Genomic DNA, 115,343 nt, shown 5'->3' with positions numbered 1-115,343 from the left:
CGTGGGGTTGGTCCTCCCCGCAGACTGTGACGCCGCTCATACCGGGTCGTTGGCCAACACCGTGGTCAAACGCCCGGTGAATCGTCCGTAGGCTGTCCTGCGCGCCAGGTGGGAACACATCCGGCCTAGGCTGACGTTGCAACCCGTGCCGAGTACGGCAGAAAGGCCTACATGTCCTCCTCAGCGACGGTCCACGACGTCATCATCATCGGTTCCGGCCCCGCCGGTTACACCGCAGCCATCTACGCTGCCCGCGCCCAGCTGAAGCCGCTGGTGTTCGAGGGCACCCAGTTCGGCGGCGCGCTGATGACCACCACCGAGGTGGAGAACTACCCGGGGTTCCGTGAGGGCATCACCGGTCCCGAGTTGATGGACGAGATGCGTGAGCAGGCCCTGCGCTTCGGTGCGGATCTGCGTATGGAGGACGTCGACGCCGTCGACCTCACCGGCCCGGTGAAATCGGTCACAGTCGGGGACGAGACCCACCGGGCCCGGTCGGTGATCCTGGCCATGGGTGCCGCCGCGCGGCACCTCGGTGTGCCCGGCGAAGAGGCCCTGACCGGCATGGGTGTGAGCACCTGCGCCACCTGCGACGGATTCTTCTTCCGCGACGAGGACATCATCGTGGTCGGCGGTGGCGACTCTGCGATGGAAGAGGCGACGTTCCTCACCCGGTTCGCCCGTTCGGTGACTCTCATCCACCGTCGCAACGAGTTCCGCGCCTCCAAGATCATGCTGGAGCGGGCCAAGGCCAACGAGAAGATCACCTTCCTGACCAACACCGAGATCACCCAGATCGAGGGCGATCCCAAGGTGACGGGTGTGCGGTTGCGTGACACCGTCACCGGCGAGGAGTCCAAGCTCGAGGTGACCGGCGTGTTCGTCGCGATCGGTCACGATCCACGCTCAGAGCTCGTGCGCGGCCAGATCGACCTCGACGACGAGGGCTACGTGCAGGTGGTCGGTCGTACCACTGCGACCACGCTCGACGGGGTGTTCGCCGCGGGCGACCTCGTCGACCACACCTACCGCCAGGCCATCACCGCCGCGGGCAGCGGCTGTTCGGCCGCGATCGACACCGAGCGTTGGCTCGCCGACAACGACTGACCCCCAATAGATTCCATCCGACAGGAGAGCTCCATGAGTGCGGACAGCGCAACAGTAACGGTCACCGACGATTCATTCTCCGAAGACGTTCTGACCAGCAGCACACCGGTCCTGGTCGATTTCTGGGCCACCTGGTGCGGGCCGTGCAAGATGGTGGCCCCGGTGCTCGAGGAGATCGCGGGTGAGAAGGCCGGTGAGCTGCGGGTCGCGAAGCTCGACGTGGACGCCAACCCGGCCACCGCGCGTGACTTCCAGGTGGTGTCCATCCCGACGTTGATCCTGTTCAAGGACGGCGCGCCGGTGAAGCGCATCGTCGGCGCGAAGGGCAAGGCCGCCCTGCTGCGGGAACTGGCCGACGCACTCTGAGTTCACTCACGGCACACACCCGGGGATACGCCTGGCGTTTTCCGGATTGTGGTCGATATCTGAGATAATGCTGGCTAGCTTGCCCGGCAGATGGCCGGAAACCAGCATGGAGGGGCCCCAATGTCGAGTCTGCGTCGCGGTGATCGTGGCGGAGCAGTCACCGAGATCCGGGCGGCCTTTGCCGCGCTGGGTCTGATCGACAACCCCGACGCCGACCTGAGTACGGGTAGGCATGTTGCGCTCGACGCATTCGATGACGAGCTCGACAGCGCTGTCCGGGCGTTTCAGCAGCACCGAGGCCTGTTGGTCGACGGAATCGTCGGAGAGGCCACCTATCGCGCCCTGCGCGAGGCCTCCTACCGGCTGGGGGCCCGCACTCTGACTCATCAATTCGGTGCGCCCATGTACGGCGACGATGTGGCGACTTTGCAGGCCCGCCTGCAGGACCTCGGTTTCTACACCGGCATGGTCGACGGGCATTTCGGCCTGCAGACTCACAATGCATTGTCGTCCTACCAGCGTGAGTACGGGCTGTACCCCGACGGAATCTGTGGACCGGAAACGTTGCGCTCGTTGTATTTCCTGGGTTCGCGGGTGACCGGTGGGTCACCGCACGCGATCCGGGAAGAAGAGCGGGTGCGAAGCTCGGGTCCGCAGCTGTCAGGTAAGCACGTCATCATCGATCCGGGCCGCGGCGGAACCGATCACGGGATGATCATGAACGGGCCCGACGGTCCGATCAGCGAAGCAGACATCTTGTGGGACTTGGCAAGTCGGCTGGAAGGCCGGATGACTGCGATCGGCATGGAGACGTTCATCTCCCGGCCGGCAAACCGCAGCCCACTGGACGCCGAACGGGCCGCCACCGCCAACCGGGTGGGTGCGGATCTGATGATCAGCCTGCGCTGTGAGAGTCAGCGTTCCGCATCCGCGAATGGCGTGGCCTCGTTCCACTTCGGGAATTCTCATGGCTCGGTGTCCAGCATCGGCCGCAACCTCGCCGACTTCATTCAGCGGGAAGTGGTGGCGCGCACCGGTTTACGTGACTGCCGGTCCCACGGCCGGACCTGGGATCTGCTCCGGCTGACCCGGATGCCCACGGTCGAGGTGGACATCGGCTACATCACCAATCCGCATGATCGTGGGCTGCTGCTGTCGACCCAGACACGTGATGCGATCGCCGAGGGCATCCTGGCGGCGGTCAAGCGTCTGTATCTGTTGGGCAAGAATGACCGTCCGACGGGCACTTTCACTTTCGCCGAGTTGTTGGCGCATGAGCTTTCGGTGGAACAGCAGGCGAGCCGCGGCGCGTGAGCGCCGGTTCGGCGTGAGTGCGTGAGCGCCGGCTCGGCGTGAGTGCGTGAGCGCCGGTTCGGCGTGAGTGCGTGAGCGCTGAGGTTTTGGCCTCGAGGTGCGTATGCCGCGGATCGCTGTCACCATTGAGCCGCAATCCTCTACCTAGAGCGTGTCTAATCAATGCGAACAGTGTTGCGCCCGAGGCTGTTTGCCAAAACGAACCGGTGTGACTTCTGGTGCGGCGTTCTCGCAGCGATCGAGAGACACGACCTAGGCTCGAGACGTGGCGACCTTTGCACTGGTCCACGGCGCGTGGCATGGGGCATGGTGCTGGGAACTTCTGGCTCCCGAGCTGATTCGGCGAGGCCACCGGGTCGTGGCACCGGATCTGCCGATCGATGAACCGTCGGCCGCCTTGCAAACCTATGCCGACGTGGTCTGCGCGGCGCTCGACGGTCTGGACCGTGCTGACGACATCATCGTTGTAGGCCATTCCCTGGGTGGTAGCGCCATTCCACTGGTGGTCGGCGAGCTGCCCGTTCGTCGGCTCGTCTATCTCTGCGCGTTGATCCCCTTACCCGGACACAGCCTCGCTGAACAGATCACAGCCGGCGGGATGGTGGACCGCACCTACCTGTCCGGGCTCGGCGCCCTCGATTCCCGGGATTGCCGATCATGGACCGATCCTGATCGCGCGCGGCGCGCCTTCTACGAGGACTGCGCCGACTCCGTTGCCGAGGCCTCAGTTTCGCGGCTCCGACGTCAAGCGTGGACGCCTTACCGTGAGCGGTTCCCGCTGAAGCAGTTCCCCGCTGTAGCCGCGACATCGATCATTTGCCTCGACGATCGGATGGTGCGTCCCGACTGGTCCCGTCGCGTCGCACGCGACAGGCTCGGCGTGGACACCATCGAGTTGCCGGGCGGGCACTCGCCATTCCTCTCCAGGCCGCGCATGCTTTCCGCGGTGCTCTCGCGGATCGCTACCGAGACCGGTGAGTAATCAGTCGACTGCCTGCCCTGCTGTGGGTGAGCACCAGGATTGTTGTGAGGCAACGTTTTTGGCCCCGACCCCGGCCCCCGACATCCCGGCACCGATCGGGAGCTCGATCCGGGCATTCTCCAAGAGCCGCTCGAGTGCGGCTTCGACTTCCGCCTTCCAGCCGAGGCCCTTGTCGAGTTCCAGACGCAGTCGCGGAAAGTAAGGGTGCGGTGCCACGACCGTGAAGCCGACGTCTTCGAGAAAATCGGAAGTCAGCATGCACTCTTCGACCGAGCAGTCCCCCAGCACCGCCACCGCCGGGGACAACTCGCCGGGCAACCTGTCGTCGTCGGCCATTTCGGTCACGGCCGAGGTATAGCCGAACGCCTCCAAAGCCCGAACGCCTCGTCGCACCAGATCGTTGACCACCGCGGCCAACAGGCTCTGCGACAACAATTGGCGATCCTCGGCACCCTCGACGCCGATCGCCGTCAATAGAATCGCGTCGGCACTCACCGGAGCGGTCGGAAACAGTCGGGCCCGCGGTACCGCACCCGGAGGTGCGTAGAACGCGAAGCCCAAGCACGGATCGTCGATGACGGCGGGCGGCATCCCCAACTCAGCCAGATCGGAAGGAGCGACCAGATCGATGCCGGCTTCGGCGCCGCCGTCGGGTCGAGTACCCGGCTCCCGTTCCAGTGTGTCCGGACGAGCTGTGACCGCGAGTTGACCACACGACCCCCACTCGAGCATCACCATCGAGAGCCAGGCTTCTTTTTCGAATTCGGGATCGGTCAGATGGTCGTCACCGACCGTGGACGGATCAACTTCCCAGAACACACAGCGCCGCGCATGCTTGGGCAGCTGCTCGAAGCCCTCGAGCCGAAGCGGTGTTATTCGTGCTGTCACTGAGGTCCCTGGCTTTCACACGGTGTGCGTGGCTGCCCTTCAAGGATAGGAGAGTCCGCCGGAGTCGGCCCACTGCGCCCCGAAAATCTCATCGAGTTCGGCCTCCGAAGTGAATTGCTATGCCGCACAGGGGCTTTACGCGATACAGCGTTCGCGACTGCCGGCTCTGATCACTGATCTGTCACAGTGACGGAACAACCTGGTGTAGTCGGTCGTGGGCTTTCAGTGCTCTTCGGCACTCATAATTTCGACAATGCGTTGTAGGTCGTCGACCGACCCGAACTCGACCACGATCTTGCCTTTTCGTTTGCCGAGACTCACCGTTACCCGGGTGTCGAAGGCTGACGAGAGCCGTTCAGCAACGTCCTGAAGACCCGGCATCTGGATCGGCTTACGGCGCGGAGCCGGCGGCGCGGTGTTGCCGTCGCGGTTGGCCAGTGTCACGGCCTCCTCGGTGGCGCGCACCGACATGCCCTCCGCGATGATGCGGGCGGCCAGCTCTTCCTGCTTCTCCGCTCCCCCCTCCAAGGCGAGCAGCGCACGAGCGTGGCCCGCGGACAGCACGCCGGCCGCGACCCGCCGCTGCACGGCGATCGGGAGGCGCAGCAGACGGATCATGTTGGAGATCAAAGGCCGCGAGCGACCGATCCGGGCGGCAAGTTCATCGTGGGTGACGTCGAATTCGTCGAGCAGTTGTTGGTAGGCCGCCGCCTCTTCGAGCGGGTTCAGCTGTACCCGGTGAATGTTCTCCAGCAGCGCGTCACGCAACATGTTGTCGTCACCGGTCTCGCGGACGATCGCCGGGATCGCCTCCAGACCGGCCTGCTGGGCGGCTCGCCAGCGTCGCTCGCCCATCACCAACTGGTAGTGGGACTCACCGTTTTCCTCAACGGCGCGGACGACGATCGGCTGCATCAATCCGAACTCGCGGATGGAATGCACCAGCTCGCTCAGCGCCTCCTCGTCGAACACCTGGCGCGGCTGACGCGGATTCGGCTGGATCAGGCTGGGATCGATCTCCCGGTACGTCGCGCCGACATCCCCGGCGAGGACCGGGTGGGACCCGTCGGTGGCCGAGGACATCGTGGCCGTTGTCCCAGCGTCATTCGATCCAGGCGAGGGCCCGAGCAGAACGTCGGCTGCGCTCGCGCCGATCTTGGGGCTCAGGACATCGGTACCGTCCTCAGCGGGACCGGTCGGAATGAGGGCTGCCAGTCCCCTGCCCAAGCCACTCCGCTTCCGTGCCGGCTGATTCATGGTCGTCTCCTGCTCATCGCTGCCGTCCGCTGTCTGTCTACTGGCCGTTGGTTACTGACGCCTACTGCGCGCGGGGCGGTGCCCCGCGCTCTGCGATCTCGCGGCTGGCGTCGAGGTAACTCAACGCACCGCGGGATCCCGGATCGTAATCGAGGATCGTCATCCCGTACCCGGGGGCTTCCGACACCTTCACGCTCCGCGGGATGACCGTGCGCAACACCTTCTCGCCGAAGTGCTCCCGTACATCCTCGGCGACCTGATCGGCCAGCTTCGTCCGCCCGTCGTACATCGTCAGTATCACGGTGGACACCGACAGCTCCGGGTTGAGATGCGCCTTCACCATCTCGATGTTGCGCAGCAGCTGCCCCACCCCTTCCAGCGCGTAGTACTCGCACTGGATCGGGATCAGCACCTCGGGCGCGGCCACGAGAGCGTTGATGGTGAGCAACCCCAGAGACGGCGGGCAGTCGATGAAGACGTAGTCGAAGTTGTGATTCGCCAGCGCCGCGAGCGCCGACCGCAACCGCCCTTCGCGGGCCACCATGCTGACCAACTCGATCTCGGCGCCGGCCAGGTCGATCGTCGCGGGAATGCAGAACAGCCGGCTGCTGTGCGGGCTCTGCTGAAGGGCTTCCTCCACCGGGATCTCTCCAATGAGCACCTCGTAGGAGGACGGGGTGCCGGGGCGATGTTCGATCCCCAACGCCGTGCTGGCGTTGCCCTGCGGGTCGAGGTCGATCACCAACGTCCGCAGTCCCTGCAGCGCGAGTGCCGCCGCGACGTTCACCGCCGTGGTCGTCTTGCCCACCCCGCCCTTCTGGTTGGCGATCGTGAACACACGTTGCCGCGCCGGCCGGGGAAGCTGCCCGTGCGAGGTGTGCAGCACTCGAGTCGCCTGCTCCGCCTCGGCCGCAATCGGGGTGTCCATGCTGGCGTCCGTCGACCACGGGGTGCTGCTGCTGTTTTTCCATGTTTCACGTGAAACCGTTTCACGTGAAACGGCGGGTGTACCACCCGCGCCAGCGGTTGCCCGCCGATCAGAACCCATCCTCATCTCCTGCCCGATCTCCCCCGCGACCCGGAGGCTCTGCCCGTTGACCGGTTGCCCGGTTTCACCGCCACGCGCCGCACGGCGACGACGGTTACGGGCGGGTTCAAATAGTTCACGCCACATTTCACCACCCTGGCATCGACTGCACCCAGGGAAGCCATCACACGCCGGTGCTCTTCGATCTCAGCCTCAGCGCGCTCGCCCTTGAGGGCGAGCATCCTTCCGTCGACGCGAAGCAGCGGCATGCTCCATCGCGTCAACTTGTCCAGCGAGGCGACCGCACGCGAGGTCACCACGTCCAACTCTCCGACGGATTCGCGGACCTCGGCGTCCTCAGCCCTACCGCGAACCACTGCCACATTGAGCCCCAACTCGTCGACCGCCTCACGGAGAAACTCGCTGCGTCGCAGCAGCGGTTCAATCAACGTGACATGAATATCGGGTCGCGCCAGGGCCAACGGTATACCCGGGAGGCCGGCGCCGCTGCCGATGTCGGCGACGCGCTCATCGGGGCCGAGAAGCTCTCCGAGAGCCGAGCTGTTGAGAATGTGTCGATCCCAGAGCCGGTCCACTTCCCGCGGACCAATCAGACCCCACTCGACACCGGCACCGGCCAGGATTGCCGCGTACCGTTCGGCAGCCTCCAGGCGATCGCCGAAGACTCCCGCCGCGGCGTCCGGTGCCGCGGGGACCGGTCCATGTTTCACGTGAAACATCCTCCGAACTCCCAACGGCACCGTCGCCGCAAACGAACTACACCTGTGTAACTAAAACTCAGCCAAGCAGTACGACGACGCGGCGCGACGGCTCGACGCCCTCGCTCTCGCTGCGGACTCCATCGACCGCCGCCACCGCGTCGTGAACGATCTTCCGCTCGAACGGGGTCATCGGAGCCAGTTCCTCGCGCTCCCCCGACTCCAACACGCGGCGGGCCACCTTGTCACCCAGTGCCGCGAGTTCGTCGCGGCGGCGGCGACGCCACCGCGCGATGTCCAGCATCAGCCGACTGCGCTCACCGGTCTTCTGATGCACCGCCAACCGGGTCAGCTCCTGGAGGGCGTCCAGTACCTCACCTTTGCGACCCACCAGCTTGCTCAGATCGCCGCCGCCGTCGATGCTCACCACGGCACGGTCACCCTCGACATCCAGATCGATATCGCCATCGAAGTCCAGCAGGTCGAGCAGCTCCTCGAGGTAGTCGCCGGCGATCTCGCCTTCCGCGACCAGTCGCTCCTCGAGGTCGTCCTCGCTCTTGGGTGCGGACTGGGTGTCCTCCTCCAGCTCCGCGCCGGGTTCGGTCGTCTGTGCGTCCGTCATATCGTCTTCTCCCTACTTGTAGCCAGCGTGAGAACTGGTCACCGTTTCCGCTTCTTGGGGCGCGCACCGGGCTTGGGCGTGCGGTTCACACTCGACCCTCCCGATCCACTCGCCGTGTCTTTCTGCTCGTCGTCCTGCTCCGTCGTCGTCGCGTCCTGCGCCGCCGACTCAGTGATCTCGACCGGGCTGGCGGGTTCGGACTTCCGTACGCGATTCGGTTTCGCACCGGGCGCCGGCGCGTTCGCCGATCGTCGCTCGATCGCCTCGACCTTCTTGGCTTCTTCTTCCTGCTCGATCTTTCCGAAGACGTAGTGCTGCTGGCCGTAGGTCCAGATGTTGTTGGCGAGCCAGTAGATGATCACGGCCAGGGGCAGGAACGGTCCGCCGACCACCACACCTAGCGGGAAGATATAGAGCGCGAGCTTGTTCATCATCGCGGTCTGCGGATTGGCCGCCGCCTCCACACTCTGGCGAGCCACCGAGGCCCGGCTGTTGAAGTGCGTGGCGATGCCGGCCAGGATCATGATCGGGACGCCGACTATGACCACCGACAGTCGGTTGAAGTTCGTGAACGCCTCGAGTCCGTGCTGCTGGATCATCGTCGCGCCCAGCGGCGCACCGAACAGATTCGCGTCCAGGAAGTGGCCGACGTCGGTCGCGCTGAAGACGTAGTTCGCCAGGCTGCGGTTCTCCTCCACCGACAACCCCAACCGGCCGATGCCGGTCTGAGTCCGGTTGAAGGACATCAAGACGTGGTACAGGCCAAGGAACACCGGCACCTGCGCCAGCATCGGCAGACAGCCCAGGATCGGGTTGAACCCGTGTTCGCGCTGCAGCTTCTGCATCTCCAGCGCCATGCGCTGGCGATCCTTGCCGTACTTCTTCTGCAGTGCCTTGATCTGCGGCTGCAGTTCCTGCATCTGCCGCGTGGTGCGGATCTGCTTGACGAACGGCTTGTAGAGGATCGCGCGCAGGGTGAAGACCAGGAACATCACCGACAGCGCCCAGGCGAAGAAGTTTTCCGGGCCGAGGAGGAAGGCGAATGCCTTGTACCAAACCCACATGATCGCCGACACCGGGTAATAGATGATGTCCAGGCTGAACCAATTAAACACGCGACTTGCTCTCCCCTCGCTTCGCTGGGGTATCCCCAACAAGGTTTTCGGCGACGGTAATCTCGCCAGAGACGGTCTCATCAGAACTGACGGACTCGTGATCGTGAGGGCACCGGTCCGGGATGGGATCCCATCCCCCGGGGTGCCACGGTCCGCATTTCAGCAGGCGGATCAACGTCAGCCAGGCACCGCGGAACAAGCCGTACTCGGTGAGGGCGTCGACCGCGTACTGACTGCACGTCGGCATGAACCGGCACGAGGGCAGTCGGAGCGGAGAAACGGTGTGGCGGTAGAGCTGAATCAGGAAGATCACGCCGCGGGCCACACCGGCACCCGCCCTACGGATCATGGTGACGTCCTGCGCCGCGCCTCGAGACGCTCGAAAGCGCGCTGCAACTGCTTCTCCAACCGCGCCGACGGTGCGCCACTGCTGCCGGCGCGCGCCCGGATCACCACGAGGTCGGTGGCGTCCAGATGCGGTATGACGGTGCGAGCAGCATGACGCAGCCGCCGGGACACCCGATGACGCTCCACGGCGTTCCCGACGGCTTTGGACACGATCAGACCGACCCGTGGGCCGGATGCGTCCATCCCGTCGCGGAGCGCGTGGACAACCACATCGGGTTGAACCGCACGCACACCACGACTGACGGTGGCACTGAACTCCGCGGACCGCCTCATCCGGTATCGAGCCGGAAGCACCAGCGTCAAATCCTGCCGGAAAGCCGAAGTATCACGCAGTAAGTGCGCGACGGCCCTTGCCACGACGGTTGGCGACGATGGCGCGGCCGGCGCGCGTGCGCATCCGCAGCCGGAACCCATGCACGCGCGCACGGCGGCGGTTGTTGGGCTGGTAGGTCCGCTTGCCCTTGGCCACGGCAATCTCTCCTTGTTCCGTTTGGCACCCGCTCCCACCGGCACCGAAGTGCCGTCGCAAGCGGTTACCGTGCAAGCTCTGTTTAAGCTCGTCCGTCGTGCTTCACTAACCGGCGCGTTCTCCGGAACCTCCCGGGCGCAGCCGTATCGCCACGTGCGGGCGACTGCTCGAGGGTACTGATGAGATTTCCCTCGGTCAAACCTGCGTCGACCCGCCTACCTGCCCAGTATCCGATGTTGCAGAACTGTTGGCACATCGAGAGAAAACTGTTAGCTTCTGGCAATGCCGTTCCGAGCCTGGACCGGCCCGGAAAAATAACGTGAGAGATCGCGGCGGGGCGCACCGGCGCGGCATGTGACGAAGCCGACCACGACGCTCTCACAACAGACAACAGAGCGACGACGACTGTTCTTTCTCCACAAGCTGTGGATAAATATGTGGACAGTTCGTCATCGTTCTTTTTGTCAGTCACCGGGTCCACCTGGAAGTCACCTCAAAGGGGGAACAGTCGTTGTCAGCTGACCCCGATCCACCGTTCGTCGCCGTCTGGAACAGCGTCGTCGCCGAACTCAACGGCGACCGGGCCGCAGACGGTGATCCCGCGCTTCCGCCACTGACACCTCAGCAAAGAGCCTGGCTCAAGCTGGTGAAACCCCTCGTCATCGCCGAGGGGTTTGCTCTGCTCTCCGTGCCCACGCCCTTCGTCCAGAACGAGATCGAACGGCACCTTCGCGAGCCGATCATCAATGCACTCAGCCGCAAGCTGGGTCAGCGGGTCGAGTTGGGCGTCCGTATCGCCACTCCACCCGAGGACTCCGAGGACTCCCCCGCGGCTGCGGCTGATTCCGGGTCCACCGCTGACGGACAGCCACGCACCATCACCGCGACCCCGGCCGACGACAACGACGAGATCGACGACGACAGCGCCGCCAAGGCCAGCGCCGAGGAGGCCTGGCCGACCTACTTCAGCAGCCCGCAGCGTGATTCCACGGTCAGTGACGACAACGCCGTCAATCTCAACCGGCGCTACACCTTCGACACCTTCGTCATCGGTGCGTCCAACCGTTTCGCCCATGCCGCCACCCTGGCCATCGCCGAAGCGCCGGCACGGGCCTACAACCCGTTGTTCATCTGGGGCGAATCCGGCCTGGGCAAGACGCATCTGCTGCACGCGGCCGGAAACTACGCACAACGTCTCTTCCCCGGGATGCGGGTCAAGTACGTCTCCACCGAGGAATTCACGAACGACTTCATCAACTCGCTGCGCGACGACCGCAAGGCCTCGTTCAAGCGCAGTTATCGCGACATCGACATCCTGCTGGTCGATGACATCCAGTTCATCGAGGGGAAGGAAGGTATCCAGGAGGAGTTCTTCCACACCTTCAACACCCTGCACAACGCGAACAAGCAGATCGTCATCTCCTCGGACCGCCCGCCCAAGCAGCTGGCCACCCTCGAGGACCGGCTGCGCACCCGCTTCGAGTGGGGGCTGATCACCGATGTGCAGCCACCCGAGCTCGAGACCCGCATCGCGATCCTTCGTAAGAAGGCGCAGATGGACCGTCTCGATGTGCCCGATGACGTGCTCGAGCTCATCGCCAGCAGCATCGAACGCAATATCCGCGAGCTCGAAGGTGCGCTCATCCGCGTCACCGCCTTCGCTTCGCTCAACAAGACCCGGATCGACAAGTCTCTGGCCGAAGTGGTGTTGCGCGATCTGATCGCCGACGCCACCACCATGCAGATCAGTACCGCCGCGATCATGGCGGCCACTGCCGAATACTTCGAGACCACAGTCGAGGAACTGCGTGGGCCCGGCAAGACCCGCGCACTCGCGCAGTCACGACAGATCGCCATGTATCTGTGCCGTGAGCTCACCGATCTGTCCCTGCCCAAGATCGGCCAGGCCTTCGGGCGTGATCACACCACGGTCATGTACGCGGAGAAGAAGATCCGCGGCGAGATGGCCGAGCGACGTGAGGTTTTCGACCACGTCAAGGAACTCACCACCCGGATTCGTCAGCGCGCCAAGCGCTGAACCGTCCCTCAAATCCTGTCCGGATCGGTGCTCGAGCACCGGGTGCCGGCGGTCGATCCTGCGCTCCGGGCGTCTTCTCTGTCTCACATCGTGGACTCTTCAGGACCGTTCCGAGGGAAAATCTGCGACCACTTTCGCCCCGGAACACATCCCTTGTCACAGCCGATCGCTGTGGACAGTGCTGTGTACAACCTGCGCGCAAACCAGGAATGAATGACAAAATCATCCACACGATGTCATCTGTCCACACCCCAGAGCCGATCCGCACACCGGTCTCCACAGCCCACTCACATTCCGACACACATGGGGTACTGGGAAAACACCCCTTCATCCCCAGTTTTCACAGTGCCTAATACTGTTACTCAAATATCTTCTAAGAATTCTTTCTAGAAGACAGTCCTGGGGACACCGGACGAAACCGTCCACCCGTGCGGGCTCGAGCAGCCCAGGCACGTCTCGTGTCACCCCGGTCGATTAGCTTTCAAGTTGATGCGGAAAGCTCTACGGTGTTCATCGACAGCGGTTTCCAGCTTTGTCATTCGGCGTGATGCTGACGGCGGTGTTCTGGGAAGATGCTGGTAGAGCTTGTTATGGGGATCATCGAAGGGGCGCAACGCACGTGGCGACGACGACGGCTGGGCTGACCGACTTGAAGTTCCGCGTGGTGCGTGAGGACTTCGCGGACGCGGTGGCCTGGGTGGCCCGCAATCTGCCGACCCGGCCCGCCATCCCGGTCCTGGCCGGGGTGCTGCTGACCGGCACCGACGATGGTCTGACGATCTCCGGCTTCGACTACGAAGTTTCCGCCGAGGTCCGTGTCAGCGCTGAAATCGCTTCTTCTGGAAGCGTTTTGGTATCTGGGCGGTTGCTGTCCGACATCACCAAGGCATTGCCGGCCAAGCCGGTGGAGCTCAGCGTCGAAGGCACCCGCGTGGCCTTGACCTGTGGCAGCGCCCGGTTCTCGCTGCCGACTTTGGCGGTCGAGGACTATCCGGCGCTCCCGACCCTGCCCGAAGAGACCGGCGTGGTGTCCTCGGATCTGTTCGCCGAGGCGATCGGGCAGGTCGCCGTGGCTGCCGGCCGGGACGACACCCTGCCGATGCTGACCGGCATCCGCGTCGAGATTTCCGGTGAATCAGTGGTTTTGGCGGCCACCGACCGGTTCCGGCTGGCCGTGCGTGAACTGACCTGGGAAACCGGTGCCACCGATATCGAGGCCGCCGTGCTGGTCCCGGCGAAGACACTGGCCGAGGCGGCCAAGGCCGGCACCGACGGCAACCAGGTGCACCTGTCGCTGGGCTCCGGGGAGTCGGTCGGCAAGGACGGCCTGCTCGGTATCCGCAGTAACGGCAAGCGCAGCACCACCCGCCTGCTGGATGCGGAGTTCCCGAAGTTCCGTCAGCTGCTGCCGAGCGAGCACACCGCGGTGGCGACGATCGGCGTGGCCGAGCTCACCGAGGCGATCAAGCGCGTGGCGCTCGTGGCTGACCGCGGAGCACAGATCCGGATGGAGTTCGGCGAGGATGTGCTGCGTCTTTCGGCCGGCGCCGACGATGTGGGGCGTGCCGAAGAGGATCTGCCGGTGGAGTTCGCCGGCGAACCCCTGACCATCGCGTTCAACCCGACTTACCTCACCGACGGGTTGAGCTCCCTGCATTCCGACCGCGTGACGTTCGGCTTCACCACGCCGAGTCGCCCTGCCGTGTTGCGCCCCACGGGCGAGGATGGTGGCACCGGTGGTTCGGGTCCGTTCCCGGCCGCCAAGACCGATTATGTCTATCTGTTGATGCCGGTTCGCCTTCCCGGCTGACCGGCCCGGTCGAGAAAGGGCGCACATGCAACTCGGGTTGGTCGGCCTGGGCAAGATGGGCTTCAACATGCGCGAGCGCCTGCGCGGGGGTGGCCACGAAGTCGTGGGCTATGACCCTCGTCCCGAAGTCAGCGATGTGGCCAGCCTCGCTGATCTGGCGGGTGCCCTCGAGGCGCCGCGGGTGGTGTGGGTCATGGTGCCGTCGGGAACGGTGACGCACACCACGATCGTCGCCCTCGCCGATGTGCTCGGTTCAGGCGATCTGGTGATCGACGGAGGCAACTCGCGGTACACCGAGGACGGACCACATGCGAAGTTATTGGGAGACAAGGGAATCACCTTCATCGACGCCGGGGTGTCGGGCGGCGTCTGGGGGCTGAACGAAGGGTACGGGCTGATGGTCGGTGGCAGTGACGCCGACGTGGCTCGAGCCATGCCGATCTTCGACACCCTGCGACCCGAGGGTGATGCGGCCGATGGATTCGTCCACGCCGGTCCGGTCGGTGCCGGTCATTACGCCAAGATGGTGCACAACGGGATCGAATACGGCCTGATGCACGCCTACGCCGAGGGATACGAGCTGCTGTCCGCCGAGGAACTGATCTCCGATCCCCAGGCGGTGATCCAGGCCTGGACCAACGGCACCGTGGTCCGGTCGTGGCTGCAGCAGCTGCTGGCCAAGGCGCTCAAGGAAGACCCCGGATTCGCCGCGATCAGCGGGTATACCGAGGACTCCGGGGAAGGCCGCTGGACCGTGGAAGAGGCGATCAGTCACCGGGTTCCGATGCCGGTGATCGCCGCGTCGTTGTTCGCCCGGTTCGCCTCCAGGCAAGAGGACTCCCCCACCATGAAAGCAGTGTCGGCGCTGCGCAATCAGTTCGGTGGGCACGCGGTGCACCGGATCAGTGAGTCCGGATAGGTGGGGTTTCGATGTATGTCCGCCACCTGGGGCTGACCGACTACCGGTCCTGGGCACAGGTCGAGCTCGAGCTGGAGCCCGGGCGGACCGTATTTGTCGGCCCGAATGGTTTCGGTAAAACGAATCTCGTTGAGGCACTGTGGTATTGCGCCACACTCGGGTCCCATCGGGTGGCTTCTGACGCGCCCCTGATCCGGGCCGGCGAGCAACGGGCGATCGTCTCGAGCATCGTGGTCAACGAGGGTCGCGAGCTGGCGGTGGACCTCGAGATCACGAATGGCCGGGCGAACAAGGCCCGGCTGAACCGGTCACCGGTGAGGTCCCCCCGCGAAATTCTCGGGGTCCTGCGCGCGGTGTTGTTCAGTCCGGAGGACCTCGCACTGGTGCGTGGCGATCCAGGCGAGCGGCGCCGCTATCTCGACGAGTTGGCCACCACCCGTCGACCAGCCATCGCCGGTATCCGGGCCGACTACGACAAGGTGGTCCGTCAACGCACCGCCCTGTTGAAAACCGCTGCGGGAGCACGCTATCGGGGCGATCGCAGCGCGCTGGACACCCTCGATGTGTGGGATGGTCACCTCGCCGCGCACGGTGCGGCACTGATCGCCGCGCGCATCGCCCTGGTCGAGCAACTGCATCCCGAGGTGCAGAAGGCCTATCAATTGTTGGCGCCTTCCAGCCGGCCCGCGGCGATCCGGTACCGCTCGGGTGTGGAGGCCATCGCGAACGCTTCCGGACTCGAGTCCGTCGAGTTCTATGAGGCGGCGCTACTGGACGCGCTGAGCCGTCGTCGTGACGCGGAGTTGGATCGCGGGGTCTGTCTGGTCGGCCCGCATCGCGACGATCTCGAGCTGTGGCTGGGTGATCAACCGGCGAAAGGTTTTGCCAGCCATGGTGAATCGTGGTCGATGGCGCTGGCGCTGCGGCTCGGCGCCTACGAATTGCTGCGGTCGGACGGGGTAGATCCGGTCTTGCTGCTCGACGACGTCTTCGCCGAGTTGGACACCGCACGCCGCCAAGCCTTGGCGGCGGTGGCCGGCGAGGCCGAACAGGTTCTGGTCACCGCGGCGGTCGGAGAGGACATCCCGCAGGACTGGGCGGTCAACCGCGTCGAGATCAGGATGACCGAAGGGGATCAGGGCCGGATATCGATGGTGCAGTCATGACGGACAAGCCCGCCGAGTCCCCAGACCCGGTACCGGGTGACCCAACGCCCGCGGTCCCGCCCGAGGACCTCACGCGCATGCGCGGTATGGATCTGGTGCGGCGGACCCTCGAAGAGGCTCGAGGCGCCGCACGCAGCCAAGGCAAGGACGTCGGTCGGGGACGCCGGGCGCCGGTGCGGCGCGCCGGGGGAAATACCGGTCGTCGTCGCAGCTGGTCAGGTCCGGGTCCCGATGCCCGTGATCCACAACTGTTCGGCTCGGTCACGCAGGACCTGGCCAAGGTGCGGGGTTGGTCCTCGAAAGTCGCAGAAGGTTCGGTGTTCGGTCGGTGGCGGGCCGTGGTCGGGGACCAGATCGCCGACCATGCCAATCCCACCGCCCTGAACGAGGGCGTGCTGACCGTCTCCGCGGAGTCCACGGCGTGGGCCACCCAGCTTCGAATGGTGCAGTCCCAGCTGCTGGCCAAGATCGCAGCGGCCGTCGGCGACGGGGTGGTGACCTCGTTGAAGATCGTGGGCCCGGTGGGCCCGTCGTGGCGAAAAGGCAAGTACAACGTGCCGGGGGGACGCGGTCCCCGCGACACCTACGGCTAGACGCGGCGACACTGCGCTGAGAGCTCCGAGACGGCCGAAAGCCATCTCCTGAAGCGTCCGGAGGCTCCGGTGCCCGAGAAATTCCGCGCACGGCGCGGTTAGGTAGGTGAAAACGCCGCTACAGAGTCGGCCCTGTCCGCCTCGACCGGTAGACTGTGACGAGATCTGCAGGGCGGCGATGCAACCGCTTCCCGCGAACCCCAAGGAGACGCGTCCGAAGTGGCTGCCCAGAATCAGTACGGTGCCGATTCGATCAAAGTGCTGGAAGGCCTCGAAGCCGTTCGCAAACGCCCTGGCATGTACATCGGCTCCACCGGTGAACGCGGCCTGCACCACCTGGTGTGGGAGGTCGTCGACAACGCGGTAGACGAGGCGATGGCCGGGTTCGCCAGCAGGGTTGACGTGCGAATCCTCGAGGACGGCGGTGTTCAGGTCACCGATGACGGGCGTGGCATCCCGGTCGCCATGCATGCCACCGGCATCCCGACCATCGATGTCGTGATGACGGTTCTGCACGCCGGCGGCAAGTTCGAAGAAGGCGCCTACCAGGTGTCGGGCGGCCTGCACGGCGTCGGCGTCTCGGTGGTCAATGCCCTGTCGTCGCGTTTGGAAGCCGACGTCCGCACCGACGGGTACGAGTGGTTCCAGACCTACGACAACTCGGTCCCGGGGACCCTGAAAAAGGGTGAGAAGACCAAGGAGACCGGCACGACGATCCGCTTCTGGGCGGATCCGGATGTCTTCGAAACCACGGTCTACGACTTCGAGACCATCGCCCGCCGTTTGCAGGAGATGGCCTTCCTCAACAAGGGCCTGACGATCGAGCTGACCGATGAACGGGTCACCCACGACGAGGTCGTCGACGAGGTCGTGAGTGATCACGCCGAAGCGCCGAAGTCCGCCGAGGAGAAGGCGGCCGAGGGTTCCGCACCGCAGAAGGTCAAACACCGGGTGTTCCACTACCCGGGTGGTCTGGTCGACTTCGTCAAGCACATCAACCGCACCAAGACCGCGATCCAGCCCAGCGTGATCGACTTCGACGGCAAGGGCACCGGGCATGAGGTTGAGATCGCGATGCAGTGGAACGCCGGCTACTCAGAGTCGGTGCACACGTTCGCCAACACCATCAACACCCACGAAGGCGGCACCCACGAAGAGGGTTTCCGCGCCGCGCTGACCACCGTGGTGAACAAGTACGCCAAGGACAAGAAGCTCCTCAAGGACAAGGATCCGAACCTCACCGGCGATGACATCCGTGAGGGTCTGGCCGCGGTGATCTCGGTGAAGGTCGCTCAACCGCAGTTCGAGGGTCAGACCAAGACCAAACTCGGTAATACCGAGGTGAAGTCGTTCGTGCAGAAGATCTGCAATGAGCAGCTGAACCACTGGTTCGAGTCGAATCCCGCCGAAGCGAAAACTGTGGTGAACAAAGCAGTTTCGTCAGCACAGGCGCGTATCGCCGCCCGCAAGGCCCGCGAACTGGTCCGGCGCAAGAGCGCCACCGACATCGGCGGCCTGCCCGGCAAGCTGGCCGACTGCCGTTCCACCGACCCCACGAAGTCCGAACTGTATGTGGTGGAGGGTGATTCGGCCGGCGGCTCGGCCAAGAGTGGCCGGGACTCGATGTTCCAGGCGATCCTTCCGTTGCGCGGCAAGATCATCAACGTCGAAAAGGCCCGCATCGACCGGGTTTTGAAGAACACCGAAGTCCAGGCCATCATCACCGCCCTGGGTACCGGCATCCACGACGAGTTCGATATCGAGAAGCTGCGTTACCACAAGATCGTGCTGATGGCCGACGCCGACGTCGACGGCCAGCACATCTCCACGCTGCTGTTGACCCTGTTGTTCCGGTTCATGAAACCGCTGGTCGAGCACGGCCACATCTTCTTGGCCCAACCGCCGCTGTACAAACTCAAGTGGCAGCGTCAGGAACCGGAATTCGCCTACTCCGACCGGGAGCGCGACGGCCTGCTCGAGTCGGGCAAGGCCGCGGGCAAGCGGATCAACGTCGATGACGGTATCCAGCGTTACAAGGGTCTGGGCGAGATGGACGCCAAGGAACTCTGGGAGACCACCATGGATCCCTCGGTGCGGGTGTTGCGTCAGGTGACCCTCGATGATGCCGCCGCGGCCGACGAGCTGTTCTCCATCTTGATGGGCGAAGACGTCGAAGCCCGGCGCAGCTTCATCACCCGCAACGCCAGAGACGTTCGCTTCCTGGACGTTTAACGATATCCACCGGCTAGATCAACCACCGAGGATCACATGACTGACACCACGTTGCCACCCGGCGACGGAACCTCTGACCGCATCGAACCGGTCGATATCCAGCACGAGATGCAGCGCAGCTACATCGACTACGCCATGAGCGTGATCGTGGGCCGCGCCCTGCCGGAGGTGCGCGACGGCCTCAAGCCCGTGCACCGCCGCGTGCTCTATGCCATGTACGACTCCGGCTTCCGTCCGGACCGCAGCCACGCCAAGTCGGCGCGTTCGGTGGCCGAGACGATGGGTAACTACCACCCGCACGGCGACTCCTCGATCTACGACACCCTGGTCCGGATGGCCCAGCCCTGGTCGCTGCGTTACCCCTTGGTCGACGGCCAGGGCAACTTCGGTTCGCCGGGCAACGATCCCGCGGCGGCGATGAGGTACACCGAGGCCCGGCTGACGCCGCTGGCCATGGAAATGTTGCGTGAAATCGACGAGGAGACAGTCGAATTCATCCCAAACTATGACGGCCGGGTGCAGGAACCCACGGTGCTGCCGAGCCGGTTCCCCAACCTGCTGGCCAACGGTTCGGGCGGTATCGCCGTCGGTATGGCCACCAACATCCCGCCGCACAACCTGCGGGAGTTGGCCGACGCGGTGTACTGGTGCCTGGAGAACCACGAGGCCGACGAAGAGGCCACCCTGGCCGCGATGTGTGAGCGGGTCAAGGGTCCCGACTTCCCCACCTCCGGTTTGATCGTCGGATCCCAGGGCATCCACGATGCCTACACCACCGGCCGCGGTTCCATCCGGATGCGCGGTGTGGTCGAGATCGAAGAGGACAGCCGGGGCCGTACCGGCATCGTCATCACCGAGCTGCCCTACCAGGTCAACCACGACAACTTCATCACCTCGATCGCCGAGCAGGTGCGCGACGGCAAGCTGGCCGGCATCTCCAACATCGAGGACCAGTCCAGCGACCGCGTCGGGTTGCGAATTGTGGTGGAGCTCAAGCGCGATGCCGTCGCCAAGGTGGTGCTGAACAACCTCTACAAGCACACCCAGCTGCAGACCAGCTTCGGCGCCAACATGCTGTCGATCGTCGACGGGGTGCCGCGCACGCTGCGGCTGGACCAGATGATCCGGCATTACGTCGCACACCAACTCGACGTCATCGTGCGTCGGACCCGGTACCGGTTGCGGAAGGCCAACGAACGGGCCCACATCCTGCGCGGTCTGGTCAAGGCACTCGACGCGCTCGACGAGGTGATCGCCCTGATCCGGGCGTCGCAGACCGTCGAGATCGCTCGCGCCGGCCTGATCGAGTTGCTCGACATCGACGAAATCCAGGCCCAGGCCATCCTGGACATGCAGCTGCGCCGGTTGGCTGCTCTGGAGCGGCAGAAGATCGTCGACGATCTGGCCAAGATCGAAGCCGAGATCGCCGATCTCGAGGACATCCTGGCCAAACCGGAACGACAGCGGGCGATCGTCCGCGACGAACTCGCCGAGATCGTCGAAAAGCACGGCGATGACCGTCGGACCCGCATCATGCCTGCCGACGGCGAGGTCAGCGACGAGGACCTGATCGCCCGTGAAGACGTGGTCGTCACGATCACCGAGACCGGGTATGCCAAGCGCACCAAGACCGACCTCTACCGTAGCCAGAAGCGGGGCGGCAAGGGTGTGCAGGGCGCGGGGCTCAAGGCCGACGACATCGTCAACCACTTCTTCGTCTGCTCCACCCACGACTGGATCCTGTTCTTCACCACGCAGGGCCGGGTGTATCGGGCCAAGGCCTACGAGCTGCCGGAAACCTCGCGCACCGCACGTGGTCAGCACGTGGCGAACCTGCTGGCCTTCCAGCCCGAGGAGCGCATCGCCCAGGTCATCCAGATCAAGAGCTACGAGGACGCGCCGTATCTGGTGCTGGCCACCCGCAACGGTCTGGTGAAGAAGTCGAGGCTGGTCGACTTCGACTCCAACCGCTCCGGTGGCATCGTGGCGGTCAACCTGCGCGACGGTGACGAACTGGTCGGTGCGGTGCTGTGCTCGGCCGAAGACGACCTGCTGTTGGTGAGTGCCAACGGCCAGTCGATCCGCTTCTCCGCAACCGACGAGGCCCTGCGGCCGATGGGTCGTGCGACCTCGGGCGTGCAGGGTATGCGGTTCAATGAGGATGACCGGCTGCTGTCGCTGAACGTGGTGCAGCCGGATACGTATCTGCTGGTTGCGACTGCGGGTGGCTACGCCAAACGCACGGCGATCGACGAGTACACGGTCCAGGGCCGCGGCGGCAAGGGCATCCTGACGATCCAGTACGACCGCAAACGTGGCAGTCTGGTCGGAGCGCTGATCGTCGATGACGAGACGGAGCTGTACGCCATCACTTCCGGTGGCGGAGTCATCCGGACCGCCGCACGTCAGGTTCGCAAGGCCGGGCGCCAGACCAAGGGTGTTCGCTTGATGAACCTGGGCGAGGGCGACACACTGATTGCGATCGCGCGCAACGCCGAGGAGGACTCGGAACAGGATGACGCTGAGTCCGTCGAAGAGTGACGCTGGTGCCGAGGCCCAACCCGGACCCCGGCCTGAGCTAAGGAGCTGTTAGGTGAGTTCACCGAACGAGCCGGGGCACCCGCGATCGGGCGATCGGCCCGGCAGTTCCAACGGCTCAGGTACCGGGGCCGCAGGGCCCGAGACGAAACCCGCCGCCGGCAAAGCGGCGGGGGCGCAGGCCCGCGCTTCCGGCGGTCAGATCACCGAGACCGGTGAGGCGCCACCGTGGCAGCGGGGCACCGCCCGCACCTCGCCGCCGCCGGGAACCGAGACGCGCGAAGAAGGTGCCCGCCCGGCCGCCCACTCCCCCGGCGTGGAAGCCCGGTTGCAGCGCTTCGTCGCCGGCACAGAGACGAAGGACACCGAGCAGTCGGCCCGGCCGGCGCGCCCGGCCACGCCCGCCCCGTCGGCCACCCGCAACGAACCGGTGCGGCCCGAGGCCTATGCGAGCGAGATCCCGGACCTGTCCGGGCCGTCCCCGCGTACCCCGCAACGTAAGACCGCTTCTGAGGCGTCGGCGGCCCGAAGCTCGAGCAACAGCCCGACCACCCGGATCCAGGTAGCCAACCGGGGTACGCATCAGGGCCCGGTCCGGGCCAGCATGCAGATCCGCCGGGTCGACCCGTGGACTGTGCTCAAGGTCTCACTGGTGCTGTCGGTGGTGCTGTTCTTCGTGTGGATGATCGCGGTGGCATTCCTCTATCTCGTCCTCGGCGCCATGGGTGTGTGGAGCAAGCTCAACAGCAACGTCGGTGACCTCCTGACCAGCGCCAGCGGCGCATCGGGAGGCGAATTGGTCTCCAGCGGAACAATCTTCGGCGGGTCGGCGCTGGTCGGCCTGGTGAACATCGTTGTGCTGTGCGCGTTGGCGACCATCGGGGCCTTCATCTACAACCTGACCACCGATCTGGTCGGCGGCGTGGAGGTCACGCTGGCCGACAGGGATTGATTTGGGACTCTGCGTTCCGGTGCGGTAATCTCTGCGCTCGGTCGATCCCAATATTTCGGGCCTATAGCTCAGGTGGTTAGAGCGCTTCGCTGATAACGAAGAGGTCGGAGGTTCGAGTCCTCCTAGGCCCACGACACCCGGTGTAGCCGGTGATCACCGAGAGGTTGTGCCATGCGGTTCTTGCTTGTGGCCGGTATCGCAGCCGCCGCGGTGATCGTCTGGCGATCACGACACGGTGAAGAAGTTTGGCACCAGGCGGACGAGGTCCCGCCGCTGCCGAAGACGGGGCCTTAGCTCAGTTGGTAGAGCGCTGCCTTTGCAAGGCAGATGTCAGGAGTTCGAATCTCCTAGGCTCCACAAGACAAATCAGCAGTTCAGAGCGGTTCCGGTACCAGCTACCGGAGCCGCTTTTTTCGTTCGTGACCACAACTCCCGCAGTCGGTAAGCTGCCCGCTGTCCACAGCCGGCGCACAGCCGGCCACCGTGAGGAAGAGGGAACTACGTGATACGAGCGTTCATCGTCGGACTGGCCGTGTTGGCCGTCGCTGGTTGCGGATCGGAGAGCACCTCGGCGGAGTCGTCGAGTCCGGCGGCCACCTCGGCCGAAGCCGCGGCAAGCGACGAGCAGCAGATCCGGGATCTGATCGGTGAGCAGAAAGCCGCTCTGGTGGGCTTTGACTTCGGCCGGATGGCCGAGCTCACCTGTGCGCAGTACCGCGACGCCGTTCTGGCTCAGCCGGACACCATGTTCCCACCGCTCAGCGAGGCCGGAACCCCGGAGGAATTGGCCGCGAAGCCTGTGGATGTGCTGACCGACGCGCTCAAACGGCAGTACCCCACCGCATCGGATGCCACGATCGGCCAACTGGTCGACGCGTTGATCCGGTACGACGAACCGGCCTATAAGGCGGCCAACCTTGAGATTCTTCGGCAGACCACAACGCTGACGATCGACAAGACGGAGAACATCAAGGTCACCGGAGACCACGCGACCGCTGACCTGACCATGAGCTGGAACTCCGAGGGCAAGCCACCGTCGACAAGCACCCAGTCCAACAGCTTCCTCAAAGAGGACGGTCGGTGGATGGACTGCCAGGACCCGTCAGCGGAATAGCTGCGGGGTCAGGGTTTCGGGTTGACCTCGACGCTCGGCGGCAGCGGCGTCGGGGCCTCGTGGCGGCTGGACCGCCGTACGATCGAGAACGCCACGGCGCCGCCGGCCAGAACCGCAGCCGCGACCCCGGCGATCAGAAGTCGGCGGTGACATCTCTTGGGTTCTGGGGCGGTTGCTTCCTGCAGCACCTCGGGCAGCGCGGCCACCGCTTCTGCAGCTGCGGCCAGTTGACGGCGCAGTTGGCCCGACTGGTAGCGCTTGCGTAGACCGGTCGCAATGGCGGCGGCGGTGTCGGCGCTCAGGCCCACCACGCCGCGCGTCACGTCGACCGGACCGACAGTGCTGTATTTCAAGCCGCGGGCGAGGCGCTGACGGGGGGCCAACCGGGTATCGAGGTTCGCGGTCATCTGGCACCTTTCTTGTTATCGACGGGCATCGGCGACAGATCTGTGTAAGCCGCGTGCCAGCTGAGATCCAGACTGCCATCTCTGGGCGAGTCTGGGGGCTTGGTGGGGTATCTGACCGTCGCCGCGGGCTGGGATGGCAGACTGAGTAACCGTGACGAGCCCCATTCAGACCGCGACGGCAACACTGCACACCAACCGCGGCGACATCAAGATCGCACTGTTCGGAAACCACGCTCCCAAGACCGTGGCCAACTTCGTCGGCTTGGCGCAAGGCACCAAGGACTACACCACCGAGAACGCCTCGGGTGGCACGTCGGGTCCGTTCTACGACGGCGTCATCTTCCACCGGGTGATCGACGGTTTCATGATCCAGGGTGGCGACCCGACCGGCACCGGCCGTGGGGACGCCGGGTACAAGTTCGCCGACGAGTTTCACCCTGAGCTCCAGTTCGACAAGCCCTACCTGCTGGCCATGGCCAACGCCGGGCCGGGCACCAACGGCTCACAGTTCTTCATCACGGTCGGCAAGACGCCGCACCTGAACCGGCGCCACACCATCTTCGGTGAGGTTGTCGATCCCGAGTCGCAGAAGGTCGTCGACGCGATCGCGTCCACCCCCACCGATCGCTCTGACCGTCCGACCGATCCGGTCGTCGTCGAATCGATCACCGTGTCGTAACGGGTATCCCCCACATACCAATGCGCGACGCCTCCGGGAGACCGGGGGCGTCGCGTGTTGTGTGGGGTGCTTCCGGTCCGGTTTACCGGGCCGAGAAACCGGCCTTGGTGAGCGCGTCGAGGACATCGAGTGGGTCCGTTCCCAGATCCCACCGCGTGAAGACCACGAGCCGGTCATCGACCGTGTCGATCTCGAGCAGTCGGACCGTGCGGGCGATGCGACGGAACTCGGTGATCCGAATCTGCCGGATCTCATCGCGGCGAATAGTCCGGGTCTGCCACCAACCGGCAACCGTGAGACTGTCTTGGTTCATTGCCAGTTTGGGGCGGGCCCGCCACGACAATGTTGCGAACGTGAGCAATCCCACGCCAGCTACGCCGACAAGAACACGTCCGGGCGGGTCTGTGATCACGGTCACAGCTGCGATAGCCAACGCGACTCCGACTATGGCGCAACCTGCGACTCCAGCGGCCGGTGGGTTCCAGTGAGTTTGCTGCACGGGTTCTTCACACCCTCTTACCGCGACTAATGGAGTTATCCACAGGTGCTATCCCCAATGGGGATGAATCACAACGATGTGATTGAGCGTCGTCGGGGTTGCTGAGCCGGTAACGCTATGAACGTAAGATGAATTCATTACGGTTTGGTCTCCGGTCAGCGCCAGCGCATCGTGAGCAACAGCCCGGTGATCATGAAGGCAAAGGCCACCGCGTAGTTCCACGGACCCAGGTCGGCCATCCACTGGAGGAGGGACGGGGTGTCGATGGGGTTCGTTGCGGCCAGCTGGAATACCAGCAGCCACAACAGACCGAACAGCATGAGACCGATGAACAGCGCGACGAACCACACACTCGACGGTCCGGCTTTCACCTTGACCGGAGTCCGGCTCACCTGCTTGATGGTGAAATCGTTCTTCTTACGGACTTTGGACTTGGGCATGGGTACCTTCACGGACAGTCGGCGTCACACGGTGCGACGATGAGGCAGGATGCCCCACGAGCCTAACGTAGCTGCACGTCCAGGAGAGACTGCGATGGACCAACCGGATCGATCCCCCTGGCGCTTCGGCGTCCCGGTTGTCTGCCTGGCTGCCGGCCTGCTTCTGGCCGCCACCCACGGGGTCTCCGGCGGTGACGAGATTCGCCGCAGCGATGCGCCCCGCCTCGTCGACCTGGTGCGCGAAGCCCAGCAGTCCGTCGACCGGCTCACGGCGCAGCGCGACGCGTTGGCCACCGAGATCGACAGCCACCACGGCGGTTCACCCAGCTCACATGCGGCGCTTGAAGCCATCACCCGCCGTTCGGCACAGTTGGCCGTCGAGGCAGGCATGGTGCCGATGCGCGGGCCGGGTCTGGTGGTCACGCTCAACGATGCCCAGCGTGATGCCGAGGGCCGCTTCCCGCGGGACGCCTCCCCCGACGACCTCGTGGTACACCAACAGGACATCCAGGCAGTCCTGAATGCGCTCTGGAGTGCCGGTGCCGAGGGCATCCAGATGCAGGACCAACGCATCATCGCGACCTCGGCGCCCCGCTGCGTCGGCAATACCCTGTTGCTCAACGGCCGCACCTACAGCCCGCCCTACGTCATCACCGCGATCGGCGACGCCCCCGCCATGCAGGCCGCGTTGGCGGCCGCCCCGTACGTGACCCTGTACAAGCAGTACGTGGTGCGCTTCGGGTTGGGCTATGCGGAAGAACCCCGCCCCGAGGTCGAGCTCACCGGGCACACCGAGCCGCTGCGGATGCGCTACGCGAAACCCGCGGGCCCGGTCGGCTATTAAGGCCGTCTCCTGGCGCCGGTAGCCTAAGTCAATGCAGGTTCTGGTCGTCGACAACTATGACAGCTTCGTGTTCAACCTGGTCCAGTACCTGGGCCAGCTCGGGGTGGACGCGCAGGTCTGGCGCAACGACGATCAGCGCCTGGCCACCGACGCCGACCTCGCCACGGTGGCGGCCGATTTCGACGGCGTGCTGCTGAGCCCCGGTCCCGGCACCCCCGAGCGAGCCGGTGCGACCATCGGGCTGGTCCACGCCTGCGCTGCGGCAGGCACTCCCCTACTGGGTGTCTGTCTGGGCCACCAGGCCATCGGGGTGGCGTTCGGCGGCACCGTCGACCGCGCACCCGAATTGCTGCACGGCAAGACCAGTGTCGTGCATCACTCCGGCGCCGGGGTGCTCAAAGGTCTGCCGGACCCGTTCACCGCAACCCGCTACCACTCGCTGACGATCCTGCCCGAGACGGTGCCGGATGCACTCGAGGTGACCGGGCAGACCGACAGCGGCGTGATCATGGCCGTACGCCACCGCGAGTTGCCGATTCACGGTGTGCAGTTCCATCCGGAGTCGATCCTGACCCAGGGTGGGCACCGCATGCTGGCCAACTGGCTGGGCGTCTGCGGTGCCCCCCCGGAGGAGCACCTGGTGGCCGCGCTCGAGGTCGAGGTGGCCCGCGCCGTAGCGGCGGCTACGACGCGAAGCTCAGTGTGATATTCGACCCGCGATTTACCCCGGTCCCCGCGGGCGGACTCTGGGTGACCACAGCGTTGGTGCGCTGACCGCTGTCGCGCACGTCGGGTCCCTTGTCCAGAACGCCGGTCCAACCCAGCGCGCTCAAGCGCTGGTAGGCGTCATCCCAGAACTGCCCGACCAGATTCGGCATCACGAACTGGTTGCCCTTCGATACGTGGATCTGGATCGGGGTGTCTTTGGGCACCGACGCATTGGCGGCCGGTTCGGTACCTACCACCTGCCCGGCGGCCGCGGTGTTGTCGACGTCGATGACCACCGTGTTGGTGAAGCCCGACGCGGTCAGAATCTGCTTGCACACATCGGCGCTCTGACTCTTGCAGTCGGGAACCGCAGTGTCCTCCGGGCCCGAACCCACCACCAGCGTGATCTCGTAGATGATCCCCGCTGTCTGGTTGGCGGGCGGGTTGGTGGCGAGCACGCGGCCCTTCTGATCCGGCGTCGACGGGCTCGCCGACTCCTTGACCTTCTGGAACCCGGCGTCGGTGAGCTTCTGCCGTGCCTGGCTCGGGGTCAGACCGGCGACGTCGGGAACCACCCGCTGTTCGGGTCCGCGAGAGACGTTGACGGTGATCTCGTCACCCGCGGCCGCCATGCTGTTGGCCGACGGTTCGGTGCCGATCACGTACTCCGGCGGAACCTTGTTGTCTTCCTTGCCTTCGGTGCGGGTCTTGAAACCGCGATTCTGCAGCGTCGCGACGGCGTCGGCTGAACGCTGCCCGCTCACGTCGGGCACCTGCACATCGCGGGGCCTGCCGTCGAACATGTTGATCGCGACCGTCACGACCACGGTCAGCACGGCCAGGACCGCGACCGCGATCAACCAACGGGCCACCGAGGCATTGCGACCGGCGGGGCGCGGCACCACCAGGTTCTGGGTGGGCGCACCGCCGCCGTGGGTCAACATCGGCCCGGAGTTCATCATCGACGTCCGCTCGGACTCGGTGAACACCTTCGGAGCTTCGGGAGCCTCACCGCTGTGCACCCGGATCAGATCCGTGCGCATGTCGGCCGCGGTCTGGTAGCGGTTGTCGGGGTTCTTGGCCAGCGCCTTGAGGACCACCGCGTCGAGTTCCGGTGAGATGCCGGTGTGCCGTCTCGACGGCGCGACCGGGTCCTCGCGGACATGCTGATAAGCCACCGCCACCGGCGAATCACCGATGAAAGGTGGTTCGCCCGTGAGGATTTCGTACAGTACGCAGCCCAGTGAGTACACGTCGGAACGGGCGTCGACGGTCTCCCCGCGAGCCTGCTCGGGGGAGAGGTACTGCGCCGTGCCGATCACCGCGGCAGTCTGTGTGACGCTGTTGCCGGTGTCGGCCAGGGCGCGCGCGATGCCGAAGTCCATCACCTTCACGGCATTGGCCTTGCTGATCATGATGTTGGCCGGCTTGACGTCGCGGTGCACGATGCCGTGCTGATGGCTGAAGTTCAGCGCCTGGCAGGCGTCGGCGATGATCTCGATGGCGCGCGTCGGCGGGATCGGACCCTCGGTGTGCACGATGTCGCGCAGGGTCACGCCGTCGACGTACTCCATCACGATGTAGGGCAGCGGCCCGTTGGGTGTCTCGGCCTCGCCGGTGTCATACACCGCGACGATGGCGGGATGGTTCAGCGCCGCCGCGTTCTGCGCTTCGCGACGGAACCGTAGATAGAAGCTGGGGTCGCGGGCCAGATCGGCACGCAGAACCTTGACCGCGACATCGCGGTGCAACCGGGTATCTCGGGCGATGTGAACTTCGGACATGCCGCCGAAGCCGAGGATTTCACCGAGTTCATATCGGTCGGAGAGGTGCTGTGGCGTCGTCATCGCAGTATCTGTTCCGGTGCCTTCGGGACGATCTGAGTGTCGGCTGCCTCAGGCTCGATCAGGTGGAATGCCAGGTCCGGCAACGCTGCCGGCGTCTGATAGGGCGTCGTCTGGGTCACCGTGTCGGTGACCGTGGGCGGTGGTGACTGCTGCTGATCCTTGCGGTCCTGAGCATTGAGGACGATGAGGATGGCAATGACGATGGCCAGCGCTCCGAGTACCCCGGCGGCCCACAGCAGGGCCCGTTGACCCGACGAGAACGTGCGCCGCGCAGGTGGCGCCGGCCGATGGGCGGCGGTCGGCCTGGCGCGGGTGGCGGTGACCGGGGTGCGGCCGGTGAGCTCGGCTGCGGCGCGAGCCTGTGCGGCCGACGGAACCGCGGCCGGCGCGGCCCGGCCGAGTGTCGGGGCCTGGTTGGGACGCGGGGGACGGCGGCCGGAGCGTACCGCGGCAACCGCGTCGGCGAACGGCCCGCCCGACTTGTAGCGCATCCCCGGGTTCTTCACCAGGGTGATCTCGATCAGCTCGCGGACATTCGGCGGCAGATCGGCAGGCAGCGGCGGCGGCGTCTCCTTGATGTGCTTCATGGCGACCGTCAGCGCCCCGTCGCCGGTGAACGGACGCTTGCCCGAAACCGATTCGTAGCCAACGACTCCCAGTGCGTAGACGTCGCTGGCCGCGGTGGCGTCGTGGCCCAGGGCCTGCTCCGGGGCGATGTACTGGGCGGTGCCCATCACCATGCCGGTCTGGGTGACCGGGGCGGCGTCGACGGCCTTGGCGATACCGAAGTCGGTCAGCTTCACCTGGCCGGTCGGGGTGATCAGGATGTTGCCCGGCTTGACGTCGCGGTGCACCAACCCGGCAGTGTGGGCCACCTGCAGTGCGCGTCCGGTCTGCTCGAGCATGTCCAGCGCGTGCCGCAGCGACAGCCGCCCGGTGCGCTTGATCACCGAGTTGAGCGGCTCACCGTTGACCAGTTCCATGACGAGGTATGCGGTGCGGCCCTCACCGTCGATATCGGTCTCGCCGTAGTCGTACACGCTGGCGATGCCCGGGTGGTTGAGCATGGCCACGGTGCGGGCCTCGGCCCGGAACCGTTCGACGAACTCGGAGTCCGTGGAGAACTCCGCCTTGAGCACCTTGACCGCGACACGTCGGCCCAGCCGGGAGTCGACGGCTTCCCAGACCTGACCCATGCCGCCGGTGGCGATCAGTCGCTGCAGCCGGTACCGCCCGGACAGCGTCACTCCAACGCGAGGGCTCATAGCTCGACTCCCACTCGCTCCGGTCCTCGCTCGTCCCTCGCTGCGATCCTCACTCGGGGTCGCCTTCGCGGACTCATGAACCCTCCCGCAGCGCCGCCGCAATGGTGGCACGTCCGATCGGGGCGGCGAGTGCGCCGCCGGTGGCCGACAACCGGTCCCCGCCGTCCTCGATCAACACCGAGACCGCGACCTTGGGGTCGCTGGCCGGTGCGAATGCGATATACCAGGCATGCGGCGGAGTGTTACGGGGATCCGTCCCGTGCTCTGCCGTACCGGTCTTCGAAGCGATCTGCACGCCGGCGATGGCTCCCTTCTGCTGAGTCACCTGCTCGGCGGCGACCATCAAGTCCGTAAGTGTAGCGGCGACCTGGGGTGACACCGCCCGGCGTTCTTCAGCCGGCGCGGTGGTGGAGATCGTGACCAGGTCGGGTCCTTTGAGGCTATCCACAAGATACGGGCGCATCGCGATGCCGTCATTCGCAATGGTCGCGGCCACCTGCGCGTTCTGCAGGGGGGTCAACGCCACATCACGCTGTCCGATGCTGGACATGCCCAATGCCGCCCCGTCCGAAATCGGTCCGGTGGTCGATTCGGCCACCTGCAGCGGAATGGCCGGCGGCGGTTCGTCGAGACCGAAGGCCTGCGCCGTGGACTTGAGTTTGTCGGCGCCGGTGTTGAGGCCCAGCTGAACGAAAGCGGTGTTGCAGGACTTGGCGAACGCCTCGCGCAGCGACGCGGTGGGACCGGGACCGCAGCTCGACCCGGCGAAGTTCTCGAGCGTCGCGGTGCTGTCGGGCAGCGGAATCCGCGGTGCCGCCGTGAGCTGGGTATCCGGGGTGGCGCCGGCCTGCAGGGCCGCCGCCGTGGTGATCACCTTGAACGTCGAGCCCGGCGGATAGGTCTCCGAGATGGCGCGGTTGAGCAGTGGGGACTGCTCGTTGTCGCGCAACTGCCCCCAGGCCTGGCTCTGGGCGTCCAGATCGTGGTTGGCCAGCTGGTTGGGGTCATACGACGGAGCCGACGCCATGGCGAGGATTTTGCCTGTCGAAGGTTCCATGGCGACCACAGAGCCCTTGCAGGGGCCGTCGCAGCCGTGCTGCAGCGCATTCCAGGCCGCCTGCTGGACCTGCGGGTTGATCGTGGTCTCGACATTGCCGCCGCGCGGGTCCCGGCCGGTGAAGAAATCGGCCAGCCGACGGCCGAACAGCCGCTCGTCGGAACCGTTGAGGACGCCGTCCTCGGCCCGCTCCAGGCCGGTGCTCGAATAGCCGAGCGAGTAGAACCCGGTGATCGGGGCGTAGACCTCGGGATCGGGGTAGACCCGCAGGAAGCGGAACCGGCCTTCGGTGGGTTCCGAATAGGCCAGTAGCTGGCCGCCCGCGGTGATCTGGCCGCGCTGACGTGAATACTCGTCGAGCAGCACGCGCTGATTGCGCGGGTCCGCGCGCAACCCGTCGGCGGTGAATACCTGGGTGATCGTGGCGTTGGCCAACAGCAGCACGATCAGCACCATGATCGTGACTGCCACCCGGCGCAGGGAGGTGTTCATACCTTCTCGATCACCTCGGTGCTGGCTGCGGCGATCGGGGTGGGGTTCGGCGTCGGGGTGGTGGTGATGGGTCGGCGTGCGGCGTGAGAGATACGCACCAGGATGGCCAGCAGGATGTAGTTGGCCAGCAGTGAGGATCCGCCGTAGGACATCCACGGGGTGGTCAGGCCGGTCAAGGGGATCAGTTTGGTGACGCCGCCGACGACGATGAACAGCTGGATCGCCAGGGTTGCGGACAACCCGGCGGCCAGCAGCTTGCCGAAGCTGTCGCGCACTGCGATCGCGGTGCGCATGCCGCGGATGATGAAGATCGTGTAGAGCATGAGAACGCCTGCGAGCCCGACCAATCCGAGCTCTTCGCCGATGGCGGCGATGATGAAGTCGGTCGCCGCTGCGGGCACCGTACCGGGTTGCCCGTTGCCCAGGCCGGTGCCGAAAATGCCACCGGTGGCGAAGCTGAACAGGGACTGCACCATCTGGTAGCCGGCCCCGTCAGGGTCGGCGAACGGGTCGAGCCAGGTTTCCACCCGCACCCGGACGTGGCCGAAAACCTGGTATGCCACAACGCTTCCCGCGGCGAAAAGGGTCAGACCGATTACCACCCAGCTCAGCCGCTCGGTAGCCACGTAGACCAGTACGAGAAACGATGCGTACAGCAGAAGTGAAGTGCCCAGATCCTTTTCGAAAACCATCACGCCAACCGACGCGGCCCAGGCGAGCAGCAGGGGAGCCAGGTCACGGGGCCGCGGCAGGTCGAGTCCGAAGACATGTTTCCCCGCGCTGGTGAACAGATCACGCTTTTCCACCAGCACCGCGGCGAAGAAGATCAGCAGCAGGATCTTGGAGAACTCGGCGGGCTGAATCGAGAAGCCGGGGAACTGGATCCAGATCTTGGCGCCGTACTGCTCGGAGTACCTCGCCGGTAGCAACGCCGGAATAACAAGCAGCACAAGGCCGGTCAGCGCACAGAGGTATCCGTACCGGGCCAGCATGCGATGGTTGGTCAACAAAGCGACCACGACGGAGAACCCGATCACGCCCACCAGAGTCCACATCATCTGCTGGCCGGCGGTGCCGCCGAGCCCATCGGTTGTCGTTTCACCCTTGGCCAGGTCCAGCCGGTGGATCATCACCAGGCCCAGCCCGTTGAGCAGCGCCACGACCGGCAGCAGCAGTGGGTCGGCGTAGGGCGCGAACCGGCGGATTGCCAGGTGGGCGATACCCATCAGGGCCATGAAGGTGACGACGTAGCCGATCAGGTCCCAGCTCAGACCCTGTTCCTGGTTGGCCTCGACGATGAGCAGCGCGACGGCGGTGATGAGGGCTGCGAACCCCAGAAGCAGAAGTTCCGCGTTGCGCCGATTGGGGAGCGGCGGCATGACGGTAACCGGCGACTGGGGTTGAGTCGTCATGACACGGCTCGGCAGTTCGTTCCCGGTTCTTGTGGTGGGGGCGGCAAGGGGGTGACGACCGGTGTCGGTGTCGGTAGAACCGGTCCGGGGACAGCACCGGTTCCCGGGGCCCCGGGAACCGGTGTCTCCGGTGCCGGCGGCTCACCGCCGGCGGTCGGAGTCGGTACCGGCGCCGTACCCGATGTCGGGGACGGGGACGGGGTGGTGGTCTTCGACGTCGTCGTCGCGGTGCGCGGTACACACACCGGTAGGACTGAGCCGTGGGCCAGGTCGTTGATCTGCTTGATGGCCTCGTCCTGCGTACCGCCGGGCAGGCCCGCGGTCACCGAGTTCCGCTCGGAGGGGCGCAGGTCGTTGACCGCCATCAACCGGCAGCCGAGACCGCTCTGGTCCTGATCGGCGCTGATCAACGACAGTTCGTTGCGGGTGTTGAGGCAGCCCAGGCGGTAGGGCTCCTGTAGGGAGATGCCCAGAAACGAGCCCTGTACCCCGCGCATGATCGATACGGTGCCGTCATGTTCTGCGACGTAGTAGTTGTTGCGGATGATCTCCCGGCCGATCGCCAGCCCGCCGAGGAGCACGAGCACGAGCAGCACTGCGGCGATGAGGATTCGACGTCGCGACCGGGGTTTGCGCGGGGGCTCGGCCGGCTGGGGCACAACTCGCTTGGGCTCGTTACGGCGCGGGTTGAACGCCGACGCCCGTCCGGCAGCCGTGTCCGGCGGTGCGGTCTGGTCGTCGTCCCCGGACACCGCGCCGGCCAGGATCGGCTGGGTCTGCCCGTAGTCGTAGTCGACGACGTCGGCGACCACCACGGTCACGTTGTCCGGGCCGCCGCCGCGCAGCGCCAACTCGATCAACCGGTCGGCGCTCTCGGCGACGTCCTCGATCTGGAGGGCCTCGTGGATGGTTTCCTGGCTCACCGGATCGGACAGGCCGTCCGAGCAGAGCATGTAGCGATCGCCGGCCTTGGCCTCGCGCATGATCAGGGTCGGCTCGACCTCGTGGCCGGTCAGTGCTCGCATGATCAGCGAGCGCTGGGGATGGCTGTGCGCCTCCTCGGCAGTGATCCGGCCTTCGTCGACCAGGGTCTGGACGAAGGTGTCGTCCTTGGTGATCTGGGTGAGCTCACCATCGCGGAGCAGATAGCCCCGGGAATCGCCGATGTGGAGCAGGCCGAGCCGGTCGCCCGCGAACAGGATGGCGGTGAGCGTCGTGCCCATGCCCTCGAGTTCCGGGTCGGCCTCCACGTGGGCCGCGATCGCGGCATTGCCCTGGGCTACAGCCGCGTTGAGCTTGCCCAGCAGCTCGCCGCCGGGCTCGTCGTCGTCGAGGTGGGCGAGCGCCGCGATGACCAACTGTGAGGCGACTTCACCCGCGGCGTGGCCGCCCATGCCGTCAGCCAGCGCCAGCAACCGGGCCCCGGCGTACACCGAGTCCTCATTGTTGGCGCGAACCAGCCCGCGATCACTGCGCGCGGCATATCGGAGTACGAGGGTCATGGTGTGTCTCGTGCTCCTCGCATGCGCGCGGTCACGGGCGCAACTCGATTACCGTCTTACCGATTCGGACCGGCGTCCCGATCGAAACCCTTACCGCTGTTGTCACCTTCGCCCTGTCAAGGTATGTGCCGTTGGTCGATCCTAGGTCCTCGACGTACCACTCCGAACCCCGTGGTGAGAGCCGGGCGTGGCGCGTCGAAGCGTAATCATCGGTGAGCACCAGAGTGGAATCGTCGGCGCGGCCGATCAGTACCGGCTGGGCACCCAAAGTGATGCGGGTACCGGCTAGTGCGCCCTCGGTGACCACCAATTGCCGCGCGATATGGCGTCTGTCCCGACTCGGTAGAAGCGAGCCACGGAGAGCCAACCCCCGGCGCACCATCACCGCGCCGGTGGGCGCGTAGATATCGGTCCGCAGGATGCGCAGCACCGACCAGATGAACAACCACAACAGCAGAAGGAATCCGACACGCGTCAGTTGCAGCACTAACCCCTGCATCTGACGTCCTCTCCGTATCCGCCCCACTGGTATCGCTCAGCTACCGTCGGCAAGGTCACGATACTTGGACAGCCTTCGCCGTGAGGGCGAAGCGGGGTGCTTGCCACTCAGGTGTGTCCGGTCTCGTCAGGTTCAGTGCACGCGCACGATGATCTCGGAATGGCCCAGCCGGATCACGTCGCCGTCAGCCAGCTGCCACTCCTGCACCGGTGCGTTGTTCACCGTGGTGCCATTGGTGGAGTTGAGATCTGACAGCAATGCGACCTGACCGTCCCACCGGATCTCGAGATGCCGACGTGACACCCCGGTGTCGGGCAGACGGAACTGTGCGTCCTGACCGCGGCCGATCACGTTGGCGCCTTCGCGGAGCTGGTAGGTGCGGCCACTGCCGTCATCGAGCTGGAGGGTGACCATAGCGCCGCCTGCGGCATAGTCACCTCCGCCGTAGCCGCCCTGCTGGGCGCCGTAACCGGGCTGGCCGCCCTGTGGTGCGCCGTAGTCGCCGCCGCCGTAGCCACCCTGCTCGGCGTAGCCCTGCTCCGGGTAACCGCCGCCCTGCTGGGGCTCGGCGTAACCGCGACCGTAATCCTGCTGCTGGCCGTAGTCCTGGCGCCCGTAGGCCTGGGCGCCGCCGCCGTAGCCACCCTGCTCGGGGTAGCCCCCACCCTGGCGGGGGTCCTGACGTCCGTAGTCGGCGTCACCGCCGTAACCGGGCTGACCACCCTGCGGGGCCTGGGGAGGCTGGCCGTAGGCACCGCCCTGCTGACCGCCGTAGCCGCGGTCATAACCGCCGCCCTGCTGTCCGCCGTAACCGGCGGGCGGGCGCTGCTGCTCGTAGGACTGCGGAGGGTAGCCGCCCTGGTCCGGATAGCCGCCCTGATCGGGGTACCCGGCTTGATCGGGATAGCCGCCCTGATCCGGGTACCCGCCCTGGTCGGGGTAGGCACCCCGGTCGCCACCGTATCCGCCGCGTTGCGGGGCGTGGGCGCCCTGATCCTGAGGGGGGTAACCGCCCTGTTCCGGCGGGTACTGACCGCCACGGGGGTCATCCTGAGGGTGGCCGTAGCGGTCGTCGTAATAGTCGTCGCCGGGCCGCCCTTGTCCCTGGCCGCCGCGGTAATTCGGGTTATCGGTCATAGGTGGTTCTCCTGATTCTGCGGTGAACGCATGGTCGCCTTGGGCTCGCGCGGATTCGCCAGCGGTCGAATCGGGGTTGACAGCGCCGCGTGCGCGGAACTGTCCGGTGTGCAAATTCGGTGATTGCTCGAATCTAACGACCACATCACCATACGTTTGCCACCCCTGATCACGAATGAATCCCCCCAGATGTCTGGCGAACGCGGTCGAGGTCAGGTCGGTATCGGCGCTTACCTTCTGATAGTCAGTGCCACTGAGCGTAATTACGTAGTCGTTCGGCGCCAAAACCCGGCCACCGGCCACCGTACGGGCTCGGGACTCGGCTTCCCGGCACAACGCCGTCTCTACTTCCTGAGGCACTATCGAGCCGCCGAAGACCCGAGCGAACGCATCGCCGACGGTCGACTCGAGTTTGCGTTCGATGCGGTCGACCAGACCCATGCCACCGCCCGCCTTTTCTCGTTGTCGTACGTCGCCTCGACACGGGCAACCCGTGCTCCCGCGTGTCGCTCTGGCCACACTGCTCACAAGCATGGTATCGGCCTGGTGCCGTAATGCGGGACCAACAGAACTCTGAGAATTCGATCGTTGCAGGTCAGTGACCTGATCTAGTTGATGTTGAGGACATTCTCGCAGTCCGAAGGCCGCCCCATCGGCCCGCTGATCGGGCGGTTTGAGAACGACGCGCTCGCAGTGTTACGCTCCCTCGGTCATTCGGGCGAGTGGCGGAATGGCAGACGCGCTGGCTTCAGGTGCCAGTGTCCTTCGGGACGTGGGGGTTCAAGTCCCCCTTCGCCCACAGTGAGCGGTTCTACGTAACCGCAGGCATAAAGGTCACGAACCTCAATTGGGTTCGTGACCTTTGTGTTTTGGTGGGGTTTGGCTGAGTGAACCTCCTTTGCGGCACCGCATCTCCAACCCGCTGGAGGTGTGATGGGCGGTCACACCGAGGACATCCTGACCGAAGCGCAGCGTGCGACTGTCATCCGGATCGTTGGCGAGCCGGAATCCCTTGCAGTGATTGCTGATTGAATGCGCTTACCACGGACTGAGCGGCCCCGGCACTTCAATCCCGTGAGTCAGCGCGTGTTCTACCTCAGTGCAGCAGCGCATCGCCACTGTTCAGAGGCGTGCGCGATACCCCGTTCCATTGTGTGCCTGATAGGCACACAATGGTTGGCATGGCGACGAAGACGAAGCGTTTCGCGGTGCGCCTGACCGCTGAGCAGGACGCGCTGATTCGTCGTGCCGCCGAAGTGGAGGGGACCGACCTGACCAACTTCACCGTGACCGCGACGCTGGCTCATGCCCGCGATGTGCTGGCCGATCGCCGGCTGTTCATGCTCGACGGGCCGGCCTGGTCGGAGTTCGTCTCGGTGCTGGACCGGCCGGTGTCGCATAAGCCGCAGCTGGAGCAGTTGTTCGCGAAGCCCTCGATCTTCGACGAGTGAGCGGCTACAGCGCGCCGCGGCCGATCAGCGCGCACGATGTGGTCGTCGGCTTCGACAGTGGCGAGCCCAGCCTGGATGAATACCTGCGACGGCGCGCCCTGGCCAACCACGTCGAAGGTGCCTCCAGGTGCTTCGTGACCTGCCGGGACGGCCGCGTCGTCGGGTTCTACGCGCTGGCCCCGGCGGCGGTGGAGCGCGCCGGTACACCAGGGCGGGTGCGGCGCAACATGCCCGATCCGGTGCCGGTGATCCTGTTGTCGCGGCTGGCGATCGACCACAAGGAACAGGGCAAGGGCTTGGGCGCGCAGCTGCTTCGGGACGCGATCACCCGCGCGGTGGTCGCCGCCGAGATCATCGGTGTGCGGGCACTGCTGGTGCACGCTCTGCATGAGCAGGCCCGAACGTTCTACGCGCACTTCGACTTCGAGCCGTCACCCACGGACCCACTGCACCTGCTGCTGTTGATCAAAGACGCCCGTGCCCTGCTCAGCCCGCAGAGGTGATCGCTGATGCTCGACGCGGAGGAAGGGTCGCAGGAGAGGGGACACCCGCGCGTGGCCGCGGCAATCAGGTGGGGTTTCGGACGGGAGTCTGCGAAGGAGTAGAAGCGGTCCATAGCCGCCCGGCCCTCGAGGCCTGCAGCCCGAATTCTGCTGTCGAGGCGGTGATCCCGACCGACGTAGACTCGATCTGTATAGGCGATATCCGGTTCTGGCGAGGGGCATTCGACGTGAGCGACGAGACCTTGAAGGTTGACCCTGCGGCGTTGACGAGTGCCGCCACGGCGTTCAATCAGGCAGGTGCGCAGCTGTCCGGGCTGGGCGCGGATGGCCCGTTGGGCGAGGCCGCGGCCGGGGTGCCGCAGCTGGTGACGGCCGGCGCCTGCCGACAAGCGCAGTCCGCGGTGGCAGCCGCCACCACCGCGGTCGCGGAAGCGGTCAATGCCTATGGGAGCAGCCTGGACAGCGCCGCGAGCCAGTACGAGGCACAGGATCAGGCCGCGGCCGGCTCGATCAACAAGGTCGAGGTTCCGGACGGTTAGGCCTCAGCTGGTGAGTTCGGCGCGGATGTCCTGTTCGTCGGCGCTGTGGTCGCCGGCATTGCGGCATTCGCCGTAGATCTCGATGTATCCGCGGTCGGGATGGTCGGGGTTGGTCGCGATGATGGCCATCACCTCGCCCAGGCTCATGGCGCGTCCGTGTGGCTTCTTGCCGGCCGGGGCTCCGCTGCTCCACCCGTCGGCGACCATGGCCGCGGTGATCTTGTCCAGGTAGGCCTCTTTGTCGACCTCGGCCGGGAAGGTGAATCCCATCCCGACCTGTCCGCGGAACGGGGCGGCTTCCTGGTCGGTGCAGGAGTCGAATTCAAAAGTCGCGCCGCGCAGTTGCAGGCCGACCGCCTGGACCAGCCGTTTGGCCGGGTCGACGACCTGTGCGCGGGTCTGCTCGTCGCTCATCTGCGGTCCGTCGAGGTCGGCCGAACGCTCGGTTCCCATTGCGCATCCTCCTAGCAGTAGTACGACTGCGGCCGTTCCCAGCGCCGCGAAGCGGCGTGCACGGTCAGTACTGGTGGTCTTTGGTGACGGTGCCACGGTCGCCTTCCGGGTCGTTGAGGGCGGGAGTGCCCGGGATGCGAGTGTCCCAGTCGGGCAGGTCGATCGGGGGGAGTCCCGGCAGATCCAGTTTGTCGGGCAGGCCGATGTGCGGCTGTTTGCGCCCCTCGGCGGTCAGCCCGTTGTCGGCCAGCGTCGACCCCTCACCGTTGGCGATGTCGGTCATGGCACGAAGCGATTCGCTGCCTACGTCGTAGTAGCGGGAGTGGTCGCCGAAGTCCGGCAGGCCGCTGCGCCCCGGCACTTCGGCGTCGAAACGTACCGAGCCGAAGCCGTCGCCGGCCGGGTCCCGCCCGAGCCCGGCCTCCGGACCCAGCGGGTAGTTGAGCTCGCGGTTGATGATGTCGGGGAGCGGGCCGGCCTGGCCCAGCCAGGACACCGGGTCGCTGGAGGAGGCTCCGACGTACACCTTCCCACCCTCGGGCAGGTTGAAGTCGGCGGCGCTGCCGGCCAGATCCGTTCCGGGGCTGCCGATCAGCACGGCGTTGTCGGCCTGCATGCCGCTGGCGGCGAAGGCGTCGGCCACGGTGGTGGAACCGTAGGAGTGCCCGATGACGGTGACGTTGGACTCGGCACCTTCATGCGTGGCGGACAGCCCGTTGACATCTGCGGCCAGCAGGTCAGCGCCTGTTCTGGCCAGGTCGGGGGTGGCGATGCGGGGGTCGGTCGGACTGTCGGGGGCGTCGTAGCCCATCCAGGCGATCACCGATGTCGACTCGTCGGGGTTGCCCAGGCGCATCTGGTCATAGAGGTTGGTGGCGTTGTCGCCTTCCAGCCAGCCGTCTTTGACGCTGCTGCCGGTACCAGGGACGACGACCGCGGTGTTCTGCGCCTTGTCCGGGTTGCCGATCGCCACCGCGGCCTTGCCCTGGCCACCGAACGCCAGCGGATCGTAGGCCCACAGCATCACCGGGCGGTCCTGCTTGCCTTCGGCGGCCATCTTGTCCAGACCCTTCTGGGTCTGCACGGCATTGGTGTAGCGGGTGGCGTCGGCGCTGCTCAGCCCGTAGGCGCCCGGATTGGCCAGCACCTCCTCGGTGGACACCCCGTGTTGCTCGGCAACATCGTTGACCCGGGCCAGATCATCTTGCAGCACAGCCTGATTCACCTGGTCGCGCACCTCGGCCGGAATCCCGTTGAGGTTGCCCAACTCTGGCGGGTGGTCGGCGATGAGCTGGTTCTGCTCTTGCTGGCTGAGCGAGTCCCACCACTGTTTGACACCCTCGGCATCGGTGCCGGGCGGGGGCAGTTGGCGCGGGTCGCCCAGGGTGCCGGGCGTGGTCTCGGGCACCGGGCCGCCCAGCGCCGCCGCGATGGCTGCCGCGGTCTGGTTGTCGATCTGGGCGAACGCGGCGAGCAGCTTCTTGATGATGGCTGTCCACGCCGGCGCCAGCAGCCGGAGGATCACCGGAAATGGGGGAGGGGTGGCGGTTCCGTCGTCGGCGACCTGCCAGCCGGTGCCGCGCAGCATCTCGACAACGAAGAGCACCGCGGTGCGGGCCGAGGACAACTGGGAGCCGCCGGACTGCAACGCCTCCTGTAACGCCGAGAGCCGGGCCCGCAGTTCCTCCTGCCGGTCGAGGTTCTGCTCGGCCTTGGCGACGGCGGCGGTGGCCGCCTTTCCCTGCCACGACGCCCGCAGATGGGCCAGGGCTTGACGTTGGGACGCGATCGCCGCGTCGAGTGAGGAGATCTTGCCGCGGATGTCGGAGGCGGCAGTGACCAACTGCTCGGGTTGCGACGCCTGCACCGTCGACACCGTTACCGACAACTCCGACCCCCTCGCATCTGCGTCCCATCCTCGCACGGTGCGCGGGCCGCCTCGGACACCAATCTGGTGTCGCTGCAAGGCGACTACGTGCGGTTCAACAACTCCAGCAGGTAGTCGCCATACCCGGATTTGGGTAGTTCTCCGGCGCGGGCCGCCAGCTGATCGTCGTCGATGTAGCCGTACCGCCACGCGATCTCCTCGGGCACCCCGATCTTGAGACCCTGGCGGCGTTCGATGGTGCGGACGTAGTCGCTGGCGTCCAACAGCGAGTCGAAGGTGCCGGTGTCCAGCCAGGCCGTCCCGCGGGCCAACACCTCCACCGAGAGCCGGCCCTGCTCCAGGTAGATCTGATTGATCTCGGTGATCTCGTACTCACCGCGAGCGGATTTGTGCAGGGACCGCGCCATCTCGACGACGTCGTTGTCATAGAAGTACAACCCCGGAACGGCGTACTGGGATTTGGGGGTGGCCGGTTTCTCCTCGAGGGACAACGCGGTCCCGTCCGGGCTGAACTCCACCACACCGTAGGCCGTCGGGTTGGCCACCCAGTAGGCGAAAATCGCTCCGCCGCTGACATTTTGGTAGCCGCGCAGGCTGGTGCCCAGGCCGGGTCCGTAGAAGATGTTGTCGCCCAGTGCAAGTGCCACCGAATCGGTGCCGATGTGGTCGGCGCCGATCACGAAAGCCTGGGCCAGGCCCTCGGGCTTGGGCTGGGCGGCGTAGGAGAGGTTCAGCCCGAACACCGAGCCGTCACCCAGGAGGCGCTGGAACGCCGGCGCATCGGTCGGGGTGGTGATCACCAGGATGTCGCGGATGCCGGCCATCATCAGGGTGGACAGCGGGTAGTAGACCAGCGGCTTGTCGTACACGGGCAGCAGCTGCTTGCTGACCCCCATGGTGATCGGATGCAGCCGGGTGCCCGAACCGCCGGCGAGAAGTATTCCGCGCATGCCTGCCTATCCCTTGAGCGCGTCTACCGGCGCTTTCTGGCAAAACTTGCCCGCCACCTTATCCCGCCGGACCGTGCGGATCCGGTGAATTGGTTCGGCTCAGCCCAGCACGTAGGACGCCATCGACAGCGATCCGTAGCTGTACCCGGTGACCAGGGCGTCGAGCGCGGCCCCGGACTCTGATGCGGCACCGGCGAGGCCGGCGAAGTAGAGCAGCGGGATGAAGTGATCGGGGGTGGGGACGGCCGCGGCGTAGTCGGGGTGCGCCTCCAGGGCGCGGATGTCGGCGGGGGAACTGGCCAGCTGTTCGCGGGCGGCGTCGTCGAACCGCTTGGCCCAGGCGAACCCCTCCTCGGGGTGGGCAGGATCCATGCCGGCCAGGTTGTGCACGATGTTGCCGCTGCCCAGCACCAGCACCCCGCGGTCGCGGAGCGGCGCCAGCTTCGCACCGAGCTGCAGGTGGTAGTCGGCCGGCCGGTTGGCGTTGATCGCGAGCTGCACCACGGGAATCGATGCGTCGGGGAATGCGTGCATCAGCACCGACCAGGTGCCGTGGTCGATTCCCCAGCTGTCTATGTCGGCCCCGACCCAGGTCGGGTGAACCGCGTCGCTGACCTCCTCGGCCAACTCCGGTAGCCCCGGGGCCGGGTACTGGACCTCGAACAGTTCGCGCGGGAATCCGTAGAAATCGTGGATGGTGCGTGGCCGCGGCATGGCCGTGACGGCGGTGGCGTTGATGTACCAGTGCGCGCTGACCACCAGGATCGCCCGCGGACGCGGTACCGACCGGCCGAAAGCGCGCCAGGCCGTGGTGAACCGGTTGGACTCGAGGGCGTTCATCGGGCTGCCGTGCCCGATGAACGCGGCGGGCATCGGCGCGGGTGCTGGACCCATGAATCCAGCCTAAGACGCCGGGTTGTCCCAGTGATCCATGCGGACCAGCTCTTCGACCGGGCGGCGTCGCACCGGCCCGTGGGAACCGCGTGGCCAGCCCACCACGACGTGGCCGGCCAGCATCCAGTCCTCCGGCACCCCGACGGCCTCGCGCAGCAGCTGTTCACCGCCGTAGGAGGCCCAGCTGGTCAGACATGCTCCCAACCCCTGGGCTCGTGCGGCGAGCAGGAAGTTCTGCATCGCCGGAAAGATCGAGCCGCCGAGCAGCAGCTCGGAGGCGGTGGGGAAGTGCTGCTGGGTGAACAGTACCGAGGTGAACTCGCCTGCCCGGTCGTGCAATTCGTAGGTGGCCCGGTTGGTCCTGGCGCGCCGGCTGGTGTCGTCTGCGGCGGGTCGGGTCATGCGGTAGACGGGTTCGATGACGGCCAGTGCCTGCGCGGCCGCCTTCGCGACGACGGCGCGCTGTTCGGCCGAGCGCAGTACGACGAACCGCCAGGCCTGGGCGTTGGCTCCCGACGGCGCCCACACCGCGGCCTGCAGGCAGCGGGTCAGCGTCGCGTCGTCGACCGGTTCCGCGGTGAATCGTCGGATGGTCCGCGCGGTGGACATCACTTCCCACACGTCATCGCTGGCCGACGAGCTGGCAGAAGGCATGTGCCGAACTTATGTCGTGGCGCAGCACCCGATCGCATCGGCCCGGCCGGCCATGTGGCGGTGACGGGGCCGCCGCTGCGGTAGCGTTTCTGGTTGTGCAGGCCAGTGTGGGTCTGACACCTAAGGAGTTCGCGCTGTTCGAGCTGCCGGAGCAGGTGACATAGCGCTCATGTCCGGTGGGGATTTGGTGTTCTGATGCCCGATCTGTATCCCGTCGACGATCCCGACGACGAGGATCCCCGGCTGGCGCCATTGCTGGCCTGGCGTCAGCAACTGGTCGATTCCGGCGCGGTCGCAGCACGCAGTTTCAAAGAGGCCCATCTGCGGCTGGTGCTCCGGTCCGGGCGCACCGACGTCGAGCAGATCCGCGAGATGTTGCCCGGGTCGGTCGCCGAGCACGCCGAGGAGATGGCCCGGTTACTCGCCGAGCTGGAGACCCAGGCCCCCGACAGTTCGCCGCAGAAGCCACCGTCGCCGGCCGGTGACGTGCACCCGATCGCGTTCCGCCACGGCGAGTCCCGCCCCGGCGTCGTCGAATTGAGTTGGCCGGACTACCAGGCCAATGGGGGAGTGGTGTTGTACCGGGTGGTCAGCGCCGAGGATCGGGCACCCCGATCCTCGGAGAACGCCGACCTCGTCGCCGCGACGCCGTTGTCGGCAGCCAGCGACGACCGGCCGTTGACCGGGCCCGTGCGCTACTACCAGGTCTGGGTCATCACCGGGACGTCCCGTGCCGATGCCCTGAGCACCCGGCCGGTGCTGCATGCCGGCGGGGTTCTGGTCGCCCCGCCCGCTGACGTGTCCATCGGAGAGGACAGCGGGCTGGTGATCGGGAAGTGGACGGCACCGCCCTCGGTGAATTCCGTTCACGTGTACCGCATCCCGGCCGACGAGGCCGACGGTCCCGCGATCGACGAGTCGCGCTACCGGATCCTGGCCGACGGCGAGCACCGGTCCGGTTTCGTCGACTCGGGGGCGGCCCGGGGTATGCGCTATCGCTACCGGGTGCGGTGCGCGGTCGAGGTCGACGGGGGAGTGCAGCTGTCCGAACCGGTCGACGCCGACGTCGAGGTGTCCGCGGTACTCGCCGCGGTCACCGACATCTCGGTGGACACCGCATTCGACGGCGAGTCCTTCGACGTGTCCTGGGCGTCGCCCGGAGCGGAGGTGGCCCTCTATCTGAGCCAGACCGGTCCGAGTGCCGGCGGTGTCTCCACCGAACTTCCCGAGAACGCCCTCGAGCAGGTGGGGTTGGCGCCGGACTTGCGGTTGCCGCTGCCGGTGGCCCACCAGGCACAACTCGACGGCAACAACCGCACACTGATGGCCGGGGTGCCCTGGCCCCAGGGGTGGAGCCGGGCCTACGTCACGCCGGTGACGATCCTGGCCGGACGGGCCGTGCTGGGCCGCACCGTGTCGGCCGTGCACACCGGAACCATCCGCGACGTCGAACTCGTCGAGTACTGCAACAAGCAGGTGCTGACGTTCGAATGGCCGGCCGGCGCGGCCGGAGTGGTGGTGACGCTGGCACCGACCGGGCATGACCCCCGGGCCGGACTGACGGGCAGGTCCTTCGAGATCTCGCTGGAGGACTACGAGAAGTACGGCGGCATGCACCTGACCGGGGCGCTTCCGGTGGGTGGATGTTCACTGCACCTGGCGCCGGTGGCGTTCTCCGGTGGGCGACGCGTGACCGGACCGGTGGCCGGCATCGAGTACCCGGGCATGTTGAGGCTGCAGTACGCGGTGCGGATCGGGCGCGACCCGGCCGGCTATCCCACCACGGCCACCGTCGCGGTCCGTTCGGAATATGAGGTGCCGGGCGCTCCGGCGTTCGTTCTGGTCAACAATCCGCAGCGGATACCGTTGAGCGTGCACGACGGTCAGCCGGTCGACGTCGCGCCACTGGACGCGCAGGGACAGCTGGCGGATCACCCGTCCAAACATATGGACTGGACGGCGGCGACCGCGTCGGGCGCGGGAGAACTGTGGGCCGCGAACGTCAGTGGCCTGCACGGCTGGATCCGGCTGTTCCTGAACATCGCCGACCCGCTTCAGCTGCGCACGGTCGCACTGCTGGACCCGCCGGTGCAGACCTTGCAGCTCACCACGACGGTGTTATGACGTCGCGTTACGGCCAACTCGCCTACACCTCGTTCGATGCCGTCGGGACCGCCGGTGGCTGGCAGCTCAAGGAAACCAGCGGTGGGCTCACGCCCACGGAGACACAGGCGTTGATGGCCGGTGTCCACACGGTCTTCCGACCGGTGGGGCAGACGCCTGATTTCCCCACCCCCGAGCAGCTCGAGCAGGGTCCGCGCCGGCTGGCCTACCGCTACGTTCCCGACGGCGCCGGCTACTGGCACACCTTCCCGGCCGGGTCGGACAGCACCGGCAGACCGGGCAACGTGTTCGCCCACGTGTTGTTGGATCGCGCGCCCGAGACCCATCCCCGCTGCCGGGCCATCCAGCGGTGGCGCTCGCCGCATTGGCTCCAGCCTTACGGCGCCGCCGCGGTGGCCCGCGCCGAACTCCCCGGGGATCTGCCGGAACTGGGCGAGGCGGTGACGAAGGACAGCGTCGTCGCGTTCGCGCTCGATACCACCACCTGGCGGTTGGCCACCCTGTTCGCCCTCCTGGATGCGGTGGCTGCCGCGCTGGCGGACGGGCCGCCGGTGGTGCTGGGCGTGGAGTCTCCGGACGCGGCGGCGCAGTGGATCGGTCTGGTGAGTTTCCTGATGTCGCCGGGAACCGCGGCGAGGCTGAGCTTCTCCACCTTCGATCGTGCCGATCAGGTCGCGTTGCACGGCGGTCAGGTGCTCAGCGCGGTGCCGATCGAGGATCTTCCGGCGATCGAACCGGGCGTGGTGGTGATCAGCGAATCCGAGACCGTGTCGCTGGGTGAGCTCGGCGGCGATCCGCACTGCACTGCGGGCGGGCACCGGATCGAGGTGACCCGGTGGTCGGTGATGGCGCAGGTGGTGCTGCTCGACATGGCCTCGGCACGCGGTGTTCTCGACGACATCGACACGTTGTCCAGCCAGGTGCGCGATGACGGGCTGCATCCGGCCTGGCCGATCGCGATGGCGGTGGCCGGGCGCCCGGAATTCGCCGACGCGCAGGTCGAGGCGCACGAGGTGATCGCTGCGTACTCTCCGGCGGGTGCACTGGTCGGATCCGAGGCCGCCCACATCATCGCCGATGTGCTCGCGGCCGCGGTAGGTCTGACCACGGCCGACGCCTGGCGGGCGCGGTACGAGTTGCCGGACGGGGCAGGGGCGACGTACGCCGACGCCGCCTACTTTGCCCGGGCCGTCGCCGACGACGCCTGGATGGCTCAAGACGGACCAATTCCTTTGGGGCCGAGAACGTTTCACGGGAAACCAACGCCTTCGTCGCTGCGGGTGGCCATCGGGCCTGCGCTGGAGCGCGCCCGGCAGCAGGGCGCCGACCGGTTGCTGCGGGTCGTTGACCTGCTGTTGCGGGCCGGGGTCGTCGATGACCGGCTGTCGGCGGCGTTGGCTGACGACGTGATGCCCGGCCTGGCTGACCCGGCGGTGCGCGGGTTGATCGGAGCCGCCGATCGGCTGTCGTTGGGTGTGTGGTTGCTGCACGACGGCGACGCTGACGGCAGCGCCATCGGTGACGACGTGCTGGACTGGCTCGCCGAGGCCGCCCCGGTGCCCGATCCGGCCGAACTCGTCAGCGCCCAGCCCTGGGATTCGGTGTGGATCCGCGCTGCGCTGCGGGGGCTGCGGTCGCGCCGGCGCGGTGCCCGGGACCCAGGCGATGCCGGGGCGCAGTTGTGGTGGCTTCGGGTGACCGATCCGGAGAAGTTCGAGGCCGCCGCGGCGGCCTCGGTGTGGAATCCGTCGGATCTGCTGCTGGCCGTCGGCGCCGAGAAGCTCCCGGGCCGGGCGGCGGTGCGCACGCTCGTGGGGGGCGCGGATTCGGCCGCGATGCGCGAGTTGGCCGCCAAGGTGATCGACGACAACGAGAACGGCGACGGTGTGGTGGTGGCCTGTGCGGCGGTCCGCCACATCGAGCCCCGCGACTGGCTGCATCAGCGTTATCTCCACACCCATCAGAGCCCCTATACGCCGCTGTGGGAGCAGGTGCTGGCCGAGTGCGAGCCGGAGTCGGTCCACCCGGACTTCTCGGTGCGGTTGCTGACGTTCGCGCTGTTGGGCGTGCTCGCCGCGCAGCCCTACCCGCAGGCCTGCAACGCGTTGGCCGCCGAGACCGGTTGCGGCACACGGGCGGTGGAGCGGGTACTACCGTTGGTCGACGGCGGTCAGTTGGCGCCGGTGACGGTGGTGGCGATCAGCCTGTTGCGGACCGCGGCCGCCGAGGCCGCCGGCTATGCCCTTGCTCCGGTGGATCGGCTCGCGGGCGTGCTGGCCGGGAAGCTGGCTGCCACCATGGGAAGCGCCGACGCCGAATCCGTGGTGGTGTTGATGGCGCAGTTGTCGGGTGATTGCTCTGAGGGGACGATGCGCGGGTATCGAAAGATGGTGACCAGGCTGGCGACGCGTCGAGGCGGCCATCCGTCGTTGGCGGAGCGACTGAGGGGGAGCCGGGGCCGAGATGAGTAAGTGCCCGCGTTGCTTCACCTTGTTGAGTCCCAACAACCATCTGTGGACGCTGCCTGCCCAGGCCGGCGGCACCCGGTACCGCGACGACGTCGCCACCGCCTACGTCGGGGCACCCGCCGATTGCGGTCCGCTCTACACCTGGACCCGCAGCCCCGGCTACAACGGTCCGCCGCCGCCGACGTCGGAGGCCGCCCGGGCGTTGCAGGGTGCCGCGGTGGAGATCTGCCCGGTCTGCCACTTCACCCTCCCCGAGGGTTTCCGGGAAGGCCACGCCATCTGCATCGCGCTGGCCGGCGCACGTGCCACGGGCAAGAGCCTCTACATCGCCGTCCTGATCAAGCAGTTGGAATTGCTCTGCGAGCGGTTCGGTGTGGTGCTGGAACCGGTCACTCGGGCGACCGTCCAGAACTACGCCACCAACTACGAGGGCCCGCTGTATGTGCAGCGGGGCCTGCTGCCGCCCACCCCGACGGTGCACACCCAGGCCCCGAATCAGCGTGAGCCCCTGGTGTTCTCGATCGGTGTCTGGCACGGCATACGCCGGTTCCTGGTGCTGCGCGACGTGGCGGGGGAGGACCTGGAGAACGGTGACCTGCGCGCACCGCCCTTCCAGTTCTTCGGCCACGCCGACGCGGTGTTCTTCATGTTCGATCCGCTGCGGGTCAAGGCCATCCGCGATCAGCTGCAGGATCTGCTGCCGCCCCAGCCGTTCAGCGGTGGGGAACCGCGTTCGGTCCTGGGCAATGTGCTGTCGGCGGTCAACCAGGGTCAGCCCAAGCTGGCGGTGATCCTGTCCAAGTTCGACGTGCTGCGCGCATTGCGCGACGTGCAGGGCGCGGAGTGGGCGCTGGTCATGTCCAACGGCGGTGCGGCCTTCCTGCGGGACACCTCCGACGGCAAGCAGTACGACGACGCCGACGGTCAACTGCTCGACCAGGAGGTGCGCAGCCTGCTGGTCCGTCTGCACGGCAGCTCGATCGTGGCGGCCGTGGAGAACCCGTCAACGGGTGCGCGGCTGCCCAGCCGGTACTTCGCGGTGTCTGCGCTCGGCCATCCGCCCACCGGAAACCGCTTGCATGCCAGGGGTATTGCCCCGTTCCGCTGCGTGGATCCGGTGCGGTGGGTGACCTCACAGTTCGGCGTGCTGTAGCCGGGCGGTGGGGTTACCGACCGCGTTCGCGGGTGGTCGTGCGGACGTGGCTATGGTGGGCTGACCGATCAGAGAGGTGACAGGTGGGCAAGAACGAGCGCACGAAGATCGTCATGGGCGATGACGAGATCGCCGAATTCATCGAACGCAGCCGGACCGCGACGATGGCCACGGTGCTGCCCAGCGGCCGCCCCCACCTGGTCGCCATGTGGTACGCCGTGCTCGACGGTGAGATCTGGTTCGAGACGAAAGCCAAATCGCAGAAGGCGGTCAACCTGCGCCGCGACTCCACGATCACGGTGATGATCGAGGACGGCGACACCTATAACACCCTGCGCGGGGTGTCGATCGACGGCACCGCCGAGATCGTCGACGACCCGGAAACCATTCTGCGCGTGGGCATCAGCGTGTGGGAGCGCTACACGGGCCCCTACACCGAGGAGATGCGCCCGTTCGTCGACCAGATGATGAACAACCGCATCGCCGTGCGGGTGGTGCCCAGCCGGCTGCGCAGCTGGGACCACCGCAAGCTCGGGCTGCCCGAGATGCCGGTGGGCGGCAGCACGGCCCAGTATCTGAATTCCTAGCCGGCCGGGCGCGGCCGTGGCTTGAGTCGCCCGTTCGGCAGGGGCGGTGCGGGTAGTCGGGAGATGTGGCCTTCGTAGCCCTGAACGTCGCCGAACCGGGCGTCGTTGGTCTGCCAGAGTTCTCGATAGGTCGCGATGTCGTCGTGGCTGCGGCCGACGAAGTTCCACCACATCACCAGTTCCTCGGTGAACGGCGGCCCGCCGAGCAGGAGCGCCCGGGCCGGGCCGTCGCCGCGGTTGGCCAACCGCAGCTGGGTACGCCCGGGGCCTGATAGCCCAGATCGGCGACAGCCAGCGTGGTGCCACACACCTCGATCGCGCCCTGATCGAGCAGCACGCCGTGTTCGAACGCCGGATCGACGTCGAGCGTCAACTCGGCACCCGGCTCGAGGTCGATCTGGGCGCCCAGCAGCGGCGTGAAGGTGTGCACGGGGGATCGTGAGTCGGCCAGCTCGCCGAGGAACACGCGGAGGGTGGCGCTGCCGACGGTCCGCGGCGGGGGTGCGTAGTGCGCGAAGTCGCGGTCGGTGTCGCGGGCCGCGTCGGGCAGGGCCACCCACAGCTGCGCGCCGTGCAGGATCGTCGTCTCCGGCGTCGACACCTCGGAATGGCAGATCCCGGCCCCCGCCGTCATCAGGTTGAGCTCGCCCGGTCGGACCACGGCGTGGACACCGGCGCTGTCGCGGTGCTCGATCAGGCCCTCGAAAAGCCAACTCACGGTTTGCAGTCCGGTGTGGGGATGAGGCGGCACATCCATGCCTCGGCCCGCGGTCCGGACGTCGTGCGGACCGTAGTGGTCGGCGAAACACCAGGCGCCGATCATGGACCGATCCCGCTGTGGCAGGGTGCGCCGGACGAGCAACGCGCGCGGTCCCCCCAGCGGTACCTCGCGCGGGTGCAGCACGCCGCTGAACTCCGAGCTGGCGCACGTGACTTCGCCCGGCGCCGTATCGGTATTGCTCATGAACCTCACGGTAGCGGTGTTCGGGCAAACCCAGGCGCGGTTAACATGACCGGCATGACCGGGGGATTGACTGCCGAAGACGTTCGCAGCACCGAATTTTCGAAGTCGAAGTTGGGCAAGCGGGGTTATCACAAGAAGTCGGTCGACGATTTTCTGGCGCTGGTGGCCCGGCGGCTCGACGGGCGGGGGCACCTCGGTGCCGATGACGTCCGCAGCATCGTGTTCCCGAAGCCGCCGATGTTTCAGCGCGGCTACGACGAGGACGAGGTGGACAGCCTGCTCGACGCGGTGGTCGTCACGCTCGAGCGATAACGGAGAAGAAGTTCGGGGACGGTGCCGTCACTGCGCCTCGCGGCGAGTGGTCGCTCGAAGCGACGGTTCTGGTGTGGGGCCCGGGGCAATGCCCGGCACCGTCTGCGGGTGTAACGACACACCCCGGGCCCCTATTCCTCCCCCAGTGGAAACCTGCCCTCGCCCTGCCGTCCCCTCGAATCGGCAGGGCAAGAGCGGAAAAAGATCTGAGGATCAGGCGGCTTCGGGGAAGACCAGGCCCAGCTTGCGCACCGGGTAGCCGTTGCGCTCGGCGAGCGATCGCAGCTGCTTGAGCGCGAAGCTGCGGCCTCGGCCCGCCTCGGGAACCATGATGCCGGCCCAGAGCCCTTCCGCGCGGGGCAGTTCGCAGGCCTCGCGAGCGCACAGCCAACGCCGCGGGCATTCCCGGCAGATGACCTTCGCCTGCTCGTCGGGGGTGGCGGTCCACCGCTCCGGGTTGCTGGTGCAAACGCCGAGCGGGATGCCGTTGGACATGAGTGCGTTCATGCTGCTGCTCCTGTAGGGGCTCCGGTTGCGGTGTGTACCGCGTTGGGGGGAACGCTATAGCAACAACCGTAGCGATGCAACAGTTTGGTTCAAACCGCTGCAGCGCAACGCTACGGATCGTTGCATCCGTAATGACGCAGGACCACCAGCGGAAAGCCTTGATGTATCCAAAATCGCACGTCAGGGCGCCAACAGGTACTTCGCTGTACCCGTAGCAGAGCTTCGGTTTGTCCCGCCGAGAAGCCGTAGCATCGGAGTTGTTTGCTGTGGGTGAGAAAAAACCAAGGCGTAGCGGTGCTGCGGTCTGGGGTTAGGATTGAGGGGTCCCGGCAACCGCTCCAGCATTTGCGCTGAAGCTGAGCACATCGGCGAGGAACAGCCCCGTATGACCGACGCTGAGTACGATCTCGCCACCGGTGAGTTCGATGTCGGACTCATCCGCGCCGGTGCTGCCGCGGCAGCCCGCCGTCGCGAACTCGACATCAGCCAGCGCAGCCTTGCCGCCGACGGAATCATCAACGCCGGAGCGCTCATCGCGTTCGAAAAGGGTCGCAGCTGGCCCCGCGACCGCACCCGACTCAAGCTCGAAGAGGTGTTGCGCTGGCCGCCGGGCACGATCGCCCGGTTGCGTCAGGGCGGACCCGTACCCGATCCGACGATGCCTGCGCCGGCCCACATCGACCCGCCCACCGTGGTCAGCGTGCAACCGGCCGCCGTGCCGTTGTCGACGACACCGCCGGCCAGCGACGAGGTACCGCTGATCGCCCAGGCGGTCCTGACCGCGGTGAACACCCTCGAGTCGACGATCGACACGTTGCCTGCCGTCGGGGAACCGGAGTTCACGCCGCGGGTCACCTCGGTCCTGGCCGACCTGCGTCAGCTCGAGGCCGTCGCGGCCCGTGCGGCGCGGCTGAGCATGGTGACCCCGGCGCTGATCAAGGCGCTCAGCGCGGTGCGGCGTCAGATCGATGAGCTGACCACGCTCGCGGCCACGGCGCCCGGCGCCACGCTCGGGCAGCGCCTCTATGCCGCCCGTCGGCAGTCGAATCTCACGATCAGTGAAACTGCCACGGCCGCCGGTGTTTCCGAGGACATCGTGGCGCGCGCCGAGGCGGAGTACCCGGTCGACGCTCCTGCGGTCCACGCCTTGGAGGGGCTGATCGGCGCAATGCGCTGATCAGCCCGGCGGGCGGTCCCGCCGGTCGTCGTGCGTCGGGAAGTGTTCGGCCAGAGCCGCGGCGATCTCGAGGAACCGGCGCCGGGTCGGGGTCGACATCTCCCGGGGGTCGACGACGCCACCGGGGCGCAGATGCCCGTCGAACGGCACCTCGATGACCCGCTGGCCCTGGCCCGAGAACTGCCCGGCCAGGATCGTGCGCGTGCGCTTGTCGGCGTGGCCGTCGGAGTCGTTGAGTACCACGACGGTGCGCTGCAGCAGGTCCGTCATCTCGTGGGCGGCCAGCCAGTCCAGCGTCTGTCCGGCGGTGGCGGCGCCGTCGACCCACGGGGAGGACACCACGATCAGGCCGTCGAGGTCGCGCAGCACCTCCTGGGTCACCGGCGAGTCCATCGTCGAGCTGCAGTCCACCACCGAGATGGAGAAGTGCCGGTCGAGTCGGGTGGTGGCCTCGCGGTAGATGGCCGCGTCCAGCACGCGGCGGCGGGCGGGGGTGCCCTCGCCGGCCAGGACGAACAGACCGGCGGCGTTGGTCCCGACGCGACTGCGCACATCGGCGAACGAGTCCAGGTGTTTGTCGTTGGCCAGCTCCCAGTACGAGCTCTGCGCCTGGGGGTCGACGCGGCTCCCGAGCTTGCCGAAGGATGTGTCGGCGTCGATGGCCACCACGCGATCGTCCTGGCGCAACTGGGCGAAGATCGATCCCACGCTGGCCGAGACGGTGGTCTTGCCGACCCCGCCCTTGCCCATCACCCCGACCTTGTAGTGGCCGCGCAGGAGCCCCTTGATCTTGGCCTCGAGCTCGGCGACCCGAAGGTCTTCCGGCGACGGGCCGGGGTTGATCATCCCGAACGTGGCCCGGTACACGAACAACCGCCACCCGCTGCCCGGTGGCTGACGCTTCGGCGGAACCAGGTCGTTCACCCGGATGCGGTCGGCGTATGACCCGGTCGGCGCTCCGGGTACGGCGGCCGCACCGGGATCCGGGGCGAACCCGCCTTCGGCCGGCCAGGGCTGACCGGGTGGCGGTCCGTACGGCTGCTGCGGCGGGCCTCCCGGGCCTGGCGGGCGCTGCGACGGAAGCTGCCAGCCGGGCGGGTTCTGCTCCCACGCATCCGGCCGGTGTTCGGGCTGACCGATGTTCGGTGGTGGGGCGGGGGGTGCCGGAGGGGCCGGCGGGGCCGGAGGTGGCGGAGGAGGCGGCACCTGTTGCTGCGGCGGTGTCGGCGGTGTGGGAGGCGCGGGGGGCGCTTCCCGGAACGTGCTGCGCGCGCGCTCGGCATCGCGGTCCACGGGTACCACCTGCGACGGTCCGGGGTCGTCGGGGTCGGTACCGGCCGGAATCTTCGACGGCACGAAATCCACCGGGGGCCGCCCCGGTAGCGAGGGTGGCGGCTCTGGTGGCTTGCGGCGGGTCGGCCGCGTATCGGGTTCGAAGTGTGATTCCTCCGGACCCGTCCAGCCGAGCTCTCTGCGCAAGGTGTCGTCGGGGTCGGGCACGCCTGAATCTCCTCCGGAACTCATACTCGGGAACTTTGTCCGTGTTCAAGTATCGACTACAACCCGTCCGGCTTGCAGGGTCCGCCGGTAATCGGGCGGAACTGACGTCATAGCAAATTGGCGTGGCAACGCCCGTAGGGCGTCACAAGCCGCCCGACGGAGCGTCGGGCGGTACCGGTGAATCGACGCTGCGCCGCCATCCCGGTGATGGCCCACGGACGTAGGCCCCACTGCCTGGGATGCCGGGAGGAAAACGGTCGTTCGCCGGTAATAAGTAGTGGTCGGAGCGAGTGCGGGCACCGTCATCCGGAGGCTGTCGGAGGCGTGAAATTGGTGCGATGACCGGGTCGAATGCGCTGGTAATCTCTGTTCCGGCGAAGGGGACACGGGGTATGGGACTGCTGGGGGAGATTGCCGATTTCGGCAAAGGCGTGATCGAGAGCAACCTGAAGTGGACCGAGCGTGCCGCGAAGGCCGGCTCGCGTCTGATCAGAGCCGCCCGGTCACCGATTCTGGTCGCCGGCCAGCAGACCATCGCATCGATGAAGAGCAGCACCGGGGTCGGCGATCCGGAGAACGGGCAACGTTTCGATGCGGGGGCCGACACCATGGGCGAGGTCGGGCAGGTGCTCGTGTCGGCCTTCCCCGACGACAGCTGGGACAGCAACGGGGCCAGCGCCTACGCGGGCCGCAACAGCGAACAGGTCGGCCGGGTCCAGACGATGCTCGGGTTGGACACCATGGTGGCCGAGGTGTTGTCCACCGAAGCCGGCCAGATCGCGGCCACCCGGGACAACCTCGACGGACATTCCGACTGGCTGGGTGCGATGAGCCTGCTCACCACGAGCGCGGGCATCGTTCCCGGTTTCGGGACGGCAGCCCAGATGACCGCCGAGTTCGCGATGGTGGCCAAGGCCGTCGGCGACTCGAACAACGACCTGCGAACTCTGTGCGGCCATATCGACGAGAACGCGGCCGTGCTGCAGAACGCGGCGGCGCAGTACCAGAGCCTGGCCGGCGGCGCCACGCTGACCGGCGCGGAGTTCGAGCCGCCGGCCGGCGACCCCGAGGTGTCGGCACCGGGAGATTCCGGGGCCACGGATCCCGGCGTCCCCACGGGCGGTGGCGATGTTCCGTCGGGCGGCGGCGGCAGCGTCCCGTCGACCGGCGGCGGGGGAGGCACGCGACCGGGCTCCGCATCGGGGCCGGGGATGCCCACGGACTCCTCAGGTATGGGCGCTCCGCCGTCCGATGCGGCCGCGAACGCGGCCGGTGCCCTGGGCGGGATCCTGGGCTCGCTGGTGAGCCCGCTCAGCGGAATCCTCGGCGGGATCAGCCAGGCTGTCGGACAGGCGGTGCAGGCGGCAACCCAGGCCGGGACCCAGGCGGCGCAGATGGCCGGCTCGACGGCCGGCCTCGCCGACGCCGCCGAGATCGACAAGGCGTCGGGCGTCACCGGTCTCGATGTGGCCGACGAAGGCGGCCAGGACGACGCGAATCGGGACGGCCGCGACGAGGACGACGAGAAGAACGTCGAGGACCGTGAGAAGGGCGACGGCGAGGAGCAGGTGGGCGAGCCCGAAGAGGGCGAGGTCGGAGACGTGCCTGACACCGATTCGGCGGGCGGCCCGGCCGATCCGCTCGGTGTCGGCGCGGACGACGAGGCCGCCAAGACACTGCCCCCGGACCTGGAGGCCACGGCCGCCGGAAGCGTCGCTGCGGGTCCGGCTCCGGTGCACGTTGGGGCCGATTTCGAGCAGGGCCAGCTGCGAGTGGCAGCGGCGGCTACATTAGACCGCGGTGTACCCGGGTCTGCGGCCGTGATCGACAGGTAAGAATTCGGGGACAGGGATCGAGGGGATTTGCATGGCGGGTGATTTGCGGGTTGCCACCGCGCATTTGTACGAGCTATCGGCCAAACAGGGCCAGGCGGCGACCAGTCTGACCGTGGCTACCAGCGTGGTCGAAGGTGTCGACAGCGCGGTACGCCTGACGCATGGGCCGATTTCGTCGTCGACGGCCTCGGCCGTGGCGTCCGCGCTCAACGCGCGCCGCGCCGCGGGAGCCGGTATGGCCAACGTGTCGCGCGAGCTCGGGGCGAAGCTCTCTCGTGCGGCGAGCGGGTACGACCGGACGGATTCGACGATGTCCGGCGCCGTCAACGGAACTGTTCGGTAGAGGCGGAGCGGACGATGACTACTCCTTTTGGCGCCGACGCGAATGTCCAGGCGATCGACGATGTCGTCGGGGTCGAGCTGACCATCGACGGGATCCTGGTGGTCGCCGACAAGCTGGGGTTGACCGACTTCCCGCCCTCGATGGGAATCCGGTTGAACATCCCGCAGCCTGATCTGCGCGCGGTCGTGTGGGAACAGGTGACCCGTGATCTCACGGCCCAGGGCGTGCTGGATGTGTTCGGCAACCCCCACCCCGAGGTGGCGGCGATGCTCGACACCTTGAGCCGGCCCGAGCGGACCCTGGAGGGGCGCTGGTGGCGGCGCGACCTCGGCGGCAAGATGATCCGATTCGTGGTGTGCCGCAAGGGCGGTCGGCACGTGGTCGCGGCCCGCGACAACGACATGCTGGTGCTGCAGCGGGTGGCCGCGCAGGTGGGTCTGGCCGGCATGGTGATGACCGTGCTCGGCGAAGGCCAGCCCGCCAGTGTCGAGCCGTTGACCGGGGTCGCGGCGACCCTCGCCAGTTGCAGAACCGCCGACGAGCTGACGGGCTACGGCATCCCGCCGACCTCGGCCCGGGTCTACGCGAACATCATCTCCGAGCCCGAGAGCTGGGTGGAACTCGTGGTGTCCGAGCGGAATCCGGGTGGCACCATCGCCCAGGTCGACGTGGCCGCCGGTGTGCTGGACTCGAAGCAGGGACGCATCGTGTCCATTCCGCGTCGGGTGAACGGGGAGCTCTACGGCAGCTTCCTGACCGGGACCAGGGACAACCTGCAGCGGGCCTTGGACGGTTTGATCGAATTCCTGCCATCGGGTTCGTGGTTCGACAAGCCTGATCCGGACAGCTCCTACGCGTACTGAAAGGGGCCGCCACGGTGGGTGATTTTCCGCCACTTTCTCCGGATGACGATGACGACTATGACGAATCGAACGCAGCCGCCCTCGATGCACTCGGGACGTACGACGATGTCGTGTCTGCCGACGACGAGGTATCCGGCGACGGGTTTTCGGAGGGGTCCGGCAGTGACGACGAGAAGCTCACGTTGCCGCTGTTCACCGTCACCAATCCGCCCGAAACGGTCACGGTGACGGTGTTCATGGATGGCCGGGTGCACGAGATCGAGTTGGCACCGAACATCACCAATCTGACCGAACGGGATCTGGCCGAGGAAATCCTGGTGGTCGCGGGCCTGGCTGCTCAGCAGGCCAAGTCCGCCCAGTACTCGTTCATGCTCGCGGGAATGCGGGAGCATGGACACGACGACGCGGCGACCCGCGACTTTCTGAACCGTGACCTGGATCTACCTACCCCGGAGCAAGCAGATGATGCTCGGGCCCAGGTCTTTTCGACCCGCTATGGAGGCGACGATGGCTGACCACCTTGCTGGAATGTTCGGTAGCGCGGTGGGCATGCTCTCCGGCTCGCCGGCCCGTTCACTCGAGATATTCACCGAGATAACCGGTTACGACGAAACCGCCTGCGATGCGTGGGTGGGACGGATCCGCTGTGGTGACACGGACCGGGTGACGTTGTTCCGGGCCTGGTACTCGCGCTCGAACTTCGGCCAGTTGGCCGGTGCGGCCGAGATCTCGATGAACAGTGTCGGCGCGAGGATCCCGATCGGCGGCATCTTCGGGAAAGAGATCTCCTACCCGATCAACTCACCGTTGGCGATCACCCTGGGATTCGCCGTGCAGGAGGCGAACGAGGGCAACTTCGCCGACGCGATGGAGGCCCTGGAAGACGCCCCGGCCGGTGGGTCCGAACATCTGGTGGCCTGGGTCAAGGCGGTGATCTACGGTGCGGCGCAACGCTGGACCGATGTGATCGACCAGGTGCGCGGCGCCGATCAGTGGCCCGACGCCTTCCTTGCCGCCGCGGCCGGCGTGGCTCACGGCGTGGCGGCTGCCAACCTGGGGTTGTTCACCGAGGCTGACCGGCGCCTCACCGCTGCGGACGGTACGCCGGCAGCGGCCGCCTGCTCGCGGCCCATCGCCTGGTTCCTGGCGATGGCCCGGCGCGCCCAGGGCAACGAGGAGTCCGCCCAGGTCCTCCTGGAATGGTTGCAGGCGAACTTCCCGGAGCCCAAGGTCACGGCGGCACTGCGGGATCCGGCCTATCGGCTGGAGACCACGACGGCCGAGAAGATCGCGGCCCGCACCGATCCGTGGGATCCGGCCAGCGTGGTGGCCGACACCTCGGCTCGGGACAAGCTGCTGGCCGAGGCGCAGGCCGAACTCGACCGTCAGATCGGCCTGAGCCGGGTCAAGGAGCAGATCGAGGCCTACCGGGCCGCGACCCAGATGGCCCGGATCCGTGCCGCCCGCGGCATGAAGGTCGCGCAGACGTCCAAGCACATGATCTTCGCGGGCCCTCCCGGTACCGGTAAGACGACGATCGCGCGGGTGGTGGCCAACATCCTGGCCGGCCTCGGGGTGATCGCCGAACCGAAGCTGATCGAAACCTCGCGTAAGGATTTCGTCGCGGAGTACGAAGGCCAGTCGGCGGTGAAGACGGCCAAGACGATCGACCGCGCCCTGGGTGGCGTGCTGTTCATCGACGAGGCGTACACCCTGGTGCAGGAGCGCGATGGCCGGGCCGACCCGTTCGGTACCGAGGCGTTGGACACCCTGCTGGCCCGGATGGAGAACGACCGTGACCGGTTGGTGGTGATCATCGCCGGGTACAGCAATGACATCGACCGTTTGTTGGAGGCCAACGACGGTCTGCGTTCCCGCTTCGCCACGCGCATCGAGTTCGACTCGTACTCGCCCGACGACATCGTCGAGATCGCCAAAGTCATTGCCAAGTCGAATGATTCGTGGCTCGACGATGACGCCTGCAAGCGCGTCAACGAGGCGGCCTCGCTGTTGAGCCAGCGCACGCTCAACAACAAGCCCGCGCTGGACATCGCCGGTAACGGTCGCTACGCGCGGCAGCTGGTCGAGGCCGGTGAGCAGAACCGCGACATGCGGCTGTCCCGGTCGTTGGACTTCGAGAGCCTGGGTGTCGAGCAGCTCAGTGAGGTCACCGGAGAAGACATGTCGGCGGCGATCACGGCGGTGCACTCTCGCCTGAACATCGGCGAATAGCGATGGCAGGCTTCCGGCTCACCACCAAGGTCCAGGTCAGCGGCTGGCGATTTCTGCTGCGCCGCGTCGAGCACGCGATCGTGCGTCGGGACACCCGGATGTTCGACGATCCGTTGCAGTTCCACAGCCGTGCGGTTTTCGCCGGTGTGGTGGTCTCGGTGCTGATCTGCCTCGGCGCGGGGTTGATGGCGTACTTCAAGCCGCTGGGCAAGCAGGGCAGTGACCAACTGGTGGTGGACCGCACCACCAATCAGCTCTATGTGATGCTGCCGGGCAGCGGTCAGCTGCGCCCGGTGTACAACCTGACCTCGGCGCGGTTGGCGCTCGGCAACTCCGGGACCCCCTCCGCGGTGAAGTCCGAGGAGCTCAACCGGCTACCCAAGGGGCAGCCGATCGGCATCCCCGGCGCGCCGTACGCCACACCGACCGGCGTGCCCGCGTCGCGGTGGACGCTCTGCGACACCGTGGCGAAGCCGGACAGCTCGGCACCCAAGGTCGAATCCTCGGTCCTGATCAGATCATTGGCAACCGACTCCGCGGTCGGCCCGATGCGCCCCAACCAGGGCATGCTGGTGTCGTTCGAGGGCGGCAACTGGTTGGTGACTTCGGAAGGCCGGCACAGCATCGACCTGTCCGACCGGGCGGTGAGCTCCGCGGTGGGTATCCCGGTCACCGCGAAGACCACCCCGGTCTCGGAAGGGCTGTTCAACGCGTTGGCCAACCGGGGCCCGTGGCAATTGCCGGCGATCGCGGCTGCCGGCGCGCCCAATACCGTTGGGCTGCCGGAGAATCTGGTGATCGGATCGGTATTCCAGACGGCGACCGAAGACGATCCGCAGCATTACGTGGTGTTGCCGGACGGTGTGGCCCGCGTCAACGACACCACGGCTGCGGCACTGCGGGCCACCAATTCCTACGGGCTGTTGAAGTCACCGTCGGTGGAGGCCAGTGTGGTCGCCAAGATCACCGAACGGGTCTACGGCTCGCCGTTGCCGGACGAGCCGCTCGAGGTGCTGCTGCGTCAGGACTCGCCGGTGTTGTGCTGGGCCTGGCAGCGTGAACCCGGCGATCAGGCGCCCAAGACCACCGTCATCGCCGGCCGCCGGTTGCCGATCCCGTCATCGGCGGTCGGTACCGGGATCGACCAGATCGGCGGTGACGCAACGGTGTACATCGAAGGCGGCCAGTTCCTGCGGCTGCAGTCGCCGGATCCGCGGGTGGGCGAGAGCCTGTACTACATCGACCCGCAAGGAGTGCGGTACGGCATCGCCAATGACGATGCCGCCAAGAATCTGGGCTTGTCGGGTGCGGTGAACGCACCGTGGCAAGTCGTCGGGCTGCTGGTGGAGGGCCCGGTGTTGTCGAAGGAGGCAGCGTTGCTTGAGCACGACACGCTGCCCGCCGACCCCAATCCGCGCAAGGTGGAAGACAAGCAGGGCCAATGACGACGAAGAAGTTCACCCCGACGATCAAGCGGGGACCAAGGCTGACACCGGGCGAGATCAACGTCGCCCCACCGGATGACCTCGGGATCGACATCCCGCCCTCGGGGATGCAGAAGGCCATGCCCTGGGTCATGGGTGGCTGCATGCTCGGCATGATCGCGATCATGATCTTCACCGGCGTGCGTCAGCTGTCCCCGTACATGCTGATGATGCCGTTGATGATGATCATGGGCACCGTCGGCATGATGGGCAGCGGCGGAGGCGGCGGCAAGAAGGTCCCCGAGATCAACGCCGACCGTAAGGAATACCTGCGGTACCTGGCCGGCCTGCGCACCCGTGTGACGTCGTCGGCGTCGGCCCAGGTGGCCTTCTTCGGTTACCACGCACCGCATCCCGACGATCTGCTGTCGATCATCGGTACGCACCGGCAGTGGTCGCGTCAGGCCAACTCCGACTTCTACGCTGCCACCCGGATCGGCATCGGCGCCGAGATCGCGGTGGACCGGTTGCTCAAGCCGAACACCAGCGGCGATCTGGCCGGCCCGCAGGGCGCACCGCAGCCCCACCTGGAGCCGGTCAGCCACATGTGGGTGACGAAGTTCCTGCGGACCCACGGCCTGATCCACGATTGCCCGAAACTTGTTCAGCTGCGGACCTTTCCGACCATCGCCGTGGGTGGCGACGCGGAGGGTGCCGCGGGCCTGCTGACCGCGATGATCTGTCATCTGGCGGTGTTCCATCCGCCGGACCTGCTGCAGATCCGGGTGCTCACCGACAACCCCGAAGATCCGAAGTGGTCGTGGCTCAAGTGGTTGCCGCACGTCCAGCACCAGACCGATACCGACGCGGCCGGGCCCACCCGCCTCGTCTACACCCGCCCCGACGGTCTGAGCGACCTGACCGCGCGTGGCCCGCACAGCGCCGACGCCGCACCCGGTGGCCCCTACGTGATCGTGGTGGACCTGACCGGCGGCAAGGCCGGCTTCCCGGTCGACGGCCGGGCCGGCGTCACGGTGCTCACCCTCGGTAACCACCGGGGTTCGGCGTACCGCCTCCGGGCCGACGCCGACGGAACCGCCGACGACAAGCTGCCGAACCAGAACTACCGCGAGGTGACCCGCGTCGTCGACCGGATGACCCCGGCGCAGGCCGGCCGGATCGCCCGCAAGCTGGCCGGCTGGTCGATCACCGGGACGATCATCGACAAGAACGTCCGGGTGCAGAAGAAGGTCTCCAAGGAATGGCACCACCTCGTGGGTGCCAAGTCGGTCGAGGAGGTGACCCCGGCGCGCTGGCGGATGTTCACCGACACCGACCGGGACCGGCTCAAGATCCCGTTCGGGCACGAGCTCAAGACCGGCGAGGTGATGACGCTCGACATCAAGGAGGGCGCCGAGTTCGGTGCCGGCCCGCACGGCATGCTGATCGGAACGACCGGTTCGGGTAAGTCGGAGTTCCTGCGCACCATGATCCTGTCGCTGGTGGCCACGCACCACCCCGACCAGATCAACCTGCTGCTCACCGACTTCAAGGGCGGTTCGACCTTCCTGGGCATGGAGAAACTGCCGCACACCGCGGCCGTCGTCACCAACATGGAAGAGGAAGCCGAACTGGTCGGCCGCATGGGCGAGGTGCTCACCGGTGAACTCGACCGGCGCCAGCAGATCCTGCGTCAGGCCGGTATGCAGGTGGGTGCCGCCGGTGCGCTGTCCGGTGTGGCCGAGTACGAGAAGCACCGCGAGCGCGGTGCGGACCTACCGCCGTTGCCGACGTTGTTCGTGGTGGTCGACGAGTTCGCCGAGTTGCTGCAGAACCACCCGGACTTCATCGCGCTGTTCGACCGCATCTGTCGTGTGGGTCGGTCGCTGCGCGTGCACCTGCTGCTCGCCACCCAGTCGCTGAATACCGGCGGCGTGCGGATCGACAAGCTCGAGCCGAACCTCACCTACCGAATTGCGTTGCGTACCACCAGCTCTTCGGAGTCCAAGGCGGTGATCGGTACGCCCGAGGCGCAGTACATCACCAACAAGGAGAGCGGTGTCGGCTTCCTGCGGGTGGGTATGGAGGATCCGGTGAAGTTCAGCACCCTCTACACCGGCGCGAACTATGTGCCCGAGGTGGAGGATTCGGTGGACGGCGAGGCCCGGCCGCGCGAGAAGCGTCAGGCCCGGGTGCGGATTCACCAGTTCACGACGACCCCGATCTTCGATACGGCGATGAGCTCATGAGTACAGATGCTGAACCCAGGGTCCTGCGCGAGGTCGTCCTCGGGCAGTTGGGCACCGGTGAGAGCCGCGCCTACAAGATGTGGCTGCCGCCGCTGACCGATCCGACCCCGGTCAACGAGTTGGTCGAACGCGACCACCAGCGGGCGCCGCTGCGCTTCGCGCTGGGAATCATGGACGAACCGCGTCGTCACCGGCAGGACATCTGGGGCGTCGACGTGTCGGCGGCCGGCGGCAACATCGCGATCGGCGGTGCCCCGCAGACCGGGAAGTCGACCTTCCTCCAGACCTTGATGCTGTCGGCCGCGGCCACCCACACGCCGCGGCAGGTGCAGTTCTACTGCATCGATCTCGGCGGTGGTGGCCTGATGTACATGGAAGAGCTGCCCCATGTGGGCGGCGTGGCCACCCGTGCCGAGCCGGACCGGGTCAACCGGGTGGTGGCCGAGGTCAAAGCCGTGCTGAGGGCCCGCGAGCAGGTGTTCAAGCAGTACCGCGTCGGCTCGATCTCGTCCTACCGCGAGATGCGGGAGGATCCGAACAACCCGGCCGCCCAGGATCCGTTCGGCGACGTGTTCCTGGTGATCGACGGCTGGCCGGCGTTCGTGGCCGAGTTCCCCGATCTGGAACCGGCGGTGCAGGATCTGGCCGGTCAGGGTCTGGCGTACGGCGTGCACGTCATCATCTCGACGCCGCGCTGGACCGAGCTCAAGTCACGCGTGCGTGACTACCTGGGCACCAAGATCGAATTCCGGCTGGGCGATGTGAACGAGACCCAGATCGACCGGATCACCCGCGACATCCCGGCCAACCGGCCGGGGCGGGCCGTCTCCCTGGAGAAGCATCACCTGATGATGGGGGTGCCTCGACTGGACGGCGTCCACAGCGCCGCCAACATCGTCGACGCGATCTCGGCGGGGGTGCAGGAAGTGGCTTCGCGCTACACCGATCAGGCACCGCAGGTGCGGGTGCTGCCGGAGAAGATCTACCTGCATCAGCTCGACCCGAACCCGCCGGGACCCGATTCGGACTACCGGACCCGCTGGCAGGTGCCGCTGGGTGTGCGCGAGTCCGACCTCGCGGTCGCCTACAACCAGATGAACATGACGCCGCATCTGCTGATCTTCGGCGCTCCGAAATCGGGCAAGACCACCATCGCGCAAGCGGTGTCCAAGGCGATCTGTGCCCGCAACAGCCCCGATCAGGTGCGGTTCATGTTGGCCGACTACCGGTCGGGCCTGCTCGACGCGGTGCCCGATACGCACCTGCTGGCCGCCGGTGCGATCAACCGCAACAGCGCTTCGCTGGAGGAGTCGATCAAGGCGCTGGCGTCCAACCTCAAGAAGCGGCTGCCGCCGCCCGACCTGACCACCGCGCAGTTGCGGGCCAGGTCATGGTGGAGCGGTCCGGACATCGTCCTGCTGGTCGACGACTGGCACATGATCGTGGCTGCGGCCGGCATGATGTCGCCGATGGCCCCGTTGGGGCCGCTGCTGCCCGCGGCAGCAGATATCGGCCTCCATGTCATCGTGACGTGTCAGATGAGCCTGGCGCACCGGGCCACCATGGACAAGTTCGTGGGGGCCGCCTACGGCGCCGGTTCGCCGACCTTGTTCCTCTCCGGTGAGAAGAACGACTTTCCGTCGCGCGAGATCATCGTCAAGAAAAGGCCTCCTGGCCAGGCGTTTATGGTCTCGCCGGAGGGCAAGGAAGTCATTCAGGCGGCCTACGTCGATCCACCGGAAGAATAAGTGTGCGCAGCACCCCAAAAGGGCAGTTAGTATTTAGGCAACGCACTCAGCAACGCTGGCGGCGGCCCGTCAGCAAAGGAATCGGGGGACAGATTCCTTGACGACTTGGCAAACTTTCTGCCACGTCGTCTTTGGGTGCCTGTCCCTGGTTATTTGTAATCGAGACAGGGGAGCAAGCAAATGCAACCGATGATGCACAACCCAGGCGCCGAAGGCGTTGCGGCACAGGTGATCGCAAACGCAGCCCGTGGCCTGGCCGGCGGCACCACCGCGTCCGCGGCCGTCACCGCGCTGGTTCCGGCCGGTGCTGACGAGGTCTCGGCCATGGCAGCCATGGCCTTCGCCAGCGAGGGTGTCGAGGCGCTTGCGGCGAACTCGTTCGCCCAGGAGGAACTCACCCGGGCCGGCGCGGCATACGCGGAGATCGCAGGCATTTACAACGCGGTCGACGCGGCTCAGGCCACCACGCTTTAACATCTCGCAGGCAAATTCGTCAGAGTTAGGGTCATCCAGTCATGGTTGCGGCGCCACCCGTTCCACCGACCTGGTTTGCGCTTCCGCCAGAGGTCAACACCGCGCGCTTGATGCTCGGTGCCGGCCCGGCACCGATGCTGCAGGCAGCAACGGGTTGGGAGGGGCTTGCGATCCTGCTGGAGACCCAGGCTGACGAGCTTGCCGGCGCACTGAACGCCCTGACGGCGGTGTGGAGCGGTACGTCGAGCGAACGAGCTGTCTCGGCAACCCTGCCGATGATCATGTGGCTGCGGACGGTGGCCATGCAGGCGCAGAAGCGCGCCCTGCAGGCCGGTGCGCAGGCGAGTTCGTACACGCTGGCCCTGACGACCACCCCGCCGATACCGGAGATCGAGCAGAACCACATCACTCACGGGGTTCTGGAAGCCACCAACTTCCTCGGCATCAACACGATGCCGATCGGGCTCAATGAGATGGACTACTTCGTCCGCATGTGGAACCAGGCCGCCGGTGCGATGGAGGCCTACCACGCCGAAACCACCATCAACCTGCTGTTCGAGCCGATCATGCCGATGACGCCGATCGTGCTGCCCGGGATCGGTGAGACGACTGCGGCGGCCGCGTTGGCCTCCACGGCGCCGCGGACGGCTCAGGGTCTGTTGCGCAACGCGATCATCGAGGGTGTCAGCGCCAAGGCCACCATCGAGTCGGTGGCACTGAACGCGGGGCGGACGGCGGCCTGGGTCAACCATGCCGAGCAGCGAGGGGTCGGGGCAGCCAACAAGGGCGAGAACGCCGCGCGGCAGGAGCAGAACCCGACCGACAAGAACCCCATGCAGCAGGGCATGCAGATGGTGATGCAGATGGGTCAACAGGCCGGGCAGTTGGCCGGCCAGATCCCGCAGATGCTGCAGAGCCCGATGCAGATGATGACCCAGCCGTTGCAGCAGGTCACCCAGATGGTGAGTCAGTTCGCCGGAATGGGTGGCAGCGACAAGGGCATGCAGATGGGCCTGATGGGGGCGATGCCGTTCTCGAACCATCCGCTGGCCGGGGGTGCCGGTCCGAGTTCGGGCGCGGGCCTGGTGCGCGCGGCCTCGTTGCCCGGCGCGCTCGGATCTCCGCCGCGCACCGCGCTGTTGTCCAGCATGTTGGGCATCAGCGGGGAGGCCAAGCCGGCTTCGGCCGGTGGGGCCATGGGTGCCGCGGGTCCGGTGGCACCGGTCTCCAGTGGCGCCGGCGGAGGCGGGGCACCGATGACCGGTGCCGGGCACAACGACAAGAAGAGCAGCGGTGGCACCAAAGAAGGACTGATCTCACCGACAGCGCTCACCTATGACAACGACAATTCAGATGACGGGGACGACGACTGGTAGTGCGTCGTCCACAACCAAACTTTCCGGCCACCCGGTCGGAGGACTCGCCAAAACTCTTTCTGGTGAGGACAAGGAAAAATAAGGGGAATCCAACATGGCACAGATGAATACAGATGCCGCCGTCCTCGCCAAGGAGGCTGCTAATTTCGAGCGCATCTCGGGTGAGCTCAAGAGCGTGATCGCTCAGGTCGAGTCGACCGGCGGCGCCTTGGCTGCTCAGATGCAGGGTCAGGCCGGCACCGCCGCGCAGTCGGCGCTGCTGCGGTTCCAGGAAGCTGCTGACAAGCAGATCCAGGAGCTGAACGACATCTCGACCAACATCCACACCTCGGGTACCCAGTACACGAGCACCGACGACGACCAGGCCAGCACGCTGTCCTCGGCGATGAACATCTGACCTAACTGACCTCAAGAACGGAGACAACACATGACTGAACAGGTTTGGAATTTCGCCGGTATCGAAGGCGGAGCCAGCGAGATCCACGGTGCCGTCAGCACCACCGCCGGCCTGCTGGACGAGGGCAAGGGCTCGCTCGCGACGCTCGCCTCGGCGTGGGGCGGCTCGGGTTCCGACGCCTACCAGGCCGTTCAGGCCCGTTGGGACAACACCTCCAACGAGCTGAACACGGCGCTGCAGAACCTCGCCCAGACCATCAGCGAGGCGGGTCAGACCATGGCCCAGACCGAAGCCGGTGTCTCGGGGATGTTTGCCTAGTACGACACGGCAACAAGCATGTTTTGGTGGGCGGGTGCCCGGACCATCTGATGATGGCCCGAACCCGCCCACCACTTGTGCTTGGGTGTAAAGATCTAATCATCTGTTTTGACTATCTGAGGGGTCCCCATGTCGGCCGACTATGACCGGCTCTTCCACTCGTCTGAACCGGGTAAACCGGTCGACGACGCCACCGCGATCGTGGACAGAGATGCCATTTTGAAGGCCGCGGCGGCTGCGACGCCACCGCCGGTACCCGTCGGGGAGACCAGCTCCACGAGCGTGCCCGTGGCACCCACGGCCCCCACCCAGACTCAGGCTGCCCCGCAGCAACCCCGGCACGCGGAGACCGCACCGCAGATGCCCGCGCCGATGCCGGCGCCGCCCGCGAGTGCGCCGCAGTGGCCGCAGAACTCCATGTTGCGGGCCCCGCAACAGCAGATGGGCCAGGGTGCACGCCACGAGCAGCCCGTCGCCCAGCCCGGCCCGGTTGCGCGCGTTGCGCCCGGCCCGGCGCCGTCGCAGTTCGCCGATCTCGACCCCGAGGTCAGTGGCCAGTGGCGAGCCGGACAGGCGATCCCCAGCCCGGCCGCGCCCGGCCCCACCTCGGCCGCCTCGATGGGCAACCACCGCGCGATCGACGCGTTGTCGCACGTCGGGGTGAAGACCGGGGTAAAGATGCCGTCCCAGCGCGGATGGCGGCACTGGCTGTATCTCACGACGCGGATCAACCTCGGTCTGTCGCCCGATGAGATCTACGAACTCGAACTGCACAACCGGATTCGGCGTAATGCCCGCGACTCCTACCAGATCGGCGTGTTCGGTCTGAAGGGCGGCGTCGGGAAGACCGCGGTCACGGTGGCGCTGGGATCGGCGATGGCCAAGGTCCGCGGCGACCGCATCCTGGCGATCGACGCCGACCCGGACGGCGGCAACCTGGCCGACCGGGCCGGGCGTCAGTCCGCGGCGACGATCTCCGATCTGCTCGCCGACCAGGAACTGTCGCGCTACAACGATATTCGTGCCTACACGAGCATGAACGGCGCGAACCTCGAGGTGCTGTCATCCGAGGATTACAGCGGCGCACAGCGCGAGTTCAACGACGATGACTGGAAGGGCGCCACCGCGGTGGTGTCGCGTTACTACAACCTCGTCCTCGCCGATTGCGGCGCCGGCCTGTTCCAGAAGGCTTCCCGCGGCGTGCTGTCCACCGTGTCGGGCATGGTGATCGTGGCAAGTGCCTCGATCGACGGCGCCCGGCAGGCCGCGATCACCATGGACTGGCTGCGCCAGAACGGCTACCAGGATCTGCTCGGCCGGTCCTGCGTCGTCATCAACCATGTGACACCGGGCAAGGTCAACGTCGACGTCGAAGACCTGGTGCAGCAGTTCGAGCGCCATGTGCCCCCGGGCCGAGTCATCGTGTTGCCGTGGGACAAGCACATTGCCGCCGGTACCGAGATCCAGCTTGAGTTGCTCAGCGAAACCTTCCAGCGGCGCATCACCGAACTGGCCGCTGCCCTGTCCGACGATTTCGACAGGCTTGAACGTCGGTGACCGCGAGCACTGCCAGCGCCGATACGTCGAGCGCGAAGCCTGGAAGGCCGTCCACCACAAGGGTCACCATCCTCACCGGTAAGCGGATGACGGATCTGGTGTTGCCCGCCGGCGCGGCGATCGAGACCTACATCGACGAAACCGTGAGCGTGCTGGGCGAATTGCTCGAGGACACTCCGAAGGACACCCTCGCCGGGTTCGACTTCTCCGAGCAGGGCATGTGGGCGTTCGCCCGCCCGGGTGCGCCGCCGTTGAAGGCCGACGAGTCCCTGGACGATGCCGGGGTGGTCGACGGGTCGCTGCTGACGTTGGTTTCGGTCAGCCGGACCGAGCGGTACCGCCCCCTGGTCGAGGACGTGATCGATGCGATCGCCGTGCTCGACGAGTCGCCGATATTCGACCGCACGGCGCTGAATCGCTTTGTCGGCGTGGCCATCCCGGTGGTTGCCACGGCCATCACCGCCATGTCGCTGGTGTCGTGGAACGGGTCCGGCCAGGGCTGGTGGTGGGCGTTGGCGCTGGGGCTGTTCGGTTTGGGCCTGCTCGGCGGCAGCTTCGCCGCGCAGAGTCGCTACCAGAACCTCGATCTGGCCGAGAGCCTGCTGCTCGCCGCGACCATCGTGCTGGCCGGTGCCGCGGCGCTGGCCGTGCCGTTGCCCTATGACGCCGACTCCCTCGGCGCACCACAACTCGCCGGTGCGGGTGCGGTGGTGCTGTTGTTGACGTTGGCGACCCGTGGTGGGCCCCGCCGTCGGGCTGATGCGGCCGCATTCGTGGCGGTGCTGGCGATCGCCGTCACGGCCGCGGCGACCGCGGTCGGCTACGACGGAACGCCGTGGGTGCCCGCCGGTGCCATCGCGTTCGGGTTGATCGTGGTGACCAACGCCGCCAAACTCACTGTCGCCGTTGCCCGTATCGCCCTGCCGCCGATCCCGGCGCCCGGTGAGACCGTGTCCAACGACGAGCTGCTGGACCCGGTCATCACCCCGGACGAGGTCGACGAGGCGTCGCCCACCTGGAAGGCCATCATCGCCTCGGTGCCGGAATCGGCTGCGCGACTGCAGGAACGCAGCCTGCTGACCCGTCAGCTGCTGATCGGATTCCTGTCGGCCGGTTCGCTGGTGCTGTCGGTCGGTGCGATTGCCGTTGTGGTCCAGGGACATTTCTTCGTGCACAGCATGATCGTGGCCGTGCTGGTGGCCGTGATCTGTGGATTCCGATCGCGGTTGTACGCCGAGCGGTGGTGCTCCTGGGCGCTGCTCGCGGCGGCGGTCGCCGTGCCCACCGGTGTGATGGTGCGGTTGTGCCTGTGGAATCCGGGTAGTGCCTGGCTGGTTCTGGCGATCTACACCGCCCTCGGACTGGTCGCGGTGATCGCCGTGGGCGCCACCGACGGGGTTCGTCGGGTGTCGCCGGTGACGAAGCGGATCCTCGAGCTCTCCGACGGTCTCGCTATCGCCGCGGTGATTCCGCTGCTGCTCTGGATCGCCGGCGTCTACGACCTGCTGCGGAATCTGCGGTTGCACTGAGGTTTACGGGCTGGCGGGTGAGGACCGGATGCATTGGACAGTTCCGGTAGCGCCTAACGGTAGGCGGCATCCGGGCCTGCGCCAGTCACACCGACGACCGGCTGATCTTTCAGCGTTGTCGTGACCGCCGGTGTTGTCTGATGTGAAGGTGTGGTGATGAGTTTTCCTCCCCAGGGTCCCTACGGTTCACAACCCTCCGATGGTGGGCCGCCGTGGGGTGGGCCGCCGCCGCACTACGGTCAGCAGCCCGGTGGCGGGCCGTGGTCTCAGCGGGGCTGGACGGGCACTCCACCGCCACCGAACAACGGTGGTAAGGGCAAGTGGATCCTGATCGGTCTGGCGCTTGTCGCGATCATCGCGGTGAGCATTGTCGGCACGGTTCTTGTGCTGCGTCCCGATTCCGGTGGCGGTAACGGTTCGTCCAACACTGCGGACGGTGCTTCCGCGTTCGCCAGCGCCAACGACACCGGTCCAGCCAACATCATCACCGAAGACCCCACGTGCGAAGCCTGGACGAAAATCTCTCGGGATGTGTCTGCCGCGGTCCCAGAATGGAATAAGCAAGACTATTCGGTGCCGGCGACAGAGTGGACGCCAGAGCAGCAGAGGGTATTTGAGAAAAAGAGTGCAGCACTGAAGAGCGCAATAGAAAAGGCGGGGAACCTCGCCAAGCAGACCCCCCATCGGGTCATGCGTGAACTGTATGGCCAGTACAATGCTTACGCGCAGGCTGTGATTGATTCGATTCCGAACTACTCATCTGATGATAACAAAACTGTTGCTGCTTCAAATCAGTTCGCTAGCAGCCTGAACAGGGTATGCGATGCGATCTACTTCCGTGCGGCACAACAAACGGCCCCATTGATTTCGGAGGCGGCGCCTCCTTCTGATCCTCAGGTGCCTAACGGTGACCGCAACCTGGTGCCCGAGCGGTTTTTGACCAGTCGTCACGGAAGGTGCGAAGACTGGATGACCGCGGTTCAGCGGTTCGAGAAAGATGCCAAGGACTGGCGAGACATCGACGCAAAGATTCCAGCCACTGAATGGACCCCCGATCAGATGTCGGTGATGGACGCGGTCATGCCTGTGATGACAGCGTTTGCGAATGATATAGAACAGTTAGGCCGGCAAAGTGGCAATCCGGTCTGGGAAGACTTTGCGGTGCTTGCGGCGCAGTCCATGCGGGCATATGTTCAGGCGATACCTACTTACACGGTGAATACTGGTTACATGTCATCGCTATCAGCCCGCCTTTATAGCGCGATCAATTGGGCGTGCAAGGCGGAGTCATGAACGCGGTTGTCTATCCCGCGAACAATGGCCCGGTTCTGAACAGGCAGCGGTTAAGCGGACGCGAATTGGGATTGGCTTAGCCAGTCGTATTTGCGTCGGTCGCAGTAGCCAAAGTTGAGCAAGGCGGTCGTGGCGAGGCCGGTCCAGGCCGGCGCTCCAGCCACGGCTTCAGCAATGAATCGTCGGGGCTACAGGGCAGTCCGATGGTCTGGCGGGCGAATCGGCTCATCGTGGGCGCCCTGGGCGGAGGCCCGGTCGCCAAGATTTGTGCGTTCGGGGTGCACCATGCTCGGGTAGCATTTTCCTGGACTACTGGTAGAGGGGATCGTCGACCGTCACTGGTGGAATGTTCCGTTTGACGGCCGCAAACGCGCCGTCATGCAGAGTGTGGGATGTTCGATACGGCTGGTTGGCATGGTCGTTGAGTTTCCTTGCGTCTAGTTGATGGGGTGTGTGGTGACTGGTGAGTTGCGGGTCAATATTGCCGAGCTGAGGGCGGGTGCCCTGGGTCTTCAAGATGCGGCCGATGCACTCCCGGATCCGCCGAGCGCGTTTCCATCATTGGGTGCCGATCGGTTGGCGCAGGCATTGACCAGTCGTACCAATGAGATTGAGGCACCGCTGGTGGAGTCGTTGCCGACAACTAGAACCGATGCGCGCGCGACGGCAACCAACATAGGCATGGCCGCTGATCGGTACGAGAAGACCGATCAGCAGGCTCACTCTGATGTCAGTGACCGGTTGGCGGAGTTTGATTCGAAGTTCGGTTCATCGAGCTCGAATGGCGGCGGGGCCACGGATGCGATGGGTCAATTCGGTCAGATGATGCAGATGCCGATGCAGATGGCCCAGCAGTTGGGTCAGATCCCGATGCAGATCGCTCAACAAGCGGGTCAGATCCCGCAGACGATCATGCAAGGTGTGCAGCAGTTCGCTCAGATGGGCGGGGGGCTCGGCCAGGACGGTGCAGGTGCCGATGGTGGCTCCGGTACCGATACCGCGGGGGCGGGGCCAGATGCTGTGCAACAGACGTCTGCCGATGGTGAGGACCGTGAGGAGCCGGGTGAGCGGGAGGACCAAGAGGAGAAGCCCGACGGCGCCGCGGCGTCCGATGGTGGTGAACAGCGGGCTCCCGTGGCAGAGGCGCCTGTGGAGGCAGCGCCGGCTGATCCTCCGCTAGAAGCAGTTCCTGCCCAGCCGAAGCGACCTCCGGTTGACCCCTCAGTCTTGTTGTGACCGACAGAGTTTCTTTTGACGTGAAGGTTTGGTGATGAGCTTTCCTCCCCAGGGCCCGTACGGTTCGCAACCCTCCGATGGTGGGCCACAGTGGGGCGGGCCGCCGCCGCAAGGTTCGGGCGGTCAACCGCCGTATGCCGGTGGTGGGCCGGCGGGGCAGCCTCATGGAGCGCCGCAGTATGGGCAACCGGGCGGGACGTGGCCTCAGCAGCAGCCTTGGGGCGCTCCGCCTTCGCCTCCGAACAAGGGTGGTAAGGGCAAGTGGATCCTGGTGGGGCTGGCGCTTGTCGCGATCATTGCCGTGAGCATCGTGGGCACGGTTCTTGTGCTGCGTCCCGATTCCGGTGGCGGTCAGGCTGGTACCGACAACGGTGGGTCCGAATTCGCCAGCGCTAACGACACCGGGCCAGCCAACATCATCACCGAAGACCCTACATGTGAGGCCTGGGGGAAGATTTCGGATCAAATCACCGCGGTATCCAAATCCGTAAATTGGAACAGTCAAGACTATTCCGTGCCCGCGGCCGAATGGAGCACAGAACAGCGAGCAGCCTTTGAAAAAGAGAGCGCTGCTTTATCGGATGCAATTCCGAATGTGTCAAGTATCGCCAAGCAAACTCCACATCGAGTAGTGCGCGAACTATACGGCCAATTCAACGCCTACGCGCAGGCGCTTGTCGATGCGGTGCCATCCTACTCTTCGGCAGACCACTATACTGCCGTCGCTTCCAATAAATTCTTTGGGGTATTGAACCGACTGTGTGATTCGATTCACTTTCGAGCAGCGCAGCAGACCGCCCCACTTGTCGCGTCCACAGAGCCTCCATCGAACAGTTCCTCACCGCGCGATGATGGAGCGGCAGTACCGGAAATATTTTTGAGCAGAAATAACGGTGCCTGTAGCGACTGGATAGCCATGGTGCAGCGTTTCGACGCTGATACCAAGGAGTGGCGTGAACTCAACCCTAATGTCCGACCACCGGAATGGACTCCAGAGCGCAAGGCAATTATGGACGCGGCGACACCAGTGCTGGTGACGTATGCCGACGACATGGAGCGGCTAGGTCGCGGGAGTGGTAACGCGATTTGGGAGGACTTCGCAGTATTCGCGGCGCAGTACCTGCGTGCGTACGTCAAGGGTATTCCAACCTATACGCCAAACTATGTCTACATGTCGTTGACTTCAAATACACTCTCTAATGCGATACTCTGGGCTTGCAAGGCTCAATCATGAATGCAGTCGCACCCTCATCGCCGGGTCCAGTGCTGATCGACGAACTTTCAGACCTATTTCTGGTTATGGGCGGAAATCCTATCGTAAAGCCCAGTGGTCCTTACGCTGATATTATGGTCGGTCCCGGCGCGTGGCCTGAATTTGATGAATCGGAATTCACTGCACGTGAAGAAATACTGAATAGCCTGAAATCTGCTGCGATAGCGGCACGGGAAACTTGGGATACAGTGCGTGCCGGCATTTTTAACGGACCGCTCATATGGATTGGCGGCAGCGCCACGGCCGCGGCAGCGAAAGCTGAGGAACACAGCAACGCGGTACAGGCAATTGAGAAGCAGTTCACCGAAGCGATTGAATGGTGTGGAACGGCATTTTTGACAACTAGGATGGCAAAGCAAGCGATCGCCGACTACGTTGATACACAAGTTCAGGCAATTAATGATCTTCTGAACAAAGCCAAAGACGAGGGAACAGACGCTGACGAGGCGGCGCGCACCGCCAAAAATATCGCCAAACTCGCCTACGCTGCCAACAAACAGTTTCTCGCCGGCTTGGCCAGTAGCCTGAGCGGAAATACCGAAACCGCCCAGGAAACTTCGCCCGGCGATGGTCCTGCCACCTTGCTTGATAACAACATTGGTGGGTCCGGATCAACGCAAAAGGACGACGGCAGCGCAGCAGGTGCAAACGACTCCCAGTTGGTATCACTGCTGAAGGGCGAAGGGGGGGATGAGTCGCAGTCCGGCGACCATGCTGAAGGTGGTGGTGATGTTGCGGAGGTTTCGTCCGGAGACGGTGCCGCCGCTGAGTCAGCGTCGGAACGGGATGCAGTTGTTGATGCCGGAGGTGTTGAAGGTGGTGGTGATGTTGCGGAGGTTTCGTCCGGAGACGCTGCGGTCGCTGAGTCAGCGTCGGAAGGGGATGCTGTTGTCGGCGTCGAGAATGTGGCCCCGACCGCGACAGGCGATGGTGCTGCTTCAGATACACAGGCTGTCCGAGACGCACCCGCGTTTGTTGCGCCGAATATAGCTCAACCCAGCACCGGCACCGGAACAAGGGCGCCCGCAGGTTCGGTGCCTGCCGCCGCCGCTCCCTCCGCGGCGAGCGCTCCAGGCGTGGGCGGTGGGTCTGGAGCTGCCGGCGCTGGCAGCGGCTCATCGGCCTCCTCGGCGGCCAGCGCGGGCGCGGGGATGGATCCGTCGTCCGGGACAGGCCAAGCGCCGGTCGGCGGGGCACCGACTGATCCTGCGCAGGCCTTCTCGCAAGGCTTCGCTGATTCGTCGGGAACGCCGGTGCATGCCGCTTCGTCCGGTGGCGCACCGCCGTTGGCGCCATCGCCGACGGTTCCGGCCAGCGATGCGATGACGCCAGCGAGCACTGCTGCGCCGTTGGCGCAAACAGGCGCGCAGGCACCTGTTGCACCGGTGCAGGGCCCAGGCTCGGGTGGCCCGATGGGCGGCGGCATGGGAGGTGGGATGGGCATGGGCGGTATGCCGCTGGGTCCGCCGCCGACCGCGCCTCCGGCCGGGCCCGTTGCACCGCCGCCCGCAGTCGCACCGCCCCCGGCCCCGCCCGCGAACATCGCTGGCGGTGCGCAGATCGCGCCGATTCCCGTGTCAGCCGCGCGCGCTGAGCGGGATGCCGCGCAGAACGCTGCGAAGCGGAGTTCGGATCCGCTGGTACTGGCGCGCCGGATCGCAGCGGCGCTCAACGCGCCCGACATGCTTAATATCGAGGACTACGACTTTTACTGGATTACTGCGTTGACCGCCGAAGGACAGATTGTGGTGGCCAATAACTACGGTTTGGCCTACCTGCCTGCGCAGGTGCGGTTGCCTGAGGATGTGAAGTTGGTCAGTGCCGATGAGTCGATCCCGGCCAACGAGCGTGCCTCGTTTGCGACCTATCCGATGGTGGCTGTTCAGCGTTGGGCCCAGCATCACGACACGACGCTGCGGGCGGTGATCGGCGGTGAAGAGCACCTCGCGAAGTCGGACGCCGGTGCCCACAAGGTCGTGCTGACACCGGATGACATCCCGGCGAAGGGCCAGATGGCGGGCCGGGATCGTTTGCAGGTGATCGCCCCGCAGATCGCCATGCGGTTGGCAGGGTTCAGTGACGCCGACCTGATCAACATCCTGCCGCCGGCATCGGCCGACACCAGCCCACCAGAAGACCGTCGGACGACGTTGTGGGAAGAGGTGTGGGAGCCGCTGTGCAGCAGCGCCTACGACCGCGGGCAGGTGCACTTGCAGGCGTTCTTGACGTATGCAATCCACGCTCAAGAGTGGGCCGTGTATGAGGCACACGCCGCAACGGACGGACCCGATCAACGCCGGGCCGCCGCCGATTTCATTTACTGGCAGCATGTGGGTCAGTTGATCGCCGACGCACTCGATGCGTAGGACGGGTGGTTCAGGTTCCAGGAGACGCGGCAGCGTCGTTGTTGCTGCCGCACCGGCGAGGCATCCGGGCAGCAAAAGAAGTGAACGCCGTAACCTCGGTCTGCCCATATGATTATCGCGGGAAATCGATGCTGCGCGTCGCCCGGACGGCAACGCCGTTCGGCCGAAATCTTGGTTTCGTCACGGATGCCCGCTCTCGTACGTCGGCGGCATCGACATAGGGAGGATGAATAGCAGTGACAGAAGGGGTGGTCGGGTGGTCGTCCGACGAGATGAAGAAGAAGGCCGCGGATATCACGGCGGATCGGGCGGACAAATCACCAGTACCCCTCCCGGCGCCACCGGACGCGCTGCAAATCACCACCGCCGCGACGAACCAACTCAATGCGTCTTCCACCAGATTGGAACAAACTTTCAGCGCCGCTGACACCGAGGCAGGGCGTATGGCATCGGCCCTACGAGCTGCGGCCGACGCTTTCGACGAGGTTGTCAGTACGTCGAAGGAAGAATTCGACAAGAGCATGAATAGCGACGGGGCCCGGCCTTCGCAACGTTTCGAGACGGTGGTTCCAAGCGGGGTGATGGACGCTGCGCCGGCCACCGTTCAGGTCCCTTATCCTGCCGCGGCACAAACGGGCGCCTACGCTAAGTGGCGTGAGACTGCGAAAGAGCTCGATGGTACCAATACGTCTGGGCTAGAGGAATTCAGGGACGCCTGGAAGAGAACCAAAGGTTGGCTCGACAAGCACAAGGACAAGTTCATAGCGCCGAAGGGGGATGGCACCGCCGCCGACGCCTACACGGAGGCGATGGAGCGCCTGCGTGAATGGTGGGAGCACATGGGCCCGGAAGCCGAGCGAATGATCGAGCAGGCACAAAATTTCATCGATGCGCACCGAGATCTTGTCAATGAGCACCCCACAATGGACGATGTAGCGACCTATGAGAGATTGAGTCCGGGGGGCGTCGTCGGTGTCCTCGTAGGCCTATCACCCGCGGCAATGCTGGGGAAAGGCGCGCTGAATGCGCATTTTCAGGAGCGTTCGGACGCGGCGTTGAAGAAGTATGCAGATAAGGTCGCTTTCCACGAAATTAGGCCTGGTATGCCGCCGTCAATTCGCGGGGTGGCGTCGACAACTCCCGATGGTCCACCACCTGGTGGAAACCCTCAGATAGGTGGTCCCTCCGCTCCCACCACCAGTGGAGGCGATCCAAGCATTCCCGAGATGCCATCAATGCCCGAGATGCCGTCGATGTCGCCCGCAAGCGCTGAGCCGTCCGCCGGTCAGGGGTCGGGTGGTTCTCCGAGCGGTGGCGGCTCACCGAGTGGCGGTTCCCCATCCGGTGGTGGTGCGCCCAGCGGAGGCATGCCGAGTGGTCTTCCGAAGGGAACCGAGGGCATGCCGGAGATGCCTGGCGTCGGGGAACCCAGCCTGAAGCCCGCCAGCGCCGGCGGTGGAGGCGGTATGGGCGGAGGCGGCGGGGGTATGCCGTCGATGCCGTTGGGTCCCGCTGTCGGAGCGGACTCGGTGGGGCCGTCTCCCGCGGCCGCACGTGGCGGCGGTGGAGTCCCAGGCAGCCCGGGCGGTGGCGGTATGGGCGGTATGGGTGGCGGTATGGGTGGCATGGGCGGTGGCCACGGCCAGAACCAGGGCAAGGAGAAACGCCGCAATCCCAACCTGTCGGAGGACGAAGACCTTTACAAGGAAGATCGCGCGTACACCGAGGCGGTTATCGGTCGTCGTGCACGTAAGGACCCCAAGGACGGCAAGTAAACCAGGTCAGTAGACAACGGCTCGCCGACGACTCGCAACGTGTCGTCGGCGAGTTTCGTTGTACACCAGGCCTTTTCCGCCTGAGTAATCTGGTTCGCGGACTACCCTTGCTCGCCGAGTAATTCACGCGGTGTACGGCATCCGATGACCCGAACACCGTCATTTGTGCTTCGAGCGCAACAAAAATCGTGCATCGAACACAAAGGCCAAGCCCGGTGGCGTGGTGTAGGAGTTCGCTCGATCGCGTGATCCTTCGGGGTGCAGTTTAGGCGGTCAGGGCTGGTGTGGTGTTGGTTTGCTGGTCGGTGGGCTCCTCGGTGTCGGTCAGCGAGGTTCGGGCGCGGGTGAGGACGTCGAGGCCGAGGTAGCGCCGTCCTTCGATCCATTCGTCGTGTTGTTCGGCGAGCACGGCCCCGACGAGGCGGATGATGGAGGTCCGGTCGGGGAAGATGCCGACGACGTCGGTGCGGCGCCGCACCTCTCGATTGAGGCGTTCCTGGGGATTGTTCGACCAAATTTGGCGCCAGATTTGCTTGGGGAACACGGTGAATGCCAGCAGGTCAGCCCGGGCGGCGTCGAGGTGCTCGGCCACCTTGGGGAGTTTGTCGGAGAGCGCGTCGAGCACCCGATCGTATTGCGCGTGAACGGATTCGGCGTCGGGTTGGTCGTAGATGGAGTGCAGCAGGGTGCGCACCCACGGCCAGGAGGATTTCGGGGTGACGGCCATCAGGTTGACCGCGTAATGGGTTCTGCACCGCTGCCAGGCTGCTCCGGGCAGGGTGGCGCCGATCGCGGCCACCAGCCCCTGGTGGGCGTCGCTGGTGACCAGCGCGACCCCGGACAGGCCGCGGGCCACCAGGTCGCGGAAGAACGCCAGCCAGCCCGCCCCGTCCTCAGCGGAGGTGACCTGGATGCCCAGGATCTCGCGGTAGCCCTCGGCGTTGACGCCGGTGGCGATCAGGGTGTGCACTCCGACCACGCGGCCGTTCTCGCGCACCTTGAGTACCAAGGCGTCAGCAGCCACGAACGTGTACGGGCCGGCATCGAGCGGGCGGGTCCGAAACGCCTCCACCGCCTCATCGAGCTCGGCGGCCATGACCGAAACCTGCGACTTGGAAAGCCTTGTCACACCGAGGGATTCGACGAGTCGCTCCATCCGCCGCGTGGACACCCCCAGCAGGTAACAGGTGGCCACCACCGACGTGAGCGCCCGCTCGGCGCGTTTGCGCCGCTCCAACAGCCAGTCCGGGAAATAGCTGCCCTGCCGCAGCTTGGGAATCGCGACATCGAGGGTGCCGGCACGGGTATCGAAATCACGGTGCCGATACCCGTTGCGGCTGTTGGACCGCTCGTCGCTGCGCTGGCGGTACCCGGCCCCGCAGATGGCGTCGGCTTCAGCACCCATCAGCGCGTGGATGAATGCCGACAGCAGCCCACGCAGCAGATCCGGGCTGGCCTGGGCGAGTTGATCGGACAGCAGCTGCTCGAGGTCGATAGGCTCAGACGAGGTCATCGCGTTGTTCTCCTTCGATTGACTTTGCGGGTCACTTCGAAGAATCACGCGATGACCGCCCTCTACCGGGCTACGACACGCCCACCAGGCCCAACGCCCGTACACCACACCCCTGGACGTAACTAACACAAAGTCGGGATCGGGTCAGGACTTAGTGCCCGGACTGTGCTGTGGATCCAAAGCGCGAAGGCGGTCCAGCGCGTGTCCGTCCGTGAACTCGCTTCGCTGCTCGGGGTGGCGCCAGTAGAAGCGCACCAACTCGATCAGGGCAGTGCCCTTTCGGGTATAGCTGCCCGGAGAGTCCATCACGAGTCTCGAACCGTCCTTCATGGTGATCCCCATGGGGGTCCAGAACCGTCCCTCGGTGGGAAGCTGGTCCGTCACCGCCGTGATGTCGTCCCACTTTCCTGAGTTCAATGAACCGAGATTGGGGAACTCAAATTCCTCGGGAGTAAGCAGCAGGTAGCTGGTGCCCCCTTGGCGCTTGAATACAAACCAAAACCAACCCGCAACGAGGCCAGTGGCGCCGAAGGCGATGGGAAAGACTTGGCCCACTCCATCGGGTAGTGGCAGGTAGAGCCAGCCGGTTGTCCATGCAATGAACATCGACAGTCCAGACAGCGCGAGGGCGAGGTTCGATCTCCGCTGAGTCGACTCCAAGCGACTGTCCGGGCGTAATAGCATCCCAGATTCATCGAACGCAGCTTGGACCACAGCATTTTTCGATACCACCAACTGGATGGCAACCAATAGGCAGGTGGTGATTAGCCCGACTGCGATCACCGCAGTAATGAAGTTCAAGTGTTTGATCGCGATGAATGCCCAGATGCCGCATACCAACGCAAGAATCAGGTTGAGTGCGATGCCAAATCGTCTGCTGAAATTCCCCATCGCCGTCCTCGGCGGTTCCGCGGACCTCAGCCCAGCTGCTGTCCTTCGGCAGTCAACTCCGCGACCATCGCATCGAGTCGCTCACGATCAGCCTCGATCGAGGAGGTCGCTGCGGCGGTGGCCTTCTGAATCGCTTCATTGAGCCGTTGCTCGACGGCTTGCGCGCCGAGTCGCAACAATCCGTCCTTGATGTACACGTCGATCAGATGATGGTGCCCGTTGAGCGTGACTTCGACGCTCCTGGCTTCGTCTGCTGCGGTGAACGTTTCAGTGTTCATCTTGTGCAGTTGGTCATCCATGAGGGACTGCAGCTGTTGCGCCTGGCGCAGGACAGCTGCGACCTGCGGATGCATCTCCTCTGTCATACCTGTTCCCTCCCACCCTTCTGGGACCCCTCTCCCAGCAAGCTCGATGTCATTGTTCCAGCGCCATCTGGTAGCGGCTCTCTTCACGTGGGTTGATCAACGTGATGGGCAGCTGGCGGTGCCGTGGTGTGTCAATGAAGTTGGGCCGCATGATTACTCGGCCGACACCCTGATGCGGGCCCAGGTACGTCGTCGAGTTCGGCCACGCGACGCGCGGTACCCGGCCGACGCGGCCGTTGATCATCGTGGCGAACTCGCGGAACTGCGGACCGAGCGTGACCACGGCCCCGGATGCCGCGGAGCGGATGACGAACTGGGTGAACAGGCGCGCGTCGCCGAGGTTGATGCTGACGTCGACGTTGTCGAACGGCATGTACACCGGGTAGCGGTCCGAGGTCTCACCGACGAGCACCCCGGCCGAACCGATCGGCAGCTCATGGTGCTTGTCGGTCACCGGGGTGAGCCCTTGAAGGGCCGCCCGCTGCCCGCCGTAGAGGCAGGAAAATCCGCGCGGCGTCGTCGGGGTGGACAGTGTGGTCAACAGCACCGTCGTCGTCGGTGCGGTCCCGGGGCGGACCCGCACACAGGTGGTGGTGTGGTCGGCCCGCGCCGACCACCAGACGTCCGGGCCGCCGGGAGCGTTGTAGGCCGCGGTAAAGGTGCTGCGGCCCTTGATCAACGACCAGGTCTCCTTCTCGAAGGAGATCTCGGTGGCCTTGTCGTAATCGTCGAAGCTGCGCGAGCACTGCGCGTCAATCCCGTTGCTGGCCAGCTGGTCTGCGATACGGGTAGCCGAGGCCACCAGGTACCGGGCCAGCCCGGACACCCCGCTGTCGCGTCGCTGAGCAGATCGCCGGGTCTCCTCCGGTTTGGCGCGGAGCACGATCCAGGTGCGCCGGTTGGCCGGTGCCGGGTACGGGCCGACCACCTGCTCGTAGAGGGCCACCAGGCTCGCGGGCGCGATCTTGCCGACCCGATAGCCGGCCGAGACGATGTCGGCCTCGAGGTCGGGGCAGTGCGCCGCCAGCAGCTTCTCGACCAGCTTGGTGCTGACGGTGTCGTCGGAGACGGCACCACCGTTGACGATCACCGTCGGGGTGAAAGGCCTTGGTACCAGCTCGATCACCGCGACCAGGTAATCACCCTGCCACCGCACCGCGACGTGATCGCCGGGCATCACGGTGGCGCCGACCGCAGGCTCCGACGGCACATCGGGCGTGCTGCGGTGGCGGCGCCGCCAGGAGAAGATCGCCCGGACCCACCCGGTGAGCCGGTAACCGCGGATGGTCAGCACCGAGAAGATCGCGATCAACACCGACAGCGTGATCCCCAGCCACAACAGGTGGAAGTGCAGGCAGATGGCGAGGCACGCCGGAATCAGCGTGGCCGCCCAGATGGCGTGCCCCGTGGTGAAGCGGAAGCCGAAATGCCTCTGTAGGAAGTTCATTGGCGCCGCCGCAACGCGCGTCGGGTCATCGCCGCGATCCCGAGAATCAGGGCCAGTGCGGCCCCGGCAACCACCACGCCCGTGATCGGACCGCGGTCTGGCGGCGGGATGTACACCGGCGGCGGGACTTCCTTGACGCGGAACGGCGCCTTCTCGGGCCCCTCGGGAATCTCCCACGTCAGTGCGGCGACCGGATCGACCACGCCCGCACCGACGTAGTTGTCGACGCCGCCGCCGGGATGCCGTGCGGTGGCGGTGATCCGGTTGATCACCTGCGCCGGGGTCAGATCCGGGAAGCGCTGCTTGACCAGTGCCGCCAGACCGGAGACGTATGCGGCCGAGAACGACGTGCCGTTCAGCGGCACCGGGCCGTCCTCGCCGGGGGTGGCGTTGATGGGCTGGCCCTCGTAGCCGAGCGCAGTGAGGTTCTCGCCGGGAGCCGCGGCACCTACCCACGGGCCCGACATCGAGAAGTTGCTCGGCTGACCGTTCTGGCTGATGCTGCCGACGGTGAGCACCAGCGGGTCGTACCAGGCCGGGCTGACGATCGTCTGCACGCCCTTCCAGCCGCGGGCATCGGCCGGGACCGACGGATCCGGCGGTGGGTTCTGGGTGCAGTCCTGGCCGGTGTTACCGGCGGCCACCACGATCACCGCGCCCTTGACGTTCACGGCGTAGTTGATGGCCGCGCCCAGGCTGCTCTCGTCGATCCGGCGGGTCACCTTGTAGCAGGCGGCCTCACTGATGTTGATCACCTGCGCGCCCAGGTTGGCCGCGTGCACCACCGAGCGGGCCAAACTGCGGATCGAGCCCGCGGTCTGGGTGGTGTTCGGGTCGTTGGGATCCTGGCGCGAACCCTTGGGCTGGAACGCCACGGAGGTCTGACGCAGCGAAAGCAGTCGCGCATCGGGGGCCACGCCGATGAATCCGTCCGTAGGGGACCCGCGTCCGGCGATGATCGACGCGGTCAGGGTTCCATGGGCGTCGCAGTCGGACATCCCGTTGCCTGCGGCGTCGACGAAGTCGCCGCCCGGCTCGGCCGGCACCCGGGGTGAACCGTTGACCCCGGTGTCGATCACCGCGACAGTTACGCCGGCGCCCGTTGCGAACTTCTGTGCGTCGGCCAGCCTCAGGTAGTCCGCTGCCCAGGGCTTGTCGGCGAAGTTCGAATTCGGCATGACCGTCGGCGCCGCGCAGATCTTGCGCTGCTCGGTCGGCTGGTCGGGGCCGGTCTCATCAGGCGGAACAGCCGCGGCGTCGATCGCCGGCGGATCGATCGCGAACGCCGGAGGCGCACTGAATAGAGCCAACAAAACCGCCAGCAGCATTACGACTAAGCGCTGCACGCCTCACACTCCCCCAATGACATCGGACATGTCTGCAGTGTGCTGCCGCACGTTCAGCAAACAATATCCGGCCTGTTCAGAAACGCATCGTCTCACGTCAAGCCGTCCGGCTATTTGCACGCAGGCAATCATAAGGGTGCCCGGGTGAGGCTGATAACGCTTTGTGTCCGCAGTGAGTTTTGCATCCGGCAATGGCGGGAGTGTGAAGTCACTGCCCACCTGCGCATGTCGGTCTCGCGGTGGGGCCGTTCTGCGCACGTGCATCGCTGAGATGTGCCGCGGCATGCCGCCTCGACGCTGTGAGGTCTCAAACGCCTGGCGACCGTGGTGATACAGGCCGTGCGGGTATCGGTTCTGCCCAGGATTGACGGCTTCAATGGTCGCTGTGCCGTGCGATGAGTGCTAGCTCCGCTTCGCCGGCTTGTTCTGGGGTCGCGTACGGCATATTCGTTGCCACGAAGTCTCGGGCTTCGGGCAGGGCCATGCCCTGCGCGATGAGCATATTCACCACACCGATGTGCATTACTGCTGTCGCGCGCTTGGCTGCTACGCCAGCCACGAAGCGGACTTCGTCGGCCAGTTGAGCCTCGGTGAGGGCAGTCACCTTCGGGTCCAGGTCCACTTGAGCGACGGAACCATTCAGGTATGCGGTGACGGTGACGGTGCCTGGCGGGTTGATGGCCTGGACCACCGGGATCCGCTCTTGGTCTTCGGGTTCGGCCTCGGTATCGAATGCACCGAAGCTGTCGTCCACGACCTTGTCGACCTCATGGCCGGTGTAGTCGTGGACGGCATCGAGGCCGCTGTCGTGCGCCCCGTCCTGATCGGCGTCGCCCCCCGCATAGTCCGGCAGGGCATCCAGTCCCGACACATCGTCGGTGAACAGCGGGGTGCCCAAATCGAGCGCATCGAGGCCGTCGTCGTCGGTGTCGTCCCAGTCATCGGAACCGCGGGGCGTCATGTGTTAGTCATACCTGTTCAGGGTCAGTCAACGAACATATGGTCAGACAGATCAGCGCGGGTGCATCTGTTTGCCGATATCTGCTCCCGCTTGGGTGTCTGTTTGGTCGTATTGCGCTGCGGAGATGTTCAGTTTCTCCGACATGTCCTGTGACACGGACGCCATCGCCGCGCATGCGGCCTCGCGAGCGTTGTTGGCAAATTCCAGGGCTGTGATGCTCACAGCGCAGATCGGGCCGTGGTTCACCAACATCGAAGCGCTGACGCCGCCGGTGACCTCGCTGTTCAACTCGATAAGCTGCTGTGCCATCTTCTGGCCGTCGGACAGCTCACGAACATGTGAAGAAGTAACTCCCAGCGTCCCGTCAGACATTGATCGAACCCTCCCCGGTGCCTGTGGCTGAGCCCCCGGAGGGAGACCATGGCTTGGACGTCGTACTTCCGCCTGGCGGTGACACAGACGCTGGTGGTGCTCCCGCGGGCTTAGCGCCGGCTGCGACCTCTTGGTAGTCGCTGGCTGCTTGCCGGAACTTCTGCGCATTCGCCAGGGTCAGGGACTCCATGGTCCCAAACGCTCCCAACGCGATCGGCATCGAACCCGCGACTGCGCCAATCTCGAACGCCATCTGGTTCGCCGGCCCCGTCGGCGGGATCTTCCCGATAGCAATCGCGATAGGGATCATGAAGGTCAGCGACGTCGCGACAATTTCGAGGGCAGTGCGTGTGTTGCTGATCTGCTTGGCCTCGTTGGCGACGATGCCCTTCACTTCTGCATCGATCTTGCTCATTTTCGCGGCACGTTCTTGCTGCTGCTCGTTCTCGGCGGCGTATGCATCCGATCCGCGTCCATGCCACTGTTCGGTGGGCGTCGACCACTTAAGGGTGTCTGCGATCGCTGTGAAATGGTGAGCACCTTTCGCGAACCGATCACCGGTCTCCGGATCACCCACCCCGCACATCAACTGCATCCCATTAATGGCAAGAAGGGCCGCACCGATGATCGGCGTACCGAAGCCGTTAATCGTTTTTGCCGGCGAGCTGTACGAGCTGAAGCTGGTAGGCGTAACCCCGAAGAGTTTGTTCGCGCCAAACTCGCCGAGCATCTGTCCTGCGCCTATGCCATCTGCCACAAAGCCGATCTTTGCGAGGCTGGCCGCCTGCGGGTCGTCTGAATTCGCCGCGAACAGGTGCTCACCGAACCCCTTGCCGGCGAAGCCGATCTCGATTACCTGCTTAGCGTGCTCCAGCGTGCCCATTGGGCTCCTTCCCCGTTGATTCTCAACCGTAACAGCGTGAAGACGAGGTTCTGAGCGCCAATTTGAGCGGTTGGTGTGCGGTCCCGGCCGACTACGAACACTCGGGCGATGCAGCCTGGCTACACTGCGAGCATGCGGCTTCCGACTAGAGGGTATGTCTCTCTGTCCGGGCGTAGTTGGCCGGATACTCCACAGGAGGCGCTGGCTGGTGTGATCTTCCTAGCCCTGTTGGCGGCAGTCGTTATCCCGGCCGCATGCTGGGTCTGGTGGTGGTTCACTACGAATCGGCCGATGGCCTGTCGTCGGCGTTTGGAGAAGGAATCGGCGGAGTTCCGCGCCCGTTGGCCCGCTGACCAATTGGGTCGTGCGCCCTATGGGGCGTTGGACGAGGAGGCGCAGCGGTGTTGGCTGTTGGTTCTTCTACTCGAGGAACGCAAGTTGGACACCTACAATGCCGAAGCGTCAGCTAAAGACGTTGCCGCTGTGCGCCATTGGATCGACCGGGTAGTGGTGGCACTAAACGAGGCAGCTGCACGAGATCGTCAGGCCGCCAGTGCAGGGGAATTCGGGTGACATCGAGCGCCGCCTCAGATATAGGTTCCTTCATTGAGGGTTGGGTCCCTATGGCGGTAATAGGGCTGATAGCCATAATCGGAAGTGCGGGATTCTTCTTTGGACTTGATTGGTACAGCCGAAAGTCGTCGTATCGCACACTTGCCCAGTTGTATACACACTCATCGGCATTCTGGGCGCGCTGGCCGGGGGACCGCCTGTGGTCGGCGCCCTACGACGAGTTGGCCGCGGAAGCGAACAGGTGTCACGAACTCATCCGGAGCGTCGGCGACAAACGGCTGTACCTGAGTAGGAAAAAGGGGCGGGCAAAGAAGCAGGTCGAAGTCCTGCGCGCTGAGTTCCGTGAACAGATTGACCGCGAAATCGCTCACTATCAAGGCATGCTCGCCACCGTGGGCAACGCGATGAACTACGCAGTCTCGCAAGGTCGGGGTCCACGGCAACCGCCCTCCACGGCGTGAATTCCTCTGTAGATCAACAGACATGCGATCACGAACGATGTGATTCCAATGAGGTGTCGACCACCTAAGCGTCCAAATCCTGCTCGACCAGCTCGGTCACCGTTGCCAACACATCGGCGTCGTCAGATTCAACGGTCACCTGAGCGCCATTGGCGGCGCCGAGCGTCATGATCATCAGGGCCGATCCGGCGTCGACGGGTTCGCCGCCATCCATCGACAGGGTGACCGGGACGCCGGCGTTGACCACGGTCTCGGCGATGATCGCGGCGGGGCGGGCGTGCAGGCCGATGGCCGAACCGACGGTGACAGTCTTGCTGGGCATGGTTTCTCCTCGGGGTTGTGACTAGGTGGTGGCCAGCGCCGGCGTCTCCGGCGTGGTGAGGTTGGGCTTGACGAACTGTTTGGCCGCGATGACGGCCAGAGCGCCGACGACGGTGCCGGCAGCGAGCGCGACGAGGAACCACAGCAGGTTGCCGATCGCGAAGAACACGAAGATACCGCCGTGGGGAGCCTTGAGCGTGACGTCGAAGGCCATGATCAGCCCACCGGTGACGGCGCCGCCGAACATCATCGACGGGATGACCCGCAGCGGATCGGCCGCGGCGAACGGGATGGCACCTTCGGAGATGAAGGAGGCACCCAAAAGCCATGCCGCGCGGCCGTTCTCCCGCTCGGGTTCGGTGAACAGCCGCGGCCGCAGCGTCGACGCGAGCGCCATCGCCAAGGGTGGCACCATGCCGGCGGCCATCACCGCGGCCATGATGCGCAGGGTTGCCGGGTCGGCGACGTTGAGGCCGGCGGTGGCAAATGCGTAGGCCGCCTTGTTGACCGGCCCGCCGAGGTCGAAGCACATCATCAGGCCGAGGATGACCCCCAGGATCACGACCGAGGTTCCGGTCATGCCGCTGAGCCAGTTGGTCAGGCCGGTGGTCAGGGCAGCGAGCGGTCGGCCGAGCAGCAGGAACATCAACAGGCCGACGGTCAGTGACGCACCGAGCGGGATCACCACGACCGGCATCAGTCCCCGGAACCACTGCGGCACCTTGAACGAACCGATCCAGTGCGCGGCGAACCCCGCGATCAGGCCGCCGACGATGCCGCCGATGAACCCACCGCCGACGAACACGGCGACCGCTCCCGCGGTGAAACCCGGTGCGATACCGGGCCGGTCGGCGATCGCGAACGAGATGTAGCCGGCGAGGGCGGGCACCAGGAACATGAAGGCCAGGCCGCCGAGCGTGAACAGCACCGCCCCGAGATACTGCGTCAGCCCGCCGGGCGGAAGGTCGGCCAGCGTGTTGGTGACGGCGATGTGGTGGCCCAGCGAGTTCATGCCGTAGGCCAGTGGGCTCGATTGACCCTCAGCCGTATTGCCGATGTCGTACCCGGCGAAGAGGAAGCCCAGGGCGATGAGCAGACCGCCGGCCGCGACGAACGGGATCATGTAGCTCACGCCGGTGAGCAGGATCTGCCTGATGCGGGTACCCCAGCCGACGTCGCCCGACGCGGTCGGAGTGGCCTCGTCGACCGAGCCGGTCACTCGCGGTGCCTTGGGATTGCCTGCCGCACTGACGGCTTCGGCGATCATCACGCCGGGTTCGTTGATGGCACGTTTGACGCCGGAGGCGACGACGGGCTTGCCGGCGAAGCGTTGCTTGTCCTTGACCCCGACGTCGGTGGCGAAGATGACAGCATCGGCCGCGGCGATCGTGGCCGCGGACAGTGGTGTACTCCCGGACGAGCCCTGGGTTTCGACTGCCAAATCGACGCCGGCGTCGTCGGCGGCCTGTTTGAGCGCATCGGCCGCCATGTAGGTGTGGGCGATGCCGGTGGGGCAGGCCGTGATCGCGACGATCGACACCGCCTTGGCCGGTTCAGGAGCTACAACAGGAGCAGCAGCGGGCGCCGGATTCACGACGCCGTCGACGAGCGCCACCACCTCGTCGACACTCGCGGCATCGCGCAGTGACGCCACGAAGTCCTTGCGGACCAGCGCGCGCGCCAGGCTGGAGAGCAGCTTCATGTGTTCGGCCCCACCGGATTCCGGTGCGGCGATCAGGAACACCAGATCGGCCGGGCCGTCGGGGGCGCCGAAGTCAACCTTGGGGGACAGCCGGGCGAAGCCGATCGTCGGGGTGTCGACGTAGGGCGAGCGGCAGTGCGGAATCGCGATCCCGCCCGGCAGACCGGTGGCCGACTGCGCTTCGCGGGCCATCGCAGCACCCACCAGACCCGCGGTGTCACTGGTCCGGCCCGCCTCGGCGAGCGCACCGACCAAACGGGTGACGACGGATTCCTTGTCACCGCCCGCGTCGACGTCGAGCAGGACGAGATCGGAGGTGATGATCGGTTGAGTCATGGCGACACCTTCATGGGGTGGGTACGGACGGCATCGAGGTCGAGTTGGGCGGGCGTGGGTAGGGCCGATCCGGGAAGTGCCGCGGCGGCACTGCCGTAGGCGACGGCCATCTGCAACCGGTGCGGGGCATCGGCTCCGGCGACGGCGGCGCGCAGGTAGCCGGCCAGGGAGGCGTCGCCCGCGCCGACGGTGCTGCGCGGAATAATCGGCGGCGGCGTGGCCAGCCAGGCGCCATTGCCGTCGACGAGGACCGCGCCGGCGGCGCCGAGCGTCGCGAGGACCGCACCGACACCGCGTGCGACGAGAACACCAGCGGCAGAGACCACCGGGGACATATCACCCCGGGCGGCAGCGTCTTCCAGCTCCGCCGCCGGAACACCGGCCAGGTCGGCCAGCTCCTCGGCGTTGGGCTTGATCAGATCGGGAGCGGCCACCTCGAACGCGGCGGCCAGCGCGGCCAACGGCGCCTCGGACGTATCGACGGCGACCCGGCAACCGAGCGGCGCCAGCAGCCGCACCACCTGGGCGTACCAGTCGTCCGGAATCCCGGGCGGCAACGACCCGGACAGCACCACCCACGTTGCGTCCCGCGCCTTGTCCAGCACGCAACTGGTCAGCACCGACAGCGCGTCAGAGTCCACCTCAGCACCCCGCTCGTTGAGTTTTGTTGTGGTGCCGTCGGATTCGGTGATGGCAACGTTGGTGCGGACGGGCTGCGTGATGGGAACGCCGGTGAACGGAACACCGTGTGCCCGCAACGCCGCGAGAAGGGGATCGGTGTCCGCGGCGGGCAGCACGGCTTCGGCGGCGACGCCGGCCAAGGTCAGCGCCCGGGCCACGTTGATGCCCTTGCCGCCCGGTTCGACGGTAACGGAATCGACGCGCTGCACGGCTCCACGCGTCAACGGCGATCCCAGCGTGACGGTGCGGTCCAGGCTGGGGTTCGGGGTGACGGTGAGAATCATGCGATCACCACCTCGACCCCGTGCTGGGTGAGCAGCGCCCGGTTGGCGTCGGAGATCTCGCTGTCGGTGATCAGGGTGTCGACGCTGTCGATGGGGGCGAAGCTGACGAAGTCCTCCTGGCCGACCTTCGAGGAGTCTGCCACCACCACAACATAATTCGCAGCCCGGACCATGGCCCGCTTGACGGCCGCTTCCTCGGTGTCGGGAGTGGACAGCCCGTGCCGCACGCTGAGGGCGTTGGTGCCGATGAATGCGATGTCCACCCGCAGGGTGTCGAGTACGTGCACTACCTGTTCGCCGACGGCGGCCTGGGTGAGGCCGCGGACCCGCCCGCCGAGCAACTGCAGCGTGACGGTGGGCAGGGTGGCGAGGAGGCCGGCGATCGGCACGGAGTTGGTCAGCACGGTGAGTTCCCGATCGGTCGGCACGTGCGACGCGACGCGGGCGGTGGTCGTCCCCGCGTCCAGCAGCACACTGGCGCCGCTGAGGGGGAAGAAATCAACCGCGGCGGTGGCGATGGCGTCTTTCTGCGCGGCGCGGGTGGTGTCGCGTTCGCCGACGCCGGCTTCCACGAGGTGCAGCGACCGGGCCGGGACAGCCCCGCCGTGAACCCGACGCACGACCCCGGCCTTGTCGAGCACCGCGAGATCGCGGCGGACGGTCTCGGTGGTGACGTCGTAGGCCTGCGCCAGTTCGGCGACGGAGGCGCGGCCCTTGCTCATGACCAGCGCGGCGATGGCCTGCTGGCGCTCCTCGGCGTACATGAGCCTCCGTTTGCGTGGGTTGAAGCCCGATTAAATGTTGATATGTGTTGTTTTACGCTTGACTGTGTTGACTTGTCAACCGATTTCTGTAATCTGTCTCACATGAGCACGACGGCATCGGCTGCATCACCCACGGTCCTTCGTGGCGTTCCGGTGGTTCCGGGTGTGCAGTACGCACCCGTGATCCGGGTGAGCGCACTTCCGGCGATCGAGGTCCCGGCCGGCGACATCGCCGAGGCGGACCGGCCGGTCGAGGCGGGACGGTTCGCGGCCGCGGCAACCGAAGTCGCCACCCGATTGCGGGCCCGGGCCGCGCACGCCACGGGTGCCGCCTCGGAGGTGCTCGCCGCGACCGCGGCCCTGGCTCAGGACCGGGCCTGGCTGGGGGCCGCCGACAAGAGGATCGCGGCCGGAGCCCCGGCGGTCCGCGCCGTGACCGAGGCTGTCGAGCAGTTCGTGGAGATGTTCACCCAGCTCGGCGGGCTGATGGCCGAACGCGTCACCGACCTGCGCGATATCCGCGACCGTGTCGTCGCCGAGCTGTGCGGACTGCCGGAACCCGGTGTGCCGCTTCCGGACATCCCGTCGATCCTGTGCGCCGAGGATCTGGCCCCAGCCGACACCGCGGGGCTGGACCCGCAGCTGGTGGTCGGATTGGTCACCACGCTGGGCGGACCGACGAGCCACACCGCGATCATCGCCCGCCAGCTCGGCATCCCGTGCGTCGTGGCCGTCAGTGGGCTCGACGCGGTCGCCGTCGGCACCATGGTCCTGCTCGACGGCACCGCGGGGACGGTGACGGCCGACCCCGACGCCTCGGAAGCGGCCGAAGCCGTCGCGGCCGCTCAACGCGATGCCCGGGCAGCTCGGCAGTGGGCCGGTCCGGGTGCGACCGCCGACGGTCACGCCGTCGCGATCCTGGCCAACGTGCAGGACGGCGCGGCCGCCCGGACAGCACGGGAAACCCCGGCCGAGGGCGTCGGGCTGTTCCGCACCGAGCTGTGCTTCCTCAACCGCGACACCGAACCGACCGTCGACGAGCAGGCCAAGATCTACGGCGAGGTGCTCGAGGCGTTCGCCGGGCACAAGGTGGTGGTGCGCACCCTCGACGCGGGCTCGGACAAGCCGCTCAAGTTCGCGGGCCACCCCGACGAGGCCAACCCGGCGCTCGGCGTGCGCGGTATCCGTATCGCCGAGGGCAACCCCGGCCTGCTGGACCGTCAGCTCGAATCGATCGCCGCGGCCGCCAGACAGACCGGCACTGCGCCGTGGGTGATGGCACCCATGATCGCCACCGCGGCCGAGGCGAAAAGCTTTGCCGCCAAGGCGCGTTCGCACGGATTGACCCCCGGCGTGATGATCGAGGTCCCCGCCGCGGCCCTGTTGGCCGACAAGATTCTGGAGCACGTCGAGTTCCTGTCGATCGGCACCAACGACCTCGCGCAGTACACGATGGCCGCCGACCGGATGTCGGCTGACCTGGCTGCTCTTACCGATCCGTGGCAGCCGGCGGTACTGACCCTGGTGGCGATCACAGCGCGGGCCGGGGCGGCGGTGGGCAAGCCGGTCGGGGTGTGTGGTGAGGCGGCAGCCGATCCGCTGTTGGCGTGCGTGTTGACGGGCCTCGGGGTGTCCTCGCTGTCCGCGGCGTCGGCAGCGGTCAACGGCGTCGGCGCCAAGCTCTCGCAGGTGACACTGCAACAGTGCCGCGATGCGGCGGACGCCGTGCTGGCCACCGCTTCAGCCGCCGACGCCCGCGCCGCCGCACTCGCCGTACTCGGCTGACAGGGAGTCAGGCGTCGGTTCAGAAAATGACCGGGGGAGGGGTCGTGACCTTGCTCCCGCCGCAGTCGACCCTGATATCCCATGTCGCCTTGGGCGGGATGACAGGAATCGCCGGCCGCTCGAAGGAAACAGTCTCCTTCGGCTTCAGGTGGAACCCGTACGTGTCCTCAAGGGCAAAGGTCCCGGGCCGGGGTTTCGCGTCATAGGTGCAGTCGGCATCCACCCCGGCCTTCTCCGTGACCGTCACCATCACTGTTGAGCGGCCGGGAACAACCAGGACATCGGGGCCGGGCGGTGGTGGCGGTGGTGGTGGCGGCGGTGGTGGGGGCGGCGGAGGCGGAGGTGGCGGTGCCGAGCAATGAGCCAGGGTTTGGCGCAACGTCCAATCGGCCCGATGCGTGCCGTCGGTCGTGGTGCCGCTCGCCCTGCCGTCGGGCGTCACCGTGCCGTCGTAGCGTCCTCTGATCCCGTCATTCCACTCGACCTTGAATTTGATGGTGTCCCCGGAGAGACTGCCGTTGAGACGGCCGTGCACCGGATTGTCGTTGTCGCCACCCCTGTGATCGATGTGCGCGTCAGCGCCGCTGAACGTCGCGATATCCGTCAACGGTCTTTCTGCGCCGGTCGTGGCGTCGATCTCACTACGGGGAAGCCACACGTTTACATCGGCGCCGTTGCTCTGGCTGATGGTCAACAGTCCGGTCGGGAAGGCCCACTTGTCGCACGATTGCGCCTCCGCAGCGGGTGCGCGCGTGAGAAGAAGTACCGGAAGCGTCGCGGCAGCGACGGTAACTGCCACCGATACGGTGAATAGCTTCGGGTGGGCCGTCGCGTTCATGACGAATCTCCTTCCTGCTGCACTGCTCAGACGAAACGAGCATCACCCACTCCGACCGGAACGCCCCGCGTAGTCGACTACGCCATTTCTGCCCCAGGAATTAATCGGACCGCAGTCCGGTTACACCTGCCATCAGACTCCATCAGTAGGAGGTAGGAAATGCCAGCCATCACCGCAGACACCTTGACCCTGCCCCGTATCGCAGCAGCCCAGGCGTCCGAGACCGAACGCCCGGTCCGCTCGGTCACCACCGGCCCGCGTGGATACGAGGGCGAGGGATTCCCCGTCGTGCGCGCGTTCGGTGGAGTCAGCGCCGCCGACCTCGACCCGTTCGTCCACATGGACCAGATGGGTGAGGTGGAGTACCAGCCCGGCGAACCGCGGGGCACCGATTGGCACCCGCACCGCGGCTTCGAAACCGTCACCTACATGATCGACGGCCGCTTCGCCCACCAGGATTCACACGGTGGCGGCGGTCTGATCACCGACGGCGCCACCCAGTGGATGACCGCCGGATCCGGGATCCTGCACATCGAGACCCCGCCGGCCGAGCTGGTCGAGAACGGCGGTACGTTCCACGGCATCCAGCTGTGGGTGAACCTGCCGAAGAAGGACAAGTTCGCGACGCCGCGGTACCAGGCCATCGAGGGTCCCGATGCCAAGCTGCTGTCCTCGCAGGACGGTGGCGCGTTGGTCCGCATCATCGCCGGGGACGTCGAAAGCGAGACCGGGCCGGCGCTCGGTCCTGGTTCTACACACACCCCGATCACCCTGGCGCACGCCACGATCGAACCGGGTGCGCAGCTCAACCTGCCGTGGAACCGCGACTTCAACGCACTCGTGTACGTGCTGAGCGGACGCGGCAGCGTCGGCCCGGTCGGTCATCCGATCCATCAGGGCCAGCTCGCAGTGCTGGGCCCCGGCGACCGGATCACGGTGTCGGCCGAGGGAACTCAGGATTCCAACCGGCCCGCCATGGAGGTCCTGCTGCTCGGCGGTCAACCGATCCGGGAACCGGTCTTCCACTACGGCCCCTTCGTGATGAACTCGAAGGCCGAGCTCATCCAGGCGCTGGAGGACTACCAGGCGGGCAAGTTCGGCCAGATCCCGCCGAATGCGCTGATGCCGCACCGGCCCCTGAACTGACCGGCTACCCCACCGACTCGGCGGGCTGCGGGTACAACAACTCCAGCTCGCCGAGATGCGCTGCAGTCGTCACCAGTGGCAACGCCGCCGAAACCGCCAGATCGGTTCCGGCGGCTTCGGCGCGCAGGGACACCACCAGACTCTCCCCGATCGGCACCAGTACGGCGGCGGGGTCCGCGCCGGTGAGCCGGGCGCAGATCGCCGCGGCGTGGTCCTCGATCACCCTGCAGGTCTGCGGGTAGACACCCAGCGGTGGCGGCACGACGTCGGCGATCAGCTCTGCGGCGGCGCGCACCCGGATGGCCCGGTTGGCGGCCCGCACCACCGGCGCGCGTTGGTCGGTAGGTCCGCCGCTCTCCGAAAGATATTGGCGCACAGCATCGTCAAGGGTTCGGGCGGCGGAGAGAACGTCGGAGCTCAGGGCGATGACGCGGTCGGTGGCCGCCTCGGATGCGCCCCGGGTCACGCGAAGCACAGCGGCGTCGAGGAACTGCGCGGCCACCCGGCGGGCCTGATCGACGGACTTCGACACGGATGCCGTCGCACCGCGTGGCCACAACAGCACTGACACCACGATTCCCACCAGTGCCCCGACCACGATGTCCTCGATCCGGATCAACCCGACCCGCCAACCGGTCGGCACGATCAGGTTGAAGTTGATCAGCACCATCATCGTGAAGGCCGCCTGCCCGGCGATGAAGGATCCCACCTCGGGCACATAGGCCGACCCGAATGCCACCAGCGGCAACAGGATCCACATCACCACCGGTTCCACCCCGACGAATTCGATGAGCAGTGCACCGAGGACGAACCCGATCGCGGTGCCGGCCACGGCTCGCACCACGCGTGTCCCGGTGGTCAGCGCGCTGCTGCGCAACACCGACATCGCACCCAGCACCACCCAGAACCCGTGCTGCACCGGAAACAGGTGGGTGACCGCCACCGCCACCGCCAAACCGAGCCCGGTCCGCAGGCTGTTGCGCAGCACCACGGCCCGGGTGGCCACCAGTCCCTTGGCGATCGCGGCCATCGCGACGGTCTCGGGCATCACCCAATCGGCGGCACCGGTTGCGGGGAGGCGCCGGCCCAGTACCCGGGCCCACACCGGCCGCGCGTCGGCCAGTGCGGCATTGCCGATCACCCGCCCGGTCACCGCGATGGTGGCCGAGATGGTGCGGCGGATCAGGAGATCGCGGCCCACCGTGATGGCGGCGGCATCGTCGGCGGACCCGAGCACCTCGACGATGTCGTCGCGGTAGCTGCCCTGGGCAATGGTGCGTTGCTCGGCCAGCGCCTCCCGCAGATCGGCTCCGCTCGCGGCACGTTCGGTCCGATCCGGACTCTGCAGCACCGCGGCGCTGTCACGCAGCACCCGCACGGCGGGGGCCCGCATCTCGCCGAGCAGTTCTCCGGTGTCGTCGGTGACCTGATCGCAGATCCAGCCGAGGTCGTCGACGACGCGAACCAACGCCCGACTGCCGGCACTGAGTGCGACGGGTCGGTAGTCGGCCCCCAGGAAGCTTTCGTAGAGGGCGTTCATCGCGCGGGTGACGTCGCGGGCCGAGGCCCGGCCTTCGAGCCGGTCGGCCAGCAGCCGGCACACCCGGGCCGAATAGCGGCGCAACTCGTCGTGGTGGCGGGGCCGGAAGAGGAACAGTGCGGCGGGCACGCAGATGACGAGCGCGATCAGCCAGCCGAGTAGGCGGTCGGGTATCGGGCCGACGGGCGTACACAGCGGCAGCACGAAAAGCAGCAGGGTGGCGCGCTGTCCGGCGGCGACGATCTCGCTGAGCACGCCGGAGAACGTCACCGCCATCCCGACGACGAACATCGCCGCCACGCTCAGCCACGGATGCGGGGCCAGCACGGTGCCCAGCACGATCAACACCGCGCCGTTGACCGCCAAGCCGCCGTAGGCCAGGGCCCGGGCCGGCCGGTTTCCCGGAAAATCGGCGGTGATGAGCAGGGAGACCGCTCCGAAGATGGCGAACAGCGGCGTCTGGGAGTCGCCACCGGCGGCGAACCCGGCTGCGGCGGCGACGGGCATGACGACGGCGGCGCGCAGGGCGCGGCGCAGCGCGTCGTACTCGGGATCCCTGGCCCGCACCGAGTCGCGCAGGCGGTCAGCTGCCCGGCGCCAGATCGTGGCCGGGGTCAGCATGATCGCCGATGCTAGTCCGGTTGGCCCGACCCGGCGGTCGGAGTGAACCGGCCCGATTCCAGCGCGTCGCGCATCTGCGAGGTGATCCACTCCAGGGCCTCGGTGTCACGCGGCAGGGTGCTCTGTTCGAAACCGATGACCAGGTACAGACTCCACGCCGCGAAGTACCGGGCGTTGCGTTCGTCGCCGATGATCTCGTGGGCGGATTCGAAGATGATGTCGAAGCGCAACTGGTCCACCACGGCCTGCACGGCGTAGACCTCGGGGTCCACCGAACTCCACACCCGGATGGCGGCCTCGGCGCCGTACGGCAGGGCCAGTGCCTCCAGGGTCAGGGATTCGATGCGGTGGTGCGGGTCGGTATCGGCGCGGATCGCCTCGACCACCCGCAGGGTGCGGGCCTCACGCCAGTGCGCGATCAGTTCGCGGGTGTAGGCCGCCCAGTTGGGGAAGTAGTGATAGAACGATCCGGTTGTCACGCCCAGCCGGTTGCACACCTCGGCCAGTTTGAGCCCGCCGTACCCGAGTTCGGACAGCACATCCAGCCCGGTTTCGAAGTACGACTCGCGTGAAGCAACCCCTGCCATGGACGCCAACGCTAGTTTGTCGTCAATATTTTGGGCGCGGTGGGGCTTTGCTGGTCAGCCGCATTTAACGCACACAAATACGACGCCACCGGGGCTCTCAGGTGACGTGTGGCACAATTTGGATGTGGCCCATACAGCGAGCCGCGGACCGGGACGACCGCCCGCAGCAAAGGCAGCGGAGACTCGTGAACGCATTGTGCGAGCTGCTCGTGAAGTTTTCAGCGAACTTGGCTACGACGCAGCTACGTTTCAGGCAATCGCGATTCGCGCCGACCTCACCCGTCCGGCGATCAACCATTACTTCAGCAGCAAACGTGTTCTGTACCGCGATGTCGTCGAGCAGACCAACGCCAGGGTGATCGCCTCCGGCATTGCCAAGGCGCGGGAGGCGACCACCCTGCTGAACCGGATTTCGGCGTTTTTCGCCGCGGCGATGGATGCCGAGTCCACCGACCGGTCCGCGGCGGCATTTCTGGTGACCTCGGTGCTGGAAGCGCAGCGCCATCCCGAGCTGGTCTCCGAGGAGCACGACGCACTGCGTAGCTCTCGCGAGTTCGTCAAGTGGGCGGTCGATGAGGCGATCGCGGGTGGCGAGTTGAGCACCGACACCGACATCCCGGCCATCGTGGAGATGCTGGTGGCGGTGATGTGGGGGATGGGCTTCTACGCCGGTTACGTGGGGCAGCGCGACGAGGTCGAGGTCATCGTGGACAAGTTCGAACTGCTGATGGCGAACAAGCTCTGGCAGCTGCGCGATTGACGCAGCGACACCGTGAGGTGCCCCACATAGCCGTATAGCTTGGCTAAGTTCTTCGGTAGGATGGATCAGCAAATGACTGATCTGAGTGACGTACGGCCCGGACGAGTCGACGGCGACAGTTGGGACATCACCGAGAGCGTCGGAGCGACCGCCCTGGGGGTGGCCGCCTCCCGTGCCGCCGAGACAGCGCAACCCGAGCCCCTGGTTCGTGACGAGTTTGCCTTCCTTCTGGTGGCGGCCGCCGGTCCGGCGTGGGCGCAGTTGGCCGGTAGCGAACCGCACTGGATCGGCGACGATCCGGACGCCCACCGCATCCACGACATGGCCCGCAACTACCAGGCCGTGCGTACCCACTACTTCGACGACTACTTCACCGAGGTCGCCCACGACGGCATCCGGCAGGTCGTGATCCTGGCTGCGGGCCTGGATTCGCGGGCGTTCCGGCTGGAATGGCCGGCCGGAACCACGGTCTACGAGATCGACCAGCCCAAGGTGCTGCACTACAAGACCGAGACGTTGCAGGCGCACGGGGCGCTGGCCCGGGCACAGCACGTCCCGGTGCCGATCGACCTGCGCGAGGACTGGCCGGCAGCGCTGATCGAGGCGGGCTTCGACCCTGAGCAGCCCACCGCGTGGCTGGCCGAGGGACTGCTGCCGTACCTGCCCGCCGAGGCCCAGGACCGGTTGTTCGAACTCGTCAGAACGCACAGCGCACCGGGAAGCCGCATCGCCGTCGAGGACTTCGTGATGGATCCGGCCCGTTTCACCCCGGAGAAGCGCGCCGCGCGCCGGGCCCGCCGCGAGCGTATGCGTACCTCGCTGGGCTTGGATATCGACGCCGACGCGCTGATGTACACCGGTGACGGGCGGACCGGCGCCACCGAATGGCTCGCCGCCCACGGCTGGGAGGTCGACGCCGTGGCCAGCGCCGACGAGATGGCCCGGTTGGGCCGTGGAGCCGCCGCCGACGAACTTGCCGAAATCGGTTTGGACAGCGTGCTGTTGCGCGCCCGATGGGATGGAGAAACCCGATGAGCTCGCTGCGCAGCCACGACGACACCTGGGACATCGCCACGAGCGTGGGGTCGACGGCCGTGATGGTCGCCGCCGCACGGGCCGGGGAGACCGGACGTGAGAACCCGCTGATCCGCGATCCGTACGCGGCGATCCTGGTGGCCGGTGCCGGAACCGGCTTCTGGGAGACCCTGCTCGACCACGACGCCGTCGGCAAGATCGCAGCGGTCGACGCCGAGGCGGCCAAGGTCTTCGAGCACATGGGCAGCTATCAGGCGGTGCGTACGCACTTCTTCGACGAGTACTTCACCGCTGCGGCCGACGCAGGCATCCGCCAGATCGTCATCCTGGCCTCGGGCCTGGATTCCCGGGCGTACCGGATCGAGTGGCCGGCCGGCACCACGGTGTTCGAGATCGACCAGCCCAAGGTGCTGCAGTACAAGGCCGAAACCCTGGCCGCTCACGGTGCGCAACCGTCCGCGCAGCGGCGCGAGGTGGCGATCGACCTGCGTCAGGATTGGCCGAAGGCATTGCGGGAGGCGGGCTTTGACGATGGGCAGCCGACCGCGTGGCTGGCCGAGGGCCTGCTGATGTACCTGCCTGCCGATGCCCAGGATCGGCTGTTCGAGTTGGTTACCGAGTTGTCTGCACCGGGAAGCCGGGTCGCGGCCGAGACGGCCGGGGTGACCGCGAGCGAGCGTCGCGAGGAGATGCGCGAGCGTTTCGAACGCTTCGCCGCGCAGTTCAACATGGAGCAGGCGATAAACATCCAGGACCTGATCTATGAGGATCCCGACCGGGCCGATGTCGCCGAGTGGCTCGGTTCTCACGGTTGGCGCGCCGACGGCGTGCACTCGCTCGACGAGATGCGCCGCCTGGGCCGTTACGTCGAGATCGAGCACAACGAGAACCGCGCCTTCTCCACGTTCGTCACCGCTGAAAAGCTCTGAGCCGTACCTAGGGGCGACCCGATGCGCCGACCGCGAGGCCGCCGCCGTATACAGGAGGTGAGCTGAGCCGTTTCGCGGCCCGTTATCGAGGAGGAATCCCCATGCCAGGAGTGCAGGATCGCGTCGTCGTCGTCACCGGTGCCGGTGGAGGTCTGGGCCGTGAATACGCCCTGACGCTCGCACGCGAGGGCGCCAGCGTCGTCGTCAACGATCTCGGCGGTGCCCGGGACGGGTCCGGCGCCGGACACAACATGGCCGACGAGGTGGTGGCCGAGATCAAGGCCGCCGGTGGCCGTGCCGTCGCCAACTACGACAGCGTCGCCGAGCCCGAGGGCGCCGAGAACATCATCAAGACCGCGATCGACGAGTTCGGCAAGGTCGACGGCGTCGTCTCCAACGCGGGCATCCTGCGCGACGGCACCTTTCACAAGATGACGTTCGAGCAGTGGGACGCCGTGCTGAAGGTGCACCTCTACGGTGGCTATAACGTCATCCGTGCCGCCTGGCCGCACTTCCGTGAGCAGAGCTTCGGCCGCGTCGTCGTCGCCACCTCCACCAGCGGCCTGTTCGGCAACTTCGGTCAGGCCAACTACGGTGCCGCCAAGCTCGGCCTGGTCGGTCTGATCAACACGCTGGCCCAGGAAGGCGCCAAGTACAACATCAAGACCAACGCGGTCGCCCCGATCGCCGCGACCCGTATGACGCAGGACATCCTGCCGCCCGAGGTGTTCGAGAAGCTCACCCCCGAGTACGTCGCCCCGGTGGTCGCCTACCTGATGACCGAGGAACTGCCCGACACCGACTCGGTGTTCATCGTCGGCGGCGGCAAGGTCCAGCGCACCGCACTGTTCCAGAACGACGGCATCACCTTCACCGAGGTGCCGTCGGTCGACGACATCGCCGCCAAGTGGGGCGAGATCACCGATCTGTCCGCCGCCCAGCAGGCCAGCTTCAAGCTGGGCTAGAGCTGGTGAAAGCGCTTGTAGCGCAGGCACTTACCGGTACCTCCGGGCTGGCGTACGTCGACGTCCCTGACCCAGTGTCTTCCGACATGGTGGTCATCGACGTCGGCGCCGCCGGCGTCTGCTTCCCCGATCTGCTGTTGCTGCGCGGCGAGTACCAGCTGCGGCTCGAACCGCCGTTCACCCCCGGCATGGAGGTCGCCGGGACGGTGCGCTCGGCACCCGAGGGCTCGGGATTCACTGCGGGCCAGCGGGTATCGGCGATGACCATGATCGGCGGTTACGCCGAGCAGGTGGCGGCCCTGCCGGCCAATGTGATCCCCACCGCCGATGGACTCGACGACGGCCAGGCGGCGTCACTGCTCGGCAACTACTACACGATGCAGTTCGCCCTGGCCCGCCGCGGCGGCTTGCTGCCGGGGGAGACCGTCCTGGTGCTCGGTGCGGCCGGCGGCATCGGCGCTGCGTCGATCCAGCTGGCCAAGGCCATGGGCGCCAAGGTGATCGCGATGGTGCACCGGTCGGGGGCCGACGAGTTCGTCTCGTCTCTGGGCGCCGACGTGGTGTTGCCGCTGACCGACGGCTGGCGTCAGGCGGTCATGGACGCCACCGGTGGCCAGGGGGTGGATCTGGTCGTGGACCCGATCGGCGGCGAGGCCTTCGACGACGCCATCCGCGTCATGGCACCCGAAGGCCGGCTCTTGGTCATCGGATTCGCCGCGGGCGGCGGGATCCCGACGGTCAAGGTCAACCGCTTGTTGCTGCGCAACGTCAGTGTGGTCGGTGTGGGTTGGGGTGAGTTCGTGCGTCGCAGCCCGGCCGCCCAGGCCCAGGTCGGGGCCGAGCTGAACAAGCTGGTGGCCGGTGGGCTGCGTCCGCCTGCGCCGGTGCGGTTCCCGCTGTCCGAGGGTGCCGCGGCACTCGATGCGCTGGCCAACGGCCAGGTGCGCGGGAAGCTGGTGCTGGAGCCGTAGCGTAGTGGTGTGAACACCGCACACAGTGGGCAGAAACCGTGAGCACCCTCGGCGTCGTTCTCGTCGCACTGGTGATCGCCATCGGACTTCTCGGCATCGTGTTGCCCGTGCTGCCCGGTGGCGGGTTCCTGGTCTTCGCCGCCATCGCGGTGTGGGCGGTCTGGGAGGTCAAGGCCGGTACGAACGCCACGGTCGCCTGGGTGACGCTCGGCGTCGCGGCGGTGTTCTTCGTGACGGCCGAGGTGATCAAGTACGCGTGGCCGGTGCGGCGGATGCGGGCCGCCGAGGTCGGGATCTGGAGCCTGGTGGCCGGTGGTGTGCTCGGCCTGATCGGCTTCTTCGTCATCCCGGTGATCGGGTTGGTGATCGGATTCGTCGCAGGGGTGTACCTGGCCGAGTTGGCCTCGCGCCGTGACTATCGGCGGGCCTGGACGTCAACCGTGCACGCGCTCAAGGGAGTTGCGCTGTCGGTCGGGGTCGAGTTGACCGGGGCGATGCTGGCGACGTTCACGTGGGTGGTGGGTCTGGTGATCGCGTCGTGACGCAGTGGGACCTGGGCCCCGACTCGGGTGAGTTGCTGCTCCGGACCGGTGTGGCGGGTAGCGCCTCGCGGATGGGTCACCGGTTGACCATCGCGATGCGGGCCTGGCACGCCGAGGTGGAATGGGACGGTGATGAACCGGCAGCGGTGGAGGTGACGGTCGACCTCGATTCCCTGGATGTGCTGCGGGGCGAGGGCGGTATGACGCCGTTGACCGGTGCCGAGAAGGGGCTGATCCGGTCCAACGCATTGAAGACGCTGCGCGCGAAGAAGTTTCCGCAGGCGGTCTTCCGGTCCACATCGGTCGAGCGTTCCGGTTCCGTGGTACGGATCGTGGGGGTTCTCGACCTTGCCGGCCACTCGGCTGAGCAGACGGTCGAGGTTCAGGTTTCCGACGATTCCCTGGCCGGCGCGGCTTCGGTGCGGCACAGCGAGTTCGGGATCAAGCCGTACTCGATGTTGATGGGCGCGATGAAGGTGGCCGATGAGGTCGGGGTGAGTCTGGCGGTGACCCGCCCGTCCTGAGGTGGCAGGTCACCGCCGACCGGTATCAACCCACCAGGCTGGCCCGCAGTGCCGCGAGATCCTCGGCAGACACCCCCGACGCCTCGAGGAAACCTTGCACCGACCCGTACGCCGCGTCGAGCTTTCGCCACGCCGCGTCGAGGTACTCCTCATGTACGCCCAGCACGTCGTCGGACAACCGGGCCTCGGCGTAGGTGATCGCCTCGGCCGAATCTGCCCGGGCCCGTACCGATTCCATGATGCGTTCCCGCAGGGCGACGGTCGCGTCGTTGCTGCGCAGGAAGTCGGTGATGACCGCATCGCGGTTCACGCCGACGGCAGTGAGCACGGTCGCCACGGTGAACCCGGTCCGGTCCTTGCCCGCGAAGCAGTGCGCGATGACCGGGCGGTTTGCTCCGAGCAGCGAAATCACCTCCCGCACAGCGGTATGCGCGCCGGGCAGGCTGGGGAATTCTTCGTAGACCTCGGTCATGTAGCGGCGCGCGGAGGTTGAGACGTCCTCGCCGTCGGGCGACTCGGCCATCACCCGCTGAAAGGTGTTCTCGTGTGGTGCGTCCTGGTTGGAGGCGTCGTCCCGGTGGAACGGCAGCATGTGCACGGTCACCCCGTCGGGCACCTGACCCGGCCCGCGCCGCACGACTTCCTGGTGCGAGCGCAGGTCGGCGACATCGGTGATGCCCAGCCCGCGAAACGCCATGCGGCCGTCGTCGGTGAGCCGGCTCAACTCACTGGAGCGGTACAGCAGGCCCGGCCGGATTCCGGCGGTCTCGGCGACGTCACGAAAGTTCCATGCCCCCGACAGTTCCCACAGCTCGACGGTCATTTTGTCGCCGCCGCAGCAAGAGGCGATTTCTCCCGGCCCAGCTCGGCGCGGGCGATGGTGCGCATGTGGACCTCGTCGGGGCCGTCGAACAGCCGCATCGCGCGGTGCCAGGAATAGAGCCGCGCCAGCGGGACATCGTCGCTGACCCCGGCCGCACCGTGCACCTGGATGGCCCGGTCGATGACGTTGCAGGCGATCTGCGGGGCCACCGACTTGATCTGGGAGACCAGCACGTGGGCGGCCTTGTTGCCCTCCTGGTCGATCTTCCACGCGGCCTTCTCGCACAGCAGCCGAGCCTGATCGATCTCGTTGCGGGACTTGGCGATCGACTCCCGCACCACGCCCTGCTCGGCCAACGGCTTACCGAATGCGATGCGCTTCTGCACCCGGTCGATCATCAGCGCCAACGCCCGCTCGGCCGCGCCGAGGGCGCGCATGCAGTGGTGGATACGGCCCGGGCCCAGCCGGGCCTGGGCGATCGCGAAACCGCTGCCCTCTTCGTGCAGCAGGTTCTCGGCAGGCACCCGCACGTTGTCGAACACGATCTCGCAGTGCCCGTGCTGGTCCTGCCAACCGAACACCGGCAGTGAGCGCTGGATGTCCACCCCGGGAGTGTCCACCGGCACCAGGATCATCGATTGCTGGGCGTGCGACGCCGCGTCCGGGTTGGTCCGGCCCATCACGATGAGCAGCTTGCAGCGCGGATCGGCCGCACCGGTGATCCACCACTTGCGGCCGTTGATCACATAGTCGGCCCCGTCACGCAGCATCGTGGTCTCGATGTTGCGGGCATCCGAGGACGCGACGGCCGGTTCGGTCATCGCGAACGCGCTGCGGATCTCACCGGCCAGCAGCGGCTCGAGCCACTGCTTGCTCTGCGCCTCGTTCGCGAACAGGTGCAGGGTCTCCATGTTCCCGGTGTCCGGCGCCGCACAGTTCAGGGCCTCCGGAGCGATCTCCATGCTCCAGCCGCTCAGCTCGGCCAGCGGCGCGTACTCCAGGTTGGTCAGGCCCGACTCCGAGGGCAGAAACAGGTTCCACAAGCCGAGCTCACGGGCCTTGACCTTGAGCTCCTCCACGACCGGGGGAACGGTGTGGTCCTTGGGGCCCTTCTCCTCCCGATAGGCGTGATAGGAGGCCTCAGCCGGCAGCACGTGCTCGGTCATGAAGTCGGTCAACCGGGAGTGGTAATCAGCCGCCTTGGCCGACATCGCGAAGTCCATGCCAGCCACGATAGCCACAAGGTTAAACAGGTAGAAAGGTGGTATGACCGGAACGCCTCCCCCCATCACACCCGAGAGCCGCCCGCCGTTCCCGCCTTTCACTCTGGAAACAGCCCGGCAGAAGGTTCAGGCCGCCGAGGATGCGTGGAATACGCGCGACCCGCAGCGGGTCGCCCTGGCCTATACGCCCGATTCCGTGTGGCGCAATCGAGACCAGCACGTCGTCGGGCGCGAGCAGATCGTGGAGTTCCTGACCGCCAAGTGGGAACGCGAACTGGACTACGTACTACGTAAGAGCCTGTGGGGATTTCGGGAGAACCGGATGGCGGTGCGGTTTCAGTACGAATGCCACGACGCAACGGGCCAGTGGTACCGCAGCTACGGAAATGAGTTGTGGGAGTTCAGCCCCGAGGGGCTGATGTCCCGGCGGGAGGCCAGCATCAACGACGTCGCGATCGACGAGTCGCAGCGCCGCTACTTCGGTCCGCGCCCGGAAGCGGAGTACGGCCGGGACATCGAGCTCTGGTAGCTGCCCAGAGTGCAGGCCAGCGCCCCCGCCACCACCGCGAGACCGATCACGGTGCCGGCCACCGCCGGCCAGCCCGCGGCGTCGAAGGCGAGTCCGCCGACCCAACCGACCACGCTGGAGCCCGCGTAGTAGAAGAGGTTGTAGAGCGAGGACGCCTGGGCCCGGCCGGCACCGGCGGCGGCGCCGACCCACCCTGAGGCGATGGCGTGTGCGCCGAAGAACCCGGCAGTGGCGATCAGGAGCCCGGCCAGCACCACGAAGACGTTGTCGGCCAGGGTGATCGCGACGCCGGCGATCATCGTGGCGGTCGAGCCGAGCAGCACGGTCTTGCGGCCGATCCGGGTGGCTTCGGCGCCGGCCCGGGCCGAGGCCCAGGTGCCGGCGATGTAGGCCAGGAACACCAAGCTGACCACGGTCTGCGGCAGGTTGAACGGCGCGGCCATCAACCGGAATCCGAGGAAGTTGTACATCGCCACGAACCCGCCCATCAGCAGGAAGCCCTGGCTGTAGAGCACCAGTTGTCGGGGTGAGCGCAGGTTCTCGGCCAGCCGGCGGCCTAGATTGCGGCTGCGGGCCGGGGCGAAGCCCCGCGCGGGTGGGGCGAGTTTGACGAACGCGAACGCCGACAGGCCACACAGCGCCGCGACCACGAGCACGCCGACGCGCCATCCGGCGAACTCGGCGATCGGCCCGGTGACCAGGCGGCCGGCCAGTCCGCCGATCGTAGTGCCCGCGACGTAGGTGCCCGCGGCGCGGGCGGCGTGTCCGGCGTCGATCTCCTCGGTGAGATACGCGATGGCCACCGCGGGCACCCCGCCCAACATGAGCCCTTCCAGGACCCGGCCGGACAGCAGGAGCGCAGTCCCCGGCGCCAGGGGCACGATCAAACCGAGAAGCGTTGCCGCGGTGATGGATATCGTCATGGCCTGGACGCGTCCGATGCGGTCGGCCAGCGCCGACCACGGGATCACACCCAGCGCCAGACCGACGGTGGCCGCCGAGATGATCAGTGCGGCGTGGGCCGCGCCGGTGCCCATGTCCTGCGCGATCAGCGGGAGTACGGCCTGCGGGGAGTACAACTGCGCGAAGGTGGCGACCCCGGCGCAGAACAACGCGGCCAGCAGGCGCCGGTACTCGGTCGAGCCACGGGAATGTCCCTGCCAGTCAACGGTGGTCAGGGTGGTGGGCACTCAGCCGACGGTAGGGCGCCGCAAAAGATGTGTCCAATGCATGAGATTAGTCAATGGCATGCGCGCTGTGCATGACGAATTCGGCCAGGCGCGCCGCAGCGGGCGGTAGCGGACGGTCGGCGTTCCACGTCAGTCCGATCTGGCGTTTGGCCGAACTCTCCGACAACGGCACGTATGCGGCGCCCGGTTCGGCGCGTTCGGGCCGCGGCACCGGGACGACCGCGACCCCGAAACCCGCCGCCACCAACCCTTCCATGGTGGGGATCTCCATGGCCTCGAACACCACCTGCGGCGAGATACCGGCCTCGGCGCACAGTTCGTCGGTGAGCTGACGCAAGCCGAAGTCGGGTGCCAGCGCCACGAACGGTTCGGCTCCGGCGTCGGCCAGCCGGATCCGGGATCGGCGGGCGAACCGATGCTGACGCGGCACGGCCAGGCACAACCGTTCCATGTACAGCCCGCGCCAGCGGAAGCCGTCCGGCCGCGGCGACGTGATCGCCAGGTCGGCCTCACCGCCGGCCAGGCGTTCGACGATCTCGTGGGCCGCACCCTGGAACAGCTCGAAGCGCACCAGCGGAGCCTCGGCCCGGAACCGGCGCAACAGATCCGGAACGTACCAGCCGGCCTGCGAATGCAGGAACGCCAGCCGCACCATCCCGGTATCGGGGTCGCGCAACTCGGCGATTCTCTCGGTGGCCGAACGGATTTCGCCGATACTCCGGCGGCTGTGCTCCAGGAGAATGTGCCCGTAGGCGTTGAGCCGAAGGCGCCGGTTCACCCGATCGAACAGCGGCACCCCCACCTGCTCCTCGAGCCGGGCCAGGGCGCGTGACAGGGTGGGCTGGCTGATGCCGAGTTCGGCTGCGGCGTCGGTCACGTGCTCGGTTTCGGCGAGCACCACGAACCACCGCAGCTCGTCCAGATGCATCTCGCTGACTTTACGACCGCATCCCTGCTGCTGTGGAATGCTGGGCCGATGGTCGCCAAGTTGCGGGTGGTCGTGGGTGATGACCACCCGATGTTCCGCGAGGGTGTGGTGCGTGCCTTGACCTCCAGCGGCGAGATCGACGTGGTGGCCGAGGCCGACAACGGCGCCGACGCACTGGAATTGATCAGGACCCACCAGCCGCAGGTCGCCGTGCTGGACTACCGGATGCCACAACTCGACGGGGCCCAGGTGGCCGCCGCGGTCAGCCGTGACGAGTTGCCCACCCGGGTGTTGCTGGTCTCCGCGCACGACGAGTCGGCGATCGTGTACACCGCGCTGCAGCAGGGCGCCGCCGGGTTCCTGTCCAAGGAGTCCACCCGCAGCGAGCTGGTGAACGCCGTGCTGTCGTGCGCGAAGGGCCGAGACGTACTCGACCCGAACCTGGCCGCCGGGCTGGCCGGCGAGATCCGTCGTCGCAATGAACCCGACGTGCCCGTGCTCAGCCCGCGCGAACGCGAGGTGCTCGACCTGATCGCCAAGGGCCTGTCCATCCCGGCGATGGCCAAGGAGCTCTTCCTGGCCCCGTCGACGGTGAAGACCCATGTGCAACGCCTCTACGAGAAGCTGGGCGTGAGCGACCGGGGCGCGGCGGTCGCTGAGGCGATGCGCCGCCGACTGCTGGACTGACATGGCAGGCGGGCGCGTCGTCGAATTCTTCACCAGCCAACCGGTCCGCGTCTCGGCGCTGCTGCGGCTTCCGCTGATCGGCCTGATCGTGGTGCTGGTCTCGGTGTGGGAAGTCGACCACTGGTTGCCCGGCCTGTACGCGGTGATCCTGAGCGTCTACGCCGCCGTCGCGGTGCTCTGGCTGGTGGTGGTGTTCCGTGGGCCCATGCCGGCCTGGGCCGAATGGGCCTCCACCGCAGTCGATGTGCTGGTGCTGGTCACCCTGTGTGCGGTGTCGGGCGGGGCCACCGCAGCGCTGCTTCCGGTGTTCTTCCTGTTGCCCATCTCCGTTGCGTTCCAAGACCGTCCGTGGCTGACCGCGCTGCTCGGTGGCAGCACCGCACTGGGGTACCTGGCGGTGTGGATCCTGTACTCCGAGCGCGACGACAACGTCGGCCTGCCCGACATCGTCTACATGCACGTCGGCTTTCTGGCCTGGCTGGCGGTGGCGTCGACCGCGCTGTCGTTTGTGCTGGCGCGCCGTTCGGCGCGGGTGCGGACGTTGATGGAGGTGCGCCGCCAGTTGGTGTCGGAATCCACCCGGGCCGACGATCTGCGCAATGCCGAACTGGCCGAACATCTTCACGACGGGCCGTTGCAGACCCTGCTTGCCGCACGCCTGGAACTCGATGAGATCCGCGAACGCATCGCAGATCCGGGCCTGGACCGGGTGCACGCCGCATTGCAGGAGACCGCGGTCGGGCTGCGTTCCACGGTCACCGCGCTGCACCCGCAGGTCCTGGCCCAGTTGGGGATCACCCCGGCGGTGCGGGAGCTGTTGCGCCAGTACGAGACTCGCCCCGATCTGACCGTCCGGGCGGATCTGGAGGACGTCGGGCGCCCCGAAGGTCAGGCGCTGCTGTACCGGGCCGCCCGTGAACTGCTGGCCAACATCAACAAGCATGCCGGGGCGACCACGATCTCCGTCGGCCTGTATCGGGCCGGCGAGCGCGTCGTGCTGACCGTGGCCGACAACGGGACAGGGTTCGACCCGTCGGTATTGGCCGAGGCCGTCGCCGAGGGGCATATCGGGCTGGCGTCGCTGCAGGTTCGTATCGAGGCCATGGGCGGTTCGATGGCGATCAGCTCGGAGGCCGGGTTCGGCACCCAGGTCCGGGTCACGCTCTAGCCGAGGCTATTTCACGCAGGGAATACCGGAGACCTTCATCTGGCTCAGATCGGTGGGCGCCGCGGATTTGGTGCCGGTCGCGGTCGCGGCCACGGTGGTCACCGGAGTGCTCGCAGTGGTTTCCTCCGTCGACTCACCGGTCGAATCCCAGGTCGACTCCGACGCCGAATCGGACTCGGACCCCGACTCGGACCCCGACTCGGACCCCGACGACGTCGCGTCGCCGGATTCCGTCAGATAGTCGTCACCGGGGAAATCGGTCCCCACCGTCAACTGCACGGTGCCCGGCACCACCTCGGCGGACGGGGCCGCGATCACGCCGAGCTCATCGGCCAACGATTGGGCCGCGGCTTCGGCGCCGGTCCCGTAATCGATCGTGGTGGTGGCGGCCAGCGATTCACCGTCGCCGATCTGTCCCTCGGTGAATCCATGTGCACCGAAGGTTATTTCGAGCTGGGCCGCCAAGCCGCTGTAGGTGGACGCATTGACCACGTCGAGCACCGCGCCGTGGCCGTTGAGCTTCTGCGCCTTGCTGGTGGGCGTCGACGAGGACGCGGAGTCGTCCTTGGAGACGAGATCGTGCACGATCTTGCGGATCGTCGGGACATCCACGATGTTGATGTCCTCACCCAGCGAGTTCTGACCGAATTCCTTGATCGGCAGGGTGTAGAGCGTCGGCGGCTCGCCGGTCAGTGCCGAGGCGCGACTGGCGAAGCTGGCCAGGTCGAATCCGGAATCCAGCGCGACGTTCTGCTTGGTCACGTTGAGCAACTCGCGCAGCTTGCCCGGGCTGGACAGCGCGCCGCTCTGGCCCAGCGCCGATACCAGCGCGGCGATGAAGGCCTGCTGGCGGCGGGTGCGGTCGAGGTCGGTGAAGTTCTCGTCGTTGACGTCGCGGCGCTGACGTACGAAGGCCATCGCCTGCGCGGCGTCGATCTGCTGCACACCCTGATGGAAGTCGGCCCCCGAGTAGGGGTCGGAGGTGTCGGCGTTGAGGCATACCGTGATCGGTGCCACCGCCTTGGCGATCTGGAAGAACGCGCCGAGCGTGACCTCGACGAAGTGGTCGATGGGAATGCCGAGCAGGTTGCGCACGGTGGCGATCTGGGCCCGGCGCCCGGCTTCACGGGCCTGCTGCTCGTTGGCCGACGGGTCTTCGTACGACGAAGACTCCAAGGTTTCCATCTCGCGCTGATAGGCCCACCCGTAGGCCTGCTTGACCTTGCCCTTACACGGGTCGATGTCGCACCCGGCCAGCTCGACGTAGTCGTCGCGGGGAATGGAGAACGCGGTGGCCGGGCCGCCGTCGCCGGGCAGGTGCACCACGATCAGCACGTTGGCGTTGTAGCCGCCGACGGTCTCATCACCGGCGTGCAGGGCCTCGTAGATGTCCTCGGGCAGCGGGTTGCCGTGCTGATCCAGCCTGCTGTCCAGCCCCATGATCAGGATGTTCTCGGTATCCCCGGACGAGACCGGGCCGCCTTCCAGCGCGTTGGACGTGGTGATGCCGTCCAGCGCCCCGTGATAGGACACCCACCCGGCGCCCGTGCCCGCCAGCACCGCCACCGCCACCAGGCTGACAGCGGCGCGTCGGGCAGCCCGTACGCCCCGGTTGGGCATACGGTGGCGGGGTGCGCCGGTCGAGTGGGCGGGTGCATTCATGGCACCTGCCATTATGAGGCCGTTCGCCGCGCCCGTTACCACCGGGGAAAATGGCTGGTCACCAGCGGCGGTCGCGCACTACCGTGCGCACCATGAAATTGCGCATCGCCCTGGGCGTGCTGGTGCTGGTCGTGGCGGCGTTGCTGCTCAACGAACTGGTGGCGACCAAAGAGCATCGCCAGGCCGAGCCGTTCGCGGGCGGGCACGTGCTGGAGCTGGACGGCCCGGACCTCAACGTGCGTGAATACGGGCCGCCGGGGGAGCGTGCGGTGGTGTTGCTGCACGGGTACTCGGCCTCGATCGAGTGGTGGGAACAGGTGGCCCCGCAGCTGGCCCGCGACCAGCGGGTGATCGCGATCGATCTGGTCGGCCACGGCGGCTCCGAGGCGCCCGCCGACGGTGCCGCGTATCACTCGGCCGAACAGGCCACGGCGGTGCGCAACGCGCTCGTGGCACTCGGTGTGCGGCGTGCGGTGCTGGTCGGGCATTCGATGGGCGGGGCGGTCTCGGCCGAGCTGGCCCGGCAGTACCCCGACCTGGTGGAGCGGGTCGTGGTCTCGGACACCCCGGCCGCCGATGACCTGGTCACCATGCCGCTGTTGGGGCAGATGGTGTGCTGGCCGGTGATCGGCCCGGCGATGGATCTGGCCCGCAGCGTCGACGCGATCAGCGAGGGGTCACTGCAGACGGGGTTCGCCGCGGACTACCCGGTGCCCGATTACGCGCACCGCTCGCTGGAGCGCCTGACCTACACCGGGTTGTGCGACTCCACCGAAGGTCCGCATCCGACGGTGGAAACCCTTGCCGCACTGCACAAGCCGGTGTTGGTGCTGTGGGGCGACGAGGATGTGCTGACCCCGACCGCGCCCAACGTGGAGCGCTACACCGCCGCCGGATTGCCGCCGGTGGTGATCGAGGGGTCCGGACACACGCCGATGGTCGAGCAGCCCGATCAGTTCCTGGCCGCGGTCACGCCGTTCGTCAGGATCCCAGCCCCCGCGAGATGACCAGGCGCTGAATCTGATTGGTGCCTTCGAAGATCTGGGTGATCTTGGCTTCGCGCATGAACCGCTCGACGCGGAAGTCGCGGGTGTAGCCGACGCCGCCGAACACCTGCACGGCATCGGTGGTGACCTTCATCGCCGCGTCGGTGGCGATCAGCTTCGCGACGCTGGCCTGGGTCGAGTAGGGCAGGCCTTGATCCCGTCTGCGGGCGGCATCCACATACGTGGCCCGCGCGCTGACCACCGCGGCGGCCATATCGGCCAGCAGGAAGCCGAGCCCCTGATGGTCGATGATCTTGCGGCCGAACGTGGTTCGCTCGTTGGCGTACCGGATGGCCTCGTCCAGGGCGGCCTGCGCGATACCGACGGCGACCGCGGCGATGCCGAGGCGGCCGGAGTCCAGCGCGGAGAACGCGATCGACAGGCCTTGGCCCTCTTGTCCGATCAACCGGTCGGCGTCCAGGCGCGCGTTGTCGTAGAACGCCGAGGTGGTGGGCACCGCGTGCAGGCCCATCTTCTCCTCGGGCTTGCCGAAACTGAGGCCTTCGAGATCGGCGGGGACCAGGAAGCAGGAGATGCCCTTGCTGCCCTCGCCGGTACGGGCGAACAGGGTGTAGAAATCGGCCCTGCCGCCGTGGGTGATCCACGCCTTCGACCCGTTGAGGACGTAGCTGTCGCCGTCGCGGGTGGCCTTGCAGCTCAGTGCCCCGGCATCGGAGCCGGCCTGCGGTTCGGACAGGCTGTAGGCGCCGATCTGCTCACCGGACAGCATGTCCGGCAGCCAGCGCTTCTTCTGTTCCTCGGCGCCGTAGGCCAGCAGCGGGTGCGAGGACAGGCTGTGCACGCTGACCGCGACGCCGATCGCGGCCCACCGCGCGGCGATCTCCTCAAGTACCTGCAGGTAGACCTCGTACGGCTGACCACCGCCACCCCACTCCTCGGGTTGGGGCAGGCTCAACAGTCCGGCCGCGCCGAGCTGGGCCATGACGCCGTCGGGATATTTCTCGTCGCGCTCGTACTCGTCGACGATCGGGTCGAGGACCTTGTCGGCGACATCGCGGGTCAGCGCGATGAGGTCGCGAGCGTCGTCCGAGGGCAAGAGGCGGTCAACCGGCATACTTGCACATCCTAGTTTCTCTTCTCGGTGGGGAAACCGGTGGCGGTCAGCGCATCCGCGCGAGGATCTTGATCTCGGCCAGCGCGCCCATGGCCAGCTCGGTGACACCGACGGCGGTCCACGCCGGGTACGGCGCTGCCACGAACTGGTCCTTGACCGCGCCGAACGCCTGGATGTGGTGCTGCAGGTCGACGTGGAAGCTGGTGATGTCGACGACATCGGCGAACGTCAGCCCCGCCTCGGCCAGCAGCCCGCGCAGGTTCTCGAACGCCTGCGTGAACTGTGCCTGCGGTTCCTCGGGCAGGGTCAGGTCCGGCCGCAGGCCCATCATCCCCGAGCAGCGCAGGTGGTCGCCGTCGATCACTGCGGGTGCGAAGTGGTGGGCGTCGTACATCGGCTGCATCCACTCCGGCACAACCAGTCTCATGGGCCTCTCCTTCATTCCGCGACAAGACATAAAACTGCCCCTTTTCCGAAGAAAAGGGGCAGTTTTATGTCTGCTCGGCGAAGAAACTAGACGCGCTCGGCAGCGGGGAGCGCGGCCAGGATGTCGTTGACGCGGTCGCGGGCGTCGCCGAAGAGCATCTGCGTGTTCTCGCGGAAGAACAGCGGGTTCTGCACGCCCGCGTAGCCCGAGGCCATGGAGCGCTTGAACACGATGACGTGGTCGGCGTTCCACACCGTGAGCACCGGCATACCGGCGATCGGGCTGGACGGGTCCTCGGACGCGGCCGGGTTCACGGTGTCGTTGGCACCGATCACGAGTACGACGGAGGTGCCGGCGAAGTCGTCGTTGATCTCGTCCATCTCGAGCACGATGTCGTAGGGCACCTTGGCCTCGGCCAGCAGCACGTTCATGTGGCCGGGCAGGCGGCCCGCGACCGGGTGGATGCCGAAGCGGACGTTGACGCCGTGCTCACGCAGCTTGCGGGTCAGGTCGGCCACACCGTACTGGGCCTGGGCGACGGCCATGCCGTAGCCGGGCGTGATGATCACCGAGTCGGCGTGGGCGAGCAGTTCGGCCGCACCCTCG

The 115,343-nt window shown here is 66.5% G+C and carries 107 protein-coding genes, 3 tRNA genes and 2 pseudogenes (2 of these 112 running past the window's edge); 62 read left to right on the top strand and 50 right to left on the bottom strand.

The annotated features are described in order from the left end of the window. From G6N44_RS17420 to G6N44_RS17405, 5 genes are all read left to right on the top strand, one after another. Window positions 1-91 carry the 3' end of an RsmA family anti-sigma factor gene (locus G6N44_RS17420; RefSeq protein WP_163666031.1) on the top strand. Its footprint begins 662 nt before the window's first position, so 91 of the gene's 753 nt are visible here — the last part of the coding sequence; its start codon lies beyond the left edge, outside the window; it ends in the stop codon at window positions 89-91. Window positions 92-171: 80 nt separating this feature from the next. Next, complete coding sequence (gene trxB, locus G6N44_RS17415; RefSeq protein WP_179964399.1) at window positions 172-1,107, top strand: thioredoxin-disulfide reductase; 936 nt, start codon at window positions 172-174, stop codon at window positions 1,105-1,107. 33 nt (window positions 1,108-1,140) lie between these two features. Then, window positions 1,141-1,473, top strand: a complete 333-nt coding sequence (gene trxA / locus G6N44_RS29190; RefSeq protein WP_179964398.1) for a thioredoxin — start codon at window positions 1,141-1,143, stop codon at window positions 1,471-1,473. A gap of 120 nt (window positions 1,474-1,593) precedes the next feature. Continuing rightward, a complete protein-coding gene (locus G6N44_RS17410; RefSeq protein ID WP_163666029.1) occupies window positions 1,594-2,787 on the top strand; it encodes an N-acetylmuramoyl-L-alanine amidase in 1,194 nt (397 codons plus the stop codon). Between the two features lie 265 nt (window positions 2,788-3,052). Next, the gene (locus tag G6N44_RS17405) at window positions 3,053-3,769 is read left to right on the top strand and encodes an alpha/beta fold hydrolase (protein ID WP_163666027.1); all 717 of its coding nucleotides are present in this window, start codon (window positions 3,053-3,055) and stop codon (window positions 3,767-3,769) included. Here the strand turns inward: G6N44_RS17405 and G6N44_RS17400 are convergent, their stop codons facing one another. From G6N44_RS17400 to rpmH, 9 genes are all read right to left on the bottom strand, one after another. Next, the gene (locus G6N44_RS17400; protein WP_163666025.1) at window positions 3,770-4,657 is read right to left on the bottom strand and encodes an acetyltransferase; all 888 of its coding nucleotides are present in this window, start codon (window positions 4,655-4,657) and stop codon (window positions 3,770-3,772) included. A gap of 222 nt (window positions 4,658-4,879) precedes the next feature. Next, a complete protein-coding gene (locus tag G6N44_RS17395) occupies window positions 4,880-5,914 on the bottom strand; it encodes a ParB/RepB/Spo0J family partition protein (RefSeq protein WP_163666023.1) in 1,035 nt (344 codons plus the stop codon). A 61-nt stretch (window positions 5,915-5,975) separates the two neighbouring features. Then, entirely contained in the window at window positions 5,976-6,962 is a 987-nt protein-coding gene (locus G6N44_RS17390; RefSeq protein ID WP_372508192.1) for a ParA family protein, read from the bottom strand. Between the two features lie 2 nt (window positions 6,963-6,964). Then, on the bottom strand, window positions 6,965-7,681 hold the full coding sequence (gene rsmG, locus G6N44_RS17385) for a 16S rRNA (guanine(527)-N(7))-methyltransferase RsmG (protein WP_163666019.1): 717 nt from the start codon (window positions 7,679-7,681) through the stop codon (window positions 6,965-6,967). Window positions 7,682-7,739: 58 nt separating this feature from the next. Then, window positions 7,740-8,282, bottom strand: a complete 543-nt coding sequence (locus G6N44_RS17380; RefSeq protein WP_055119208.1) for a Jag family protein — start codon at window positions 8,280-8,282, stop codon at window positions 7,740-7,742. A gap of 38 nt (window positions 8,283-8,320) precedes the next feature. Further along, window positions 8,321-9,397 (bottom strand): membrane protein insertase YidC, encoded by a 1,077-nt coding sequence (gene yidC / locus G6N44_RS17375; protein WP_163666017.1) that lies wholly within the window; start codon window positions 9,395-9,397, stop codon window positions 8,321-8,323. Then, the gene (gene yidD / locus G6N44_RS17370; RefSeq protein ID WP_163666015.1) at window positions 9,390-9,746 is read right to left on the bottom strand and encodes a membrane protein insertion efficiency factor YidD; all 357 of its coding nucleotides are present in this window, start codon (window positions 9,744-9,746) and stop codon (window positions 9,390-9,392) included. The genes yidC and yidD overlap by 8 nt, the downstream gene beginning before the upstream one ends. After that, window positions 9,743-10,099, bottom strand: coding sequence for a ribonuclease P protein component (gene rnpA / locus G6N44_RS17365; RefSeq protein ID WP_163666013.1), 357 nt, complete (start codon window positions 10,097-10,099; stop codon window positions 9,743-9,745). Before rnpA ends, yidD begins: the two co-directional genes overlap by 4 nt. A 31-nt stretch (window positions 10,100-10,130) precedes the next feature. Continuing rightward, window positions 10,131-10,274 carry a 50S ribosomal protein L34 gene (rpmH, locus tag G6N44_RS17360; RefSeq protein WP_055119217.1) on the bottom strand — a complete coding sequence of 48 codons (144 nt, stop codon included), beginning with the start codon at window positions 10,272-10,274 and terminating at the stop codon, window positions 10,131-10,133. A 511-nt stretch (window positions 10,275-10,785) separates the two neighbouring features. Between rpmH and dnaA the strand changes: the two genes are divergently transcribed. From dnaA to G6N44_RS17305, 11 genes are all read left to right on the top strand, one after another. Next, on the top strand, window positions 10,786-12,312 hold the full coding sequence (gene dnaA, locus G6N44_RS17355; RefSeq protein ID WP_163666011.1) for a chromosomal replication initiator protein DnaA: 1,527 nt from the start codon (window positions 10,786-10,788) through the stop codon (window positions 12,310-12,312). 619 nt (window positions 12,313-12,931) lie between these two features. Beyond that, entirely contained in the window at window positions 12,932-14,122 is a 1,191-nt protein-coding gene (gene dnaN / locus G6N44_RS17350; RefSeq protein ID WP_163666009.1) for a DNA polymerase III subunit beta, read from the top strand. A gap of 25 nt (window positions 14,123-14,147) precedes the next feature. Continuing rightward, window positions 14,148-15,041, top strand: a complete 894-nt coding sequence (gene gnd, locus G6N44_RS17345) for a phosphogluconate dehydrogenase (NAD(+)-dependent, decarboxylating) (RefSeq protein WP_163666008.1) — start codon at window positions 14,148-14,150, stop codon at window positions 15,039-15,041. An 11-nt stretch (window positions 15,042-15,052) separates the two neighbouring features. Next, on the top strand, window positions 15,053-16,207 hold the full coding sequence (gene recF / locus G6N44_RS17340) for a DNA replication/repair protein RecF (protein ID WP_163666007.1): 1,155 nt from the start codon (window positions 15,053-15,055) through the stop codon (window positions 16,205-16,207). Continuing rightward, window positions 16,204-16,800, top strand: a complete 597-nt coding sequence (locus G6N44_RS17335) for a DUF721 family protein (protein ID WP_163666006.1) — start codon at window positions 16,204-16,206, stop codon at window positions 16,798-16,800. The genes recF and G6N44_RS17335 overlap by 4 nt, the downstream gene beginning before the upstream one ends. A 219-nt stretch (window positions 16,801-17,019) precedes the next feature. Next, window positions 17,020-19,032 (top strand): DNA topoisomerase (ATP-hydrolyzing) subunit B, encoded by a 2,013-nt coding sequence (gene gyrB, locus G6N44_RS17330; protein WP_163666005.1) that lies wholly within the window; start codon window positions 17,020-17,022, stop codon window positions 19,030-19,032. Between the two features lie 36 nt (window positions 19,033-19,068). Continuing rightward, the gene (gyrA, locus tag G6N44_RS17325; RefSeq protein ID WP_163666004.1) at window positions 19,069-21,573 is read left to right on the top strand and encodes a DNA gyrase subunit A; all 2,505 of its coding nucleotides are present in this window, start codon (window positions 19,069-19,071) and stop codon (window positions 21,571-21,573) included. A 52-nt stretch (window positions 21,574-21,625) separates the two neighbouring features. Next, on the top strand, window positions 21,626-22,522 hold the full coding sequence (locus G6N44_RS17320) for a DUF3566 domain-containing protein (RefSeq protein ID WP_163666003.1): 897 nt from the start codon (window positions 21,626-21,628) through the stop codon (window positions 22,520-22,522). Between the two features lie 57 nt (window positions 22,523-22,579). Next, a tRNA-Ile gene (locus G6N44_RS17315) sits at window positions 22,580-22,653 on the top strand. A gap of 153 nt (window positions 22,654-22,806) precedes the next feature. Beyond that, window positions 22,807-22,879: transfer RNA gene (locus tag G6N44_RS17310), tRNA-Ala, on the top strand. 145 nt (window positions 22,880-23,024) lie between these two features. Continuing rightward, entirely contained in the window at window positions 23,025-23,636 is a 612-nt protein-coding gene (locus tag G6N44_RS17305) for an Rv0361 family membrane protein (RefSeq protein ID WP_163666001.1), read from the top strand. Window positions 23,637-23,644: 8 nt separating this feature from the next. Here the strand turns inward: G6N44_RS17305 and cwsA are convergent, their stop codons facing one another. Beyond that, a complete protein-coding gene (cwsA, locus tag G6N44_RS17300; protein WP_163665999.1) occupies window positions 23,645-24,043 on the bottom strand; it encodes a cell wall synthesis protein CwsA in 399 nt (132 codons plus the stop codon). A 151-nt stretch (window positions 24,044-24,194) separates the two neighbouring features. Between cwsA and G6N44_RS17295 the strand changes: the two genes are divergently transcribed. Then, on the top strand, window positions 24,195-24,722 hold the full coding sequence (locus tag G6N44_RS17295; protein WP_055119243.1) for a peptidylprolyl isomerase: 528 nt from the start codon (window positions 24,195-24,197) through the stop codon (window positions 24,720-24,722). Window positions 24,723-24,804: 82 nt separating this feature from the next. On the opposite strand, the gene G6N44_RS17290 is transcribed toward G6N44_RS17295, so the two are convergent. After that, window positions 24,805-25,221, bottom strand: coding sequence for a PH domain-containing protein (locus G6N44_RS17290; protein WP_163665997.1), 417 nt, complete (start codon window positions 25,219-25,221; stop codon window positions 24,805-24,807). A 155-nt stretch (window positions 25,222-25,376) separates the two neighbouring features. Continuing rightward, entirely contained in the window at window positions 25,377-25,661 is a 285-nt protein-coding gene (gene crgA, locus G6N44_RS17285; RefSeq protein ID WP_163665995.1) for a cell division protein CrgA, read from the bottom strand. 94 nt (window positions 25,662-25,755) lie between these two features. Here crgA and G6N44_RS17280 point away from each other — a divergent pair, with 94 nt between their 5' ends. Both G6N44_RS17280 and G6N44_RS17275 read left to right on the top strand, forming a co-directional pair. Continuing rightward, window positions 25,756-26,505 carry a DUF881 domain-containing protein gene (locus G6N44_RS17280; RefSeq protein ID WP_163665993.1) on the top strand — a complete coding sequence of 250 codons (750 nt, stop codon included), beginning with the start codon at window positions 25,756-25,758 and terminating at the stop codon, window positions 26,503-26,505. Window positions 26,506-26,536: 31 nt separating this feature from the next. Further along, the gene (locus tag G6N44_RS17275) at window positions 26,537-27,211 is read left to right on the top strand and encodes an aminodeoxychorismate/anthranilate synthase component II (RefSeq protein ID WP_163665992.1); all 675 of its coding nucleotides are present in this window, start codon (window positions 26,537-26,539) and stop codon (window positions 27,209-27,211) included. Here G6N44_RS17275 and pknB read toward each other — a convergent pair. From pknB to G6N44_RS17240, 7 genes are all read right to left on the bottom strand, one after another. Continuing rightward, the gene (pknB, locus tag G6N44_RS17270; RefSeq protein WP_163665991.1) at window positions 27,189-29,060 is read right to left on the bottom strand and encodes a Stk1 family PASTA domain-containing Ser/Thr kinase; all 1,872 of its coding nucleotides are present in this window, start codon (window positions 29,058-29,060) and stop codon (window positions 27,189-27,191) included. The two genes, G6N44_RS17275 and pknB, sit on opposite strands and share 23 nt — an antisense overlap. Then, window positions 29,057-30,325 carry a protein kinase domain-containing protein gene (locus G6N44_RS17265; RefSeq protein ID WP_163665990.1) on the bottom strand — a complete coding sequence of 423 codons (1,269 nt, stop codon included), beginning with the start codon at window positions 30,323-30,325 and terminating at the stop codon, window positions 29,057-29,059. Before G6N44_RS17265 ends, pknB begins: the two co-directional genes overlap by 4 nt. Before the next feature lie 73 nt (window positions 30,326-30,398). Beyond that, window positions 30,399-31,874 (bottom strand): D,D-transpeptidase PbpA, encoded by a 1,476-nt coding sequence (gene pbpA / locus G6N44_RS17260; protein WP_163665989.1) that lies wholly within the window; start codon window positions 31,872-31,874, stop codon window positions 30,399-30,401. Next, on the bottom strand, window positions 31,871-33,286 hold the full coding sequence (locus G6N44_RS17255) for a peptidoglycan glycosyltransferase RodA (protein WP_163665988.1): 1,416 nt from the start codon (window positions 33,284-33,286) through the stop codon (window positions 31,871-31,873). The genes pbpA and G6N44_RS17255 overlap by 4 nt, the downstream gene beginning before the upstream one ends. Further along, window positions 33,283-34,788 (bottom strand): PP2C family protein-serine/threonine phosphatase, encoded by a 1,506-nt coding sequence (locus G6N44_RS17250; RefSeq protein WP_163665987.1) that lies wholly within the window; start codon window positions 34,786-34,788, stop codon window positions 33,283-33,285. Before G6N44_RS17250 ends, G6N44_RS17255 begins: the two co-directional genes overlap by 4 nt. A 31-nt stretch (window positions 34,789-34,819) precedes the next feature. Beyond that, a complete protein-coding gene (locus tag G6N44_RS17245; RefSeq protein ID WP_029110475.1) occupies window positions 34,820-35,287 on the bottom strand; it encodes an FHA domain-containing protein FhaB/FipA in 468 nt (155 codons plus the stop codon). A 132-nt stretch (window positions 35,288-35,419) separates the two neighbouring features. Beyond that, the gene (locus G6N44_RS17240; RefSeq protein WP_163665986.1) at window positions 35,420-36,865 is read right to left on the bottom strand and encodes an FHA domain-containing protein; all 1,446 of its coding nucleotides are present in this window, start codon (window positions 36,863-36,865) and stop codon (window positions 35,420-35,422) included. Between the two features lie 275 nt (window positions 36,866-37,140). On the opposite strand from G6N44_RS17240, the gene G6N44_RS17235 reads away from it, so the two are divergent. The 4 genes and pseudogenes from G6N44_RS17235 (at window position 37,141) to G6N44_RS17220 (ending at window position 38,917) form a co-directional block, all read left to right on the top strand. Then, window positions 37,141-37,223 (top strand) — tRNA-Leu (locus tag G6N44_RS17235). A 349-nt stretch (window positions 37,224-37,572) separates the two neighbouring features. Next, a pseudogene (locus tag G6N44_RS17230) lies at window positions 37,573-37,875 on the top strand (type II toxin-antitoxin system TacA family antitoxin); the annotation flags it as partial. Further along, window positions 37,872-38,378, top strand: a complete 507-nt coding sequence (locus G6N44_RS17225) for a GNAT family N-acetyltransferase (protein WP_163665985.1) — start codon at window positions 37,872-37,874, stop codon at window positions 38,376-38,378. The pseudogene G6N44_RS17230 and the gene G6N44_RS17225, both read left to right, overlap by 4 nt. 227 nt (window positions 38,379-38,605) lie before the next feature. After that, window positions 38,606-38,917, top strand: a complete 312-nt coding sequence (locus tag G6N44_RS17220) for a type VII secretion target (protein WP_163665983.1) — start codon at window positions 38,606-38,608, stop codon at window positions 38,915-38,917. 3 nt (window positions 38,918-38,920) lie between these two features. Here G6N44_RS17220 and G6N44_RS17215 read toward each other — a convergent pair whose 3' ends face one another. The 5 genes from G6N44_RS17215 to G6N44_RS17195 form a co-directional block, all read right to left on the bottom strand. Next, the gene (locus tag G6N44_RS17215; RefSeq protein WP_163665982.1) at window positions 38,921-39,370 is read right to left on the bottom strand and encodes a lipoprotein LppJ family protein; all 450 of its coding nucleotides are present in this window, start codon (window positions 39,368-39,370) and stop codon (window positions 38,921-38,923) included. Window positions 39,371-39,434: 64 nt separating this feature from the next. Beyond that, the gene (locus tag G6N44_RS17210) at window positions 39,435-41,258 is read right to left on the bottom strand and encodes an alpha/beta hydrolase (RefSeq protein WP_163665981.1); all 1,824 of its coding nucleotides are present in this window, start codon (window positions 41,256-41,258) and stop codon (window positions 39,435-39,437) included. Between the two features lie 83 nt (window positions 41,259-41,341). After that, on the bottom strand, window positions 41,342-42,208 hold the full coding sequence (rfbA, locus tag G6N44_RS17205; protein ID WP_163665980.1) for a glucose-1-phosphate thymidylyltransferase RfbA: 867 nt from the start codon (window positions 42,206-42,208) through the stop codon (window positions 41,342-41,344). Window positions 42,209-42,307: 99 nt separating this feature from the next. Continuing rightward, on the bottom strand, window positions 42,308-43,081 hold the full coding sequence (gene ygiD / locus G6N44_RS17200; protein ID WP_163670073.1) for a 4,5-DOPA-extradiol-dioxygenase: 774 nt from the start codon (window positions 43,079-43,081) through the stop codon (window positions 42,308-42,310). 30 nt (window positions 43,082-43,111) lie between these two features. Next, window positions 43,112-43,756, bottom strand: a complete 645-nt coding sequence (locus G6N44_RS17195; protein ID WP_163665979.1) for a nitroreductase family protein — start codon at window positions 43,754-43,756, stop codon at window positions 43,112-43,114. Between the two features lie 195 nt (window positions 43,757-43,951). On the opposite strand from G6N44_RS17195, the gene G6N44_RS17190 reads away from it, so the two are divergent. The 4 genes from G6N44_RS17190 (at window position 43,952) to G6N44_RS17175 (ending at window position 50,088) form a co-directional block, all read left to right on the top strand. After that, the gene (locus G6N44_RS17190; RefSeq protein ID WP_163665978.1) at window positions 43,952-45,880 is read left to right on the top strand and encodes a SaeA-related protein; all 1,929 of its coding nucleotides are present in this window, start codon (window positions 43,952-43,954) and stop codon (window positions 45,878-45,880) included. Further along, window positions 45,877-48,351: a GAP1-N2 domain-containing protein gene (locus G6N44_RS17185; RefSeq protein ID WP_163665977.1), complete on the top strand. Its 2,475-nt coding sequence runs from the start codon at window positions 45,877-45,879 to the stop codon at window positions 48,349-48,351. Before G6N44_RS17190 ends, G6N44_RS17185 begins: the two co-directional genes overlap by 4 nt. Next, on the top strand, window positions 48,344-49,501 hold the full coding sequence (locus G6N44_RS17180) for a hypothetical protein (RefSeq protein WP_163665976.1): 1,158 nt from the start codon (window positions 48,344-48,346) through the stop codon (window positions 49,499-49,501). The genes G6N44_RS17185 and G6N44_RS17180 overlap by 8 nt, the downstream gene beginning before the upstream one ends. A gap of 83 nt (window positions 49,502-49,584) precedes the next feature. After that, window positions 49,585-50,088, top strand: coding sequence for a pyridoxamine 5'-phosphate oxidase family protein (locus tag G6N44_RS17175; RefSeq protein WP_163665975.1), 504 nt, complete (start codon window positions 49,585-49,587; stop codon window positions 50,086-50,088). On the opposite strand, the pseudogene G6N44_RS17170 reads toward G6N44_RS17175, so the two are convergent. Continuing rightward, a pseudogene (locus G6N44_RS17170) lies at window positions 50,085-51,052 on the bottom strand (pirin family protein). The gene G6N44_RS17175 and the pseudogene G6N44_RS17170 sit on opposite strands and share 4 nt — an antisense overlap. Before the next feature lie 45 nt (window positions 51,053-51,097). Here G6N44_RS17170 and G6N44_RS17165 point away from each other — a divergent pair. Further along, window positions 51,098-51,364, top strand: coding sequence for a DivIVA domain-containing protein (locus tag G6N44_RS17165; protein ID WP_163665973.1), 267 nt, complete (start codon window positions 51,098-51,100; stop codon window positions 51,362-51,364). 213 nt (window positions 51,365-51,577) lie between these two features. Here the strand turns inward: G6N44_RS17165 and G6N44_RS17160 are convergent, their stop codons facing one another. Further along, window positions 51,578-51,871, bottom strand: coding sequence for a WhiB family transcriptional regulator (locus G6N44_RS17160; RefSeq protein ID WP_163665971.1), 294 nt, complete (start codon window positions 51,869-51,871; stop codon window positions 51,578-51,580). Window positions 51,872-52,256: 385 nt separating this feature from the next. On the opposite strand from G6N44_RS17160, the gene G6N44_RS17155 reads away from it, so the two are divergent. After that, complete coding sequence (locus G6N44_RS17155; protein WP_163665969.1) at window positions 52,257-53,048, top strand: transcriptional regulator; 792 nt, start codon at window positions 52,257-52,259, stop codon at window positions 53,046-53,048. Here G6N44_RS17155 and G6N44_RS17150 read toward each other — a convergent pair whose 3' ends face one another. Beyond that, entirely contained in the window at window positions 53,049-54,548 is a 1,500-nt protein-coding gene (locus tag G6N44_RS17150; protein WP_163665967.1) for a MinD/ParA family ATP-binding protein, read from the bottom strand. Window positions 54,549-54,940: 392 nt separating this feature from the next. Here G6N44_RS17150 and G6N44_RS17145 point away from each other — a divergent pair, with 392 nt between their 5' ends. The 19 genes from G6N44_RS17145 (at window position 54,941) to G6N44_RS17055 (ending at window position 78,836) form a co-directional block, all read left to right on the top strand. Continuing rightward, a complete protein-coding gene (locus G6N44_RS17145) occupies window positions 54,941-56,383 on the top strand; it encodes an EspA/EspE family type VII secretion system effector (RefSeq protein ID WP_163665965.1) in 1,443 nt (480 codons plus the stop codon). A gap of 31 nt (window positions 56,384-56,414) precedes the next feature. Then, window positions 56,415-56,726, top strand: a complete 312-nt coding sequence (locus G6N44_RS17140) for a type VII secretion target (protein ID WP_163665963.1) — start codon at window positions 56,415-56,417, stop codon at window positions 56,724-56,726. A 14-nt stretch (window positions 56,727-56,740) separates the two neighbouring features. Next, a complete protein-coding gene (locus tag G6N44_RS17135; protein WP_163665961.1) occupies window positions 56,741-57,589 on the top strand; it encodes an ESX secretion-associated protein EspG in 849 nt (282 codons plus the stop codon). A gap of 14 nt (window positions 57,590-57,603) precedes the next feature. Then, a complete protein-coding gene (locus tag G6N44_RS17130; protein WP_163665959.1) occupies window positions 57,604-58,104 on the top strand; it encodes a YbaB/EbfC family DNA-binding protein in 501 nt (166 codons plus the stop codon). After that, entirely contained in the window at window positions 58,097-59,821 is a 1,725-nt protein-coding gene (eccA, locus tag G6N44_RS17125) for a type VII secretion AAA-ATPase EccA (protein WP_163665957.1), read from the top strand. Before G6N44_RS17130 ends, eccA begins: the two co-directional genes overlap by 8 nt. Before the next feature lie 2 nt (window positions 59,822-59,823). Continuing rightward, window positions 59,824-61,266, top strand: coding sequence for a type VII secretion protein EccB (gene eccB, locus G6N44_RS17120; protein ID WP_163665955.1), 1,443 nt, complete (start codon window positions 59,824-59,826; stop codon window positions 61,264-61,266). Further along, window positions 61,263-63,494 carry a type VII secretion protein EccCa gene (gene eccCa / locus G6N44_RS17115; protein WP_163665953.1) on the top strand — a complete coding sequence of 744 codons (2,232 nt, stop codon included), beginning with the start codon at window positions 61,263-61,265 and terminating at the stop codon, window positions 63,492-63,494. The genes eccB and eccCa overlap by 4 nt, the downstream gene beginning before the upstream one ends. Then, complete coding sequence (gene eccCb, locus G6N44_RS17110) at window positions 63,491-65,242, top strand: type VII secretion protein EccCb (RefSeq protein ID WP_163665951.1); 1,752 nt, start codon at window positions 63,491-63,493, stop codon at window positions 65,240-65,242. Before eccCa ends, eccCb begins: the two co-directional genes overlap by 4 nt. A gap of 180 nt (window positions 65,243-65,422) precedes the next feature. After that, window positions 65,423-65,716: a PE family protein gene (locus G6N44_RS17105; RefSeq protein ID WP_163665949.1), complete on the top strand. Its 294-nt coding sequence runs from the start codon at window positions 65,423-65,425 to the stop codon at window positions 65,714-65,716. A gap of 41 nt (window positions 65,717-65,757) precedes the next feature. Beyond that, entirely contained in the window at window positions 65,758-67,092 is a 1,335-nt protein-coding gene (locus tag G6N44_RS17100; RefSeq protein ID WP_163665947.1) for a PPE family protein, read from the top strand. Between the two features lie 94 nt (window positions 67,093-67,186). Then, entirely contained in the window at window positions 67,187-67,489 is a 303-nt protein-coding gene (locus G6N44_RS17095; RefSeq protein ID WP_163665945.1) for a WXG100 family type VII secretion target, read from the top strand. A 30-nt stretch (window positions 67,490-67,519) separates the two neighbouring features. Beyond that, a complete protein-coding gene (locus G6N44_RS17090; protein ID WP_163665943.1) occupies window positions 67,520-67,807 on the top strand; it encodes a WXG100 family type VII secretion target in 288 nt (95 codons plus the stop codon). Between the two features lie 129 nt (window positions 67,808-67,936). Beyond that, window positions 67,937-69,364: a MinD/ParA family ATP-binding protein gene (locus tag G6N44_RS17085; protein WP_163665941.1), complete on the top strand. Its 1,428-nt coding sequence runs from the start codon at window positions 67,937-67,939 to the stop codon at window positions 69,362-69,364. Then, window positions 69,361-70,893 carry a type VII secretion integral membrane protein EccD gene (gene eccD, locus G6N44_RS17080; RefSeq protein WP_163665939.1) on the top strand — a complete coding sequence of 511 codons (1,533 nt, stop codon included), beginning with the start codon at window positions 69,361-69,363 and terminating at the stop codon, window positions 70,891-70,893. Before G6N44_RS17085 ends, eccD begins: the two co-directional genes overlap by 4 nt. Window positions 70,894-71,049: 156 nt before the next feature. After that, entirely contained in the window at window positions 71,050-72,186 is a 1,137-nt protein-coding gene (locus G6N44_RS17075; protein ID WP_163665937.1) for an ESX-1 system-associated protein, read from the top strand. Between the two features lie 681 nt (window positions 72,187-72,867). Continuing rightward, window positions 72,868-73,422 (top strand): hypothetical protein, encoded by a 555-nt coding sequence (locus G6N44_RS17070; protein ID WP_163665935.1) that lies wholly within the window; start codon window positions 72,868-72,870, stop codon window positions 73,420-73,422. 271 nt (window positions 73,423-73,693) lie between these two features. Beyond that, entirely contained in the window at window positions 73,694-74,656 is a 963-nt protein-coding gene (locus G6N44_RS17065) for an ESX-1 system-associated protein (protein ID WP_163665933.1), read from the top strand. Between the two features lie 29 nt (window positions 74,657-74,685). Beyond that, window positions 74,686-77,061: an EspK C-terminal domain-containing protein gene (locus G6N44_RS29555; protein WP_235682758.1), complete on the top strand. Its 2,376-nt coding sequence runs from the start codon at window positions 74,686-74,688 to the stop codon at window positions 77,059-77,061. A 272-nt stretch (window positions 77,062-77,333) separates the two neighbouring features. After that, on the top strand, window positions 77,334-78,836 hold the full coding sequence (locus tag G6N44_RS17055; RefSeq protein WP_163665932.1) for a PPE domain-containing protein: 1,503 nt from the start codon (window positions 77,334-77,336) through the stop codon (window positions 78,834-78,836). 265 nt (window positions 78,837-79,101) lie between these two features. Here the strand turns inward: G6N44_RS17055 and G6N44_RS17050 are convergent, their stop codons facing one another. The 8 genes from G6N44_RS17050 to G6N44_RS17015 form a co-directional block, all read right to left on the bottom strand. Then, a complete protein-coding gene (locus G6N44_RS17050; protein WP_163665930.1) occupies window positions 79,102-80,349 on the bottom strand; it encodes an IS256 family transposase in 1,248 nt (415 codons plus the stop codon). Between the two features lie 144 nt (window positions 80,350-80,493). Then, on the bottom strand, window positions 80,494-81,240 hold the full coding sequence (locus G6N44_RS17045) for a hypothetical protein (protein ID WP_163665928.1): 747 nt from the start codon (window positions 81,238-81,240) through the stop codon (window positions 80,494-80,496). 26 nt (window positions 81,241-81,266) lie between these two features. Next, window positions 81,267-81,605 carry a YbaB/EbfC family nucleoid-associated protein gene (locus G6N44_RS17040; protein WP_163665926.1) on the bottom strand — a complete coding sequence of 113 codons (339 nt, stop codon included), beginning with the start codon at window positions 81,603-81,605 and terminating at the stop codon, window positions 81,267-81,269. 49 nt (window positions 81,606-81,654) lie between these two features. Continuing rightward, complete coding sequence (gene eccE / locus G6N44_RS17035; protein ID WP_163665924.1) at window positions 81,655-83,052, bottom strand: type VII secretion protein EccE; 1,398 nt, start codon at window positions 83,050-83,052, stop codon at window positions 81,655-81,657. Beyond that, window positions 83,049-84,398: a type VII secretion-associated serine protease mycosin gene (gene mycP / locus G6N44_RS17030; protein WP_163665922.1), complete on the bottom strand. Its 1,350-nt coding sequence runs from the start codon at window positions 84,396-84,398 to the stop codon at window positions 83,049-83,051. The genes eccE and mycP overlap by 4 nt, the downstream gene beginning before the upstream one ends. Before the next feature lie 373 nt (window positions 84,399-84,771). After that, window positions 84,772-85,359, bottom strand: a complete 588-nt coding sequence (locus G6N44_RS17025; RefSeq protein WP_163665920.1) for a hypothetical protein — start codon at window positions 85,357-85,359, stop codon at window positions 84,772-84,774. 51 nt (window positions 85,360-85,410) lie between these two features. Continuing rightward, window positions 85,411-85,731: a type VII secretion target gene (locus G6N44_RS17020; protein WP_163665918.1), complete on the bottom strand. Its 321-nt coding sequence runs from the start codon at window positions 85,729-85,731 to the stop codon at window positions 85,411-85,413. Continuing rightward, window positions 85,724-86,614: an EspA/EspE family type VII secretion system effector gene (locus tag G6N44_RS17015; RefSeq protein WP_163665917.1), complete on the bottom strand. Its 891-nt coding sequence runs from the start codon at window positions 86,612-86,614 to the stop codon at window positions 85,724-85,726. The genes G6N44_RS17020 and G6N44_RS17015 overlap by 8 nt, the downstream gene beginning before the upstream one ends. Before the next feature lie 722 nt (window positions 86,615-87,336). Here G6N44_RS17015 and G6N44_RS17010 point away from each other — a divergent pair. Beyond that, window positions 87,337-87,648, top strand: coding sequence for a hypothetical protein (locus G6N44_RS17010; RefSeq protein WP_163665914.1), 312 nt, complete (start codon window positions 87,337-87,339; stop codon window positions 87,646-87,648). Between the two features lie 64 nt (window positions 87,649-87,712). On the opposite strand, the gene G6N44_RS17005 is transcribed toward G6N44_RS17010, so the two are convergent. The 4 genes from G6N44_RS17005 to G6N44_RS16990 are packed head-to-tail and all read right to left on the bottom strand — an operon-like array spanning window position 87,713 to window position 91,736. Continuing rightward, entirely contained in the window at window positions 87,713-87,970 is a 258-nt protein-coding gene (locus G6N44_RS17005; RefSeq protein WP_163665912.1) for an HPr family phosphocarrier protein, read from the bottom strand. A 21-nt stretch (window positions 87,971-87,991) separates the two neighbouring features. Further along, on the bottom strand, window positions 87,992-90,007 hold the full coding sequence (locus G6N44_RS17000) for a PTS fructose transporter subunit IIABC (protein ID WP_163665910.1): 2,016 nt from the start codon (window positions 90,005-90,007) through the stop codon (window positions 87,992-87,994). Next, entirely contained in the window at window positions 90,004-90,972 is a 969-nt protein-coding gene (locus tag G6N44_RS16995; protein ID WP_163665908.1) for a 1-phosphofructokinase family hexose kinase, read from the bottom strand. The genes G6N44_RS17000 and G6N44_RS16995 overlap by 4 nt, the downstream gene beginning before the upstream one ends. After that, window positions 90,969-91,736, bottom strand: coding sequence for a DeoR/GlpR family DNA-binding transcription regulator (locus tag G6N44_RS16990; protein WP_163665906.1), 768 nt, complete (start codon window positions 91,734-91,736; stop codon window positions 90,969-90,971). The genes G6N44_RS16995 and G6N44_RS16990 overlap by 4 nt, the downstream gene beginning before the upstream one ends. Before the next feature lie 102 nt (window positions 91,737-91,838). On the opposite strand from G6N44_RS16990, the gene ptsP reads away from it, so the two are divergent. Continuing rightward, a complete protein-coding gene (gene ptsP / locus G6N44_RS16985) occupies window positions 91,839-93,521 on the top strand; it encodes a phosphoenolpyruvate--protein phosphotransferase (protein WP_235682757.1) in 1,683 nt (560 codons plus the stop codon). A 19-nt stretch (window positions 93,522-93,540) separates the two neighbouring features. On the opposite strand, the gene G6N44_RS16980 is transcribed toward ptsP, so the two are convergent. Next, window positions 93,541-94,359, bottom strand: a complete 819-nt coding sequence (locus G6N44_RS16980) for a hypothetical protein (protein WP_163660026.1) — start codon at window positions 94,357-94,359, stop codon at window positions 93,541-93,543. A 159-nt stretch (window positions 94,360-94,518) separates the two neighbouring features. On the opposite strand from G6N44_RS16980, the gene G6N44_RS16975 reads away from it, so the two are divergent. Beyond that, on the top strand, window positions 94,519-95,505 hold the full coding sequence (locus tag G6N44_RS16975; RefSeq protein ID WP_163665901.1) for a pirin family protein: 987 nt from the start codon (window positions 94,519-94,521) through the stop codon (window positions 95,503-95,505). A 4-nt stretch (window positions 95,506-95,509) separates the two neighbouring features. Here the strand turns inward: G6N44_RS16975 and G6N44_RS16970 are convergent, their stop codons facing one another. Together G6N44_RS16970 and G6N44_RS16965 are read right to left on the bottom strand one after the other, a co-directional pair. Further along, window positions 95,510-97,666: an FUSC family protein gene (locus G6N44_RS16970; protein ID WP_163665899.1), complete on the bottom strand. Its 2,157-nt coding sequence runs from the start codon at window positions 97,664-97,666 to the stop codon at window positions 95,510-95,512. Window positions 97,667-97,677: 11 nt separating this feature from the next. After that, window positions 97,678-98,253: a TetR/AcrR family transcriptional regulator gene (locus G6N44_RS16965; protein ID WP_163665897.1), complete on the bottom strand. Its 576-nt coding sequence runs from the start codon at window positions 98,251-98,253 to the stop codon at window positions 97,678-97,680. Between the two features lie 124 nt (window positions 98,254-98,377). Here G6N44_RS16965 and G6N44_RS16960 point away from each other — a divergent pair, with 124 nt between their 5' ends. The 7 genes from G6N44_RS16960 to G6N44_RS16930 all read left to right on the top strand — a co-directional run bounded on the left by G6N44_RS16960 (window position 98,378) and on the right by G6N44_RS16930 (window position 103,979). Next, entirely contained in the window at window positions 98,378-99,013 is a 636-nt protein-coding gene (locus G6N44_RS16960) for a TetR/AcrR family transcriptional regulator (RefSeq protein WP_163670069.1), read from the top strand. Window positions 99,014-99,085: 72 nt separating this feature from the next. Next, window positions 99,086-100,048: an SAM-dependent methyltransferase gene (locus tag G6N44_RS16955; protein WP_163665894.1), complete on the top strand. Its 963-nt coding sequence runs from the start codon at window positions 99,086-99,088 to the stop codon at window positions 100,046-100,048. After that, window positions 100,045-100,977 (top strand): class I SAM-dependent methyltransferase, encoded by a 933-nt coding sequence (locus tag G6N44_RS16950; protein ID WP_163665892.1) that lies wholly within the window; start codon window positions 100,045-100,047, stop codon window positions 100,975-100,977. Before G6N44_RS16955 ends, G6N44_RS16950 begins: the two co-directional genes overlap by 4 nt. 101 nt (window positions 100,978-101,078) lie before the next feature. Further along, a complete protein-coding gene (locus G6N44_RS16945) occupies window positions 101,079-101,942 on the top strand; it encodes an SDR family oxidoreductase (RefSeq protein WP_163665891.1) in 864 nt (287 codons plus the stop codon). 5 nt (window positions 101,943-101,947) lie between these two features. Next, a complete protein-coding gene (locus G6N44_RS16940; RefSeq protein WP_163665889.1) occupies window positions 101,948-102,913 on the top strand; it encodes an NADPH:quinone oxidoreductase family protein in 966 nt (321 codons plus the stop codon). Between the two features lie 38 nt (window positions 102,914-102,951). After that, on the top strand, window positions 102,952-103,455 hold the full coding sequence (locus G6N44_RS16935) for a DUF456 domain-containing protein (protein WP_163665887.1): 504 nt from the start codon (window positions 102,952-102,954) through the stop codon (window positions 103,453-103,455). After that, window positions 103,452-103,979 (top strand): YceI family protein, encoded by a 528-nt coding sequence (locus G6N44_RS16930; protein ID WP_179964397.1) that lies wholly within the window; start codon window positions 103,452-103,454, stop codon window positions 103,977-103,979. Before G6N44_RS16935 ends, G6N44_RS16930 begins: the two co-directional genes overlap by 4 nt. Before the next feature lie 25 nt (window positions 103,980-104,004). Here the strand turns inward: G6N44_RS16930 and G6N44_RS16925 are convergent, their stop codons facing one another. Next, complete coding sequence (locus G6N44_RS16925; RefSeq protein ID WP_163665883.1) at window positions 104,005-104,802, bottom strand: tyrosine-protein phosphatase; 798 nt, start codon at window positions 104,800-104,802, stop codon at window positions 104,005-104,007. Continuing rightward, window positions 104,799-106,025: an acyl-CoA dehydrogenase family protein gene (locus G6N44_RS16920; RefSeq protein ID WP_163665881.1), complete on the bottom strand. Its 1,227-nt coding sequence runs from the start codon at window positions 106,023-106,025 to the stop codon at window positions 104,799-104,801. The genes G6N44_RS16925 and G6N44_RS16920 overlap by 4 nt, the downstream gene beginning before the upstream one ends. Window positions 106,026-106,068: 43 nt before the next feature. Between G6N44_RS16920 and G6N44_RS16915 the strand changes: the two genes are divergently transcribed. Further along, entirely contained in the window at window positions 106,069-106,554 is a 486-nt protein-coding gene (locus G6N44_RS16915; protein ID WP_163665879.1) for a nuclear transport factor 2 family protein, read from the top strand. On the opposite strand, the gene G6N44_RS16910 is transcribed toward G6N44_RS16915, so the two are convergent. Continuing rightward, window positions 106,500-107,744, bottom strand: a complete 1,245-nt coding sequence (locus G6N44_RS16910; protein WP_235682756.1) for an MFS transporter — start codon at window positions 107,742-107,744, stop codon at window positions 106,500-106,502. The two genes, G6N44_RS16915 and G6N44_RS16910, sit on opposite strands and share 55 nt — an antisense overlap. A gap of 46 nt (window positions 107,745-107,790) precedes the next feature. After that, a complete protein-coding gene (locus G6N44_RS16905; protein WP_163665877.1) occupies window positions 107,791-108,672 on the bottom strand; it encodes a LysR family transcriptional regulator in 882 nt (293 codons plus the stop codon). Window positions 108,673-108,720: 48 nt separating this feature from the next. Between G6N44_RS16905 and G6N44_RS16900 the strand changes: the two genes are divergently transcribed. Both G6N44_RS16900 and G6N44_RS16895 read left to right on the top strand, forming a co-directional pair. Continuing rightward, window positions 108,721-109,359 carry a response regulator gene (locus tag G6N44_RS16900; protein ID WP_163665875.1) on the top strand — a complete coding sequence of 213 codons (639 nt, stop codon included), beginning with the start codon at window positions 108,721-108,723 and terminating at the stop codon, window positions 109,357-109,359. A gap of 1 nt (window position 109,360) precedes the next feature. Further along, window positions 109,361-110,527 (top strand): sensor histidine kinase, encoded by a 1,167-nt coding sequence (locus tag G6N44_RS16895; RefSeq protein ID WP_163665873.1) that lies wholly within the window; start codon window positions 109,361-109,363, stop codon window positions 110,525-110,527. Between the two features lie 6 nt (window positions 110,528-110,533). On the opposite strand, the gene G6N44_RS16890 is transcribed toward G6N44_RS16895, so the two are convergent. After that, window positions 110,534-112,189 carry an LCP family protein gene (locus G6N44_RS16890; RefSeq protein WP_163665871.1) on the bottom strand — a complete coding sequence of 552 codons (1,656 nt, stop codon included), beginning with the start codon at window positions 112,187-112,189 and terminating at the stop codon, window positions 110,534-110,536. Between the two features lie 92 nt (window positions 112,190-112,281). On the opposite strand from G6N44_RS16890, the gene G6N44_RS16885 reads away from it, so the two are divergent. Then, window positions 112,282-113,196: an alpha/beta fold hydrolase gene (locus tag G6N44_RS16885; RefSeq protein WP_163665869.1), complete on the top strand. Its 915-nt coding sequence runs from the start codon at window positions 112,282-112,284 to the stop codon at window positions 113,194-113,196. Here the strand turns inward: G6N44_RS16885 and G6N44_RS16880 are convergent. The 3 genes from G6N44_RS16880 to pntB form a co-directional block, all read right to left on the bottom strand. Further along, entirely contained in the window at window positions 113,171-114,310 is a 1,140-nt protein-coding gene (locus G6N44_RS16880; protein WP_163665867.1) for an acyl-CoA dehydrogenase family protein, read from the bottom strand. The genes G6N44_RS16885 and G6N44_RS16880 overlap by 26 nt on opposite strands. A 46-nt stretch (window positions 114,311-114,356) precedes the next feature. Next, on the bottom strand, window positions 114,357-114,737 hold the full coding sequence (locus tag G6N44_RS16875; RefSeq protein WP_163665865.1) for a RidA family protein: 381 nt from the start codon (window positions 114,735-114,737) through the stop codon (window positions 114,357-114,359). 86 nt (window positions 114,738-114,823) lie between these two features. Next, on the bottom strand, window positions 114,824-115,343 hold the end of the coding sequence (gene pntB / locus G6N44_RS16870) for a Re/Si-specific NAD(P)(+) transhydrogenase subunit beta (protein ID WP_163665863.1). 920 nt of this gene lie beyond the right edge of the window; 520 of the gene's 1,440 nt are visible here — the last part of the coding sequence; the start codon falls outside the window, past its right edge; its stop codon occupies window positions 114,824-114,826.

The organism is Mycolicibacterium alvei (genome assembly GCF_010727325.1).
Lineage (GTDB): Bacteria > Actinomycetota > Actinomycetes > Mycobacteriales > Mycobacteriaceae > Mycobacterium > Mycobacterium alvei.
This window is presented reverse-complemented; position numbering and strand designations above follow the sequence as displayed.

Coding starts and splice junctions, on each gene's coding strand:
- trxB (WP_179964399.1), top strand. CDS start 172: ATGTCCTCCTCAGCGACGGTCCACGACGTCATCATCATCGGTTCCGGC.
- trxA (WP_179964398.1), top strand. CDS start 1,141: ATGAGTGCGGACAGCGCAACAGTAACGGTCACCGACGATTCATTCTCC.
- G6N44_RS17410 (WP_163666029.1), top strand. CDS start 1,594: ATGTCGAGTCTGCGTCGCGGTGATCGTGGCGGAGCAGTCACCGAGATC.
- G6N44_RS17395 (WP_163666023.1), bottom strand. CDS start 5,914: ATGAATCAGCCGGCACGGAAGCGGAGTGGCTTGGGCAGGGGACTGGCA.
- G6N44_RS17390 (WP_372508192.1), bottom strand. CDS start 6,962: ATGGGTTCTGATCGGCGGGCAACCGCTGGCGCGGGTGGTACACCCGCC.
- rsmG (WP_163666019.1), bottom strand. CDS start 7,681: ATGTTTCACGTGAAACATGGACCGGTCCCCGCGGCACCGGACGCCGCG.
- G6N44_RS17380 (WP_055119208.1), bottom strand. CDS start 8,282: ATGACGGACGCACAGACGACCGAACCCGGCGCGGAGCTGGAGGAGGAC.
- yidD (WP_163666015.1), bottom strand. CDS start 9,746: ATGATCCGTAGGGCGGGTGCCGGTGTGGCCCGCGGCGTGATCTTCCTG.
- gnd (WP_163666008.1), top strand. CDS start 14,148: ATGCAACTCGGGTTGGTCGGCCTGGGCAAGATGGGCTTCAACATGCGC.
- recF (WP_163666007.1), top strand. CDS start 15,053: ATGTATGTCCGCCACCTGGGGCTGACCGACTACCGGTCCTGGGCACAG.
- G6N44_RS17335 (WP_163666006.1), top strand. CDS start 16,204: ATGACGGACAAGCCCGCCGAGTCCCCAGACCCGGTACCGGGTGACCCA.
- gyrA (WP_163666004.1), top strand. CDS start 19,069: ATGACTGACACCACGTTGCCACCCGGCGACGGAACCTCTGACCGCATC.
- cwsA (WP_163665999.1), bottom strand. CDS start 24,043: ATGACCGCGAACCTCGATACCCGGTTGGCCCCCCGTCAGCGCCTCGCC.
- crgA (WP_163665995.1), bottom strand. CDS start 25,661: ATGCCCAAGTCCAAAGTCCGTAAGAAGAACGATTTCACCATCAAGCAG.
- G6N44_RS17280 (WP_163665993.1), top strand. CDS start 25,756: ATGGACCAACCGGATCGATCCCCCTGGCGCTTCGGCGTCCCGGTTGTC.
- G6N44_RS17275 (WP_163665992.1), top strand. CDS start 26,537: ATGCAGGTTCTGGTCGTCGACAACTATGACAGCTTCGTGTTCAACCTG.
- pknB (WP_163665991.1), bottom strand. CDS start 29,060: ATGACGACGCCACAGCACCTCTCCGACCGATATGAACTCGGTGAAATC.
- G6N44_RS17265 (WP_163665990.1), bottom strand. CDS start 30,325: ATGAGCCCTCGCGTTGGAGTGACGCTGTCCGGGCGGTACCGGCTGCAG.
- pbpA (WP_163665989.1), bottom strand. CDS start 31,874: ATGAACACCTCCCTGCGCCGGGTGGCAGTCACGATCATGGTGCTGATC.
- G6N44_RS17255 (WP_163665988.1), bottom strand. CDS start 33,286: ATGACGACTCAACCCCAGTCGCCGGTTACCGTCATGCCGCCGCTCCCC.
- G6N44_RS17250 (WP_163665987.1), bottom strand. CDS start 34,788: ATGACCCTCGTACTCCGATATGCCGCGCGCAGTGATCGCGGGCTGGTT.
- G6N44_RS17245 (WP_029110475.1), bottom strand. CDS start 35,287: ATGCAGGGGTTAGTGCTGCAACTGACGCGTGTCGGATTCCTTCTGCTG.
- G6N44_RS17240 (WP_163665986.1), bottom strand. CDS start 36,865: ATGGGTCTGGTCGACCGCATCGAACGCAAACTCGAGTCGACCGTCGGC.
- G6N44_RS17215 (WP_163665982.1), bottom strand. CDS start 39,370: ATGGGAACCGAGCGTTCGGCCGACCTCGACGGACCGCAGATGAGCGAC.
- rfbA (WP_163665980.1), bottom strand. CDS start 42,208: ATGCGCGGAATACTTCTCGCCGGCGGTTCGGGCACCCGGCTGCATCCG.
- ygiD (WP_163670073.1), bottom strand. CDS start 43,081: ATGCCCGCCGCGTTCATCGGGCACGGCAGCCCGATGAACGCCCTCGAG.
- G6N44_RS17195 (WP_163665979.1), bottom strand. CDS start 43,756: ATGCCTTCTGCCAGCTCGTCGGCCAGCGATGACGTGTGGGAAGTGATG.
- G6N44_RS17190 (WP_163665978.1), top strand. CDS start 43,952: ATGCCCGATCTGTATCCCGTCGACGATCCCGACGACGAGGATCCCCGG.
- G6N44_RS17185 (WP_163665977.1), top strand. CDS start 45,877: ATGACGTCGCGTTACGGCCAACTCGCCTACACCTCGTTCGATGCCGTC.
- G6N44_RS17180 (WP_163665976.1), top strand. CDS start 48,344: ATGAGTAAGTGCCCGCGTTGCTTCACCTTGTTGAGTCCCAACAACCAT.
- G6N44_RS17165 (WP_163665973.1), top strand. CDS start 51,098: ATGACCGGCATGACCGGGGGATTGACTGCCGAAGACGTTCGCAGCACC.
- G6N44_RS17160 (WP_163665971.1), bottom strand. CDS start 51,871: ATGAACGCACTCATGTCCAACGGCATCCCGCTCGGCGTTTGCACCAGC.
- G6N44_RS17155 (WP_163665969.1), top strand. CDS start 52,257: ATGACCGACGCTGAGTACGATCTCGCCACCGGTGAGTTCGATGTCGGA.
- G6N44_RS17145 (WP_163665965.1), top strand. CDS start 54,941: ATGGGACTGCTGGGGGAGATTGCCGATTTCGGCAAAGGCGTGATCGAG.
- G6N44_RS17140 (WP_163665963.1), top strand. CDS start 56,415: ATGGCGGGTGATTTGCGGGTTGCCACCGCGCATTTGTACGAGCTATCG.
- G6N44_RS17135 (WP_163665961.1), top strand. CDS start 56,741: ATGACTACTCCTTTTGGCGCCGACGCGAATGTCCAGGCGATCGACGAT.
- eccA (WP_163665957.1), top strand. CDS start 58,097: ATGGCTGACCACCTTGCTGGAATGTTCGGTAGCGCGGTGGGCATGCTC.
- eccB (WP_163665955.1), top strand. CDS start 59,824: ATGGCAGGCTTCCGGCTCACCACCAAGGTCCAGGTCAGCGGCTGGCGA.
- eccCa (WP_163665953.1), top strand. CDS start 61,263: ATGACGACGAAGAAGTTCACCCCGACGATCAAGCGGGGACCAAGGCTG.
- eccCb (WP_163665951.1), top strand. CDS start 63,491: ATGAGTACAGATGCTGAACCCAGGGTCCTGCGCGAGGTCGTCCTCGGG.
- G6N44_RS17105 (WP_163665949.1), top strand. CDS start 65,423: ATGCAACCGATGATGCACAACCCAGGCGCCGAAGGCGTTGCGGCACAG.
- G6N44_RS17100 (WP_163665947.1), top strand. CDS start 65,758: ATGGTTGCGGCGCCACCCGTTCCACCGACCTGGTTTGCGCTTCCGCCA.
- G6N44_RS17095 (WP_163665945.1), top strand. CDS start 67,187: ATGGCACAGATGAATACAGATGCCGCCGTCCTCGCCAAGGAGGCTGCT.
- G6N44_RS17090 (WP_163665943.1), top strand. CDS start 67,520: ATGACTGAACAGGTTTGGAATTTCGCCGGTATCGAAGGCGGAGCCAGC.
- G6N44_RS17085 (WP_163665941.1), top strand. CDS start 67,937: ATGTCGGCCGACTATGACCGGCTCTTCCACTCGTCTGAACCGGGTAAA.
- G6N44_RS17075 (WP_163665937.1), top strand. CDS start 71,050: ATGAGTTTTCCTCCCCAGGGTCCCTACGGTTCACAACCCTCCGATGGT.
- G6N44_RS17070 (WP_163665935.1), top strand. CDS start 72,868: ATGGCCGCTGATCGGTACGAGAAGACCGATCAGCAGGCTCACTCTGAT.
- G6N44_RS17055 (WP_163665932.1), top strand. CDS start 77,334: ATGAAGAAGAAGGCCGCGGATATCACGGCGGATCGGGCGGACAAATCA.
- G6N44_RS17050 (WP_163665930.1), bottom strand. CDS start 80,349: ATGACCTCGTCTGAGCCTATCGACCTCGAGCAGCTGCTGTCCGATCAA.
- G6N44_RS17045 (WP_163665928.1), bottom strand. CDS start 81,240: ATGGGGAATTTCAGCAGACGATTTGGCATCGCACTCAACCTGATTCTT.
- G6N44_RS17040 (WP_163665926.1), bottom strand. CDS start 81,605: ATGACAGAGGAGATGCATCCGCAGGTCGCAGCTGTCCTGCGCCAGGCG.
- eccE (WP_163665924.1), bottom strand. CDS start 83,052: ATGAACTTCCTACAGAGGCATTTCGGCTTCCGCTTCACCACGGGGCAC.
- G6N44_RS17025 (WP_163665920.1), bottom strand. CDS start 85,359: ATGACGCCCCGCGGTTCCGATGACTGGGACGACACCGACGACGACGGC.
- G6N44_RS17020 (WP_163665918.1), bottom strand. CDS start 85,731: ATGTCTGACGGGACGCTGGGAGTTACTTCTTCACATGTTCGTGAGCTG.
- G6N44_RS17015 (WP_163665917.1), bottom strand. CDS start 86,614: ATGGGCACGCTGGAGCACGCTAAGCAGGTAATCGAGATCGGCTTCGCC.
- G6N44_RS17005 (WP_163665912.1), bottom strand. CDS start 87,970: ATGCCCAGCAAGACTGTCACCGTCGGTTCGGCCATCGGCCTGCACGCC.
- G6N44_RS17000 (WP_163665910.1), bottom strand. CDS start 90,007: ATGACTCAACCGATCATCACCTCCGATCTCGTCCTGCTCGACGTCGAC.
- G6N44_RS16995 (WP_163665908.1), bottom strand. CDS start 90,972: ATGATTCTCACCGTCACCCCGAACCCCAGCCTGGACCGCACCGTCACG.
- G6N44_RS16990 (WP_163665906.1), bottom strand. CDS start 91,736: ATGTACGCCGAGGAGCGCCAGCAGGCCATCGCCGCGCTGGTCATGAGC.
- ptsP (WP_235682757.1), top strand. CDS start 91,839: ATGAGCACGACGGCATCGGCTGCATCACCCACGGTCCTTCGTGGCGTT.
- G6N44_RS16980 (WP_163660026.1), bottom strand. CDS start 94,359: ATGAACGCGACGGCCCACCCGAAGCTATTCACCGTATCGGTGGCAGTT.
- G6N44_RS16975 (WP_163665901.1), top strand. CDS start 94,519: ATGCCAGCCATCACCGCAGACACCTTGACCCTGCCCCGTATCGCAGCA.
- G6N44_RS16970 (WP_163665899.1), bottom strand. CDS start 97,666: ATGCTGACCCCGGCCACGATCTGGCGCCGGGCAGCTGACCGCCTGCGC.
- G6N44_RS16965 (WP_163665897.1), bottom strand. CDS start 98,253: ATGGCAGGGGTTGCTTCACGCGAGTCGTACTTCGAAACCGGGCTGGAT.
- G6N44_RS16955 (WP_163665894.1), top strand. CDS start 99,086: ATGACTGATCTGAGTGACGTACGGCCCGGACGAGTCGACGGCGACAGT.
- G6N44_RS16950 (WP_163665892.1), top strand. CDS start 100,045: ATGAGCTCGCTGCGCAGCCACGACGACACCTGGGACATCGCCACGAGC.
- G6N44_RS16945 (WP_163665891.1), top strand. CDS start 101,079: ATGCCAGGAGTGCAGGATCGCGTCGTCGTCGTCACCGGTGCCGGTGGA.
- G6N44_RS16925 (WP_163665883.1), bottom strand. CDS start 104,802: ATGACCGTCGAGCTGTGGGAACTGTCGGGGGCATGGAACTTTCGTGAC.
- G6N44_RS16920 (WP_163665881.1), bottom strand. CDS start 106,025: ATGGACTTCGCGATGTCGGCCAAGGCGGCTGATTACCACTCCCGGTTG.
- G6N44_RS16915 (WP_163665879.1), top strand. CDS start 106,069: ATGACCGGAACGCCTCCCCCCATCACACCCGAGAGCCGCCCGCCGTTC.
- G6N44_RS16905 (WP_163665877.1), bottom strand. CDS start 108,672: ATGCATCTGGACGAGCTGCGGTGGTTCGTGGTGCTCGCCGAAACCGAG.
- G6N44_RS16900 (WP_163665875.1), top strand. CDS start 108,721: ATGGTCGCCAAGTTGCGGGTGGTCGTGGGTGATGACCACCCGATGTTC.
- G6N44_RS16895 (WP_163665873.1), top strand. CDS start 109,361: ATGGCAGGCGGGCGCGTCGTCGAATTCTTCACCAGCCAACCGGTCCGC.
- G6N44_RS16890 (WP_163665871.1), bottom strand. CDS start 112,189: ATGAATGCACCCGCCCACTCGACCGGCGCACCCCGCCACCGTATGCCC.
- G6N44_RS16885 (WP_163665869.1), top strand. CDS start 112,282: ATGAAATTGCGCATCGCCCTGGGCGTGCTGGTGCTGGTCGTGGCGGCG.
- G6N44_RS16880 (WP_163665867.1), bottom strand. CDS start 114,310: ATGCCGGTTGACCGCCTCTTGCCCTCGGACGACGCTCGCGACCTCATC.
- G6N44_RS16875 (WP_163665865.1), bottom strand. CDS start 114,737: ATGAGACTGGTTGTGCCGGAGTGGATGCAGCCGATGTACGACGCCCAC.